Raw genomic sequence first — 113,848 nt, 5'->3', positions numbered from 1 at the left:
AGGAGGTCCGGTGAAGCATCCGGAGTACCAGCCGATCCTGATCACCGACGCCGCGCGCAGCCAGGACGACCAGCTCACCAGCCGCCAGAAACGCTACGTGCTGATGATGGGCATCCGGGTCGCCTGCCTGGTGGCCGGCGCCATCCTGGTCGGCGTGCAGGCGCCCCTGCTCTGGCTCTGGCTCCCGCTGTGCGGCCTCGGAATGGTGCTCATCCCGTGGCTGGCGGTGCTGCTGGCCAACGACCGGCCGCCGAAGGAACAGCACCGCCTCGCCAACAAGCTGCACCCGCGGCACCGCGACGACACCCCGCCCATGGCGCTCGCCGCCGAGGAGCGCCCGCACAAGGTCATCGACGCCGAGCCCTGACCGGTCCGGGCCGGAGCCGGCCCGGACCGCGCCGGGTCAGGGCGCCGGCCGGGCCCCCACCGACGAGACCGCCAGCGCGCCGAGATCCCCGGCCCGGGACAACGCTGCGCGCGGCTCCGCCCCGGCCAGCCACGCGGTGATCAGGCCGGCGGCGAAGGCGTCGCCGGCACCGGTGACGTCCACCACCGGCACCCCGCGCGCCGGAGCCGCCTCGACCAACCCCGTCCGGTCCACCCAGACCGCGCCGGCCGCACCCCGCTTCACCACCACCCGCCCGGCCACCGCCGCGAGCGCCCGGCCCTGCGCGGCCGGGTCCAGCCCACCGGCCAGCACCGTCGCCTCGTCGGCGTTGACCAGCAGCAGGTCGACATCGCGTACCCAGGCCAGGAACGCCGCCGCGCCGGCCCGCCGCAGCGGCGCCGCGGAGGCCGCGTCGACGCTGGTGGTCAGCCCGCGCTCGCGGGCGACGGCCAGCGCGCGCAGGCCCGCGCCGCGCGACCCGGCGTCCAGCAGGGTGTACGCGGACAGGTGCAGGTGCCCGGCGTCGGGCGCCCCGGCCAGGGCCGCCTCGACGTGGTCGGCGCTCAGCCGCAGGTTCGCCCCGCGCTGGCTGACCATGGTCCGTTCCCCGTCGTGGACGAGCACGACCACCGTGCCGGTCGGGTAGCCCTCCTGCCGCTGCACCGCGCACACCACGCCGACCCGGTCCAGCTCGGCGACCCGCTCGCGGCCCGTCTCGTCCGCACCGACCGCGGCGACCAGGGTGACCGGCGCCCCCTGCGCGGCGAGCCAGGCCGCCGTGTTCGCCGCCTGACCGCCACCGCTGAACCGGATCGTGGCCGCGGTGTCCGAGCCGGTCGCCAGCGGGCCGGCGAGCACCGCCACCACGTCGGTGATCACGTCGCCGACCACGACGATCCGGGCGCTCATGCCGCCACCTCGCCGCGCCGGGCGGGCGGCGGCACCGCGCAGCGCCGCCACCCCGGCCGCTGCCGCCGGCTCATGCGTCCGTGCCCCGGGCGGCCGCGGCGACCGCGATCCGCGCCGCCAGGTCGGCGTTGCGCAGGATGATCCGCACGTTCACCGCCAGGCTGGCACCCTCGGTGGCCGAGTGGAAGTGGGCCAGCAGGAACGGGGTCACCGCCTTGCCGGTCACCCCCTCGCGGGCCAGCATGGCCAGCCCCTCGGCCAGAGTCCGGTCGTGCAGCGCCGGGTCGAGCTGCTCGTCGACCGGCAGCGGGTTGGCCACCACCAGCCCCCCGTGGTGCACGCCGTGCCCGTCCCGGGCCTGCAGCACGTCGGCGACCTGCTCCGGCGACTCCACCGACCAGTCCAGGTCGAAACCGGCGTCGGTGAGATAGAAGCCGGGGAAGCGGCGGGTGCGGTAGCCGATCACGCCCACCCCGAGGGTCTCCAGCCGCTCCAGGGTGGCGCCCACGTCGAGGATCGACTTCACCCCGGCGCAGACCACCGCGATCGGCGTCCGGGCCAGCGTGATCAGGTCGGCCGACTCGTCGAAGGTCTGCGCCGCCTCCCGGTGCACCCCGCCCAGCCCGCCGGTGGCGAAGACACCGATGCCGGCCGCCGCGGCCACCGCGCTGGTCGCCGCCACCGTGGTGGCGCCGTCCGCGCCGGTCGCCGCCGCCACCGCGAGGTCGCGTACGGAGAGTTTGCTCACTCCGTCGACGGTGGCCAGCCGGGTCAGCTGGGCGTCGTCCAGCCCCACGATCAGCTCGCCGGCGACCATGCCGATGGTGGCCGGCACCGCGCCGGCGTCCCGGACGGCCTGTTCGATCTGCCGCGCGACCCGCAGATTGTCCGGCCGGGGCAGGCCGTGCGAGACAATAGTGCTCTCCAGGGCGACGATCGGGCGCCCGTCGCGCAGGGCGTCGGCCACCTCGGTGCCGAAACTGATGTGAAAGTTGGTCACTTCCGCTACGGTACGGGCCGCCGTCGGGCCGGCCTGCGGTGGACCGGCCCCGGCGGACCTGCAAAACTGGAGATTTGGAGGTGGGAAGTGAGTACAGAGGTTCTCGACCGGCCGGAGCTGAAGGACGCCGACACCGGGCCGGAGATGTTCCACTACGTACGCAAGGACAAGATCGCCGAGAGCGCGGTCATGGGCACCTTCGTCATCGCGCTCTGCGGGGAGACCTTCCCGGTGACCAAGGCGGCCAAGCCGGGTTCGCCGGTCTGCCCGAAGTGCAAGGAGATCTACGACTCCTGGCGCGAGTGATCGCGGGCGGCTCCGCCGCCCGCCCACGTACCCTCCGCCGGTGACCACCTCCACCGCCCTGCTGTTCGCCGACCTCACCGGGGTCGCGGTCTTCGCCGCCTCCGGCGCCTCCGCGGCGGTGGCCAAGCGGCTGGACCTGTTCGGAGTGATCTTCGTGGGCGTCGTCGCGGCCCTCGGCGGCGGCATCTTCCGCGACCTGGTGATCGACGAGGTCCCCCCGCTGGCCTTCGCCGACTGGCGGTACGCGGCCACCGCGGCGATCACCGCCGCCGCCGTCTTCCGGCTGCACCCGCAACTCGTTCGGCTGCGCACCACCGTGCTGGTGCTGGACGCGGCCGGCCTCGCCCTGTTCACCGTCACCGGCACGCTCAAGGCCCTCGACGCGCACGTGCCGACCGTCGGCGCCTGCATGATCGGCATGCTCACCGCGATCGGCGGCGGGCTCGGCCGGGACCTGCTCACCGGGGAGATCCCGGTGGTGCTGCGCCGGGAGATCTACGCCCTGGCCGCGCTCGCCGGCTCGATCGTGGTGGCCCTGCTGGTCCAGTACGGGCGAGCCACCTCGGTGCCGCTGAGCGCCGCCGCCGCCTTCGTCTTCCTGCTGCGCCTGGTGTCGCTGCGCCGCCGCTGGTCGGCCCCGGTGGCCACGCTGCGCCCGCCGCGTACCGGCACCCGGGGCCCACAGGGCTGACCGGGACTCCCCGCCCTCGGTCGGGGCCCCTGGCGGCGGGCCACCGGGCGTCCCGGCCACGTCGTGCCGCCCGTCGCGGGACGCCCCGCCGCCCGGATGTGACCCGCGTGGTGTCGAGTGGGGAGAAGTGCCGCCGCTGGTTATGCTGAGTCGGCCTTCGCGGCACCCGATGCGCGAGGGCCTTTTCATGGGCGGCGGTACCCGTGGCCCTCGGCCCGGTGCGACCGCCGCTCGCCAGCGGAGAGGAGCTACCCGTGGCACCGCGGTTGCCGGCGCTCGAGACGTTCCCGCCCCTGCGTGCCTGGCAACGCAAGGCGATGGTGGAGTACCTGCGCCGCCGCACCGAGGACTTCACCGCGGTCGCCACGCCCGGCGCCGGTAAGACCACCTTCGCCCTGCGGATCGCCGCCGAGCTGCTGCACGACGGCACCGTCGAGGCGGTCACCGTGGTCGCCCCGACCGAGCACCTGAAGACCCAGTGGGCGCAGGCCGCGGCCCGGGTCGGCATCCAGCTCGACGCCGCCTTCCGCAACGCCGACCTGCACTCCGCCGCCGACTTCCACGGCGCCGTGATCACCTACGCGCAGGTGGGCATGGCGCCCCAGGTGCACCGGCGGCGCACCATGACCCGGCGCACCCTGGTCGTCCTCGACGAGATCCACCACGCCGGCGACTCGCGTACCTGGGGCGACGGCGTCAAAGCCGCGTTCGAACCCGCGGTACGCCGGCTGATGCTCACCGGCACGCCGTTCCGCTCCGACGACAACCCCATCCCGTTCGTCGGCTACGAGCGGGGCGGCGACGGGCTGCTCCGCTCCCGCGCCGACTCCGTCTACGGCTACGCCGACGCGCTGCGCGAGGGCGTGGTCCGGCCGGTGCTCTTCCTGGCGTACTCGGGGGAGACCCGGTGGCGCACCAACGCCGGCGAGGAACTGGCGGCGCGGCTCGGCGAGCCGATGACCCAGGACCTCGTCGCGCAGGCCTGGCGGACCGCGCTGGACCCGGCCGGTGACTGGATGCCGCAGGTGCTGCGCGCCGCCGATGCCCGGCTCACCGTGCTGCGCGCCAACGGCATGCCCGACGCCGGTGGCCTGGTGATCGCCAGCGACCAGCAGGTCGCCCGCTCGTACGCCAAGCTGCTCGAGCAGGTGACCGGCGAGAAGGCGGCCGTGGTGCTCTCCGACGACCAGGGCGCGTCCGCGCGGATCGCGACGTTCGCGGCGTCCGAGCAGCGCTGGCTGGTCGCGGTCCGGATGGTCTCCGAGGGGGTCGACATCCCCCGGCTGGCCGTCGGCGTGTACGCGACCAGCGCCAGCACCCCGCTCTACTTCGCCCAGGCGATCGGCCGGTTCGTCCGGGCCCGGCGGCCCGGCGAGACCGCCTCGGTCTTCCTGCCCAGCGTGCCGCACCTGCTCGGCCTGGCCAGCGAGATGGAGGCCGAACGGGACCACGTGCTGGGCAAGCCGAAGGACGCCGACGGCCTCGACGACGACCTGCTGGAGCGTGCCCAGCGGGACGACCAGGCCAGCGGCGAGCTGGAGAAGAGGTTCGCGGCGCTGTCCGCCACCGCGGAGCTGGACCAGGTGATCTTCGACGGGGCCTCGTTCGGCACCGCCGCCCAGGCGGGCACCCCCGAGGAGGAGGAATACCTCGGCCTGCCCGGGCTGCTCACCGCCGACCAGGTCGCCCTGCTGCTCACCAAGCGGCAGGCCGAGCAGCTCGCCGCCCAGCGGCGCCGGGCGGCCCAGCGGACCGCTGAGCCGGCCGCTGACGCCCCGGCGGCGCCGCCGGCACCGATGAGTGCCGCCCAGCGCCGGGTGGCCCTGCGCCGCCAGCTGAACGCCCTGGTGGCCGCCCGGCACCACCGCACCGGCGTACCGCACGGCAAGATCCACGCCGAGCTGCGCCGGCTCTGCGGCGGGCCGCCCAGCGCCCAGGCCACCATCGAGCAGCTCGAAGAGCGCATCGCCACCGTGCAGACCCTCTGACGGCGGCCCGCTCTCCCCGTACGCCCGAGACCGCCCGACATGCCGCAATTCGGTGCCGTTCTGGCGGCGTGACGCCCCGACATGCCGCAATCGGTGCCGTTCTGGCGGGGTGAGGCCCCGACATGCCGCAATCGGTGGGCGTCCTGGGGTGGGAGGCGCCGACATGCCGCAATCGGTGGGCGTTCCGACGGGTGAGGCGCCGACATGCCGCAATCGGTGCAGACGTGGTGGGGTGAGGTCCCGACGTGCCGCGTTCGGTGCGTCACGGTGCGGGGCATGCCCCGACGTGCCGCAGTCGGCCGGGCCGGGCTGGACATCGTGGGGAAGTCGATCGCCGGTGGGCCTGACGGGTATGGAAAAACCGACCGGAGGCTGCCCCTTCGGGTGCCTCCGGTCGGTTATGTCGACTTGCGGATTACTGACTCAGTTCGCCATCAGATCGGCGCCACGCCAGCTGAACTCCGGGTCCGTCGCGTACCGCACGGTGATCTTCACGAGATCCTCCGCGTACTTGTTCGCGTGGTGCCCACAGAACACCAACTCGCTCCCACCCGCCAGAGTGATCCGGAGCTTGCCGGCAGCATTGCAGCGGTCGCACCGTTCATCGGCGGCCGGGGGGGCCACCGTCTCGGGCGGCGGCGTGAGGGTCGGGGTCATCGCCTTCCTCCTCTGGTCGTCACCGATGAACACTCTCTTCGGTTGCTCACCTATCGTGCAACACCCTTCTCAGGCCCTGCCTTCCCTGTGTGCCCGGCCGGGACCGAGGTCACACCTGGCGTGGAGGACAGTGTGCCGTGCACCAAGGGTGCCACGTCAACGATCACAAACGCGCAACCGACAGGTCACCGAAGAGTGTTCTACGGCTGGTGATCAAACCGACACGGTTGGTTGACGCGTGCGGTCAGTCCAGGTAGTCGCGGAGCACCTGGGAACGCGAGGGGTGCCGCAACTTGGACATGGTCTTGGATTCGATCTGCCGGATGCGCTCCCGGGTCACGCCGTACACCTGGCCGATCTCGTCCAGGGTGCGCGGCTGGCCGTCGGTGAGGCCGAAGCGCAGCCGCACCACGCCCGCCTCACGCTCGGACAGCGTCTGCAGCACCTGCTGGAGCTGGTCCTGCAGCAACGAGAACGACACCGCGTCGACGGCGACCACGGCCTCGGAGTCCTCGATGAAGTCGCCGAGCTGGCTGTCGCCCTCGTCACCGATGGTCTGGTCGAGCGAGATGGGCTCCCGGGCGTACTGCTGGATCTCCAGCACCTTCTCCGGGGTGATGTCCATCTCCTTGGCCAGCTCCTCCGGGGTGGGCTCGCGGCCCAGGTCCTGGAGCAGCTCGCGCTGGATCCGGCCGAGCTTGTTGATCACCTCGACCATGTGCACCGGGATGCGGATGGTGCGGGCCTGGTCGGCCATGGCGCGGGTGATGGCCTGGCGGATCCACCAGGTGGCGTAGGTGGAGAACTTGTAGCCCTTGGTGTAGTCGAACTTCTCGACCGCGCGGATGAGGCCGAGGTTGCCCTCCTGGATCAGGTCGAGGAAGGCCATGCCGCGGCCGGTGTAGCGCTTGGCCAGCGAGACCACCAGCCGCAGGTTGGCCTCGAGCAGGTGGTTCTTGGCCCGCTCGCCGTCCCGGGAGATCCACAGCAGGTCGCGCTGCATGTCCCGGGTGAGCTTCTCCTCGCCGTCGTCGGCGGCGCGCAGCCGCTCGGCGGCGTACAGGCCGGCCTCGATCCGCTTGGCGAGCTCGACCTCCTGCTCGGCGTTGAGCAGCGGCACCTTGCCGATCTGCTTCAGGTACGCCCGCACCGAGTCGGCGGAAGCGGTCAGCTCGGCGTCGCGACGCGCCTGCTTGAGCGCCTCGGACTCCTCGTCGTCCCACTCGAAGTCGTTCTCGGTGGCGGAGCTGGCCGCGTCGGCCTCGGCGGCCCGGGTCAGCTCGGCCGGCTCCTCGACGACCACGTCCTCGATCTCGGCGGCCAGTGCCTCCGGGTCGATGTCGCCCTCGGGGCCCTCACCCTTCGGGGCAGTCTTCGCCGCGGCCGTCTTGGCGGCCACCGTCGCCTTGGTGGCCCGGGTCGCCTTGGTCGCCTTCGCCGGAGCGGCGGCCTTGGCGGCCACCTCGGCGGTGGTGCCGGCGGCCTTGCGGGCGGTCGCCTTCCGCGGGGCCGGAGCCGGGGCCTCCTCGGCGGCCGGCGCCTGCTTCGGAGCCGGCGCGGCGGCCTTCTTGGTGGTCTTGGCGGTGGTGGCCCGGGAGGCGGGTGTGGCCGAGCGGGCGGCGGCCACCCGGCGGCGGGTGGTGGCGGAGCCGTCCACGACCACCGTCACGCCGGCCTCGGAGAGCGCGCGGAGGATCTTCTTGGCCTGGGCCGGGGTCACCTCAGCGGACTCGACGGTGCGCGCGAGCTGGGCCGACGTGAGCTGGCCACCGGCGCTCTGCGCGTGGGCGATCAGGGTGTCGGTGAGCGAGCGAACGTCGGCGCCGGTCTGGCGGGGTTCTGTCACGAATGACCTTCCGGAGGCGAAGAGCGAGCACGGCCGGGTCGTCCGGCGCAGCACGGAACGCCGTGCCGGGCGAGTCGTTGAGGGACCCCCGTGTCCCGGGCCGACCGGTCGCTGGCGGTCCGTGGCGCGTGGGCAGGGTGAATTGTAACGCCGTCTGCGGCGATCATCCCGCGCCGCACGGCGACCGACGGTCTGGACCGCCGATTCGGCGCAGATGTGGACTTTGTAAGGATGATACCCACGCGCGGTCCGGGCGGCCCCGGTCGTGCGGGAAGGGGATGAAACATGATCCGCTCGGCGCCGATGCCGCGGGACCTGCTGGAGATCGCCGTCACGGTGGCCCGGGACGCCGCGGCCACCGCGCACCGGATGCGCGCCGAGGGGGTGTCGGTCGCCGCGACCAAGAGCACCGTCACCGACGTGGTCACCGCCGCCGACCGGGCGGTGGAGCGGCAGGTGGTCGACGCGTTGCGGGCGCTGCGCCCCGACGACGCCGTGCTCGGCGAGGAGTACGGCACCGGGTCGACCGGCCCCGCCGTCGAGGGCGGGGTGCGCTGGGTGGTCGACCCGATCGACGGCACCGTCAACTACCTCTACGGGCTGCCCTACTGCGCGGTCTCGCTGGCCGCCGAGGTCGACGGGGAGGTGGTGGCCGGGGTGGTGCGCAACGTGGCCACCGGCGAGGAGTGGACCGCCACCGCCGGTGGCGGCGCCTGGCGGGAGGGCACGCGGGTGCGCTGCTCCACCGAGACCGACCTCGGGCAGGCGCTGGTCGCCACCGGGTTCGGCTACGACGCCGGCCGGCGCGCGCACCAGGCCCGGGTGGTCGCCGAACTGATCCCGCACGTGCGGGACATCCGCCGGATGGGTGCCGCGGCCCTGGACCTCTGCCTGGCCGCCGAGGGCCGGGTCGACGCCTACTACGAGAAGGGCCTGGCCGCCTGGGACCTGGCCGCGGGCGGGCTGGTCGCCCGGGAGGCGGGGCTCCGGGTGACCGGGCTGTCCGGCCGGCCGGCCGGACCGGACCTGGTGATCGCGGCGCCGCCGGCGCTCTTCGACCCGCTGCACACCCGGCTGGCCGCCCTGGACGCCTCGGGCGGCCCCTGACCGGCCAGGCTGGCGAGAAGGGCGGCGGGTCCGACGGGACCGGTCGCGCCCGGACCCGCCGGGCCGGCTGGGCGCGGGTGGGTGACGGGTCCGGCGGGTCGGCTGGGCGCGGGTGGGTGACGGGTCCGGCGGGTCGGCCGGGCGGGTGGCGGGGCCCGGCGGACCGGTCGGGTTACTTCTTGACCGGCGCCGGGCAGGTGCCGGTCGGGGCCTCGGGGGAGCCGAGGTCGCCGAGGGACTGGTTGACCTCGGTGGTGGTGGCGAGTTGCTGGAAATTGTTGCCCAGCACCACGTCGACCGTGTCGTCCTTGCGGTTCACGTCGAAGACCGGCTTGGCCTCGTTGAGAAAATAGGCCTTCAGCAGATGCGCCGAGCCGACCCCCTTCGGGCCGAACCGCAGCAGCGCGACGTCGTCCACCTTCTTCTTGTCGCTGGCGACCTTCTTGACCTGGAACTTGCGATTGCGGAAGTCGTCCGCCACGCTGCCGGCCAGGCCCGCCTCGTCGGTGCCGTTCAATACGTTGATCTTGACGTCCTTGGGCTCGCGCAGGGCCACGTCGGCCAGCGGCCAATCCTTGGGGCAACCCTCGGCGGTGCCGGCCTTGCTCTGCGTGTCCCGGACCAGCGCCACCACGACGAAGACCAGGGCGACGACCGCCAGCAGACCGACGACAACGAGTGCCCGCACTCGCGCAAAACTCATCAGGGCGCTCCCCGGACCGTGATTGGGTGGCGGCCGCCGCCGGCCGTCGAGTACGCCGCTGAGGTTAACGGTTGTCCGGCGGTCGCGTGGAAACAGCCCGACATGCCGGCGCGCCACCCGGGGAACGGGTAGTACTACCCCTATCTTCGTGTCGCCTGAGTCACATTGGGAACAACTTCGGGCGTAGGGGCGTACATCTCTGCCACGAGGGCGGTATACATGCCTCGCCCAAAGGGGGGGTAAGGTTCCGCGCTCGCTGGGGAAGTTCCTCTCCGGCGAACTCGGCCCACGGATCGTGGGTCGGGTGACCGACACATGTGGTGGCCGGGCAGTGGAACCGAAACAGCGTCCTCCGGCGTTACAACCGGAAGCGACCACATCGATATGGGAGAGTGAAACCGATGGCCACCGACTACGACGCCCCGCGTCGCGACGAGGTCGACCTCGGCGAGGACAGCCTGGAAGAGCTCAAGGCCCGACGCGTCGACTCACAGTCGGGCGCCGTGGACGTCGACGAGGCCGAGGTGGCCGAGAGCTTCGAGCTGCCCGGCGCCGACCTGGCCGACGAGGAGCTCACGGTCAAGGTGCTACCGATGCAGCAGGACGAGTTCCGGTGCGGCCGCTGCTTCCTGGTCCACCACCGCAGCCAGCTGGCGGTCGAGCGCAACGGCGAGCTGATCTGCCGCGAGTGCGTCTGATCCCGACGCGGCTCACCGGCGGCGGCCTCCTCGACGGGGCCGCCGCTGTTCGAGCCGCCGTGCGCCGCTGGCCGGAAGCTGCTTGACTCGTAACGGCGGCTGCCACGCCGCGCGGAGCAGGGAGGGCGGACGGGTGAGCGAGCGCAGCGAGCGAACCATTCGGCTCGGCGACGGGGTGCCGCGCGGCGCCGGGGAGTGGATCGGGGCAGCGGCATGAGCGGCCGCGGCGACGGGCCGGACACCGGGCGGGCCGACGGCAGCGGCGGGGCCGAAGGGCTGGACGCCGGCGGGGCCGAAGGGCCGGACGCCGGCGGGGCCGAAGGGCCGGACGCCGGCGGGGCCGAAGGGCGGGCCGACGGCAGCGGCGGGGCCGGGAAGCCCGCGCCGGGCGTACCGGTCGAGGAGAGCGACGAGCTCGGCGCGACCGTGGCCGCGCTGACCGCCGACGACATCGCGCCGGCCCGACGCCGGCAACTGCTGACCCGACTGGTCGGCCAGGCACGCGCCCGTGGCGTCACCGACCTGTTCAAGCCGAAGGCGGCCGTCCGCTGGATGGCGGATACCGTCGCCGACGTCGCCCCGCACGTGCCGATCCGTGACCTGGCCACGCTCCGGCGGCACTTTCCCGACCTCGACGACGACGCGCTGGCCGAGCGGCTGATCCGCAACGCCGCCCGGGCCACCGCCGGGGTCGGCGCGGCCGGTGGCGGGGTCGCCGCGGTCGAGTGGGCGATCACCCCGACGTTGCTCTCCGCGCCGGTGCTGCTGGCCGCCGAGACGGTCGCCGTGGTGGCGATCGAGTTGAAGCTGATCGGCGAGCTGCACGAGGTCCACCACGTGCCGCTGCCCACCGGTGGCACCCAGCGGGCGGTCGCCCTGATCCAGTCCTGGGTCACCCAGCGCGGGGTCAACCCGATGATGCCCGGGGTCGGGGTGAGCGCGGTGCTCGGCACCGCGGCCCGCCGGGAACTGCGGGACAGCCTGCTGCGCCGGTTCGGCCGGAACCTGACCACCCTCGGCCCGTTCCTCACCGGCGCGGCGGTCGCCGGCTACCTCAACCGCCGGGCCACCCGCAGCCTCGCCGACCAGCTTCGCCGGGACCTGCGGCAGCAGGGCCGCGAGCTGCGCGGCGGCCGCCCCGCACTGCCCTGACCGGGCCCACGTCGGCGCGCCGTGGTGGGTCCGTGCCGCGATCAGTTCAGCGCCGTGGTGGGTCCGTGCCGCGATCAGTCCAGCGCCGCGGTGAGTCCGCGCGGCGATCAGTCCGTGGCGCGATCAGTCGGCGCCGCGATCAGTCCAGCGCCGTGAAGAGTCCGTGCCGCGCTCAGGCCGTGCCGGGGCGGGCCCGCGCCACCGGTCAGCCGGCGTCGCGGGCGGCGAGGATCGCCGTGGCCAGCGCCACCGGGCGCCGGGTGCTCACCACCCAGAACGGGGTCGGGTCGGCCGGGTCGGCCAGCACCACCTGCACCGCGCCGCCGACCCAGGGCCGCTGGACCACGAAGGCCAGCGGGTCGGCCCCGACGCCGAGCACCTCGCGCCGTCCGGCCGTGTCCAGCGGGATCACGTCGGCCACGTACCGCAGCGGGAGGTGGGCGTCGTCCACCCACAGCTCGCCGTCGCGCACCGCGACCCGGATCCGGCCCAGCCAGGCCAGCCCGGCCACCGCCGCGGGAATCAGCAGCACGAAGGGCAGCCAGGCCCGGACGCCGCTCGCGCCCAGCCACAGCTCCGCGGCGAGCAGCCCGGCCACGGCCAGCCCGGCCGGCCACGCCCACCAGGGCAGGACGAGCCGCTCCGCGTACCGCGGGGCGGCCACCGGGGACGCCGGGGCGGGCGAGGAGGTCGACTGGCGCACAGTCCGAGGGTACGGCGCACGACGCCGCGGGCAACCGGCAGGATGGCAGGGTCACCCCCGCTCGGACCGGACGGAAGAGGAAGACCGTGACAGACGTCGTACCCGTGCCCGTTCGACAGCTCGACCCGGAGCTGCCGCTGCCGGCGTACGCCCATCCCGGCGACGCCGGCGCGGACCTGGTGGCCGCCGCGGACGTGGAGCTGCCCCCGGGCGGCCGGGCCCTGGTCCCGACCGGCGTGGCCATCGCGCTCCCGGAGGGGTACGTCGGGCTGGTCCACCCTCGATCGGGGCTGGCGGCCAGGCTCGGCGTGACCGTGCTCAACGCGCCCGGTACGGTCGACGCCGGCTACCGGGGTGAGATCCTGGTCAACCTGATCAATCATGATCGGGACGTCCCGGCGAAGATCAGCCGGGGCGACCGGATCGCGCAACTCGTCGTCCAGCGGGTCGCGCGGGCCGATTTCCAGCCGGTGGCGGAGCTGCCCACGTCCCGGCGCGGCACCGGCGGGTACGGGTCCACCGGCGGGCACGCCGGGCTGGTCCCGGCACCGGCGGGCGGGCAGCCGGAAGAGGTGGCAGGGTGAGTGCGAACAGCGGAGGGTGGGCGCAGTGATCTTCTCCCGAAAGCGGGCCGAGGGCGCGCGGCACGCGCGTGACGAGCGGAGCGACGAGCTCCTCGACTCCACCGGGGCCGAGGAGAGCCCGCAGACGTCGTCCCGGGGCCCGTACGACGTCTCCGAGGCGCCCGACGCGCCCCGGCTGGACCTGGGCAGCCTCCAGATCCCGGCGGTGCCGGACGTCGAGGTGCGGGTGCAGGCCGATCCGCAGGGCGTGATCCAGCAGGTGGTGCTGGTGCACGGGCCGAACGCGCTCCAGCTCGGCGTCTTCGCGGCGCCCCGCTCCGAGGGCATCTGGGACGAGGTGCGCGAGGAGATCCGGCAGTCGCTGTTCAACGACGGCGCCGCCGCCCAGGAGGTCGAGGGGGAGTACGGCACCGAGTTGCGCGCCCGGGTGCGTACCCCGGAGGGCGTGACCGACCTGCGGTTCGTCGGCATCGACGGGCCGCGGTGGATGGTCCGCGGCGTCTTCCAGGGCGACGCGGCCACCGATCCGGCCGCGGCCGGCCCGCTCGCGGCCTGCCTCGACGGGCTGGTGGTGGACCGGGGCCAGGAGGCCAAGCCGGTCCGCGAGCCGCTGCCGCTGCGGCTGCCCCGCGAGGTCGCCGAGCAGCAGCCCGGGGCGCAGGAGCGGCACGAAGCATGATCGTCGGGCCCGGTCCCGCCGGCCCCCGGCCGGCGGGCGCCGGGCCTGTCGCGTGCCGCCCCCGGGTCGGTACGCCCGGCCGACGCCGCTCCCGCCGGCGGGCCGGATCGGCGTACGCTGGCGGGGCGGTTCCGGCATCGGAGCCGGCCAGTGCCGGCGCCGACCGGCCGGGGTGGAGAGGGTGACGCGGAGGTCATGACGACCGACGAGAGTCGGGTGTCGCTGCGGCGGCTCCTGCATCGGCTCACCGCGAGCGAGTCCGAGATCGAGGCGCAGGAGCTGCGCCGGGAGAGCGCCGAGAGCGGCGGCATGCCCACCCACCAGTGCAGCCGGGGCCAGGTCGTCTCGGTCGCCGGGCGGCTGCGCACCGTGGTCTACACGCCCCGGACCAACCTGCCCACCCTGGAGGCGGACCTGTACGACGGCAACGACGTGGTCACCCTGGTCTGGCTGGGCCGCCGGCACATCGCCGGCATCGAGCCGGGCCGGCACCTCACGGCCCGGGGCCGGGTGGCCGTCCGGGACGACCGCAAGGTGATCTACAACCCGTACTACGAGCTGGAGTCGCCGAAGTGACGACCGGACAGCAGGGCACCACCGACCCGGCCCTCGGGCCCGAGGACGCGCCGCTGCCCAGCCTCGCCGAGCAGATGGCCGACCAGCTCGGCGGCTGGCGCGGCCTGGTCGAGTCGAGCATCCCGGTGGTGGTCTTCGTGCTCGCCAACGTGATCGGCGAGCTGCGCCCCGCGGTGATCGCGTCGGTCGCCGTGGCGCTGCTCATTGCCGGGCTGCGGCTGGCCCAGCGCCGGCCGGTCCGGCACGCGGTCAACGGCCTGGTCGGCATCGCGATCGGCGCGGCCATCGCCTGGCGCACCGGTGACGAGCGGGACTTCTACCTCCCCGGCATCCTCTACGGCATCGGCTACGGGCTGGCCCTGCTGGTCTCGGCGGCGGTCCGGCAGCCGCTGGTCGGCTGGATCTGGTCGGTGCTGGTGGCCAAGGGGCGCTCCGAGTGGCGGGACGACCCGCGACTGGTCCGCACCTTCACCCAGCTCACCGTGCTCTGGGGCGTGGTCTGGCTGGCCAAGGTGGGCGTGCAGGCCGGGCTCTACCTGGCCCACCAGGACACCGCCCTGGGCGTGGCCCGGCTCGCGCTCGGCTACCCGCCGTACGCGCTGCTGCTGCTGATCACCGTCTGGGCGGTGCGCCGGGTGACCCGGGAGACCGCGCCGACGCCGCTGCCCGGCGCCTGAGCGCCGCCGGCCGCGGGCGGACCCCCGGGCCGGCGGGCGCGGCGGCCGGTCAGGTGCGGTCGCGGTTGCGTTCGGTGCTGCCCGGCCCGAGGATGACCGCCCGGACCTCGTCCTCCACCGCGGCGGTGCACACGAAGATCAGCTCGTCGCCCGCCTCGATCGGGTCGTCCGGGCTGGGCACCAGCACCCGCTTGCCGCGCAGGATCGCCACCAGGGCGGCGTCCCGGGGGATCGGCACGGCGTGGATGGGCTGCCCGACGTAGGGCGCGCTGGGCGGCAGGGTGATCTCGACGAGGTTCGCCTCGCCCTGCCGGAAGGTCATCAGCCGGACCAGGTCGCCGACCGTGACCGCCTCCTCGACCAGGGCGGCCATCACCCGCGGCTTGCTCACCGCGACGTCGACCCCCCACTGCTCGGTGAAGAGCCACTCGTTCTCCGCCCGGTTGACCCGGGCCACCACCCGCGGCACCGCGAACTCGGTCTTGGCCAGCAGCGACACCACCAGGTTGACCTTGTCGTCGCCGGTGGCGGCCACGACCACGTCGCAGCCGGCCACGTTGGCCTCCTCCAGGCTGGTCAGCTCGCACGCGTCGGCGAGCACCCAGTCGGCGGCCGGCACCCGGTCGGGGCGGAGCATCTTGGGCTGCCGCTCGATCAGCATCACCTGGTGCCCGTTGTCGATCAGCTCCTGGGCGATCGACCGGCCCACGTTGCCGGCGCCCGCGATGGCGATGCGCATCGCTCAGTGCCCTCCTTCCGGCGGCGCCGCCGCCCCCGAGGTGACCGAGTTGACGATGTCGTCGGTCACCAGCATGAAGACCTGGTCGCCCTCCTGCACCACGGTGGAGGCGGTGGGCAGCGTGCCGATCCCGAACCGGATGAGGTACGCCACCCGGGCGCCCGCCGACTCCTCGAGCTGCCGCAGCGGCCGCCCGACCCAGTCCTTGTGCACCGGCACCTCGATGATCGAGACGGTGCTGGTCGGGTCCCGGAAGATCTCGACGTTGCCCTCGGGAACCAGGTGGCGCAGCATCCGGTCGGCGGTCCACCGGACGGTGGCCACGGTGGGGATGCCGAGGCGCTCGTAGACCTGGGCGCGGCGCTGGTCGTAGATCCGCGCGGCGACCCGGGAGACGCCGAAGGTCTCCCGGGCCAGCCGGGCCGAGATGATGTTGGAGTTGTCGCCGCTGGAGACCGCCGCGAAGGCATCGGCCCGCTCGATGCCGGCCTGGCGCAGCACCTCGCCGTCGAAGCCGGCCCCGGTGACCGTGATGCCGGCGAAGTCGGGCCCGAGACGGCGGAACGCGTCCGCGTCCTGGTCGATCACCGCCACCGAGTGCCCCCGGGACTCCAGGCTGTGCGCCAGGGTCGACCCGACCCGGCCGCAGCCCATGATCACGACATGCACGGTCCGCTCCTCCCACGGTGCCGCCCGCTGGCCCGTCGTCTGCGAGCCTGCCACGTCCCCGCCGCCGGCGGGTGACCGACGGTACCGCGCCCGCGCGGACGGGGGTGATCAGGCACCCCACCGCCCGACCGCGGGTGGCCGTACCCTTGGCGGTTGTGGCCCGACCCACCTCGCTGCTGAAGCGACTCCTCCTCGGTCGACCGTTCCGGTCCGACCGCCTCCAGCACACCCTCCTGCCCAAGCGGATCGCGCTGCCCGTGTTCGCCTCCGACGCGCTGTCCAGCGTCGCGTACGCGCCGGACGAGATCCTCTTGACGCTCTCCATCGCCGGGGCGTCGGCGTTCTTCTTCTCCCCCTGGATCGCGCTCGCGGTCGTCGTGGTCATGCTGACCGTGGTGGCGAGCTACCGGCAGAACGTGCACGCCTACCCGTCGGGCGGCGGCGACTACGAGGTGGCCACGGTCAACCTGGGGCCGCGTGCCGGTCTCGCGGTGGCCAGCGCCCTGCTCGTCGACTACGTGCTGACCGTGGCCGTGTCGGTCTCCTCCGGCGTGGCGAACCTCGGCTCGGTGGTGCCGTTCGTGGCCACCCACAAGGTGCTGATCGCGGTCAGCGCGGTGGTGCTGCTCACCGCCATGAACCTGCGCGGCCTGCGGGAGTCCGGCACCGCGTTCGCCGTACCGACCTACGGCTTCGTGATCGTCATCGGCGGCATGCTGCTCACCGGGCTCTTCCGGATCTTCATCCTCGGTGACGAGCTGCGCGCGCCCAGCGCCGGCCTGGAGATCCACGCCGAGCACAGCGTGACCGGCTTCGCCCTGGTCTTCCTGCTGCTGCGTACCTTCTCCTCCGGCTGCGCCGCGCTCACCGGCGTGGAGGCGATCTCCAACGGGGTGCCCGCGTTCAAGGCCCCGAAGTCGAAGAACGCGGCGACCACCCTGCTGCTGCTCGGCGCCATCGCGGTGAGCATGCTGGTCGGCATCATCTGGCTGTCCCGGCTGACCCGGCTCCAGTTCGTGGAGAACACCTCGCAGATCGTGTCCGGCCCCGACGGGTACGTGCAGAAGACCGTCACCACCCAGCTCGGCCAGACCGTCTTCGGCGACGGTTCGGTGCTGCTCTACGTCGTCGCCGGGATGACCGCGCTGATCCTGTTCCTGGCCGCCAACACCGCCTTCAACGGCTTCCCGGTGCTCGGCTCGATCCTGGCCCAGGACCGCTACCTGCCCCGCCAGCTGCACACCCGGGGCGACCGGTTGGCCTTCTCCAACGGCATCGTCTTCCTCGCCGTCTCCGCGGTGGTGCTGATCATCGGCTTCCAGGCCGAGGTGACCCGGCTGATCCAGCTCTACATCGTCGGGGTGTTCGTCTCGTTCACCCTCTCCCAGGCCGGCATGATCCGGCACTGGAACCGGCACCTGCGCACCGAGCGGGACCCGGAGGCGCGGCGGCGGATGGTCCGCTCCCGGGCGATCAACACCTTCGGCATGGCCCTGACCGGCGTCGTGCTGATCATCGTGCTGGTCACCAAGTTCCTGCTCGGCGCGTGGATCGCGATCGTCGCCATGGCGCTGATGTACGTGGTCATGCTGGCCATCCGCCGGCACTACGACCGGGTCGCCGCCGAGTTGGAGCCGACCGAGCAGCGAGCCGTACTGCCCGCCCGAAACCACGCCATCGTGCTGGTCAGCAAGCTGCACCAGCCGACCCTGCGGGCCGTCGCGTACGCCCGGGCGACCCGGCCGGACACGCTGACCGCGGTGACCGTGAACGTGGACGAGAAGGACACCCGCGATCTTCAGGCCGACTGGGAGCGACGGGAGCTGCCGGTGCCGCTGACCGTGATCGACTCCCCGTACCGGGAGATCACCCGCCCGATCCTCAACTTCGTCGCCTCGGTGCGCCGGGAGTCGCCGCGCGACGTGGTCACCGTCTTCATCCCCGAGTACGTGGTGGGCCGCTGGTGGGAGAACCTGCTGCACAACCAGAGCGCGCTGCGGCTCAAGGGGCGGCTGCTCTTCGAGCCGGGCGTGATGGTGACCAGCGTGCCGTGGCAGCTCGCCTCGACCGCCACCAAGAACCTGGACCGGCTCGACGCCACGCTGAGCCGGGGGCCGGCGCGCGGGCCCCGGGTGGCCCCGCGCAGCACCCTTCCGCCGACCGTCCCGCCGGCGGTCTCCGCGCCGCCCGGCGAGAACGCCCCGGGGGCGGGGGAGCGCCGGTGAGCGCGCCCGCCCGGTCCGGGCTGGAGGAGGCCGAACGGGTCGAGCTGACCGTCGACGCGGTCGCCCCGGGCGGGCACTGCGTGGCCCGGGTCGACGGGCAGGTGGTCTTCGTCCGGCACGCGCTGCCCGGCGAGCGGGTGATCGCCGAGATCACCGAGCTGCACCGCGGCTTCGCCCGGGCCGACGCGGTGCAGATCCTGGCCGCCGCCCCGGACCGCGTCGTGCCGCCCTGCCCGTACGCCCGGCCGGGCGCGTGCGGCGGCTGCGACCTGCAGCACGTCGCCCCGGCCGCCCAGCTCGACTGGAAGGCCACGGTGGTGCGCGAGCAGCTCACCCGGCTGGGCGGGCTCACCGACGGCGACATCGACGCGCTCGGCGTACGGGTCGAGGCGCTGCCCGGGGGCGTGCTGGGCTGGCGGTCCCGGGTCCGCTACGCGGTGGACGGGGCCGGCCGGGCCGGGCTGCTCAAGCACCGCTCGCACGAGGTGGTGCCGATCGACCGGTGCCGGATCGCCCACCCGGCGATCCAGGAGCTGCCGGTGCTCGCCCCGAGCGGCGCCCGCTGGCCGGACGCCGACGCGGTCGAGACGGTCGCCTCGACCGGCGGGGACGTCAGCGTCGTGGCGTACGCCGACGGGGCGCCCAGCCCGGTCAGCGGGCCGCAGCGGGTCCGCGAGGTGGCCGCCGGCCGGGACTGGACGCTGCCCGCGTCCGGCTTCTGGCAGGTGCACCCGGCCGCGGCGGACACCCTGGTCGGCGCGGTCCTCGACCTGCTCGACCCGGCCCCCGGCGAGACCGCCTGGGACCTGTACGGCGGCGCCGGCCTGTTCGCCGCGGCGCTCGCCGGCCGGGTCGGCGACGCCCGGGTCACCCTGGTCGAGTCGAGCCCCGACGGGGTGGCGGCGGCCCGGACCAACCTGGCCGACCTGCCCCGGGTCGAGGTGGTCGCCGCCCGGGTGGAGACCGCGCTGGCCCGCCGCCGGATCACCGGCCCGGTCGACCTGGTGGTGCTCGACCCGCCCCGCTCCGGCGCGGGCGCCCCGGTGGTGCGGGACATCGTCGCCGCCGGCCCGCGCGCGGTCGCCTACGTGGCCTGCGACCCGGCCGCCTTCGCCCGGGACGTGCACACCTTCACCGGGGCCGGCTGGCGGCTGGCCGCGCTGCGCGGGTTCGACCTGTTCCCGATGACCCAGCACGTCGAGCTGATCGGGCTGTTCCTGCCACCCGGCAGCTGACTAGCCTGGCCGGATGAAGATCGTCGGGCTGATGTCGGGCACCTCGTACGACGGGGTGGACGTGGTGGCGGCCGAGTTCACCGGGGACGGGGAGACGCTGGCCCTGCGCCCGCTCGGGCATCGGAGCCTGGACTACCCCGACGACCTGCGGGCCGAGATCGGCGCGCTGCTGCCCCCGGCGGCCACCACGATCGAGGCGGTCTGCCGGCTGGACAACCGCCTCGGCGAGGTCTTCGCCGGGGCGGCGGCGGTCGGCGTCGAACTGGCCGGCGGCCGGGTGGACGCGGTCGTCTCGCCCGGGCAGACCGTCTTCCACTGGGTCGAGGCGGGCCGGGTCCGGGGCACCCTCCAGCTCGGCGCGCCGGCCCGGGTGGCCGCGCGGGTGGGCGTACCGGTGCTGCACGACCTGCGCTCGGCGGACGTGGCGGCCGGCGGCCAGGGCGCTCCGCTGGTGCCGGCCTTCGACGCGCTGCTGCTCGACCCGGGCCCCACCGCGCCGGGCCCGGACGGCGCCGCCGGGCCGGGCTCGGCGGGCCGGGTCGGCCCGCGCGCGGCGCTCAACCTGGGCGGGATCGCCAACCTCACCGTCGTCGCGCCCGGCGCGCCCGTCCTCGGCTACGACGTGGGCCCGGCCAACGCCCTGCTGGACGCCGCGGCCCGGCGCTTCCTGGACCGACCCTGCGACACCGACGGGGCGCGCGCCGCGGCCGGCCGGGTGCACGACGGGCTGCTGGCCCTGCTGCTGGCCGAGCCGTACTACGCCGCGCCGCCACCCAAGTCGACCGGCAAGGAGCTGTTCCACGCCGGCTACCTGGACGCCGCGCTGGCCGCGCTGGACGAGCCGGTGGCCGTCGACGACGTGCTCGCCACGCTGACCGAGCTGACCGCCCGGACCGTCGCCGACGCCTGCGACCGGCACCGGGTCACCGAGGTCGTCGCCGCGGGCGGGGGAGTGCGCAACCCCACCCTCCGGGCCCGGCTGGCCGCGCTCGGCCAGGGGCGGTGGCGGCTGCGGACCACCGACGAGCTGGGGGTGCCGGCCCAGGCGAAGGAGGCGTACGCGTTCGCGCTGCTCGGCTGGCTCTCCTGGCACGGGCTGCCCGGGGCGATCCCGTCGGTCACCGGGGCGACCCGGGCCGCCGTGCTGGGCTCCTGGACCCCGGCCGGCCCGCCCGCCACGGCGGCCCCGGCGGTGCCGCCCCGCCGGCTGGTCGTCACCCCGTGAACCGGGCCCCCAGCTGGAAAGATCTACGGCCGAGCTGCGGGCTGTCGGGTGGCCGATAGACTCTTCGGTCATGAGTGTTGAAGAGGGCACGGCCAACCACGGCCGGCTGCTGGGCAGCGTCCGGGGTCCGCAGGACGTGAAGCGGATGACGGCCGAGCAGCTGGACATCCTCGCCGCCGAGATCCGTGACTTCCTGATCGCCAAGGTCTCCCGCACCGGTGGGCACGTCGGCCCGAACCTGGGTGTGGTCGAGCTGACCCTGGCCATGCACCGGGTCTTCGACTCGCCGCGCGACCGGCTCCTGTTCGACACCGGCCACCAGGCCTACGTACACAAGATCATCACCGGTCGGCAGGACGGCTTCGACAAGCTCCGCCAGCGCGGTGGCCTCTCCGGCTACCCGAACCAGGCCGAGAGCGAGCACGACCTGGTGGAGAACTCGCACGCCTCCACCGCGCTCTCCTACGCCGACGGGCTGGCCAAGGCGTACGCGCTGCGCGGCGAGAAGCGGGCGGTGGTCGCCGTGGTCGGTGACGGCGCGCTCACCGGCGGCATGTGCTGGGAGGCGCTGAACAACATCGCCACCGCCGGCAACCCCCTGGTGATCGTGGTCAACGACAACGGCCGGTCCTACTCGCCGACCATCGGCGGCCTCGCCGACCACCTGTCGTCGCTGCGGCTCAACCCCGGCTACGAGAAGGTGCTCGACACCGTCAAGGACGCGCTGGGCAACACCCCGTTCGTCGGCAAGCCGATGTACGAGGTGCTGCACGCGGTCAAGAAGGGCATCAAGGACGCGGTCGCCCCGCAGGCGATGTTCGAGGACCTCGGCATCAAGTACGTCGGCCCGGTCGACGGCCACGACGTCCCCGCCGTCGAGACGGCGCTGCGCGCCGCGAAGAACTTCGGCGGCCCGGTGATCGTGCACGCCGTCACCCGCAAGGGCTACGGCTACCGTCCCGCCGAGGAAGACGAGGCGGACTGCCTGCACGGTCCGGGCGCGTTCGACGCCGAGACCGGCAAGCTGCTCGCCGTGCCGTCGGTGAAGTGGACCAACGTCTTCGCCGACGAGCTGGTCGCCATCGCCGACGAGCGGCCCGACGTGGTCGGCATCACCGCCGCCATGGCCGAGCCCACCGGCATCGCCACCCTGGCCCGCAAGTACCCCGAGCGGGTCTACGACGTGGGCATCGCCGAGCAGCACGCGGCCACCTCGGCGGCCGGCCTGGCCATGGGCGGGCTGCACCCGGTGGTCGCCGTCTACGCCACCTTCCTCAACCGCGCCTTCGACCAGGTCCTGCTGGACGTGGCGATGCACCGGCTGCCGGTGACGTTCGTGCTGGACCGGGCCGGCATCACCGGCCCGGACGGGCCCAGCCACTACGGCATCTGGGACATGTCGGTCTTCGGCGTGGTGCCCGGGCTGCGGATCGCCGCGCCCCGCGACTCCGCCACCCTGCGCGAGGAGCTGCGCGAGGCGGTCGCCGTCGACGACGGGCCGACCATCCTGCGCTTCCCGACCGGCACCGTCGCCGCCGACCTGCCGGCCCTGCGCCGGGTCGGCCCGGTCGACGTGCTCGCCGAGTCGGCGCGTACCGACGTGCTGCTGGTCGCGGTCGGTTCCTTCGCCGGCCTCGGCATGGAGGTCGCCACCCGGGTCGCCGAGCAGGGCTACGGGGTCACCGTGGTCGACCCGCGCTGGGTCCGCCCGGTCCCGGCCGAGCTGGTCGAGTTGGCCGCCGGGCACCGCCTGGTGGTCACCGTCGAGGACGGGGTCCGGGTCGGCGGCGTGGGTTCCGCGCTGGCCCAGGCGATGCGGGACGCGGACGTCCGGGTGCCGGTGAAGGACCTGGGCGTACCGGCCGGCTGGCACCCGCACGGGACCCGGGCGCAGATCCTCGCCGACCTCGGCCTGACCGCCCAGGACGTGGCCCGCGACGTGACCGGCTGGATCTCCGGCCTGGACGCGCAGCCGGTCGAGCCGCACCAGGCCGACCAGGCCGCCGCCAAGAACTGACCCCGACCACGCCGAACGGGCGGCCCCGGCCTCGCGCCAGGGCCGCCCGTTCCGTTTTGGCCGCCGGATGTGGTGGGATCTGACCATGATCGAGTCCATTCGTCGCGTGGCCTACCAGCTGTACGACCGCCGCCTGCGCGCCCAACTGGCCGACGTTCCACGGCCGCGGCACGTCGCCATGGCGATGGACGGAAACCGCCGGTGGGCCCGCCAGATGGGCTTCGACGACCCCAGCCTGGGCCACCGGTACGGGGCGGAGCACATCGACGAGGTGCTGAGCTGGTGCGCCGAACTCGGTATCCCGCACGTGACGCTCTACGTCGCCTCCGTCGACAACGTGCGCAAGCGGGCGTCCGACGAGGTGGAACACCTGATGCACATGATCGAACAGGTCGTCGCGGAGCCGCTCCTGCACCCGGGCAACCCGTGGCGGCTGCACCTGGCCGGCCGGCTGGACGTCCTGCCCGACTCCACCCGCCACGCCCTGAAGCTGGCGGCGGACGCCACCGGTGAGCGCGGTGGCGACTTCCACCTCACCGTGGCGGTCGGCTACGACGGCCGCGAGGAGATCGTCAACGCCGTTCGTGCACTGCTGGAGGAGGCGGCGCGAGCCGGTGCGACCCCCGAGGACGTGGCGCGCGAGCTGACCGTCGAGGACATCGCGGCGCACCTGTACACCGGCGGCCGACCCGACCCGGATCTGATCATCCGTACCAGTGGAGAACGGCGGATGTCGGGCTTCCTGCTGTGGCAGGCCGCCTACTCGGAGTTGTACTTCTGCGACGTGTACTGGCCCGGCTTCCGGAAGATCGACTTCCTGCGCGCCCTGCGTTCCTACGCGGCGCGTAGCCGGCGCTTCGGGGCATGACGGCCGTACCCGGGGCCCACCGCACCGCCCCAACCCTGGTGATCATGAGGTTGGCCGCGCCTGCCGCGACGCGGAAGCCCTCCAGCGCGACCACTGGAGGGCTTCCGTCACGGGTACGTCAGCCGAGGGGGCCGATCCGCTTGGCCAGGTCCAGGAAGGACCGCCACGATGCGGGGCTGAGGCGCAGGGTGCCGCCGTCGCGGTCCTTGGTGTCGCGGACCAGCACGACACCCGGCAGGTTGTCGGCGACCTCCACGCAGGAGCCGCCGTTGCCGCCGGACCGGGTCGACTTCCGCCACTGAGGGGTGGTCACGTCCATGACTTCGCCACTTCCTTGATCCGTTCGATTGACTGGCGGCGGGGAAGTGCCTCGTTCCGCACGACCTCCCACGTCTTCGCCAGCCTAGCAACGTCGGCCGGCGCATCGACGATCTGCGCGGTGAGCTGGTTGTCCGCATGGGCCACGCGGGTGCCGTCGGACAGTTCCGCGATGATGAACTGACCGGCCAGCCCCAGGTACATGCCGGCGTCGACGGGCACCACGTGCAGCTGGACGTGTTCGAGCGCGGTCAGCTCCACCAGGTGGTCGAACTGTTCGGCCATCAGGCCCGGCGCGTCGAGCACCGGCCGGCGGAGCACCGACTCGTCCACGACCGCGATGAGCTGCGGCGGGCGCTGCCGGCTCAGGATGGCCTGCCGCTCCAGTCGGCTCGCCACGATGCGGTCGCACTCCTCAGCGGTGAACCGGCCGCCGGCCAGTGTCGCCCGGGCGTATCGCTCGGTCTGGAGCAGCCCCGGGAGGTAGGCCAGCTCGAACCAGCGCAGCGTGGTCGCCTCCCGCTCGAACTCGATCCACTCGCGCAGCCAGATCGGATGGGTGTCCAGCGGCGCCAGCTCGCGGAGCATCCGCTCGAACCGGCCCCCGGTGGCGAACTGGTCGTCGATTGCCTTCGTGTATTCCCTGGTCGGGGCGCGTCCGCCGGTCTCGACCGAGCTGACATGTGACCCGGAATAGCCGATCTTCCGGCCGAACTCCTCCTGACTCAACTTGACCGACACCCGGAACAGGCGCAGCTCGCCGAGCACGTAGTTCGTTGCGGTCCCCATCGCTTCCCCAACCTCTGCCCAGTCTTGACGGCGGATTGCCCACGGCTGCCCAACTACCCATCTGACCTGCACGGATGGGGCGAGCATCTGTCGACAGTAGTCGGGTCCTCAGCAGACTGTCACCGGTGCGGATCCCGTCCGCGCAGTCCCCTTCGAGGAGGTTCCGGTGCGTATCCGATGGTTCCGGCGGCAGAGCCCCGCGCGCGTGGCACGGGCGTCCTGCCGACCCGCATGGGTCTGGCAGCCCACCGCGTCGCTGCCCCGCATCGAGTCCGGGCGCGCCGGCAACCTGACCCCGGCGCAGCAGTGGCGCGCGAACGGGGGCCGCCCGTGATCACGACGAGGCTGCCGACGCCCGGACCGGGGCCAGTGCCCGATCACCCCCGCAGCTACGGGCCCGGCACGCCGCACACGCCGCTGCGCCCCTCGTGGGCCTGCCGGGCCGACGGTGAACCCTGGCCCTGCGCGCGCGCCCGGCTCGCCCTCAAGGCCGAGTACGACCGCAACCTTCCGGCCCTGACCATCTACCTCGCCGGCCTGATGTACGAATCGATGCGCGACCTGTACCACCTGAACCCGCACGACGGTCCCGGTCCGCAGCAGATGTACCGGCGTTTCCTCGGGTGGAGCCCGTTCCGGCGGCCGATCGTCGAGCTGCCGGAATGAGTCGAGTTGCCGGAATGAGCAGCGAATGGCGGGTTCTGGCGGTGCATCTGGCGGGCGTGGACGGCATGTGCACCGGCTGCCGGGCCTGGTGGTCCCGGCTCACCCCGTACCCGTGCTGGCAGGTGGACTGGGCGACCAGCCGGCAGGCGCGCCACTTGACCGCACAGGTGCTCGGCCACCGGATCGGGGACGTAGCGGGGTCCTGGTGAGGTGGACACCGCCACTTCGCCGAGTTGGCCACCAAGCGGGTCAGCGGCCGCCCACCGACCGGTACCAGGTCTTGTCGGTGCCGGCCAGGCTGAACGTCTGCTTGCGCTCCGGCTGCGGCACCACCACCAGCCCGGGGCGCTCCACCAGGCGCTGCGTCCCCGGCGGGGCGGCGAACGAGGCGTCCCGGTTGGTGCGCCAGCTCAGCACCGCCAGCGGCTGCCCCGGCACCGGCAGGTGGTAGGCCTGCAGGGTGGTGGACCGGTCGGCCGGGGAGAACACCGGCGGGCCGCCGTCGGCCGGCCGGTAGACCACCGAGGTCATCGTGTCGGAGGCGCTCTCCCAGGTCAGCTGCTCCAGGTCACCCGGCGCGCCGCCACCCAGCGCCACCTCGCCCAGCGACCGCACCGCGATCTTCGCCATCGGCCAGGAGTCCGGCGCCGAGCGGGGCGCGCTCCGGTCACCGATCCGGCGCGGGATGCTGCCGAACGGGCCCTTCTCGCCGGCCAGCGCGCAGGTGTCCAGCCCGGCCAGGGCGCGCCTGCCGGAGCCCGTCTCGTCGCGGACCAGCGGGTAGCGCGGGTCCTCGATGCCCGTACCCAGGTCGAGGACGCGGTCGGCGGCCCGGCCGCGCGGCAGGGACCGGGTGGCCCGCAGCGTCGCGGTCAGCTGCACCGCCCGGCAGGCCGGCACGGCGACCGGCTCGGTGAGGCCGTCGGTGCGGGGCAGTTCCCGGCCGTCCGGGCCGAGCAGCCGCTGCACCCGGGCCGAGAGCAGGTAGCGTCGGCCGTCGCCGGCCCGGACCGGCAGCACGTCGGAGTAGACCAGGTAGCCGGGGTCGGTGTACTCGGTGGCGTGGTCGACCCGCCAGCGGTCCCCGTCACGGCCCAGTTGCAGCAGCCAGGAGGCGCTCTCGCCGGGCACGTCGGCGGCGACCAGGGCCAGCGGCGCGCCGCCGGCCAGACCCGACCAGAGGATGCCGGACGAGGGCAGGTGCGCCCGGTCGTCGACCGGGGAGCGCCAGTCCCGCACCGCCCGGCTGATCCCGGCGGTGGCGGCGCCGTCCCTGGCCAGGCCGCCCCGGGGGGGCCAGACGGCGACCGGCCCGTCGAGGCTGTCGTAGCCGACCCGCAGGTGCGCCGGCTGCCGTTCGGCGACCGGCCCGCAGCCGGCCGCGGCTAGCAGCAGGGTCAGCAGTGCGGTGGCCGTCGTGCCGCGTCGGCGGACTGAAGCCACCTGTGCGCCCCCCGATCGCGTCGCCGGTCGTGTTCGAAAGCCACATGGTACGAGACGGCCAGCCGTCCGGCCGCGACCGGCTCACCTCTTCGGCGGGTCCCACAAGGGACGGCCGTGGCGATTCGTGGTCAATTGCCGACTCCGGTAGACTCCGCCGACTGTGACGCCTCCCGAGCCCCGTGGCGAGTCGCCGCCGGACGCCGACGCCCCGACGCGCTCCGCCTCCGTCACCCTCGCCGACCCGCCGGAGACCCTCGCGGACCCGGCGAAGGCCCTCGCCGACCCGCCGGAGGCCCTCGCGGACCCGGCGGAGCCCCGTGCCGACCCGGCGGAGGCCCTCGCGGCGCCCGCCGCCGACCCGCCGACCACCCGGCGGCTCCGGCTCCGGCTGCGGGCCGCGCAGCCGCAGCGGTGGCGGTGGACGCCCCGCCGGCAGGACCTCGCGGTGTACGCCGTCTTCCTGCTCGCCGCGCTCTGGGTGACCAGCCGGATCTGGGCCGACCCCGCCGGCCGGGTGGCCGCCCTCTACAGCAGCGACCCGGCGCAGGTGCAGTTCTTCCTGGCCCACTCGGTACGCGTGGTGCTGCACGGGGAGTTCCCGTTCTACACCGACCAGTTCAACTATCCGGACGGGGTCAACCTGATGGCGAACACCGCCATCCTGGCCCTGGGCATCCCGATGGTGCCGGTCACCCTCCTCTTCGGACCGGCCGTCTCCTTCGTGGCGTTGGTCACCCTCGGCCTCGCCGGCACCGCCGCGGCCTGGTACCGGGTGCTCTCCCGGCACGTCGTGCGGACCCGGTTGGCCGCCGCCGTCGGCGCCTGGTTCTGCGGGTTCTCGCCGGCGATGCTCTCGCACGCCAACTGGCACCCCAACATCATTTCGCAGTTCCTGCTGCCGTTCATCGTCTGGCGGGTGCTGGTGCTGACCCGCTCCACCCGCCCGGTCCGCGACGGCGCGCTGCTCGCCCTGCTGGTCACCGCGCAGGCGTTCATCAACGAGGAGATCCTGCTCTTCACCGCGCTGGCCTGCGGCGTCTTCCTGCTCGCGGTGGTCGTCCAGCGGCCCGAGCAGTGGGCCGCCGCCTGGCGCCCGCTCGGCGCCGGCCTGGCGGTCTGCGCGCTGCTCGCCGGGGCGCTGCTGGCGTACCCGCTCTACGTGCAGTTCGCCGGGCCGATGGCGTACCACGGGCTGAGCGACACGGTGCGTGACTACGGCAACGACATCGCCTCGTTCTTCACCCCGGGCTCGCCGACCCTCGGCGGCAACGAGCGGGCCAACGTCGACCTGGCCCCGAACTACTCCGAGGAGAACGCCTTCTTCGGCTGGAGCCTCGCCCTGCTGACCGTCGGCATCGTGCTCTGGCTGCGGCGGGAGGTGCTGGTCCGGGCGCTCGCGGTGACCGGGGCGCTGTTCGCCGTGCTCTCCCTCGGCGAGCGGGTGTCCTGGTGGGACCGGGACCTGTTCACCGGGCCGTGGGAGCTGCTGGTCCGGCTGCCGCTGCTCGACGCGGTGGTGCCGACCCGGTTCGGCCTGATCACCACCGTGGTGGTCGGGGTGCTGCTGGCGTTCGCCGTGGAACGGGCCGCCGCGCTGCGGATCCCGGACCGGCGGACGGTCCGGACGTTGACCGTCGCCGGCCTGGTGCTGGCGCTGCTGCCCATCGCGCCGATGCCGTTGCAGGTCACCAGCCGCCCGCCGGTGCCGAAGTTCATCACCGCCGACCGCTGGCGGCAGTACGTCGGCCCGGACCAGACCCTGGTCTCGGTGCCCGTGCCGAGCATGGGCAACACCGACCCGATGCGCTGGGCGGCCAGCACCGACCTGGCCTTCAAGATCCCCGGCGGTTACTTCCTCGCCCCGCGCAACGGGGTCACCGGCGACCCGGGGCGGTTCGGCGGCCGGCCCAGCGGCATCGGTGACCTGCTCAAGGAGGTCGCCGCCACCGGGCGTACGCCGAAGCTGGACGACCGGCAGCGGCGGCGCTTCCTCGACGAACTGCGGCACTGGCGGGCCGCCATCGTGGTGCTGCCGCTGGACGAGCCGAACGCCGAGCCGCTGCGGCGGACCGTCGAGCAGCTCGTCGGACCGGCCCGGCAGGAGCTGGACGTGTGGTTGTGGGACGTCCGGACACTGACCAACCCGTCGCTCTGAGCGCGCGCGCCGACGCGCGGGACCGGGCGGCCGGCGCCGCCCCGACGCCGCGCGCCCGCCGCCGGCGGCCCCGGCCGGTCGACGCGTTCGTGGTGACCGGCTACCTGCTGCTGGCCGTGCTGCTCACCAGCGACCAGTGGCGCCGCCCGGAGCGGCTGTTCCACCAGGCCGGCGACCAGATCCTGTTCGAGTGGATGCTGGCCCGCGCCGCCCGGGCGGTGGCCGGCGGCGAGAACCCGCTGCACAGCACCGCGCTGAACGCCCCGGACGGGGTGAACCTGATGGCCAACACCTCGGTGCTCGGGCTGGGTGTGCCGCTCACCCCGGTCACCCTGCTCCTCGGCTCCCAGGCCGCCTTCCTGGTCGCCGTCGTGGCCTGCCTGGCCGGCACCGCCACCGCCTGGTACGCGCTGCTGGCCCGCCGTCTGGTCCGGTCCCGGGCCGCCGCCGCGGTCGGCGGGCTCTGCTGCGGCTTCGCCCCCGGCATGGTGGCGCAGGCCGGGGCGCACCTGCACATGGCCGCCCAGTTCCTGGTCCCGGTGATCCTCGCCCTGGTGTTCAACCCGGACGTCCGGCGGGTCCGGCGGGACGGGGTGCTGCTCGGCCTGGCCGTCGCGTACCAGGTCTTCCTCGGCGAGGAGCTGCTGGCCTTCCTCGCCCTGGCCGCCGGGGTGTTCGCCGGGGCGTACGCGCTGGCCGACCCGGCGGCGGCCCGGCGGCTGGCGCCCGCGGTGGCCCGCCGGCTGGGCGTCGGCGCCCTGGTCGCCGGGGCGCTGCTGGCGTACCCGCTGTGGTTCCAGTTCGCCGGCCCGGGCCACTACCGCGGGATGCCGTTCTTCGCCCGCGGATTCCGGCTCGACCTGGCCTCGTTCACCGCCATGGCCCGGCAGAGCGTCGCCGGCAACGAGCACCGCGCCGGGCTGCTGTCGCCGAACCCGACCGAGCAGAACTCCTTCTTCGGGCCGTTCCTGCCGCTGCTCGCCGTGCTCGTGGTGGTCCGGCTGTGGCGGCGGCCCCTGGTCCGCGCCCTGGCGGCCTGCGCGGCGCTGTTCGCCCTGCTCTCGCTCGGCGCGACGATCGTGGTGAACCGGCACGACACCGGGCTGCCCGGCCCGTACCGGCTGCTGGCCGGGGTGCCGCTGCTGGAGCTGGCGGTGCCGGCCCGGTTCGCGCTGGTCTGCGTACCGGTGCTCGGGGTGCTGCTGGCACTGGCGCTGGACCGGGTCCGGCACCGGCCGGCCCGGACCTGGGCGCCGTGGGCGGGCGCGGTCGCCGCCGCGCTGCTGCCGCTGGTCCCGACGCCGATCCGGACCGTGCCGGCGCCGCCGGTGCCGGCGTTCGTCGCCGCCGGCGACTGGCGCGGGTACGTGCCCGCCGGCCGGACCGTGGTGCCGGTGCCGCCGGTGACCGGGGCGGCGGTGAGCCCGGGAATGCTCTGGTCGGCGCGCACCGGGCTGGTCTTCGACGCGCCCGGCGGCTACTTCATCGGACCGGCCGCCCCGGACGACCCGACCGCCCGCTGGGGCGCGCCGGACCGGCCCACCTCGCGGCTGCTGCGCCGGGCCGCCGAGCTCGGCCAGGTGCCGCCGGTCGGCGACACGGAACGCCGGCAGGCGGTCGAGGACCTGCGGCACTGGCGGGCCGCGGTGCTGGTGCAGACGCCGTCGGCCCCCGGCGACCCGGTCCGCGCCACGATCGACGCGCTGGTCGGGCCGGGCCGGGACGCGGCCGGCGCGCACATCTGGGACGTCCGCCCTCTGGTCGGCTGAGCCCCATCCCCGGCCGGCGAGGGCGCCCGGCCCGGCCGGCGAGCGGCCGTCGCGCCGCAGCGGAGGGGTTGAGCGGGGGTCCCTCCACTACCGGAGGCGTTACGCGGGGACCCGGTCGCGGACGTCCCAGAGCCAGACGTCGTCGACGCGCTGCGGCGGGCCCAGTAGCTGGGTCATCAGCTCGCGCAGCACCGCCTCGCGCGGGTGGGCGCCGAGCACCACCACCGACGCCTTCCAGAAGCGCAGGTCCTCGACGGCCTGCCGGCGGTTCTCGTCGGTGACCGCCGGCACCCGGTCGGCGTCCATGGTGGCGTAGATGAGCGTGCTGGTCGGCCGGTTCGGCGCGCCGAAGACCCCCTCGCCCTTCTCGTTCGGGCCGATGAAGTAGCCGCCCGGGACCGGGAACTCCTGCCGGCTCAGCGCGCTCCAGCGCAGCGTGGGCAGGCCGTGCACGTTGCTCGGGATGGGCACCGGCACCAGGGTGCGGCCGTCCGGCACGTACGGCCGCCAGGTGCCCGCGGTGATGAAGTGCGGGGGCGGGTCGATCTGCTGGGCCGGCAGCGGCCGGGGCAGCAGCGGCAGCAGCGCGGCCACGATCGCCGCGTACCCGAGGCCGCGCAGCCAGCCGCGGCGACGCCCGGCGGCCCGCGCCGGCTCGTCGACCGGGCGGCGCGGGGCGGGCACCGGCGGGCGGCCGCCCCCGGCCAGGGCGTTCCAGGCCAGCGCGAGCAGCACGCCGACCGCGCCCGCCACCACCAGGCTCAGCCGGGTCGGCATCATCATCTCGACCAGCGGCAGGTCGTCCGGGACGTACGCCCAGGGACCGTTCACCGTGGTCTCCACGCCGTCGAAGCGCACCTTCGGGCCGATCGCGGCGATGGTGAAGACCACCACCAGCACCGCGACGATCCGGGCCGGCAGGGAGCGGCGCACCAGCAGCACCAGGGCGATCAGCGCGACCAGCACCAGCGGCCAACCGAACCAGGTGTTCTGCTCGGTCAGCCCGATGGTCTGCTCGACCGCCTCGTCACCGGCGACGGTGTCCCGGGCGAAGGTGACGAAGGCCATCAGGTCCTCGCCCCAGCTGTGGAAGACGCCGCCCTGCAACCCCCGGTAGGACTGCGGACCGTTGAACTGGAACCAGATCGGGTACGCGGTCAGCAGCAGCGTCACCGCGCAGCCCACCCCGACCGCGGCCAGGAAGGTGCCGGCCCGCTCCCAGGCGGCCCGGGGCCGCTGCGCCACGTACGCGGCCACGACGACCAGGCAGGCCAGCGCGGTGAGCAGCAGCATCTCCTCGTTGATGAAGATCTGGTACGCCACCAGCAGGCCGAGCACCACGCCGTTGCGCCGCCAGCGCCCGGGCTCGCCCAGCCGCAGCACCCGCACCACGATGAGCGGGAGCAGGAAGTTGGAGACGAAGTTGGGCTGCCCGTTGGCGTGGTGCACGATGCCCGGGGCGAAGCCCAGGAACGCGCCGCCGACGAAGGCCGCCGCGCGGGAGCGCACCAGGTGCCGGGAGAGCATCCAGTACGAGGTGGCCGCCGTCGCCGACAGCGCCGCGCCCAGGTAGAGCGCGTACATCACCTGCGGACCGAGCAGCATGGTCAGCGGCGCCAGCGGCAGCGTCACGCCCAGCAGCGACGTGTTCGCCATCATGTTCACCCCGTCCGGGGCGTTCTGGCGGCTGGTGAACAGCGGGTTCTCCAGGTGCCGGACCGAGTAGGCGCCGTGCTCGAAGAGCCACTCGAACCAGCTGTGGTCGGTCGGCAGGTGCGAGGAGACCCGGTGCTGGACGTCCCCCCAGTAGTTGAGGCAGACGAGAACGCCGAGGAGCGCATAGGCTGCGATCGCCAACACGTCGGCGCGGCTCGGTCCGCGTCGGGGCCGGCGCGGTGTTTCGGCCGCGACGGGCTCGACCGCGACGGACGACGAGTTGAGCGAGGGGTCTACCACCGGCACAGCCACGACGGGCCATCGTACAGGCGGCGCGACGTCCGCCCGGCCGGCCGGTGGACCCGGTGCGGTCCACCGGGGCGGCGGGGTGGGGAGGGATGCGGGTGACCGTCATCGATCTGGGTGACCTCCGGGAAGCGCCCACGCCAGACCGTCCGGCCCGCCGGCCACGTGCCGGTGGCCGCGTCCAATGGGCGCTGCTGGTGCTGGTGGTGTCGTTGCTCACGCTGGCCGGCGCCGTCCCCGTGGCCGGGCGTGTCGCGGTCACGCTGCCCGGCGGTCCGGCCGCGGCCGCCTTCCTCGCCGGCGGCCGGGTGTACCTGGTGCAGCCGCCCGACCCGGCGCGGGGCGTGGGCCGCGAGCTGGTCGCGTACCGGCTGGACCGCGCCCGCCGGGCGCGGGTGCTGTGGCGGACCCCGCTCCCGGTGGGCGGACTCGCCGACGCCGTCTGGCGACGTGACGGTGTCGTGCTGCTGGTCGAGCGGACCCGCAACGACACCAGCTGGGACACGGTGGCCTTCGACGTCGGCACCGGGCGGCTCGCCTGGCGGCAGTCCGGGGTGGCCTATCCGATCGGCGACGGCGTGCTGCTCTACGGGACGGGACCGGCCGGGAACGGTGCGACCCGCCGGGTGGACCCGGCCACCGGCCGGACCCTGTGGACCGTCCCGAGCGCCGGCCTGCTCCAGCTCGGGTTCGGGCCGGCCGGCATCGACCGGCTGGTCCGCACCGTCGCCCCCGACCGGATGGAGGTCTACGACCCGGTAAGTGGGGCCCGGTTGGTGGCTCGTGCGCTGGGCTTCGGTGCGACGCCCTCCGGGCGGCTCACCGCGTTGGCCGCCGGACTGCTGCTGGTGGCCGACGTGGACGGCGGCACCCTCACCGGCTACGACCTGGACACCCTCGAGCCCCGTTGGACCGTCCCGTTCCCGCCGATGGGCCGCGCGGAGACCTGCGGTCGCCTGCTCTGTGTGCTGGGAGAGACCGGCGGGATGCGGGCGCTCGACCCGGCCACCGGCGCGACCCGGTGGACCGACGACCGGTGGAGCGGCGCGCTGACCGCCGCCGGCGGGCGGCTGCTGGTCACCGAGGAGACCGCCGCCGGCACCGAGCTGGCCGTCGTCGAGGAGGCCACCGGCCAGCTGGTCGCCGGCCTCGGCACCTGGACCCTGGTCTCGCAGGACGAGAGCGACGGCCGGATCACGGGCATGCGGCCGGCGGTCGACGGTCGGCTGCTCGTCGCCGAACTGGACCCGGCGGCGGGTGCCGCCCGGATCCGCGAGGCGTTGCCGCACACGAGCATGGACTGCAAGGTCGGCGGGGAGCTGCTGCTCTGCCGCCGGGTCCAGGGCGGCTTCGGGGTGTGGCGGACCGGGTGAGCCGGGTGATCGAGCTGGGGGAGCTGCCGCACGGCGGGGAGGCCCGGCCGGTCGCCGAGCCGCCCCGCCCACCGGCCCGCGCCGTCCGGATGACGCTGCTCGGTTGCCTGGCGCTGTTCACCCTGGCCGGCGCGGCCCCACTGGCCCACCGGCCGGCCGGCGTCCTGGTGCCCGCCCCGCAGAGCGCCAGCTTCGTCGTGGTCGCCGGCCGGCTGGTGGTGGCCGACGGGCCGGGCACCGTGGGCCGGGGCGGCCGGGCGGTCACCGGGCACCGGTTGCCCGGCGGCGAGACCAGCTGGCAGTTCCTCCTCCCCGCCGGGGACCACGTCCTCGGGCTGAGCAGGGTGGCCGGCCTGCTGCTGGTCACCAGCAGCCCGACCGGGGCGGGCGACACCCGCTCCACCGCCCTCGACCCGGCCTCCGGGGCGGTGCGCTGGCAGCACACCGGCTACCCGGTGCCGACCCAGGAGGACGGGGTGCTCTTCGAGACGCCGCGCGCCGACGGCAGCGGCACCATCCGCGCGGTCGACCCGGCGTCCGGCGCGGCCCGCTGGTCGCTGCCGCTGCCCGGCAACGGGGTCGCGTACCGCAGCGGGGACCGGGGGGTACGCGAGATCGTGCTGGTCACCGCCGACGGCCGGGTCGAAGTGCACGACGCCGACTCCGGCGCGCTGCGGCACACCGGCCGGGTGCCGCCGGCCGCCGACGGGGTGTCGTACCGGTTCACCCAGGTGGTGGCCGACCTGCTGCTGGTCGACGCCGAGCCGGGCCGGGTCACCGCGTACGACCTGGCGGGGCTGCGGCGCCGCTGGAGCGTGCCGGTGCCGGCGCGCGGCGCCGGCTGGTTCGCCGACTGCGCGGGGGTGATCTGCCTGCACCGGCAGGCCGCCGGGGTACGCGTCTTCGACCCGGCCACCGGGCGTCACCTGTGGACCGACGAGCGCTGGCTGCGGGTGACCCAGATCGGCGCCCGGCTGCTCGCCGCCGCCCCGGCGCTCGGGCCGGAGGAGGACCTGGTCACCCTCGACCCGACCACCGGCCGGGTGCTGGCCCGGTTCGGCCACTGGCGGCTCAGCGGCATCGACCGGCTGGCGGCCCGGCAGCTCGGGTTCCGCCGGCTCCCCGACGACCGTACGCTGGTCGCCGAGCTGGACGTGCCGGCCGGCCGGGTCCGGTTCCGCGCGGTGCTCGCCGGCACCTGGGACGACTGCGCCGACGCCGGCCGGGCGCTGGTCTGCCTGCGGCCCTCCGGCGGGCTGGTGATCTGGCCGGTGGACCCCTGAGTCACCAGTTGGCCTGCCGGGGCGGGGGAGGCAGCGGCACCGACTCGGGCCGGATCACGTACGCGATGCCGCCGCTGCCGCCCTGCCAGGCCGTCTCGAACGGCGCCCGGGGCACCGTGCGGCGCACCCCGTCGTCGTCCGGGGCGTACGGGTCGTTGAGCACCGGGTCGCCCTCGGCGGTGAACCCGACCAGCACCATCAGGTGCCCCCGGGTGTCGTAGTCCAGCCCCGGCACCTGCCCCCGGGTGAAGGCCGCCGACACGATCAGCGGGATGCCGGCGGCGACGAACCGTTCCGCCTCGGCCAGGCCGCGCAGCCGGGTGACGAAGGCGTCCACCCCGTGCCGCCCCGCGTACGCCGTGTTGAACGCCCAGTTGCCGGCCCCCGCGTACGCGTGGTCGTAGCAGTGCCGGGCGGCGTGCACCACGACCGGCCGGTGGCCCGGCGGGTCCACCCAGGCGTACCGGTCGGGGGTCGGGCCGGCGCCCCAGAAGTCCAGCACCATCGAGACGCTGGTGGGGCTGCACCAGGAGTCCCCGCCGCCGCCCCACCGGGTCTCCCCGCCGGCGTGCAGCCGCTGGGCGTACCGGGGCACGTCGAGCACCCGCCCCCGGGCCGCCGGGGCCGCCGGGGCCGGCCCGGCACCTGCCGCCGGGGCCGCCGGGGCCGGCCCGGCACCTGCCGCCGGGGCCGCCGGGGCCGGCCCGGCACCTGCCGCCGGGGCCGCCGGGGTGGGCCCGGCACCGGTCGTCGGCGGCGTCGCGGCGGCGGCGACCGCGCCGAGCGTGCGCAGCACCGGCCCGTCCGCCGCGCCCGCGCGCCGGAACAGGGTCACCCGCAGCTGCCAGCCGGTGACCGCCGTGCCCGCCACGACCAGCGTGTCGACCGCGACCCGGGCGTCCGGGTCGGCCTGCCCCGGCACCGAGCTGCGGTGCAGGCTCGACTCGTCGGCGGCCCAGTGGCCCAGGTCGTACCAGGCGGTGCCGGGCTGCTTGCCGACCCAGCCGCGCAGCTCCACCCGGAGCCAGCCGCCCGCCGGGGTGTCCCCGGTCCAGGACGGGACGATCTCCTCGACCGGAAAGCCCACCGGCACCGCCGGGGAGGTCCAGCTGGCCGTCTCGTACCCGCTGGTGACGCCGCTGTGCGGGTCGGTGTGGTCCCGCCGGCCGGTGGTGGCGCCGATGGTCAGCCCGTCGGCCCCGGCGACCACCCCGTCGGCGGTGCCGAGGCCCAGGTCCGCGGGGAACCGGAATCGCCGGTACGCGATGTCCCGGGCGGGGTCGGCAGCGGGCATGACGGCTCCCGTCGGCTCGGGCCCGGGACGGTGGCCGGGCGGTTGTCGCTGGCTGCCGGCGAGCATCGCGTACCCGAAGATTTTTTGCAACGACGGCGCCGGAGGCCGGGTTGGCGACCGGCACTAGGTTGTCGGGAGGTCACGACGCGGGAGGCCGGGATGCGGGTACTGGTGGTGGAGGACGAGCGGAACCTCGCCGACGCGATCGCGCGAGGGCTGCGCAAGCGCGGCATGGCCGTGGACGTCGCCTACGACGGGAACGCCGGGCACGAGGCGGCCTTCGTCACCCGGTACGACGTGGTGATCCTCGACCGGGACCTGCCCGGGGTGCCCGGCGACCGGATCTGCGCCGACCTGGCCGCCTCCGGCGCCCTGACCCGGGTGCTGATGCTCACCGCCAGCGGCACGGTCGCCGACCGGGTGGAGGGACTGCGCCTCGGCGCCGACGACTACCTGCCCAAACCGTTCGCCTTCGACGAGCTGGTGGCTCGGGTGCAGGCGCTCGGCCGGCGGGCCACCCCGGCCGCCCCGCCGGTCTTCGAGGTCGCCGACCTGGTGCTCGACCCGGCCCGCCGGGTGGTCACCCGGGGCGGCGCGCCGGTCGACCTGACCAACAAGGAGTTCGGCGTGCTGGCCGAGCTGCTCAAGGCGCGCGGCGCAGTGGTCTCCAGCGAGGAACTGCTGGAGCGGGTCTGGGACGCCAACACCGACCCGTTCACCACCATCGTCCGGGTCACCGTGATGACGCTGCGCAAGAAGCTCGGCGATCCGCCGCTGATCGAGACCGTGGTCGGCGCCGGCTACCGGATGACCGAGGTCGCCGCGTGAGCCGGTTCCGGCCGCGGCCCACCCTGCGGCTGCGGCTCACCCTGCTCAACGGGGTGCTGCTGGTGGGTGCCGGGGCGATCCTGGTGCTGCTGGCCTGGCTGCTGGTCCGGGACGCGCTGCGCCCCACCGACGAGCTGCTGCCCGGCACCACCGTGGTGCTCGCCGACGGCCGGTCCCTGGACGCCGGGCAGTGGCAGCGGCAACTGGTCGACGCCGCCTCGCGGGAGCTGCTGCTCAAGGGCCTGGTGGCGTTGCTGGCGATCAGCGTGGTCGGGGTCGCCGGCGCGTACGTGGTGGCCGGCCGGGCGCTGCGCCCGCTGCACCAGGTCACCGCCACCGCCCGCCGGCTCGGCGAGGCCACCCTCGACCAGCGGATCCGCTGGTCCGGGGTGGACGACGAGGTGGCCGAGCTGGCCGAGACCTTCGACGCCATGCTGGACCGGATCGCCGCCGCGTTCGAGGCGCAGAAGCGCTTCGTCGCCAACGCCTCGCACGAGCTGCGCACGCCGCTCGCCGTGATGCGGACCGAGATCGACGTGACGCTCAGCGACGACGAGGCGGACCTGGCCGAGTACCGCCGGATGGCCGACGTGGTACGCGACGCCTCGGAACGGGCCAACGCGCTGGTGGACGCCCTGCTGGTGCTGGCCCGCAGCGAGGCGCAGGCCGGCCGGCGGCTGGCCCGGCGGGCCGAGTGCGACCTCGCCGTCGGCACCGCGAACGCGCTGGCGGCGATGTCCCGCGAGGTGGAGCGGATCGGTCTGAAGGTGCAGACCGAGCTGCGGCCGGCGCCCGTGGTCGGCGATCCGGGCCTGCTCGACCGGCTCGCCGGCAACCTGGTCGAGAACGCGGTCCGCTACAACCACCTGCACGGCCGGCTCTGGGTGCGCAGCGGCACCGACGGGCGGCGGTCCTGGCTGGTGGTCGGCAACACCGGCTTCGAGGTGGCCCAGGCCGACGTGCCGGGGCTGTTCGAGCCGTTCCGGCGCGGCGGCCAGGAACGCACCGGGGCCCGCGGCTCCGGCCTGGGGCTCTCCATCGTCCGGGCGGTCTGCGACGCGCACGGCGGCACGGTCGCCGTGGTGGCCCGCCCCGGCGGCGGCCTGGAGGTGACGGTCACGTTGCCCTCGGCGGACGCCCCGGCCGCCACCTGAGCCGCCCACTTGCCCGGCCGCCCGACCGGCTGAGAAGATCGTCCGGTCAGCCCGTGCCGCGGAAAGGGGGTGTGGTCGATGTCCACCGTGAATGATCCCGCGCCCCGCCCCGGTCACCGCTGACGCCATCCACTGCCGCGGGGCGCACTCCGAACCATGAGGAGAAGCACCGTGAGTGCACAGATCCACTGCGTCACCGTCGAGACCGACGACCCGTACACCCTGGCGAGCTGGTGGGCGGCGGTCCTCGACCGGAAGCTGGCCGACGACGACCACCCGGGCGACCCGGAGGCGGTCCTCGCGGCCCCCGACGGCCAGGGCCCCGACCTGCTCTTCGTGAGCGTGGGGGAGCGGCACGGCAAGGGCGCGTTCCACCTCGACGTGCACGCCGCCGAGGGGACCCGCGATGCCGAGGTCGAGCGGCTGCTCGGGCTCGGCGCGAGCCTGGTCGCCGACCGGCGCCGGCCGGACGGCACCGGCTGGGTGGTGCTGGCCGACCCGGAGGGCAACGAGTTCTGCGTCTGCCGCAGCGCGGCCGAGAAGGCCGCGTCGGCCTGACGACGAGCGGAACGGGCCCGCGCCGTCCGGCGCGGGCCCGTTCCTCGGTCGCGGACGGTCAGTTCTTCTGCTCGATCTGGCCGCGCATGGCGGCGAACTCCTTCTGCAGGTCCGCGCCGGACTTGAAGTAGAGGACGAGCACGCCGACGCTGCCGCGGTCGGCCCAGACGCAGACGCCGACCGAAACGGTCTGCGCCTTGCCGTCACCGCACTCGGCGTCACCGCCCAGCGGCCCGGCGTCGATCGACTTGAAGTTGCTCACCGCGAGCTCCGAGCCGAGGCCCTTGGTGGCGTCGGCCAGCTCCTTCTTCGGGTCGGCGATCAGGCCGGACACGCCGCCGATCATGACCAGGTCCTGCTTCTGCGGGTCACCGTAGAAGGCGCCGACCGTGCTGGTCGCGTCCGGCACGTCCTTCTTCATCTCGGCGACCATGTCGGTGGCGGCCTTCTGCAGCTGCGGGTCGGTCACCTTCGGCCGGCCGGCGAGGGTCTCCGGGGTGGTCATCCGGGTCTTGGTGGCGTCCACCACCTCGTCCACCTTGTCCTTGGTGGCGAAGTAGAGCGCCGTGCCACCGCCGACGCAGAGCACCACCACGACGGCCAGGACGATGAGCAGGATCTTGCCGACGCTGGACTTCTTCGGCGGCGGGCCGACGGGCGCGCCGTAGCCGGGCTGGCCGGCCTCGGCGCCGTAGGGCGGGCCGGGCTGGGCCGGCGGCGGGTAACCGCCGGGCTGCTGCGGGGACGGATAGCCACCGGACTGCTGCTGCGGCGGGTAACCGCCGGGCTGCTGGTGCGGAGGCGGGTAGGAACCGGGCTGGGGCTGGGACATGTGTGGGCAGCTCCTGTGAGAAATCTGGACGCGTGATCGTAGCCAGCCCGACCGACAACGCGTCGCCCGGCCGGCCCCGACGTCCCGAAACCGGAACCGGGTCGTGACCCGGGGGGACCGGAGCGCGGCCCTGAGCGCGGCCCTGCGCGCGGCCCTGCGCGCGGCCCTGAGCGCGGCCCTGGTCGACCGGAGCGCGGGCCGAAAACGACGATCGCGGTGGCCGGCCCATCCACTCGGGACGGCCGGCCACCGCGATCGCGGGGGAGCGGCGGCGGATCAGCGCAGGCTGGCCACCCCACGCGGCAGGAACCGCTGGCCGGTGACCCGCTCGGCGGTGCCGGTCCGGTCCAGGTACGGCGTGACGCCGCCCAGGTGGAACGGCCAGCCGGCGCCCAGGATCATGCACAGGTCGATGTCCTGCGCCTCGGCGACGACGCCCTCGTCGAGCATCAGCCGGATCTCCTCGGCCAGCGCGTCGAGCGCGTTCTGCCGGACCTGCTCGGCGGTGAGCGGCTGGTCGCCGACCACGAGCAGCTTCGCCACCTCGTCGTTGATCTGGTCGTCGACCACGATCGGCTGGTCCGAGTCGGCGATCCGCTTGAGGTTCTCGCTGACCTTGAACCGGTCCGGGAACGCCTCGTGCAGCGTGCCGCCCACGTGGTACGCCACGGCCGGCCCGACCAGCTGGAGCAGCGCCAGCGGGCGCATCGGCAGGCCCAGCGGGTCCAGCGCGCTGTTCGCCACGTCCAGCGGGGTGCCGGCGTCGACGGCGGCGAACACGGTGCCCAGGAAGCGGGTGAGCAGCCGGTTGACCACGAACGCCGGGGCGTCCTTGACCAGCACCGACGACTTCTTCAGCTGCTTGCCGACCGCGAACGCGGTGGCCAGGGTCGCGTCGTCGGTCCGCTCGCCGCGGACGATCTCCAGCAGCGGCAGCACGGCGACCGGGTTGAAGAAGTGGAAGCCGACGACCCGCTCGGGGTGCTCCAGGTCGGCGGCCATCTCGGTGATCGACAGCGAGCTGGTGTTGGTGGCGAGCACCGCCTCCGGCTTGACGATCTTCTCCAGCTCGGCCCAGACCTGCTTCTTGACGCCCAGGTCCTCGAAGACCGCCTCGATGACGAAGTCGGCGTCCGCGAACCCGCTCTTGTCGACGGTGCCGCTGACCAGGCCGTACAGCTTGGCCGCGGTGCCCTTGTCCATCCGGCCCTTGGTGACCGCCTTCTCGATCTGGGTGTGCACGTACCCGACGCCCTTGTCCACCCGGGACTGGTCCAGGTCGGTCATCACCACCGGCACCTGGAGGCGGCGGGCGAACAGCAGCGCGAGCTGGCTGGCCATCAGGCCGGCGCCCACGATGCCGACCTTGGTGACCGGGCGGGCCAGGCCCTTGTCCGGCGCGCCGGCCGGCCGCTTGGCCCGCCGCTGCACCAGGTCGAAGGCGTACAGGCCGCTGCGCAGCTCCTCGGAGAAGATCAGGTCGGCGAGGGCTTCGTCCTCGGCGGCGGTGCCGGCGCCGAAGTCGGCGTCCTTCGCCGTCTCCAGCAGGTCCAGCGCCTTGTACGCGGCCGGGACCGCGCCGTGCAGCCGCTGGTCCAGGGTCTGCCGGGCGAAGTAGAGCACGCCCGCCCACATGTCCTTGTCGACCTCGGGACGGGTCACGGTGACCTCGCCCCGGACCACGCCGGCCGCCCACTCCAGCGACCGCTCCAGGAAGTCGGCCGGCTCCAGCAGCACGTCCGCGATGCCCATCTCGGCGGCCTGCTTCGGCCTGAGCATCTTGTTCTGCATGAGCGGGTTCTGCAGGATCACCTGGGTGGCGGCCGGGATGCCGATCAGGTTCGGCAGCAGCTGGGTGCCGCCCCAGCCGGGGACGAGGCCGAGCGAGACCTCGGGCAGCGCGAGGGCCGCCACGCCCGCCGACAGCGTCCGGTAGTGGCAGTGCAGGGCCAGCTCCAGGCCGCCGCCCATCGCCGCGCCGTTGACGAAGGCGAAGGTGGGGACGGTGCTCTCCTTGAGCCGGGCGAAGACCCGGTGGCCGAGCCGGCCGATCTCCAGCGCCTGCTCCCGGTTCTCCAGCGCGGGCAGGCTGGTGATGTCCGCGCCCACGCAGAAGATGTACGGCTTGCCGGTGACCGCGATGAACGCCGGGTCGGCGGCGAGCGCGGCGGTGATCGCCTCGTCCAGGCTGGTCAGGCCGCCCGGGCCGAAGCTGTTCGGCTTGGTGTGGTCGAAGCCGTTGTCCAGCGTGATCAGGGCGGCGGGCCGGTCCAGCCCCGGTACGTTCACCTGGCGCAGCAGCGCCCTGGTGACGACCTCGTTCGGTGCGGCGAGCGCGCTCACCGTGGCTCCGTCGTTCGCGCTCACTTGTTGCCCTCCCAGTGCGGGTTCTCCCAGATCACGGTGCCGCCCATGCCGATGCCGATGCACATGGCGGTGAGGCCGTAGCGGACCTCGGGGTGCTCGGCGAACTGCCGGGCGAGCTGGGTCATCAGGCGTACGCCCGAGGAGGCCAGCGGGTGACCGACGGCGATCGCGCCGCCCCACGCGTTGACCCGCGGGTCGTCGTCGGCGATGCCGAAGTGGTCGAGGAAGGCGAGCACCTGCACGGCGAACGCCTCGTTCAGCTCGAACAGGCCGATGTCGTCGATGCTCAGGCCGGCGATGCGCAGCGCCTTCTCCGTCGAGGGGATCGGGCCGACGCCCATCACCTCGGGCTCCACGCCGACGAAACCGAACGACACCAGTCGCATGCCGACGGGCAGGCCCAGCTCGCGGGCGGTCTCCTCGGCCACCAGCAGGGCCGCGGTGGCGCCGTCGTTCAGGCCGGCCGCGTTGCCCGCGGTGACCTTGCCGTGCGGGCGGAACGGCGTCTTGAGGGTGCCGAGCTTCTCCATCGAGGTCTCCCGGGGAGCCTCGTCGGTGGTGGCCAGGCCCCAGCCGGCCTCCGGGTCCCGGATCGCCACCGGCACCAGGTCGCCCTGGAGCTTGCCGTTGGCGTACGCCTTGGCGGTCTTCTGCTGGGAGGCGAGCGCGAACGCGTCGGTGCGCTCCTTGGTGATCTGCGGGACCCGGTCGTGCAGGTTCTCCGCGGTGGCGCCCATCACCAGGGCGGACGGGTCGACCAGCTTCTCCGCGATGATCCGCGGGTTGGGGTCGACGCCCTCGCCCATCGGGTGCCGGCCCATGTGCTCGACGCCGCCGGCGATGGCCACGTCGTACGCGCCCATCGCGATGCCGCTGGCGACGGTGGTGACGGCGGTCATCGCGCCGGCGCACATCCGGTCGATGGCGAAGCCCGGCACCGTCTTGGGCAGGCCGGCCAGCAGGGCGGCGGTGCGGCCGATGGTCAGGCCCTGGTCGCCGATCTGGGTGGTGGCCGCGATGGCGACCTCCTCGACCCGCTCCGGCGGCAGCTGCGGGTTGCGCCGCATCAGCTCTCGGATGCAACGGATCACCAGGTCGTCGGCGCGGGTGTTGGCGTACATGCCACCCGCCTTGCCGAACGGGGTACGGACGCCGTCGACGAAGACGACATCACGAACTTCACGGGGCACTTGGAGCCTCCTCTTCGACCCTGCTTCGGCCGCCGTGGCCGCACGGGGCGCCACGGACCGGATGAAGGTCGGCCGGCACTGGCATTTCCCCCGGATGCTACTCGCCAGTAACCAACGCCGTCACCACCCCCCGTGTGGCCCGCCCCACACTCCCGCCGCCGCTGGCGGCGCCTGTCGATCATGACGGTGCGGTCACCGCCCGCCGGGGAGGTGGCCACACCGTCACGATCAACCGCGGTGCGCGGGCTCAGGCCTCCGGCGGCCACAGAGCCCGGGTCAGCGCGGGAAGCAGGAGGCCGATCTGCCACTCCCGGGCCCCGTAGCCGCGCAGCACCTCCGCGACCGTGTCGTCGGTGATCTCCTCGGGCGGCTGCCAGGCCAGCCGGCGGACATGGTCCGGCGCGATCAGGTTCTCCGGCGGGAGGGTGTGCGCGCCGGCCGTACCGACCACCACCTCCCGGCAGCGGGCCAGCCGGCCGGCCGCCACCGGGTCGCGCTCCGCCCACCGGTGCGGCGGGGGCGGCCCCTCCACCACCGGGGTCGCCGGCAGCGCGTCGTCCGGCAGCTGGCGGGCGTCATCCAGGGCCGCCAGCCAGGTACGCGCCAGCCGACGCACCGAACGACCACCGAAACCGGGGAGGGTGAGCAGGGTCTTCTCGTCCTTCGGGTCCAGCTCGGCGGCGGCCACGATGGCCGAGTCGGGCAGCACCCGCCCGGGAGCGGCGTCCCGCCGGGCGGCGATCTGGTCCCGGGCGTACCAGAGCGAACGGACCCGGGCCTGGGCCCGCGCCCCGCGCACCCGGTGGATGCCCGAGGTGCGCCGCCACGGCTCGGCACGCACCCGGGCCGGTCGGGCGCCGGTGCGGACCAGCGCGGCGAACTCCTCCGCCGCCCACTGCGACTTGCCCTGCCGGTCCAGCTCCTCGTCGAGGGCGTCGCGCAGGTCGACCAGCATCTCCACGTCCAGCGCCGCGTATGTCAGCCAGGACTCCGGCAGCGGCCGGCTGGACCAGTCCGCCGCCGAGTGGTGCTTCTCCAGGGTGTAGCCGAGGAGCTGCTCGGTCAGCGCGGCCAGGCCGACCCGCTCGAAGCCGGCCAGCCGGGCGGCCAGCTCGGTGTCGAACAGCCGGCGCGGCCGTAACCCCACCTCGGCGAGGCAGGCCAGGTCCTGGCTGGCGGCGTGCAGCACCCACTCGGCGTCGGCGATCACCGCGTCGAGGGCGGAGAGGTCCGGCAGCGGCAGCGGGTCGATCAGCGCGGTGCCCGCGCCGGCCCGGCGCAGCTGCACCAGGTACGCCCGCTGGCTGTACCGGTAGCCGGACGCGCGCTCGGCGTCCAGGGCCACCGGGCCGCTGCCCTTCTCGAAACGGGCCACGACCTCGTCGAGCGCGCTCGGTGTGGCCACGGGCGCGGGGGTGCCCTCGCGCGGGGCGGTCAACGGGACGGGCCCGCCGGTGGTCGGTTCGGTCCCCGCGTCCACCGGCTCCGGTACGGCCGGCGACGGGTCTGGTGAGGCCCCTCCCGTACGGCTTTCGGCGGCCCGACGGCGCAGGGGTGGTTCGTCGGTCACCTGACAACCCTAGTGCGCCGGAGGATCCGGTGTGCGCAGCCGGTCGGGCGCGTGTCGGCCCGAGGGCCGGCAGATGTCGCGCCGGTGTCGTCTTGCGTCCGTGTGGCAGGGTCGGACAACGGGGAAGACAAACCCCGTTCGCGCAGGTACGGTCCTTCGGGCCGCGCCGGGTCCCGTGGGGGCCCGCAGGCGTCGCGGCGGGGCGGGCACAGGAGGAACGAGCGATCATGACGGCGGGGTACGGGACCGGCGGCGGCACGCCGGGGCAGTACGGCGACGACGCGGCCGGCCAGCGGCACGACGAGCCCCCGGCGACCGACCGGCCCGGGCCGCTGCCGCCCCGCCTCGCTCCACCGGCCGGCCACGCCCCGATCCCCGGCCAGCCCGGCCCCGGCACCGCCCCGGGCACCGGCTACCCCGGCTCCGCCACGCCGCCCGGCGCCGGCTCTCCCGGCTCCGCGGCCGCGCCCGGCGCCGGCTTCCCGGTGCCGCCCGCGCCTCGGGCCGGCTGGTCCGCGACCCCCCAGGGCGGCCAGTGGGGCGCCCCGGTGTCCGCCCCCACCGCCCAGACCGCCTGGCCGCCGGCCACACCCGACGCCACCACCCAGCCGGCCTCCGGGTCGGCCTATCCGGCTACGCCGGCCTCCGGGTCGGCGTACCCGACTGCGCCGACCTCCGGGTCGACGTACCCGACTGCGCCGGCCTCCGGGTCGACGTATCCGGCCGCGCCGGCCTCCGGGTCGGCGTACCCGACTGCGCCGACCTCCGGGTCGACGTACCCGACTGCGCCGGCCTCCGGGTCGACGTATCCGGCCGCGCCGACCTCCGGGTCGGCGTACCCGGCTTCCTCGACGTCCGGTCCGGCCTACCCGGGCCAGCCCGCGTCGGGTTCCGGCTACCCGGGCCAGCCGTCCGGTCCGGCGTACCCGGGCCAGCCGGTCGCCGCGCCGGGTGGCCTCGCTCCGGCCGGCGCCCCGCCCGGGGCGGATCCGGCGTACCCCGGCCCGCGCCCGGGCCGGCGTTGGGTGCCGGCGGTGGCGCTGGTCATCGCCGGGGTGCTGGCCGTGGTCGCCGGCGTGCAGGCGTACCAGATCCACCGGCTCGGCGACCGGCTCACCGTGACCGACCGGCGGCTGGCCGAGGCGCAGGGCGCGGACGGTCAGCGGTTCGACGGCCTGGAGGGCCGGGCGGACGCCCTGGAGAAGCAGGCCGGTGCCACCTTCAACCCGGAGGCCGTGGCGAGCGCCGTGCTGCCCAGCGTGTTCCGGGTCCGCGCCGGGCAGTTCACCGGCACCGCCTTCGCCATCGGCAAGGCGCCGGCCGGGGGCGGCACCACCCTGCTCACCAACTTCCACGTCGTGGAGGCGGTCTACAACAGCGGTGGCCGCAAGGTCTTCCTGGAGCGCACCGACCAGCGGTTCGACGCCACCATCGTGAAGGTCGACAAGGACAAGGACATCGCCCAGCTGCGGAGCACCGCCCGGTTCAAGGCGCTGGTCGCGGGGGCGACGCCGGTCAAGTCCGGCCAGCAGATCGTGGTGGTCGGCGCCCCGCTGGGCCTGCAGGACAGCGTGACCACCGGCGTGGTGAGCGCGTTCCGCAAGGACGAGGGCGGCTCCGGGCCGGTCATCCAGTTCGACGCGCCGATCAACCCCGGCAACTCCGGCGGTCCGGTGATCAACGGCGCCAAGGAGGTCGTCGGGATCGCCACCGCCAAGGCCCGGGACGCCGAGGGCATCGGCCTCGCGGTCCCGATCAAGACCGCCTGTGACACGTTCAACCTGTGCTGACCGGCACCGTCGCCGGTCGTCCCTGACCGCAGCGCACACCGTCGAGGCGTGGCCCCCGACCACGCCGATCCGCTGAGCCGGCCGTCCCGGCCGCCCCACGGGGGACCAGCAGACCTGGAGGAAAGAAGGATGTCCCAGCCACCGACCGGCGCGGAGGGCTACCCGCCCCAGCCACCGGGCGGCACCATGTACGGCAACCCGTACGGTGCTCAGCCCGCGCCGGGCCAGTACCGGCCGGCCCAGCCGGAGCCCACCCTGCCCCAGCCGCCCGCCAACCCGTACGCGCCGGGCGCCGCGCCCGTCCCGCCGCCGGGGTACCCGCAGCCGCTGTCGGCCCCGCCGGGCACCACCGCGCCGATGTCCGCCCCGCCGGTCTCCGGGCCCGGGTTCGGGCCGCAGCCGATGTCGGGCCCGCCGGTCTCCGGACCGGGATTCGCGCCCCAGCCGATGTCCGCGCCGCCGGGCGCGGTCCCGCCGTACGGGGCGCCGGCGGCGGGCGCCGGCAAGGGGCGGGCCACCACGCTGGTCCTCGCCCTGGTCGCCGGGCTGCTCTTCGTCCTCGGTGGGGTGATGACCGGCCTCTACGTCAACACCAACGGCAAGCTGCACAAGTCCGAGCAGACGGTCAGCCAGCGGAACGGGACGATCACGGCCAACCAGCAGGAGATCGACAAGCTGAAGGCGGACCTGCAGTCGGTTCGGGACAAGCTCTCCGACACCGAGCAGGACCTCACCGGCACCAAGAACGACCGGGACGAGCAGGCCCGCCAGAAGCGGGTCATCGCGAGCTGCCTGGACAAGCTCACCACCGCCATCGCGGCGGCGTCCCGCGGCGACAAGGCGGGCTTCGACCGGGCCAACAAGGGCCTGGACAAGATCTGCGACGAGGCCGAGAACTACCTCTGACCGGGTCGGGCGGGCCGCTCCGGGCAACCGGGGCGGCCCGTGCCGTGCCGGTGGGCTGGGCGGCGCCAGCGGCCCGTGCCATGCGGGCGGGCTAGCGGGCGCCGGTGGGCTGGGCGGCGCCGGCGGGCGTGCCGCGCCGGCGGGCTAGGCGGCGCCGGCGGGGCGGCGGGTTGGCAGGGCGGTCACGCCGGGTGGCGGCAGCCCCGCGGTCGAGGCCAGCAGGGTGCACCAGCCGAGCAGGTGCGGGGCCAGGTCGACGCCGAGCGGCGTCCAGGAGGCGCGGATCTCGATGTCCCCGGCGGCGGGCGGGCCGGCCAGCTCGCCGAACCGGGTGGAGAGGGTCTGGGTGACCGTGCCGCCGATCGCCCGGTGCCGGGCGTCCTGCGCGTCCAGCGCATCGGTCAGCCAGGTCCAGCCCACCCCGGGCAGCAGCGGGTCGCTGGCCAGGTCCACCTCCAGCTCGGCGGTCACGTAGGTGACCAGCCGCAGGGTGCCCTGCCACGCCTCGTGGCCGGCCGGGTCGTGCAGCAGGATCAGCCGGCCGGTGGCCACCTCGTCGCCGTCCCGCAGCACCGCGGCGGAGAGCGCGAACGCGTAGGGGGCCAGGCGCTGCGGGGCGCCGACCTCCTCCAGCATGATCTCCGGGCGGCAGGTCACCGATCGCAGCCCCGCGACCGCGCGGACGAAGGTTTCCGGATGCGCGATCGGGGGGGCCATGCCGGCAGCCTATGCCGCCGTCCACCCGCTCGGCGGGACGGCACGCCGGGCGCTCGTCTCGATCATCCGGGAACGGGGGAGGGCGGTCGGGGCCCCGGTTCCCGAGACGCCCCTGCGTTCACGTCACAAAAGGTGATGGTGGCGGCGGACGCCGGTCCGGCGCGTGGCACGATTGGCCGCGATGACCACCGAGACCACGGGCACTGCCGCCCGAGACGGAGAAACCCGCCGCGGCGGGCCGGCCGACTCGCCCTTCGTCCGCGCCTGCCGGCGCGAGCCGGTCCCGCACACCCCGGTCTGGTTCATGCGCCAGGCCGGCCGGTCGCTGCCGGAGTACCGGGAGATCCGGGCGAACGTGCCGATGTTGGAGTCGTGCCGCCGCCCCGAGCTGATCACCGAGATCACCCTCCAGCCGGTCCGTCGGCACGGGGTGGACGCGGCCATCCTGTTCAGCGACATCGTGGTGCCGGTGGCCGCCGCCGGCATCGACCTGGACATCGTGGCCGGCACCGGGCCGGTGGTGGCCGAGCCGGTGCGTACCGCGGCCGACGTGGAGCGGATCCGCCCGATCAGCCGGGACGACGTGTCCTACGTGGACGAGGCGGTCCGGCTGCTCGTCGCCGAGCTGGGCGACACCCCGCTGATCGGCTTCGCGGGCGCCCCGTTCACCCTGGCCAGCTACCTGATCGAGGGCGGGCCGTCGCGGACCCACGCGAAGACCAAGGCGCTCATGTACGGCGACCCGGAGCTGTGGCACGCGCTCTGCGCCCGGCTGGCCGAGGTGACGTTGGCGTTCCTGCGGGTGCAGGTCGACGCCGGGGTCTCCGCGGTGCAGCTCTTCGACTCGTGGGCCGGCGCGCTCTCCGAGGCCGACTACCGCCGCTACGTCCTGCCGCACTCGGCGCACGTGCTCGCCGGCCTCGCCGACGCCGGTGCCGACGGCGCGGGGACGCGACCGGGCGACGGACCCGCCGAGCCGGCCGTGCCGCGGATCCACTTCGGGGTGGGCACCGGCGAGCTGCTCGGCGCGATGGGCGAGGTCGGCGCCGACGTGGTCGGCGTGGACTGGCGTACGCCGCTGGACGTCGCCACCGGCCGGATCGGTCCGGAGAAGGCCGTGCAGGGCAACCTCGACCCGTGCGTGCTGCTCGCCCCCTGGCCGGTGGTGGAGGCCGAGGTGCGCCGGATCCTGGAGCAGGGTCGGGCCGCCCCCGGGCACGTGTTCAACCTGGGTCACGGCGTGCTGCCGGAGACCGACCCCGAGGTGTTGACCCGGGTGGTCGCGCTGGTGCACGAGCTCAGCGCGCGGCCCCAGGAGGCAAGGAGCTGATCATGGCGCGACCGTGGCGGGTGGCGATCATCGGTGGGGGCATCACCGGGCTGGCCGCCGCCGTCCGGTTGCGCGACCGGGCCCCCGCCGGCACCGAGATCACCGTGTACGAGCAGTCCGGCCGCCTCGGCGGCAAGCTGCGCACCGGCGAGCTGGCCGGCGGCCCGGTCGAGTTCGGCGCCGAGTCGTTCCTGCTGCGGGACCCGGCCGGCGCGGCGTCCGGGGCGGTGGACCTGGTCCGCCGGCTGGGCCTGGCCGAGCGGATCGTGCACCCCACCGTCGGGCAGGCCGCCCTGGTGATCTCCGGCGGGCTGCGCCCGGTCCCCGGCGGCACCCTGGTGGGCGTACCCGGGGATCTGGCGAAGGTGGCCGCGGTGGCGCGGCCGGCCGCGGCGGCCGACCGGGACGAGGGGCGGCCGCTGCTCGGCCCGGACGACGACATCGCGGTCGGCGCGCTGGTCCGCGCCCGCCTCGGCGACCAGGTGGTGGATCGGCTGGTCGACCCGATGCTCGGCGGGGTCTACGCCGGCCGGGCCGACGACCTGTCCCTGGTCGCCACGATGCCGGCCCTGGCCCGGACGGCCCGGGCGGAGCACACCCTGGTCGGGGCGGTCCGCGCCGCGCAGGCCGCCGCGCCGCGCGCGCCCGGCGCCCCGGTCTTCGGCACCCTGGTCGGCGGGTTGAGCACCCTGATCGACGCGGCGGCGACGCAGAGCGGGGCGACGATCCGCCGGAACGCCGCCGTCCGCGAGCTGCACCGCACCCCGACCGGGTGGCGGCTCACCGTCGGACCCACCCGGTTGCCCGACGGTGCCGCGCCGCCGCGCGCCGGGGCGGAGCCGTCGACCGTCGAGGCCGACGCGGTGGTGCTCGCGGTGCCCGCCCGCCCGGCGGCCCGGCTGCTCGCCGACGCCGTGCCCGCGGCGGCCGCCGCCGTCGGCGGGCTCGACTACGCCAGCGTCGCGCTGGTCACCATGGCCCTGCCGGAGCCGGAGCTGCCGGGGCTCTCCGGCCTGTTGGTGCCGGCCACCGAGGGCCTGCTGATCAAGGCAGCCACCTTCTTCACCACCAAGTGGGGGCACCTGCGCCGCCCGGACGGGCTGGCCCTGGTCCGCGCCTCGGTCGGCCGGTACGGCGACGAGGCCGCGCTCCAGCTCACCGACGACGACCTGGTCGGCACCGTGCACCGGGAGTTGTCGAAGGCGCTCGGCACCCCGCTGCCCGCCCCGGTCGACCGGCACGTGCAGCGCTGGGGCGGGGCGCTGCCGCAGTACCCGCCCGGCCACCTCGGCCGGGTCGCGACGGCCCGGGCGGAGCTGCGCGCCGCCCACCCGACGCTGGCGCTGGCCGGCGCCGGCTACGACGGGGTCGGCATCCCGGTCTGCGTCCGCTCCGGCGAGACCGCGGCCGAAGAGATCATCACAGCACTGGGAGGATCGGCAGCATGACCGAGCAGACCAACGCGGCCCGGTTGCGGGAGCTCAACGACAGCATCCGCTACACCATGTGGTCGGTGTACCGGGCCACCAGCCCGCTGCCGTCCCTGCGGGAGAACGTCGTCGACGAGGTCGAGTCCCTCTTCGAGGAGCTGGCCGGCAAGGACGTCACCATCCGGGGCACGTACGACGTGGCCGGGCTGCGCGCCGACGCGGACCTGATGATCTGGTGGCACTCCTCCTCCAGCGACGCCCTGCAGGACGCGTACCTGCGGTTCCGCCGGACGACCCTGGGCCGGGCGCTCACCCCGGTCTGGTCGCAGATGGCGCTGCACCGGCCGGCCGAGTTCAACAAGAGCCACATCCCGGCGTTCCTGGCCGGCGAGGAGGCCCGGGCGTACCTCTGCGTCTACCCGTTCGTCCGCTCCTACGAGTGGTACCTGCTGCCGGACGCGGAGCGGCGGGAGATGCTCGCCGAGCACGGCCGGATGGCGCGCGGCTACCCGGACGTGCGGGCCAACACGGTGGCCTCGTTCGCCCTCGGCGACTACGAGTGGATGCTCGCCTTCGAGGCCGACGAGCTGCACCGGATCGTCGACCTGATGCGCGAGCTGCGGGCCGCCCGGGCCCGCCGGCACGTCCGGGAGGAGATCCCCTTCTACACCGGCCGTCGCCGGTCCGTCGCCGACATCGTCACCTGCCTGGTCTGAGCGGGCGCGGGCACGCGCTGCCGGCCGGCGACAGCCGGACCCGGCCGGGGTCGCGCCCCTGGAGGGGTGGCGACCCCGGCCGGCCGGCGGTCAGGCGCTCGTCGTGCAGGAGAGGTTGCCGGGCACCGGGTTGCTGCCGCTCCACGAGCCGGTGAAGCCGAACGTGGTGCTGGCGCCTGCGCCGAGGCTGCCGTTGTAGGCGACGTTGCGGGCGGTCACCTGTGTCCCGCTGGCGCTGACCGTGGCGTTCCACGCCGAGGTGACCTGCTGGCCGTTGGCGTAGGTCCAGCTCACCGACCAGCCGCGGATCGGCGAGCCGCCGTTGGTCACCTGCACGTCGGCCTGGAAGCCGCCGCCCCACTGCCCGGTGATCTTGTAGGTCGCCGTGCAGGCCCCGGCCGGGTTCGGCGTGGTCGGCGGCGGCGTGGTGGGCGGGGTGGTGGTCGGCGGGGTCGTGGTGGGCGGGGTGGTGGTCGGCGGCGTCGTGGTCGGCGGGGTGGTGGAGCCGCCGCCGAAGTCGACGTCGCTGCACAGGTAGTACGACTGGTCCAGGTGGCTGGCCTGCCAGATGGTGTAGACCATGTGCCGCCCGGTGCGGCCCGGCGCGTTCGCCGGCACCTGGATCGACACGCCCGACGTCTCCTGCGTCCACTGGCTGGCCGGGGTGTTGCCGATCTGGCCGACCAGTTCCAGATCGCTCCAGCGCAGCGGCGAGGTCAACGCGTTGAAGCCCTGCTTGGTCACGTAGACCCGGATGTAGTCGGCGCCGTGGCTGGCCTGGTCGAACAGCTTGATCCGGAAGTTGTTGGAGATCGACGTGGTCTTCCAGGCGCCGACCGTGTCGAGCGCGTTGTAGCGGCCGGACTGGGTGTGCCCGGCGCTGCACAGCTGCCCGTCGGGGATGGCCGCCTGGTGGTTGCCGGCGACGCCCTCGCGGAACAGGCCGTTCCAGTTCCACATGGCGTTCGGGTCGGCCTGCCAGGCCTGCCAGCACATCGGGTCCTGGGTGGCCATCGCCGGGTTCTGGAAGTCGCTGCCCCAGCGTTGCCAGCAGCTGTAGTTGCGCGACGCCGGGTCGACCACCGACCCGTGCGCGGAGGCCGGGCCGGCCAGGGTGAGGTTCAGCAGCGCCGCGACGACCGCGCCGACACTGAGGAGGGCCGCCGCGACGAGGGCGCGGCGGCGGTACGGAGTGGACATCGGAGCCTCCGGGTGGAGATGTCGGTCAAACGACGCCCGGACGGTGCGGGAGTTGCCCCTCCCGTGCCGTGTGTGCTGGCTCCCGTAGCGGTTCCGCCCTGGCACCGTGCCACAGGAAAGCGGTATCCGTCAATCTCTGCGGCGGCCGGCGGTCACCCGTCGCGGCGCATCGGGGTGTGCGGGATGCCATCCTCGACGTAGCCCGGGCCGCTGGCCGTGAAGCCGTGGCCGGCGTAGAAGCCGACCAGGTGGGACTGCGCCTCCAGCACGCACGGCCGGTCGCCGACCAGTGCGAGGGCCTCGGTCATCAGCCGGCCGGCCAGGCCGCCGCCGCGGGCGGCCGGCGCGACCACCACCCGGCCGATCCGGGCCACCCCGGCCGGGTCGGCCAGGATCCGCAGGTACGCCACCACCGCCCCGTCCCGGGTCAGCCACAGGTGCCGGGTGCCGGGCTCGACGTCCCGGCCGTCCAGCTCGGGGTACGGGCACGCCTGCTCGACGACGAAGACGTCGATGCGCAGCCGGAGCAGGTCGTGGAAGGTGCGGGCGTCCAGCTCGGCGAAGCTGGCCAGGTGTGACGCGACGGGCATCCCGCGATGTTAGGTCGAGTCCGTCCCGGCACCCCGGTCGGCCCGGGCGACGGCGGTGTGCGCGGGGACGGTGGCGGTCGGTGCGGTGGCGCGGCGCCGGCGGAGCAGCGTGACCACGGCGGGGACCGCGACCAGCACGGCGACCGTGGCCGCGACCGGCCACGGACCCCACTGCGCCAACCGGTCGCTCAGCGCGCCCTGCACCCGGCCGGCCGCGGCGACCACCGGGTCGTCGGCGTCCCGGCCGGCGAAGAGCCGGACCTCGTACCAGCCGTACCAGGCCACGTAGCCGCCGGTGAACATCAGCAGCAGGCCGGCCAGCCGGCCGAGCATCGGCGCCGCCCGTCTGGTGCGCCGGATCAGGGACTCCCGGGCCAGCGCCACCACGAGGGCCGCGGCGCCCACCGCCAGCCCCATGCCGAGCGCGTACGCGACGAACAGGCCGGCGCCGCCGGCCGGGCTGCCGGCGCGGAAGCCGGCCACCACCACGGCCAGGAACGGCCCGATCGTGCAGCCGAGCGAGGCCACCGCGTACGCCACGCCGAAGAGCACCATCGAGCCGAACCGCGCCTCGACCGCCGGGCCGGTCGCCGGACGCGGCGTGATCGTCGGCAGCTGCCGTCCGGCGAGCAGCCAGCCGCCGGCCACCACCAGTGCCACGCCGATCAGCACCGACACCCACGGCAACCGGCGCGCCACCGCGTCCGCCGCCGGCCCGGCGAGCAGCCCGAACCCGCCGAAGACCGCGACGAAGCCGAGGGTCATCGCGCCGGTCAGGGCCAGCGCCCGGCGCACCGGCGCGAGCGGCCCGCGGCCGGCCGCCCGGTCCTCGCCCAGCACCAGCACCGACAGGTACGCGGGCAGCAGCGCGAACCCGCAGGGGTTCACCGCGGCGAGCAGGCCGGCGGCGAGTGCCAGCCCGTACGGGGTGTCCGACATGTCAGACCAGCTCGGCGACCCGGCGGCGCAGCTCCGCCTGGGACAGTGCCCCGGAGTGCACCACCTTGCCGGTGGAGTCGAGCAGCACGTACCACTCCTGGCTGGTGACGCCGAACCGCCGCCACAGCGTGCCCTCGTCGTCGGCCAGGTTGGGGAACGCGGTGATGCCGGTGTCCCGGACGAAGCGCCGCATGGCGTCCGCGCCGCTGCCCAGCCCGGCCACGCCGACCAGGTTGACCCGGTCGGCGTGGTCCCGGCGCACGGCGGCGACGTCGTCGGCGACCCCCCGGCACCGGCTGCACCAGGCCGCCCAGAACCAGAGCACGGCCGGCCGGCCGGCCAGGCTGCGCCCGGCGAACGACCCGCCGTCGACGGTGCGGGCGGTGAAGTCGAGCGTGCCGGGAACCGGCGTGGCGTTGCCGGTGCTCCCGGCCGGGCCGGTCGCGGTGGGACCGGTCGCGCCCGTGGCGCCGTTCGTGCCGATGGTGCCGGCGGGGCCGGTCGGCGCGGTGGCGGCCGGCCCGCTCGACGTGGCGGCGTCGTCGGTCCCGCCGCCGCCCGCGCAGCCGGCGAGGGCGAGGGTGACGGCCAGGGTGAGCGGCAGCAGTGCCGATCTGACTGCGGGCATGCTCGGATGCTAGTCTTGATTTTTAACCTTTGAGTTTTTGCTGGTCGGCTTGGGTGCGGGCGCGGTGGATGGTTTTGCCGACGTCGTGGCGGGGTGCGCGGTATCGGTTGGGGCTGCCGGGTGGACGTCCGGGGCCGGGCCGGGTGGGTTTTGGTGCCTTCGCGGGATGACTGGTCTTCGGCTGGAGGTTCCGAAACCCGCGGCGGACCCGGGCGGGGCTCAGGCGTTCGGGTCGGGTGGGGCCGGTGGGTCGTTCCCAGGGGCGGCGCAGATCGTGGGTGAGGCCGCGGGCCAGCCGTAGTTGGGTGTGCGCGGTGAGGATCAGCCAGGTCCAGGTGTCGGCCGCGTTCGGGTCGCGGAGGCGGGGTCGGGTCCAGCCGAGGGTCTGTTTGAGCAGCCGGAAGGTGTGCTCGAGGTCAAAGCGGCGCAGGTATGCCTGCCAGAGCAGATCAACCTGGGCGGCGGTCAGGTCGGGCGTGGAGCACCACAGCCAGATCGGTTTGGGGTTGTGACCGGAGGGGACGCGGTCGACGGTCAGCCGCAGCAGGGTGCCTTCCAGGATCGGCAGCGGCCCGGTGTGATTGATCCAGGCGGCGCGGCGGGTCAGCCGGGGATGTACCCGGTTGAAGGCGAGGGCTTGTGCGGTGCCGTAGCGGGAGGTGGCGGTGTGGGTGTGGTGGGTTGGCTGGGGCCAGGTGGTCTCGTCAGACAGCCGTAGTTCCGGGCCGTGGTGGCGAGGCCGGCCGACCGTGGTTGGGGTGCGGGTCGGTGCCGGTAGGCGCATCACCCGGCTGGAGCGCAGCCGCCCGAGGATCTCGACCGGCAGGTCACGCAGGTCGTGGGCGAGGCGGGCGGTGTCGTAGCCTGAGTCGGTCACGATCAGGATCGGCGGGTCACCCTCACGCCGGTGTCCCGCGGTGATCAGCCGGTCAACGACCTGGCGCACCTGCGCGCAGGTCACAGCGGTTTCGTCGTCGGCCGGCCCGAGCCGGACCGCGTCGAGCAGCGCGGTCCAGGAGGTGGCGCCGGTCTCCAGGGCAGCCACGATCGAATACGGCCAGCCAGGGATCCGCTGGTCCTGGGCGCGGGTCTGCCCGGTAACGTGACAGTAGAGCCGGTCCGGGCTGGTGTGAGCTTCCCGGCGCAGCCACGCCGACACGTCCACCGCCAGCACGATCCGCCCGTCGGCGGCCAGCGGGACCGGCAACGCGGCCACCGCCCGGCGCAGCCGGGCCGGCTCCAGACGCCCGTGGTTGACCGCATCGTAGAGCGCACCGTGACCCCGGCGATGTTCGGCGGCCAGGCTCAACCCCACCAAGCTGTCCACCGGGCCATCCACGCACAACACCGCGTCGGTCAGCTCGAACAGGGCGTCCGCCCGACGAGTCAGACAGGCGTAAAACTCCTCCCGGAACCCGGCGAGTCGCCGCAGCGACTCGACGCGGTCAGCGGGGTCGGGCACACTGCTCATCACGGCCTTCGGTTGTAAGTCATGTTCTTCTTTGGCGAGACGACATGATCACCGAAGGCCGTCTTCGTGTCCACTCACGACATCGCACAATGCCTGGCCAGAACACCGAAGGTTAAAAGACAAGCTAGTGCCGTGACCACAAACGTTCGCCGGGTTGGTTGCCGGGGAGTTTGTCGTACTGGTGGTGTTGGGTGGGGTTGTGCCTCGTCGTCGGGATCCTGCCGCGTCTCGGGTGGTGCATCGCACCGTGCGTGTGGCGTTGCGGGTGACGTCCGGGCAGCGGCGGCGGTGTTTCGGGCTGCTGCGGTCGGCTGGTGATGTGTGGGCGTGTGTGTTGGAGGTCAATGGGTGGCGACGTCGCCGCCGGGATGCGCCGTTGACCAGCTATCAGGAGTTGTGTCGGGAGCTGTCCGTGTCGGGGCCGGGCACCTTTGGCGAGTTGGATTCGACGGGTGCCCGGTCGGTGTTGCGGCGGTTCTCCGACGCGTGGTTCGCGGCGGCGAAACGCCGCAAGGGCGGTGACGTGTCGGCGCGTTTTCCGCGCCGGCGGCGGGGGTTGATGCCGGTGCGTTGGTATCACGGCACGTTCGCCCTCGACGGGCGTCGGGTTCGGGTCCCCTGCGCCAAGGGTGCTGCGCCGTTGTGGGTGCGGTTGGCGCGCGAGTTGCCGTATCCGGTTGAGCAGGTCCGGGCGGTCACGCTGTTGTGTGAGAGGGGCCGGCTGTTCCTGGACGTCACTGCTGAAGTGCCGGTCGCGACGTACCCGGCCGGTGAGGGACCGGACCCGGCCAGGGTGGCGGGGGTGGACCTGGGGATCATCCACCCGTACGCGGTGGCCGGCCCCGACGGTGCGGGGCTGTTGGTGTCGGGGCGGGCGATCCGCGCCGAACACCGCATGCACCTGGCCGACACGAAGGCCCGCCGCCGTGCGGCCGCCCGGCGGGCCCCGAAACCGGGGCAGCGAGGGTCACGGCGGTGGCGTCAGTACCGGCGCCGGGCGCGGCAGGTGGAGAGCCGGCATCGGCGTCGGGTGCGTCAGGCCCAACACGAGGCCGCCCGCCAGGTCGTGTCCTGGGCGGTACGCCAGCGGGTCGGTGTGCTGCACGTCGGTGACCCGCGCGGCGTGCTCGACCTGGACGCGGGACGGCGGCACAACCTGCGGCTGCGGCAGTGGCAGATCGGCCGGCTCCTGCAGGTCCTCACCGACAAAGCTGTCCTCGCCGGCATCACCGTCCACCTCGTCGACGAACGCGGCACCTCCTCGACCTGCCCGGCCTGCCGGCGGCGGGTGCCGAAACCCCGCGGCCGGACCCTGTCCTGCCCACACTGCACGTTTACCGGGCACCGCGACCTCGTCGCGGCCGCCACCATCGCCACCCGCACACCGGGCGGCGGAACCACCACCCCCACACCACCGGCCGTGGTGCCCTGGGTGGTCACGCACCGTCGAGCCGGACGACACTTCCCCGGTGCCGGCCAGTCCCGACGTGACCCCCGCCGCCCACAGCAGGCGGCGCGAGGATCAGTTGGCCCGCGGAGGCCCGCCCCACCACCGCGTGGGGAGTCGCTCGCCCAAAAGGCGAGGATCCACAACAACCACCGGACACCCGGTGAACGCTAGTGGACACCGCACTAGCCAGACCTGCGCCCCGACTCTTACCACCCGCTTACGACCGGCTCGTCCCGCCGCCAGGGCCGTGCCGGCCCGCTCGCCGGCGGCCTCGCCGGTGCGGCCCGGAACCGGCCCGGTGGGCCGCGCGACAGCGGGCCGTGCCGGCCGGGCCGGGGTGCCGGCCTGACGACGGGGGCGAGGACGAGGTCAGGCGGGGCGGGCGCCGACCGCGTCGCGGATCTCGGCGCCCTGCTCGCCCTCGACCGCGCGGGCGCAGTGGGCCGAGCAGAAGAACCGGCCGGAGACCTCGACACCGTGGCCGACGATCTTGATCTGGCAGTGCTCGCAGATGGGTGCCATCCGGTGGATGGCGCACTCGAAGGAGTCGAAGGTGTGCGTGGCGCCGTTCACCGTACGCACCTCGAACGCCATCCAGTAGTCGTTGCCGCAGACCTCGCACGTTGCCATCTGAAACCCCCCGAAAACGGACCCGTCACCACAGCGTCCGGCACCGGACACCGGCCGGCAACCGAAACCGGCGAACCTGGTCCGGCTCGACGGCGCGTCACCCCCGGCGTGTCGCGCGTTAGGCCAGGTGACCGCCGTGAAACGCCCCCGGAGGACCCCCGTGATCAAGCGCAACAAGCTCTTCGGCACCCAGACCCGGGTCACCTTCTGCCTGCCCCGGGACACCCCGCCCGGCACCGTCAGCGTGGTCGGCTGCTTCAACGGCTGGGAGCCCGGCCGGCACGAGCTGGTCGGCCGCCGGGACGGCACCCGGACGGTGACCGTCCGGCTCGGCCCGGGGGAGTACCGGTTCCGCTACCTGGCCACCGGTGGGGTCTGGCTGGACGACGAGTCCGCCGACCACGTCGACGAGCAGGGCGGCACGCTGCGGCTGTGAGCCGCGACGGGCCCGGCCGCCCGGCCGGGCCCGACCACGGCGAGTGGCTGAGGGGCGGCTCAGACGCCCTTCGGCTCCAGCCGGACGGAGATCGAGTTCACGCAGTGCCGGGTGTCCTTCGGGGTGAAGCCCTCACCCTCGAAGACGTGCCCCAGGTGACTGTCGCAGCGGGCGCAGCGGATCTCCGTGCGCCGCATGCCCAGGGTGTTGTCGGGGATCTCCTTGACGGTCCCCGGGATGGCGTCGTCGAAGCTCGGCCAGCCGCAGTGCGAGTCGAACTTGTCCTCGCTGCGGAAAAGCTCCGCTCCGCACGCCCGGCAGTGGTACACCCCGGGGGTCTTGGTGTCGACGTACTCGCCGGTCCATGGGGCCTCGGTGCCGGCCTCGCGGAGCACCCGGAACTCCTCAGGGCTCAGCCGGACCCGCCAGTCGTCCTCGGTACGGGGCAGTTCATTGTCGGAAAGACTCACCGCTCAACCGTACGTCGCGCGTCGGTGCCATCGCATATGGTCGCGCAATGGTCGCCAGCAAGGCAGTCGAGGAGATCGAAGTCGCCGGGCACACCGTGCGGCTGAGCAGCGCGGACCGGGTGATCTTCCCGGAGCGCGGGTTCACCAAGGCGGACGTCTTCCACTACTACCTGTCGGTCGGCGAGGGGATCATGCGCGCCCTCCGTGACCGGCCCACCACGCTGCAACGCTTCCCCGAGGGCATCGAGGGGGAGATGTTCTTCCAGAAGCGGGTGCCCGCCCGGGGCGTACCGCCGTGGGTGGCGACCGCGGAGATCAGCTTCCCCAGCGGCCGGAAGGCCGCCGAGCTCTGCCCGGCCGACCTGGCGCACGTGGCCTGGGCGGCGCAGATGGGCACCGTGGTCTTCCACCCGTGGCCGGTGCGCGCCGCCGACGTCGACCGCCCGGACGAGCTGCGCATCGACCTGGATCCGCAGCCCGGCACCGACTTCACCGACGCGGCCACCGCCGCCGGTGAGCTGCGGGCCCTGCTCGACGAGCTGGGCGCGACCGGCTGGCCGAAGACCTCCGGCGGCCGGGGCGTCCACGTCTACCTGCGGATCCACCCGCGCTGGACCTTCGTCGAGGTACGCCGGGCCACCATCGCGCTGGCCCGGGAGCTGGAACGCCGCCGCCCCGAGCTGGTCACCACCGCCTGGTGGAAGGAGGAGCGGGGCAGCCGGGTCTTCGTCGACTTCAACCAGATGGCCCGGGACCGCACCATCGCCTGCGCGTACTCGCTGCGGGCCAACGCCCGGGCCACCGTCTCCACCCCGGTCGACTGGGACGAGCTGCCCGACGTGGACCCGGACGACTTCCACCTGGGCAGCGTGCCGGCCCGGTTCGCCGAGCGGGGCGACCCGCACGCCGGCATCGACGACGCGCCGTGGGACATCAGCCCGCTGCTGGAGTGGGCCGAACGGGACGCCGCCGCCGGGCAGGGCGACCTGCCGTACCCCCCGGAGTATCCGAAGATGCCCGGCGAACCGAAGCGGGTGCAGCCCTCCAAGGACCGGGACCGGCCCCGCGACTGACCGTCCCGCCCGATCACGCGGCCGATAACGATCACGTAACGCGCGCGAACCTTTCCCGGCCCCCGACCGCTCTTGGAGGGCATCGGCCCGACGGGGCCAGGGGAGGGCCGGATGAGATTGGTGTTGAGGCGGGCCAACGAGGCGCGCGGACTGCTGCTGGCCGCGGTGGCCGCGGCGCTGGTCGCGGTCGCGTTGGTCACGGGGCTCACCGACTACAACCGTCGGGCGGTGGAGGCCGGCCAGCGGGCGTTGCTGAGCAAGGCCGCGCTGGAGGAGCGGAGCATCCTGATGAGCGGCGCCGGCGGCAAGAACGCCGCCGAACTGGCCGCCCGGGACCAGGCGCTGCGCGCCGGATTCGCCACCGGTCTCGGTGGCACCCCGGTCACCGTCACCGGTGCCCGGTACGGCGGTGGCCGGGAACTGACCGGCGACCTCGGCCCGCGGGTCCGCACCGACGACGACCCCGTCTTCGCCAACCTGGGGACCCTGGACGACCTGCCCGCGCACGCCGACCTGGTCGACGGCGCCTGGCCCGCACCGGGGGCGAAGCCGCTGCAGGTGACGCTCCCGGAGAAGGTCGCCGGCGCGCTGGGGATGACCGTCGGTGAGCGCGTGCCGATGCTCGACCGCAGCACCGAACGGGCCAGCACGATGGTGCTCGTGGGGACCTGGCGACCGCGGGACCCCGCCGAGCCGTACTGGCGGTTGGCGCCGGGGGTGGGCGCGGACAGCACGGCCGCCTCCGACACCTCCTACGGGCCGTTCGTGCTGGACCCGGCGGACTTCGCCGCCACCTTCCCGGGCTCGGTCTCCGGCTGGTGGGTGGTCGAGCCGGACCTCGCCGCGGCGGCCCGGGACGGCCGGCTGCTCGACGTCCGGCAGGCGCTGGCCCACGCCGTCACCGAGGTGCCCGAGAAGGCCGGCCTCGGCTCCTCCGCACAGGTCGTCACGGCGATGGAGGGGTTGCTCAACCGGATCGCCCGGGCCGACCTCGTGGGTCGCTCCTCGTTGACCACGCCGGTGCTGCTGATCGTGGTCCTCGGCGGGTACGCGCTGGTGCTGGTCGCCGCGCTCCTGCACGAGGACCGGCGGAGCCAGACCGCCCTGCTGCGGGCCCGCGGGGCCGCGCGACGGCAACTGGCGGGCCTCGCCGCCCGCGAGGCGACCCTGGTCGTCCTGCCGGCCGCCGTGCTGGGGCCGCTGCTCGCCGCCGAGACACTGAGCCGGATGAGCGGCCGTTCGAGCGCGCTGGCGCTCACCGCCGGCAGCCCCACCCTGCTCTGGGTGGCCGCGGCGGCCGCCGCCGCCGGCTGTCTGCTCGCGATGGTCGCCCCGACTCTGCGCGGGGCGGGCACCTACGTGGCCGACCTGGCGGCCCGGTCCCGACCGAACCGCAGCGCCACCGTCCAGCGGGCCAGCCTCGACCTGGTGCTGGTCGCGTTCGCGGTACTGGCCTGGACGCAGCTGCGCCAGTACTCCTCGCCGGTGACCGGCGCGGCCGGGCGGCTCGGGGTCGACCCGCTGCTGGTCGCCGCGCCGACCCTGGGCGTGCTGGCCGGTGCGGTGGTGGCGCTCCGGCTGCTCCCGCCCGCGACCCGGTTCGCCGAGCGCTTCGTCGACCGGAAGTTGTGGACCGCCACCATCCTCGGCATGTGGCAGGCGGGCCGCCGGCCGCACGCCGGACCGGTGCTGCTGCTCGCGCTCGCCGTCGGCGGCAGCACCCTCGCCTGGTCGCTGATCGCCACCGGCGAGCGGTCCCTGGTCGACCAGGCCGACCACACCGTCGGCGCCGACCTGCGGATCACCGAGCGCAACGGGATCGCCCCGATCGGACGGGCCGGGCAGCTCGAGGCGCTGAACGGGGTGGACCGCGTGTCGCCGGCCTGGCGGGACGAGATCCGGGTCGGCCGCGTCGACCTGCCCGCCACGGTGGTGAGCCTCGACGCGGCGACCGCGGCGCAGCTGGTGCGGCTCGACGACCGGCTGGCCGACGAGCCGGTGCGGACGCTGTTCGACCGGCAGGTCCGGGCGCGCAACGCGCCGGCCGGGGTCGAGCTGCCGGCCGGCACCAAGGCGATCACCGGCACGGTCCGCACCCCGGTACGCGACAACCTGTCGTCCCGCCCGATCGCCGTGTCGATGCTGGTGACCCGGGCGGACGGGCTGGCCTTCCGGCTGCCGGTCGCGAGCACGGACGGCGACGGCCGGCGAACCCGCTTCACCGTGAACCTGCCCGCGTCCGAGAGGCCCCTGCGGCTGGCCGGATTCGAGCTCGACGGCGGCGACGTGGCCGGCACGGCGTACGGGTTGCAGCTGACCGGCCTGCGGCTGATCGGCGCCGACGGGACGGCCACGCCGGCGCAGCTCGGCGACGCCTGGGTGGCGACCAACGGCGAACCCACCGGCCGACTGACCGTCTCGGCGACGGCCACCGGGCTCTCGGCCGAGAGCCAGGTCACCTTCCTGCCGGGCGGGCGGTTCGCGTACCAGGACTCCTCCCGCTTCGTGGTGGTGCCGGCCGGCGACAACAAGCCGGTGCCGGCGCTGATGACCCCCCGGGTCCGCGAGGCGCTGAGCCTGCACACCGGCGACACCGTCACCCTGTCGCTCTCCGGGGTGTCGTTGCCGGTCACCGTGGTCGGCGAGGTGGCCGCGGTGCCCTCCACCGCCGGCGACGGGGTGCTGCTGGACCTGCCGGCCGCGGTGGACTGGCTGATCCGGGACCGCGGCGCCGTCCGGGCGGTGCAGGAGTGGTGGCTGGGCACCGCCGACGCCGCTCCGGGCACGGTGGCCCGCGCGGCCGCCGACCTGCCCGGGGTCACCGTGCTGGACCGGCAGCAGGTGGCCGAGAGCGCCGACGAGGACCCGTACTGGCAGGGCGCCCGGACCGGTCTCCTCGCCGCCGCGATCGGTTCGGTGCTGCTGGCTCTCGTCGGGTTGATCGTCGACGTCTGGGCGACCGCCCGGCACCGGCTCGGCGAGTTCGCCGTGCTGCACACGCTCGGCGCCGCCCCCCGGCTGCTGGCCCGGGCGCTGCTGGCCGAGCAGACCTTCCTGGCCGGGCTGGGGGTCGGGGTCGGGTTGCTGCTGGGCTCGGCGGTGGGCGTGACGATGGCCCCGCTGGTCATCCTCACCCCGTCGGCCAGCCGGCCGGTGCCCGAAGCGGCCTTCGTGCTGCCGTGGACGCCGGTCGGGGTGACCGCGATCGGCCTGCTGCTGGCGGCGCTGGCCTTCAGTGCGTTCATCGCCCTCGGCATCCGGCAGCGGGTGGCGGCGGCGCAGCTGCGAATCGGGGGAGACCGGTGACCGGGTGGAGCGGAGCGACAACCACGAGCGTGGAGGCGGCGAGATGAGCATCGGCGCGATCGCCCGACGGATCCGGGCGTACGGCGGACAGTTCCTGCTGCTCGCGGCGCTGACGATGGTCGTCATGCTGCTGATCAGCGCGGGACCCCGGCTGGTCAACTCGCGGACCGACGAGGGCCTGCGGACGCTCATGGCCAGCCAGCCGGACGAGCGGCGGGACGTGACCTACACGACCCCGGAACCGATCTTCAACGCCGGCAACGGCACCTCGCTGATGGACGCGTTCGAGGCCGACCTGGCCCGCAAGCAGAACGAGATGCCGCCGGAGGTGCGGCGGCTGGTCGGCCAGCGGTGGTTCACCGCGGAGACCGGCGCCGACCGGGTCCGGGGCCCGGACCTGGCGGCGAAGAACCTGCTGGTCGACCTCGGGCTACGGCACCTGCCCGGGACCGCCGACGCCGGCACCCTGATCGACGGGCACTGGCCCGAGCCGGGGGTGCGGGTCGATCAGCCGATCCAGGTGGCGCTCTCCGCCGAGGTCGCCCGCAAGCTGAACCTGCAGGCCGGCAGCAAGCTGACCCTCACCAGGACGTCACCGGATGACACCGACGAAACGGCGAAGAAGGCCGAGCCGGTACCGATCACCGTGGTCGGCGTCTTCGAACCCCGGGACCGCGCGGACGGCATCTGGCAGGGCCTGCCGTCGATCCTGCACGTGGTCGAGCCTCCGGGGGACGCGCAGCCGTTCATCGCGTACGGGGTCGCCGACCGGGCGTCGCTGGACCGCCTCTCCCGCGACGGTTGGGGTCTGCGGTTCGGCTGGCGCTACCGGTTGGTCGCCGACGGCTTCGACGCGCGGGACGTGCCCGGGCTCATCGACAGCTTGCAGCGGATGGGTCAGCGGGCGCAGGGCGTCACCCTCGTCCAGGGCCTCGACATCCCGTTGCGGCAGTTCCTGGCGGAGGTGGCCGCCGCCCGTACGGTCCTCGCGGTGATCGCGGCCGGCGTGCTGGCGACCCTGACCGGGCTGGTCCTGCTGGCCGCCGGCCTGACCGTCCGCCGGCGCCGGGCCGAACTCACCCTGTTGCGTGCCCGGGGCGGCACGGGCGTCACCGTGGCCCGCCGCAGCCTCGCCGAGTGCCTGCTGGTGATGCTGCCCGCCGCCGCGATCGGTTGGCTCCTCGGAAACCTGGCGCCCGGAGCGCCGGGGAACACCGCGGCGCTCGCCGTGGTCGCGGCCGTCCTGGTGACGCTGGTGTTGCCGGTGGCCGCGCTCGCCGCGCCGACCGGTGGCGGCGGGCGGCGCGACCTGATCAAGCTGCGCCCCTCGGCGCGCCGGATCACCGCGGAGGCGGCCCTGGTGCTGCTCGCCGTGCTCGCGGTCGTCCTGCTGCGCCGTCGCGGCCTCGTCCCCGGTGAGATCGACCCGCTCCTGGTCTCGGTCCCCGTGCTGCTCGCCGTCGGCGCAGCGGTGCTGGCCGTCCGGCTCTACCCGTGGCCGCTGCGGCTGCTCAGCCGGCTCGCGGCCCGGACCCGGGGCAGCGTCGCCTTCCTGGGCACCGCCCGCGCCGGCCGGGCCGTGGTCACCACCCCGCTGGTGGTCGTGGTGCTGGCCATCGCCACCGCGGCCTTCTGCGCGGTCGTCGCCAGCGGGCTGCAGACCAGCCGGGACGCTGCGGCCAGCCGGCAGGTGCCCGCCGACGCGCTCATCCAGGCCGCGCGGCTGGCCCCGGAGACCGGCGCCGACCTGGAACGGCTGCCCGGGGTGCGGGCGACCGGCCCGCTGGCGCAGGAGGCGGGTCAGCGCCTGGCCAAGGACGCCAGGGGCGGGGACGCCCGACTCGGCGATGTCACCGTGCTGCTGGTCGACGGGCCGGCCATGGCCCGGGTGGTCCGGGAGTCCGGCGTACCCGTGGACGTGCCCGCCGCGCTGCTCGCCGCCCCCGGCGCGCAGTCCGGCCCGCTGCCCGCGGTGGTCTCCCCGGCGGTCGCCGCCGACCTGGCCGACGCCGGTCTGGACGGCAGCGCCTTCGTCGGCGTGCAGGGCCAGCGCTACGAGTTCAGGGTGGCGGAGCGGGCGGACACGTTCCCGATGCTCCGGACGGACAGCCACCGGTTCGTCATCCTGCCCTGGCAGTCGGTGCCCCGGACCGACCACGTCGTCGTGCCGACCGGCTTCCTGGTCGCCGGCGACGACCTCGACGTCGCAAAGCTGCGCGCCGTGGGCAACGAGGGCCAGCGCCGCTTCCAGCAGGGCGGGGCGGTCACCGGCGCCGAACCGCCGCGCGAGGCGGAGGTCCGCACCTGGGCGGAGGTCCGCCACCAGGTCGGCGAGGGCAGCGCGAACGCCGTGCTGGTGTTCGGCTTCGCCGCCGGCGCCGCCGGCGGAACGCTGCTGGGTGTGCTGGCGATCGCGTTCGTGGTGCTGGCCGGCGCGCGGGCCCGCGGCCAGGTGCTGTCCCGGCTGCGCACCCTCGGCCTGTCCCGCCGGCAGTGGCGCGCGCTGCTCCTGGTGGAGCTGGGGCCGCTGGTCGGCGTGTCGGTGGTCACCGGCGCGCTGGTCGGCGCGCTCCTGCCGGTGCTGCTCACCCCGGTGCTCGGCCTGTCCGCCTTCACCGGCGGCGCCCCCGTCCGGGTGGCGTTCGACCCCCGCCTCATCGCCGGGATCGTCGTGTTGGGGGCGGTCGCCCTCGGCTTCGCGGTCGCCGTCGAGGCTTTGAACAACCGCCGGATGCGCCTCGGTGAGGTGCTCCGGCTCGGAGAGGAGAGCTGATGACCGCCACCGCACAGAGCCCCGCCGTGCCGGACCTGGCCGCCCTGCAGCGCCGCGCCGCCGAGCGCGCCGCCGAGCGGGCCGGCGGCCAGGACCGGCTGCGCGGGCACATCGTCTGCGACAGCCTGGTCCGTATCTTCAAGACCGAGGGCGTGGAGGTGCTCGCCCTGCAGGGGCTGGACCTGGTCATCGACCGGGGTGAGCTGGTGGCCATCGTGGGCGCCTCCGGGTCCGGCAAGTCCACCCTGCTCAACATCCTCTCCGGGCTCGACACCCCGACCGCGGGCATCGCCCGGGTGGCGGACTACGACCTGCTCAACCTCTCCGCCCGGCGGCGGTTGAGCTACCGGCGGGACGTGGTCGGCTTCGTCTGGCAGCAGACCGGCCGGAACCTGCTGCCCTACCTGACCGCGATGGAGAACGTCGAGTTGCCGATGCAGCTGGCGGGTCGCGGCGGCGGCCGCCGGGCCCGGCGGGAGCGGGCCCGGCAACTGCTCGACCTGGTCGGCGTCGGCTACTGCGCGGATCGCCGCCCGGGCCAGATGAGCGGCGGCGAGCAGCAGCGCTGCGCGGTGGCCGTGGCGGTGGCGAACGACCCGGAGGTGCTCTTCGCCGACGAGCCGACCGGCGAGCTGGATGAGGCGACCGGCGCCGAGGTGTTCGCCGCGCTGCGCACCATCAACGCCGAGCTGGGCGTCACCATCGTGGTGGTCACCCACGACCACGCCGTGGCGAGCCAGGTCCGCCGGACCGTCGCCATCCGCGACGGCCGGACCTCCTCGGAGGTACGCCGGACCGCCCGGCTGGCCGCCGACGGCAGCACCGAGCTGGTCAGCGAGGAGTACGCGGTGCTCGACCGGACGGGCCGGATGCAGCTCCCGGCGTCCTTCGTGGACGCCCTGTCCCTGCGCGACCGGGTCCGGCTCAACCTGGAACCGGACCATGTCGAGGTGCGTCCCGGCGACCGGGCGCACAGCGAGGAGAGTGAGTGATGAGCGAGCAGCTTTTCGCGGCCCCGGCCGTGCCGGTGCCCACCACCGAGGAGGTGCTCCGGGTCGAGGGGGTGAGCCGTACCTTCGGTCGGGGCGAGCACGCGGTGCACGCGGTCCGGGACGTCTCCTTCGTCGCCGGGCGGGGCGAGCTGGTCGCGGTCCGGGGCCGGTCCGGCGCCGGCAAGACCACCCTGCTGAACCTGGTCGGCGGGCTGGACCGGCCGGACCACGGCACGATCCGGGTGGCCGGGCACGAGGTGACCGCGGCCGGCGAGCGGGAGCTGCTCGCGCTGCGCCGGGGCACCGTCGGCTTCGTCTTCCAGACCTTCGGCCTGGTACCGATCCTGTCGGCGGCGGAGAACGTCGGGGTGCCGCTGCGGCTGGCGAAGGTGCCGGCCGCCGAGCGGGAACAGCGGGTGGCCGTGCTGCTGGAGCTGGTCGGCCTGGGCGGGCACGCCGCGCAGCGCCCGTACGAGCTCTCCGGCGGGCAGCAGCAGCGGGTGGCGGTGGCCCGGGCCCTGGCGAACGAGCCGGACCTGCTGATCGCCGACGAGCCGACCGGCCAGCTCGACTCGGAGACCGGGCGGTCGATCATGGACCTGCTCCGGGCGGTGGTGCACGCCCGCGGGATGACCGCGCTGGTGGCCACCCACGACCCGGCGCTGCTCGAGATGGCCGACCGTACCCTCACCATGCGCGACGGCCGCCTGGCCGACGACTGACCCGGGGCCGGGCCGGGGGAGGCCTCAGAGGGCCAGCTTCATGCCCTCGTGGCTGGCCACGAAGCCCAGGTTGCGGTAGAAGCGGTGCGCGTCGGCGCGGGACTTGTCGGTGGTGAGCTGCACCAGCGCGCAGCCCCGCGCCCGGGCCCGGTCGATCGCCCAGGTCATCATCTCCCGGCCCAGCCCCTGGCCGCGCAGGTCCGAGCGGACCCGGACCGACTCGATCAGGGACCGCTCGGCGCCGTGCCGGCCCAGCCCCGGGATGTCGGTGATCTGCATGCAGCCGACCAGCTCACCGTCGCGGTCGACCACCACGAGGTGGTTGCGCGGGTCGGCGGTGATCTCGGCGAACGCCTTCTCGTACGCCTCGTCCACCTGGGTGAAGTCGCGGGCCTTGCCCAGCACGTCGTCCGCGAGCAGGGCGATGACGGCGGGCAGGTCCGCGCGGACCGCCTCCCGGAAGATCACGTCGATCATGCCGGAAGCCTGGCACAGCGGCGGGCGCCGATGCGCCGGTACCGGCGTTCAGGGCTGGTCCAGCCACGTGCGCAGCGCCCACCACCAGTGCAGGGTCTCGCGCACCGGCCAGCGCGGTCCGTCCTCGACCGGCGGCCCGCCGGTGAGGTCCCGCAGCCGGCGCAGCCGGTACCGCACGGTGTTCGGGTGCACGTGCAGGGCGGCGGCCGTCTGGTCCAGCCGCTGCCCGTGGTCCAGCCAGGCGAGCGCGGTCGAGGCCAACTCCCGGTGGAACTCCTCGGCCGGGTCGAGGCCGGCCAGCAGGACACCCCGCAGCAGCTCGGCCAGGGCCGGCTGGGCGTCCAGCGCGGTCTCCCCGGCCAGGTCGGTGACCAGGTGCACGCCGCGCAGCCGGCGCCGGGCCGCGCTCCGCAGCGCGGCGACGCAGAGCGCGTACATCGCCGGCGCCCGGTCCAGCGGGCGGGCCGGCGCGGCCACCACCAGCGCGTCCGGCGGGGCGGCGGCGCTCTCCGGCAGTCGGGGGACGAGGCCGGCGAACCGGCCCTCGACCGGGCCGAGCACCCCGCCGCACCGGGCGAACCGGCGGGCCAGGGCGTGCGCCCGCACCGGGTCGAGGCGTTCCGCGACCAGGCAGTGGTAGCGCCCGTCCGGGCGTAGCCCGAACCGGGTCAGCTCCGCGGCCGGCTCGCGCGGGGCCGGCTCGCCGGCGGCGGGGCCGAGCAGCAGCCGGCGGAGCAGTCGGGCGCGGGCCGCCCCGCCGGCGGCGGTCAGTTGCCGCTCGGCGGACCGGTGACCGTCGACCACCGCCCGTTCCACCGCCCCGGCATAGCGGCTTATCGTGAGCAGCCCCTCGACCAGCACGTCGTCCGGGATGCCGGCGGCCCGCCCGTGCCGCACCACCAGCTCCACCGCCCGGTTCCGGCCGGCCTGCACGCCGCGCAGCAGCCCCGCGACCGACACCCCCTGCGCCGCCCGGTCGGCGCCCAGCCGGCGCGCCTCGGCGAAGTCCCGCTCGGCCGGATCGTCCCGGCGTTCCAGCGCGCCGAGCCCGCTGGTGAGCAGGGTGACGACCTGCCGGCGGACCTCCGCCGGGGGGAGCCGGGCCACCTCGGGGGAGTGCTCGCGGGCGGCGCGGACCACCTCCTCGACGGCCAGCGCGTCGCCGGTCAGGTCGCGCAGCAGCGTCGCGAAGGGGGTCGGGCTTCCGGTCCGGGCCATCGCCTCCCGCGCCTCCCGTTGTCGTCGCGGCACAACCGGCCCGGCCGGCTGTTGGCGTCCAGCCCCTATCGGGTGCTCGCGGCCGGCTGTTTCCCTGTTTGTTACCGCAAGGTAACACCGCCCACTGGCAAAGAGGAACGTCAATCCCGAAACCGGCTCCCAGGAGGTGCCATGTCCCCCGCACCGCCGCACCCGTCCCGCCCGCGCGCCCGCCGGGCCGCGCTCGCCGCCCTCGCGGCCCTCGCCCTCGCCGCCCCGGCGACCCCGGTGGCCGCGGCGCCCCGCGCCGCGCACGTGCCGCAGGCCGCGCTGCCGGCCGCGGCGGCCCTCCAGGAGGTGATGTTCGTGGGCAACAACTGGGACGGCACCGCGGACGTCATCCGCGCCCGCGGCGACTACGCCCGGCTGGGCCGGATCAACGTCGTCCCGGACCGGGCCCAGCGGCTGCGCGAGATCTACCTCAACCCGATCCGGCTCGCCTTCTTCCTCGGCATCCGGCAGGGCCCTGGCGAGGGCCACGACCAACTGGTCGACGACATGTACACCACCCCGGACGGGTCCGCCCTGGTGGTGTCCCGGCCCAGTTTTGCCGACGTCGTCTCCATCGACCTGGCCACCGGGGCCCTGCGCTGGCGCTTCCCGGTCTCCGGCTACCGGTCCGACCACATGGCCGTCTCCCCGGACGGCACCCGGGTCGCCGTCTCCGCCTCCACCGGCAACACCGTGCACGTGCTCGACATCCGCACCGGCCAGCAGCTCGGCTCCTTCTCCACCGGGGACAAGCCGCACGAGAACATCTTCACCGACGGCGGCCGGTACCTGTGGAACATGTCCATCGGCGAGGTGAACACCGACCTGGACGCGCCCTGGCTGGACTGGACCAAGGGGGACCGGCGGATCACCGTCGCCGACACCACCACGTTCCAGGTGGTGAAGGTCATCGACATGCGGTCCCGGCTGGACGCCGCCGGCCGGCAGGACCTCTCCGACGCCGTCCGCCCGGCCGTCTTCACCCCGGACGGCAGCAAGCTCTACTTCCAGGTCTCCTTCTTCAACGGCCTCGTCGAGTACGACGTCGCCAGCGACCGGATCACCCGCGTCGCCACCCTGCCGAAGAACCCGGCCACCAGTGAGGACCGCACCACCTGGGTGAACGACTCCCGCCACCACGGGCTGTCGGTCAGCCCGGACGGCAGCCGGCTCTGCGTGGCCGGCACCATGGACGACTACGCCACCGTCGTCGACCGGGCCACCCTGCGGCAGGGCACCCTGGTGCCGGCCAGCAAGCCCTACTGGGCCACGGTCAGCGGGGACGGCCAGGACTGCGTGATCTCCGAATCCGGCGCCGACCAGGTCACCGCGATCAACTTCGCCACCGGGCAGAAGGTCACCAGCGTGCCGGTCGGCGACCACCCGCAGCGGGTCCGCATCGGCCACCTGCCGCTGGGCTGGACGCCGCCGGCCGGCTGAGCGGCCGGCACACCGTCACCGGGCGGGGCAGCGCAGCCCCGCCCGGGGCACGGTGAGTGAGATCAGGTACGCGTCCACCGCCTCGGTCACACAGGCGGTCTGCGGGTACGCGGTGTGCCCCTCGCCCTCCCAGGTGAGCACCCGCCCGACGCCCAGCATCGAGGCCAGCGCGGCGGTCTGCTCGTAGGGCGTGGCCGGGTCGCCGGTGGTGCCCACCACCACGATCGGCGGCGCGCCGACCGCCCGGCCGGTCGGGTACGGGTCCCGCCCGCCGGGCCACTCGACACAGCCCAGCATCCCCACCGCCAGCGCCGGACCGAACAACGGGTACGTCGTCCGCCACCGCGACTGGAGCTGCCGGATCTGGTCGCGGGTCGGCTTCTCCGTCTCGTCGGCGCAGTTCACCGCCATGTTCGCGTCGAACAGGTTGGAGTAGTGCCCGTCCTCCTCGCGCCCCGCGTACGCGTCGGCCAGGGTGAACACCCCGGTCGGGTCGCCGCCCTGCAACGCGTCGATCGCCCGGGCCAGCTCCTGCCAACCGGTCTCGGTGTAGAGCGAGGAGATCACCGCGTAGAACACCCAACCGGAGGTCGCCTCCCGGCCGTCCCGGCCCCGGGCCGGGGAGACCCGGGCCTTGTCGATGGCGGAGGTGACCGCACCCCGGGCGTCCGGCGCGATCGGGCAACGGCCGGCGTTCGCCGCGCACCAGCGGGAGAAGTTGTCGAACGCCCGCTCGAAGCCCTTCGCCTGGCTCTCCGACCCGGCGATCAGCTGCTGCTGCGGGTCCACCGCCCCGTCGAGCACCAGCGCGCGTACCCGCTGCGGATAGAGCTGGGCGTAGGTGGCCCCGAGCAGGGTGCCGTACGAGTAGCCGAGGTAGGTCAACTTGTCGTCGCCGACGGCCGCGCGCACCGCGTCCATGTCCCGCGCCGCCTGCTCGGTGCCGTAGAGCGGGAGCTGGTCGCCGTACTTGGCCCCGCAGCGCTGCCCGACCCGCCGGTTGAGGTCGACGAAGCCGTCGAACGACGCCTGGCTCTTCGGGTCGGGGTCGTAGCCGAAGCTGGTGTCCAGGTCGCCGTCGGAGATGCACTTCACGGGACTGGACCGGGCCACCCCGCGCGGGTCGAAGCCGACGATGTCGAACCGGTCGGTCACCGCGGCCGGCAGCCCGCCGAAGCCCGACCCGAACGACAGGTAGACGGCGGTGTCCACACCGGAGGCGCCGGGACCGCCCGGGTTCACCACCAACGACCCGATCCGGTCGTGCTGCCGGTTGGAGCGGATCCGGATGAGGGCGATCTCGAAGGTCTCCCCGGCGCCCGGACCGGCCGTCGCCCCGGTGGTCGCCCCGGCGCCCCAGTTGCGGGGTACGGCGATCCGGGTGCACTCGTACCGCATGCCCGCCGCGCCCCGGCCGACCAGCTCGTCGGGGACCTCCGGGCAGGCCCGCCAGGTCGGCGCGGCGCCCGGCGCGGCCGCCGCGCCCTGGCCCTCGGTGCGCGGGGCGATCACCGGCAGGGTGCAGCCGGCGCTGAGCAGCACCACGGCGACCAGCCCGGCCAGCGCGGCCCAGGCCCGGCGCGGCCGGTCGGAGAAGCGGATCACGTGCCAGCCTTCCATGATCGTGTCGAGGGCCAGGCTACGCCCGCCCGCCCTCACCGCCGACGGTCGCCGCCGGGTCGCCGCGCAGCACCTCGTCCACGTCGTAGCGGATCGGGCGCTCGAGCTGCTCGTAGGTGCAGGAACGGGGGTCCCGGTCCGGCCGCCAGCGGACGAACTGGGCGGTGTGCCGCAACCGGTCGCCCTCCATGGCGTCATAACCGACCTCGGCCACCAGCGCCGGGCGCAGCGGCTCCCACTCCAGGTTCTTCGTGCCGGTCCACCGGCTCACCCCGCCTGGGATGCGCTGGCCGCGTTCGTGGTCGCCGTGCACCCACGGATGGTCCCCGCCCGCGTCGCGGTACGGCTCCAACTCGTCGAGCAGCTCCTTGCGCCGGGCCGCGGTGAACGACGAGCTGACCCCGATGTGGTGCAGCACGCCGGCGTCGTCGTAGAGGCCGAGCAGCAGCGAGCCGACCACCGGGCCGGACTTGTGCCAGCGGAAGCCGGCCACCACCGCGTCGGCGGTGCGGGCGTGCTTGACCTTGAACATCAGCCGCTTGCCCGGCTCGTACGGCAGGTCGGCCGGCTTGACGATCAAACCGTCCAGCCCGGCGCCCTCGAACACGTCGAACCAGCGCCGGGCGGTCTCCGGATCGGTGGTGACCTGCGTGACGTGCACCGGCGGGCGGACCTTGGCCAGCGCCTTCTCCAGCGCCGCCCGGCGCTCCGGATAGGGCCGGTCGGTCAGCAGCTCGTCGTCGAGGGCCAGCAGGTCGAAGGCGACGAAGTCGGCCGGCGTGGTCTCGGCGAGCAGCTTCACCCGGGAGGCGGCCGGGTGGATCCGCTGGGCGAGCAGCTCGAAGTCGAGTCGCGGCTGGCCGCCCGGCCCGTCGCGGCGGATCACGATCAGCTCGCCGTCGACCGCGCACCGCGGCGGGAGCTGACGGCGCGCCTGCTCGACCACCTCCGGGAAGTAGCGCGTCATCGTCTTGCCGCCCCGACTGGCCAGCTCGACCTCGTCGCCGTCCCGGAAGACGATGCAGCGGAAGCCGTCCCACTTCGGCTCGTACGTCATGCCGGGGCCGGTGGGCAGCTGGGGCACGCTCTTCGCCAGCATCGGCTCGACCGGCGGATTGATCGGCAGGTCCACCGCGACAGTCAATCAGACCCCACCGACGGTCGTGAGGCAGATCACCGCCCGCTCGCGGCGGCGTGTCCCGCTCGCGGCTCCTTCGTCACCCCCGCCCGGATGATGAAACCGCAGGTCAGAGCTACCGTTCGCCGCGTGCCGGAGTGGAGCTGCGGGTGCTGCGGGCGCTGGCGGGTCAGCGTGCAACTGATCCGCGGGCGGTACCGCTACCGGCTGGTGCACCGCTACCGCGCCGAGTTCGGTGGCGGCGCCAACGTCATCGGCGAGGTCGCCTCGGTCACCGAGCTGGAGGAGCTGCTGCGCCGGCACGCCCCGGTCGGCCTGGCCGACCTCCGCGAAGCCGCCTGACCCCGGGACCACCCCACCTCACCCCGCCCCGCCACCCCGCCCCGCCCCGCCTCGTGTCGCCCCGCCGCCCGCCCCGCCTCACCCCGCCCGCCCCGCCGCCCGCCTCGCCCGCCCTGCACGGCGCCTGGCCCCGCCCCGACGCAGGGACCGTCGATCTTGGAGTTGTGGCACCTCGCAAGTGGTGCCAAAGGGGGTATCCCGGGCGCCACAACTCCAAGATCGGCGAGCGGCCGGGGTGGGGGAGCGGGCGGCAGTGTGGACGGGGACGGGGGACGAGGGTGGGGAGCGGATGGGGGCGGGGGTAGCCTGGGTCGACGCGGTGACGGGGAGGAAACGCCATGCGGTTCGTCGAGTCCGTCGAGATCGCCGCCGATGTCGACCAGGTCTGGGCGGTGCAGACCGACGTGGAGCGCTGGCCCGAGTGGACCCCCTCGGTCACCGCCGCCCTCCGGCTGGAGCCCGGGCCGCTGGCCCTCGGCTCGACCGCCCGGCTGACGCAGCCCCGGCTGCGTCCCGCGGTCTGGCGGGTCACCGAGATCGACGCGCCCCACGTCTTCGTCTGGGAGTCCGCGAGCCCCGGCGTGCGCAGCCGGGGCGAGCACCGGCTGGTGCCGTTGGGTGGCGGACGGACCCGGGCCGAGTTGGTGCTGACGCAGACCGGCCCGCTGGCCGGGCTGGTCAGGCTGTTCGGCGGCTCGACCATGCGCCGCTACCTGCGGCAGGAGGCGGACGGGCTCAGGCGTCGGTGCGAGCGGGGCTGATTTTCTCCAGCACCGCCAGCCGGTTGCCGTTCTCGTCCGGCCGGTGCGCCACCACCCGGTAGCCACGCCGGGCGTACAGGCCGAGGTTGTCGGCGCTCTCCGCACCGGTGAACAGCGCGAACCGCGTCACCCGGCCGGCGCAGGCCCGCTCCACCGCGGTCAGCAGCCGCCCGCCGATGCCGCGGCCCTGCTGGTCCGGGGCGACCGCGAGACGGCCCACGTGGGCGGTGTCGCCGTCGAGGCGGGCCCGCACCGAGCCGACCAGGCGGGCGCCGTGCCGGGCGGCCAGCACCACGTCCGGGCCGGCCAGCGCCGCCCGGACCTCGTCCAGGGTCTCGGTCAGCGGGGGCAGGAACAGGTCCCGGTAGCGCTGCGCCTCCACCAGGTACGCGGCGCGTTGCACGGTGAGGATCTCACCGGCGTCCGCGACGACGGCGGGGGCGATGGTCACGTCCTCGGTCACCGGGTCAGCACACCACATCCGCCCGGCGCGGCCGTACCCTGGGCGGTGTCCCCGCCCGAGGAGGTGGCCGACGTGGCCGATCTGACGTACCCCGAGGTGGGCGCGACCCGCGACGGCGGCCTGCCGGCCGGCTACCACCATCTGCGCCACCGGGTCCGGTTGCCGGACGGCGGCTTCCCGACCGCGGCGGACTCGGTGCTCGGCTGGCGGCTGCACCGCGCCGCCGGCGTGGTGATGCGCGCCGACGCGCCGCGCGCCGCACCGGGGGTACGGGTCACCCCGGGGCTCGGGGTGGGCCCGCTGCGGATCTGGGGCCCGACCGAGGTGGTCTGGGCCGTGGACGAGCCGGACCGCGCCGGTTTCGGCTACGGCACGCTGCCCGGGCATCCGGAGATCGGTGAGGAGGCGTTCCTGGTCACCCGCGGTCCGGACGGGACCTGGTTCGAGGTGAGCGCGTTCAGCCGGCCGGCGCACTGGTACATGCGGGCCGCCGGGCCGGTCCCCCGGGGCTTCCAGCGGGCGTACGCCTGGTGGCTTGGGCGGACGCTGCGCCGGCTCTGCGCCGGCCGGTGACCGGTCAGTAGCGGGCGAAGGAGCGGATCGGGGCGCGCGGGCCGTACTTCGGCGCCTGGATGCCGGCGGCCTCCAGCAGCAGGCAGACCCGGCCGCGGTGGCCCCGGAACGGCTCCAGCAGCGCCAGCATCCGGGTGTCGTCGCCGCGCGGTTCGCCGGCGAGCGCCCAGGCCACCGTGTTCGGCACGTGGTAGTCCCCGACGCTGACCGCGTCCGGGTCCCCGTACGCGATCCGGACCACCTCGGCGGCGGTCCACGCCCCGATGCCGGGGATGGCGGTGAGCCGGCGGCTGGCCTCGGTGCTGTCCGCGCAGCGTTCCAGCCGGTCCGCGACGGCAGCCGCGCGGCGCAGCGTGTCGGCGCGGCGCTGCTCCACCCCGAACGGGTGGAAGACCCAGTACGGGGTGGCCGCCACGGCCGCGGCGGTCGGGGGCAGCAGCAGCGGTTGCAGCGGCCCGGGCGCCGGCTCCCCGAAGTGCCGGACCGTGGCCGCGTACGCCCGGTAGGCCTCCTTGCCGGTGACCTTCTGCTCGAACACGGCCCGCAGCACCCGGGGGAAGACCAGCCCGGTGGCCGGCATCCGCAGCCCGTGGTGCTCCCGGGCCAGCCGGTGCACCAGCGGGTGGGTCGCCGCCAGCTCGGCGAACCCGGTCACGTCGTCGCGCAGCCCGGCGACCGCGTCGGCCCGGTCGACCACCCACTCGGCGCCCGGCCCGTACCCCTCGGCGACCAGGTCGCCGGCGGCGGGCCGCAGCGCCAGGGTGGCCGGCCCGGCCGGGGTGCGGGTGGCCCACCAGAACGTGCCGGCGGCGATCCGGGCGCACGGGTCGTACGGGCTGAAGGTGAGCCCGCGCACCGACGCGGCCAGCCGGTAGCCGGCCGGGGGGCGCAGCGTCCGGCGGGCGGCGGGGTCGGTCACCCCGTCACTCTGCCACGCCGGCGGTTGCCGGCCGCGCCCTCCCCGGCTGCGACCGGCCACCGTGTCCGGGTGCGGAGCTCAGTACGAGTAGCCCGAGCCGCCGTCCGACGAGGCGCCCGACGCGGGCGGAGCGACCGCCTTCGGGGTGCCCTTGGGCAGGCAGGTCAGGTTCTTCTTGCCGTTGGGGTCGACCACGAACCAGGTGCCGCCGACGCCCTGGCCCTTCCACTGGCCGGGCTTCTTGTCGCCGATGTAGCGGTAGACCGGCCAGCCCCCGATGGTGATCTGCCGGGTGCCGTCCTGGCGGGTGACCGTGCCGACCTTGTCGTCCGAGACGCCCTGCAGCTGCGGGTTGCCGTCGGTCAGCGCGGGCGGCCACACCTGGGCGCACTTGTCCACGCAGTTGGACTGGGGCGGGTCGGCGGAGTCCTTGTCGAAGCGGTAGAGCACCCAGCCGCCCTGGTCGGTCACCACCTTGCCCATCCGGGGCAGCTTCTTGCCGACCAGCTGGTCGGTGAGCTGCACGTCGGCCTTGGGTGCGGCGGCCTGGTCGGCCTCCGGCTCGGCGCTCGCGGTGGGCTCGGCCGCCGCGACGGCGACCGGCTCGGCCGCGCCCGAGTTCGCCCCGTTGTAGCCCGCCGGGGCGCAGGCCGTTAGTGCGATCATCGCGCCCGCCACGATGACGGTCGTCCGCTTCACGTGTGCCACGTGCCCTCCTCATGCTTGGCAGTTCACCGGGTAGTACGGGCGGCGCGCTGTCAAGGTTGAAGAGCGAAGGGTGCTCCATTTCACAGTGGATCCGTTGAACCGTTCCGGCCGGCGGCGCGTGCTGGAGCGCATCGGGCCCACGCCGCCCGGGCACGCCGAACCGGCGCCGGGCGGTGTCGCTGCCCGGCGCCGGCATCCGGCGGTCAGAGATCGGCGATCGTCACCAGCGGGGTCGCCACGCCGTTGACGTCGACCGACTGCACCTGGATCTTCGCGATGTCGTCCCGGCCGGCCGAGGTGGACGCGCTCAGTTGCAGGGCCGGCTGGTTGGTGCTCGTGCCGTAGCCGCCCCCCGGCACCGACCAGGTGGAGAGGGCCTCGCTGGTGTTGTTCTTCCGGACCACCACCAGCCGGCAGGTGCGCGGCCCGGGCAGCCGGGTGAGCTGGAAGTCGATCCGCGTGCCGAAGTCCCGCTCGGTCAGCCACATGGTGGTGGTCACGCCGGTGCTCGGATCGACCGCGTTGTGCTTCTCGCCGTCCTGCTCGTTGCCGCCCACGTTCGGATCGTTCGGATCGGCCGGCACGCTGCTCGGCGGGGTCACCGCGACCGTCGCCGTCGGCTCCGCCAGCGGCGCCCCGGAACCGTTGTCGCCGAGGATGCCCGCGAAGCCGATCCCGGTCAGGCCGCCGACCACCACCACGGCCGCCGCCGCCACCAGGAGCTGCCGCATCCGGTTACGTCGGCGGTCCAGCCGCACGGCGTGCAGCGTGCGGTCCAGCAGCGCCGGATCGGTGTGCGTCTGCTCCAGCGCGGCCATGCTCTCGCCGTCGATGCCGGCGAGCAGCCCCACCACCGGGACCATCGTCTCCAACTCCGCCGCGCACGCCCAGCAGCCGGCGAGGTGCTCCTCGAACCGCTCCGCGTCCTGCGGGTCCAGCACGCCGAGCGCGTACGCCGCGACGTCCATGTGGTCAGCCCGGCTCATTCCGTCACCCCCCTCTCCTGCAGAGCCGTGCGCAGCGCGCGCAGCGCGTAGTAGACCCGCGACTTCGCGGTGCCGAGCGGCAGGCCCAGCTCCTCCGCGGCCTCGGGCACGGTGCGCCCCCGGAAGTACGTGGCCACCAGGATCTCCCGGTGCGACTGGCTCAGCGTACGCAGCGCGTCCGCCACGGTCATCGTGCGCAACACCCGGTCGGTGCTGTCCGCCTCGGCGAACGCGGTCAGGTCCCGGTCGTACGTCTCGGCCGGCCGGGCCTGCTCGCTGCGATGCTCGTCGATGGCGATCCGGCGGGCCACCGTGACCAGCCACGGGCGCAGCGAACCCTGACCCTGGATGCCCAGCCGGTGGGCGTTGCGCCAGGCGCGCAGCAGGGTCTCCTGCACGATGTCCTCGGCGCGCTGCCGGTCCCCGCCGGTCAGCCGCATCACGAACATCAGCAGCGGCCCGGCGTGCTCGGCGTACAACAGCCGGATCAGCTGGTCGGAATGACTGGCCTCAGTGGAGGTCGCCTGGTGGCGCCCGGGCGCCGGTCGCGGCGTCACCGGGTCATTCTGGCCATCCGTGGGCCGCGCGTCGACCCCCCGGCCGGACCTCGACGCGCGCGACTGGGGCTGCGCCCGGGCGAACATCCACTGGGGCGTCGCCACGTCGCCGTGCCATCCGGCCGCCACCGCATGCATGCAGACCTCCGGTGTCCACTGACATCAGCCGGCCCCCCACGGGCATGGCCGCCCGGTGGTACGCACCGCCGCGCCGAGCGGATCAACGACGCACGGAAAAAATTCCGGGCGGCGGCGGGGTGGAGTCCGTGGCGTCCGCGTCCCGGACCACCGGCGCGCCCCCGGCGAACCGGTCCAGCTCCGCGCCGGCCAGCACCCGGCCGGGAAACCAGTCGCCGGCCGCCCGCCGGGTCAGCTCCGGCACGGGGGGCGCGACCCGCGACGCCACCAGCACCAGGTTGCCGTACCGCCGGCCGCGCAGCACCGCCGCGTCGCCGACCAGGCAGGCCTCGGGGAGCACGGTACGCACCGTGGCGACCTGGGCGCGGGCGTGCCGCAGCGGCGGGCCGTCGGCGATGTTGGCCAGGTAGCTGCCGCCGGGCCGGAGCACCCGGGCCACCTCGGCGGCGTACTCGGCCGAGGTCAGGTGCGCCGGGGTGCGGGCGCCGGCGAAGACGTCGGCGACCACCAGGTCGTAGCTGGCCTCCCGGGTGGCGGTGAGGGTGGCCCGGGCGTCGGTCACCCGTACCCGCAGCCGGGGGTCGGCCGGCCAGGGCAGCACCCGGCGGACCAGTTCCACCAGCGCGCCGTCCACCTCGGACACCCGTTGCGTCGAGCCGGGACGGGTGGCCTGGACGTATCGGGGCAGGGTGAGCGCGCCGCCGCCCAGGTGCAGCACGCGCAGCGCCGCACCGGCCGGGGCGAGCAGGTCGATCGCGGCGGCCAGCCGCCGGACGTACTCGAACTCCAGGTGGGTCGGGTCGGTGAGGTCCACGTGCGACTGCGGCGCGCCGTCGAGCAGCAGCGTCCACGAGCCCGGCCGGTCCGGATCCGGCACCAGTTCGGCCTGGCCGGTGTCCACCGGCTCGACCACCCGGTCGGTGCCACGGCGGCGGCCCATCAGCGCCGAACCCCCCGGGCCGCCGCGGTGAGCACCCGGTGCAGCAGGCGGGCGTCGCCGAGCATCGAGCGCAGCCGGCGCTCCAGGCCGGCGATGGGGATCAGGTTCTGCGGGGCCCGCGGGTCCTTGTACGGGGTGGAGGCGAACCGGGGCAGGGTGACCAGCGACAGGTCGGCCAGCTCGATCGCCTCCGCCTCGGTCAGCTCGGTGGAGCACTCGACCCGGACGATCCCCGCCCAGGGCGCCCCACCCGAACCGGGCAGCCGCAGATACCAGGAGTAGCCGCCCCACGCGGTGCCCAACCGGAACACCGGACAGCGCTGACCCGGGGCCAGGCCGGTGACCACGGCGTTGAGCCGGGCGTCCAGGTACTGGCTGTGCTGGGTCTTCACGTAGCCCAGCGTGCGCGGCAACTGCCGGCGGCTGCGCAGCGGACCGTCCACCACGAGCAGGTCACCGTCGGCCCGGGCGGCGTCCGAGACCGCCACCTCCAGCGCGGTCAGCGGCGCCTGCACGGCGGCCGGCAGCTTGCTCAGCTCGCCGGTGCCGCCGACCCGGTGCACCGGGTAGTGGATCCGCCCGGCCACCACGTCCTGCGCGGACGGGCTGGCGGTGAAGAGACCCCGGCCCACCCGCGCCCCGGCCAGGTCGGCCGCGCCGCGCTCCAGGTCGCAGCGGACCACGCCGGCCGCGTACGAGGCGGCGATGCCCGGGAAGGAGCCGCCGTCCTCCTCGGCCGTCCAGACGCTGGCGTCGATCCGGCGCACCCCGTCGACCAGCAGCACCACGTCCGGGGCGGCCACGTCCCGCCGGGCGTCGATCGCCCGCCAGTCGGCGGCCGGCACCTCGACGTCGGCGTCGACCTGGGCGCTGCTGGGCGCCGCCGGCCCACCCGCGCCGGCCGCCTCGAACGAGGTCCCGTACGCCGGGTCCCACGCGTCGACGAAGAACCGGGCCCCCGGCCCGGCCGGTCGCGTCACCCGGCGCTCCTCATGGTGCCCGCCTTCCGTCCGGTACCGCGGCCGCGCCGCCCGCTCACCGGCCGGTCCGTTCGACCCGGGCGGTACGGGCGTCCTTGCGGACCTCGAAGCGGACCGGGATCCGTTCGGCGAGGGCCGGCACGTGGGTGACCACGCCGACCATCCGGTCGCCCCGGGCCGCCAGATTCTCCAGCGTGGCCGCCACGGTGTCCAGGGTGGCCGCGTCGAGCGTGCCGAAGCCCTCGTCGAGGACGATCGACTCCAGGCTCGCCGCCGTGGTGGACATCCCGGCGAGCTGCTCGGACAGCGCCAGGGCCAGCGCCAGCGAGGCCTGGAACGTCTCCCCGCCGGAGAGGGTGCGGACGCCCCGGCGCAGCCCGGCGTCGTGGTGGTCGACGACGAAGAACTCGCCCTTGTCGTGCACCAGGTCGTACTGGCCGACGGAGAGTTCCCGCAGGATCCCCGATGCCCCGTCGACCAGCAGGTCCAGCGCCTCGGCCAGCAACCAGCGCTCGAAGTTGTTGGCCCGCAGGTGCCCCGCGAGGGCCCGGGCCACCCGGGCCTCCCGCTCGTGCCCGGCCCGCTGCTCCCGCAGCTCGGCGGCCTGCTCCCGGCGTTCCGCCAGCCGGCGCAGCTCCGCCTCGGCCCGCTCCACCGCCACCGCGGCGTCGCGCCGCGGGTCGTCCGTCGCGTCCAGGCCGGCGGCGGTGAACAACCCGGCGATCCGGGTCTCGACCTCGCCCGCCGCCGCCCGCGCGGCGGCAACCGCCCCGACCAGCCCTTCCCGCTCGCCCCGCCGCCGGTCGGCCTGCTCGCCGGCCCAGCCGGCGAGGGCGGTCCAGGCGGCGGCGACGTCGTCCCGGTCGGTGGCCGGGGGGCCGAGCCGGGCCAGTCCGTCCCGGGTGGCGTCGAAGTCCCGCCAGGCGCGGCGCAGCCGCTCCTCCGCCCCGTCCAGCGCGCCCCGGGCCCGGCGTGCGGCATCCCGGCCGGCCCGCACCGCGCCGGCCGCCTCCTCCAGGGCGCGGCGCAACCGGGCGTGCTCGGCCAGCGCCGCCCGCAGCGTCTCCGCGGTGGCCGCCCCGGCGAGCTGCCCGTCCAGCTCGGTCAGCCGGGCCTGGAGCTGGTCGTGCTCGGTGCGGGCGCGCAGCAGCACCCGGTCCAGCTCGCGGGCGGCGGTGTCGCGCTCCTGCACCACCCGCTTCGCCGCGTCGCTGGCCGCCCGGGCCGCCTTGCCGGCCGCGATCGCCCGGGTCACCGCCGAGCCCCGCGGCACCGCCGGCACCCGGGGGACCACCTGCTCGCAGACCGGGCAGGCGGCGCCGTCGACCAGGTGTGCCCGCAGCGCCACCGCCTGGTCGGTGGCCTTGGCCTCCTCGTGCGCCCGGAACGCCGCCTCCAGCTCGACCTCGGCCCGCTCCGCGGCCGCCCGCGCCTCGGCCAGCGCCGCGGCCGCCCGGTCGTGCTCGACCTGCGCGGCGTCGACCGCCGCGCGGACGGTGCTCAGCTCACCGGTCAGCTTCTCCCGGTCGGTGTGCGCCTTGAGCAGCAGCCGCAGCGCGCTCTCGTCGCCGGCCCCGGCCAGCTCGCCGCGCAGCTTCTCCTCCCGCTCCTCGGCGAGACCGACCGCCGTCGCGGCCTCGTCGGCCGCGGCGCGCGCGGCGGCCACCGCCCGGGCCAGCTCGGCGATCCCGTCCGGCGGCCGGACCCCGGCCAGCACGGTCAGCTCGGCGTCGAGCGCCGCGAGCGCCGCCGCCCGCTCGCCCGCCGTGGCCCGGGCCTGCTCCAGCTCCGGTACGGCCGCCGCGACCGCCCCGGCCAGCTCCCGCATCCGGGTGACCCGCTGCCCGGCGTCGGCCAGGGCCGCGTCGTCGACGTCGGCGAGCCCGCCGAGCATCTTGTCGACCGCCGCCAGCTTCGCCTCGGCCTGCCCGGCGCGTTCGGTGGCCCGCTTCTGCACGTCCTCGTAGATGCCCAGCCCGAGCAGGTTGACCAGGATCTGCTGCCGGGTGGCCGGCTTGGCGTGCAGGAAGTCGGCGAACTGGCCCTGCGGCAGCACCACGCAGCTGGTGAACTGCTCGTACGGCAGCCCGACCGCCTCCAGCACGGCCCGCTCCATCTCGGCCGGCGTGCCGGCCACCACCTCGCCGAGGTCCTCCGGGCTGAGCCCGGTGTCGAGCTTGGTGACGTCGAACCCGGGCGGCATGAGCTGGAGCCCCGCGTTGGCGGTCTTCACCGCGCCCCGGCCGTCGCGCCGGACCACCCGGGTGGCCACGTACCGGTCGTTGGCGGACTCGAAGACCAGCCGCACCCGGGCCTCGGTGGCCGACGGCGCGAGGGCGTTGGCCAGACCCCGGGCGCCGCCCCAGCGGGGCACGGTGCCGTACAGGGCGAAGCAGATCGCGTCGAGCACCGTGGACTTGCCCGAGCCGGTGGGCCCGACCAGGGCGAAGAAGTCCGCGTCGGTGAAGTCGACGGTGGTCTCCTCGCGGAAGACGGTGAAGCCCGCCATGTCCAGCCGGATCGGCCGCATCAGTGCTCCACCTCCTCGAGCAGCGCGTCGAAGAGCTCCTGGACGCCGTCGTCGGCGTGCCCCCGGCTGCCGAGGTAGTCGGCGAAGAGCTGGCTCGGGGAACGCCCGGCCCGCTGGGCGGTGCGGGTGCCGCTGCCGGGGGCGGGCGCCAGCTCCGGGTCGATCCGGATCTCCAGCGCCCGGGGGAGCAGCTCCTGCACCTCCTCGCGCAGCCCGGCCCGGGGCTGCTCCCGGACGTAGACCCGCAGCCAGCCGTCCGGGACGTCGACCTCGGCGAGCTGGGCGAGGGTGCCGCGGACCGTACGCAGCGGGACCGCGCCGGGCACCGGCACCTCACGGATCTGCGCGGCGGTCGTGGCGGTCACCTCGACGACGGTGACCGAGCCGACGTTCTCCTGCTCGCCGAAGTCGATCGCCAGCGGGCTGCCGCTGTAGCGGATCGGGCAGGGGCCGATCACCCGCTGCGAGCGGTGCAGGTGGCCCAGCGCCACGTAGTGGGCGGTGCCCGGGAAGACGGTCGCCGGCACCGCGTAGCCGAGGACGGTGTGCGCGTCCCGCTCGCCGCCGCCGGTGCTCGCGCCGACCACGGTCAGGTGGGCGGTGACCAGGTGCACCCGGTCCGGCTCGTCGAAGCCCTCGGCGAGCCGGTCGAGGACCCGGCCCAGGTGGTCGGCGTACGTCTGGTTGGCCTCGGCGGCGGTCAGCTCGTACATTTCGACGGCCCGCACCGCGTACCGCTGGGAGAGGAAGGGCAGCGCGGCCAGCCGCCAGCGCTCCCCGTCCCGGGTGACGCCGTCGATGACGTGCTCGGCGGGGCTGTCGCGGACGCTGCCGCGCAGGGTGATGCCGGCCGCCTCGGCCCAGGGGCGCAGCGCGTCCAGCGCCGGGCCGTTGTCGTGGTTGCCGCCGATCGCCACCACGTCGGCCCCGGTCCGCCGCAGCGCGGTCAGCGCCCGGGTGACCAGGCGGGTCGCCTCCGGGGAGGGCGCGGCGGTGTCGTACAGGTCGCCGGCGACGATGACCAGGTCGGGCCGCTCGGCGTGGGCGATCTCGATGACCTGGGCGAGCACCTGCTTGTGCTCGTCGGCCCGGGACTGCCCCTTGAGCACCTTGCCGACGTGCCAGTCGGAGGTGTGCAGGATCTTCATGCTCGGCTCACCTCAGAACGGGATGTCGTCGTCGGCGGTGCCGGAGCCCACCACCGCGAACGGGTCGGCCGCCTGGGTGATCGAACGCAGCGTCTCCGACGGCGCCCGGCCGGCCTCGGACACCCGGGTGGCCCAGGCCGGGAAGGGGAACTCCAGGCAGAGCGGCACCGGGATGTCCGGCTGGTTGACGAACATGGTGCCCGGCTTGGCCAGCAGGGCGCGCTGGCGCTGGGCGGGCGGGAGGAAACCGTATTCCGGGCGGGACGCCTCGGCGGGGTCGAGCCGGCCGACCACCCGGATCGCCGAGTTGGTCACGATCCGCCGCTCCACCTCGCTGGCGGTCTGCTGCGCGCCGACCAGGATCACCCCGAGCGAGCGGCCCCGCTCGGCGATGTCGAGCAGCACCTCCTTGATCGGGGAGGAGCCCTCGCGTGGGGCGTACTTGTTCAGCTCGTCGAGGACGACGAAGAGCAGCGGCTTGGCGGTGCCGGCCTTCTCCTTGCGCTCGAACTCGCTCTTGAGCGTCACGCCGACCACGAACCGCTGCGCCCGGTCCGGGAGGTTGTGCAGGTCGACCACGGTGACCTGGGCGCTCTCCGCGGTGTTGATGCTGTGTGGGCGGCGGGTGGCCAGATCACCCCGGATCAGCCGGCCCAGGTCCTTCTTGCTGCCGATCAGCCGGCGGGCGAACGCGTTGACCGTGCCGAGGCCGACCGCGCTGCCGGCCCAGTCGCCGCGGGTCTCGTCGTCGTTGAGCTGCTCGACGATGTGGTCGACCAGATCGGCGTAGGAGCCGAGCCGGACCCCGTCGATGCTCACCCCGCCGTCGGCGGGCTGGGCGTACCGGGCCAGGTGGGCGGCGACCGAGTGGACCACCATCGTGTACTGCTGCCGCTCGTCGTCGGCGTCGGCGAAGACGTACGGCAGCAGCCGGTCGGCGCAGAACTCGCTCAGCGTCCAGTAGAAGCTGTCCACGCCGGTGAGCCGGCTGCTCACGTCCGGCGTGCCGGAGGAGTCGCCGACCCGGGGCGGGGCGTACACCCGCACGTCGGGGAACGCGCCGGCGTCCAGGCCCAGCTTCGCGTACGCCGCCCGGGTCGGGTCGTCGAGCCGGGTGTTCGGGTGGTCGAGGAAGAGCAGGTCCTCGCCCTTGACGTTGAAGATCAGCGCCTTGGCGTTGACCGCGTCGCCGCCGAGCACGCCGGAGCGGAACACCGAGTAGAGCAGGAAGGTGGCGAAGCTGGTCTTGGTGGCCACCCCGGAGATGCCGGAGATGGAGATGTGCGCGCCCCGGGTGCCGTCGAGGAAGTCGGCGTTGAGGTAGACCGGCACGCCGTCACGCCCCATCCCCATCGGGATGCGCCGTTCCATCCGGTCGAAGTGCAGGGCCCGGGCCCGGGCCTCGCCCTCGGCCCGGTGCACCACCGCCCCGGGGGTGGGCGGCACGTAGAACTCGGGGTCGACCCGGGTGGTGGTGATCTCGGCGGCCTCCTGGACCTGCGCCGGCAGGGTGCCGTCGGCGATGGCGAAGACGTCGGAGTCGAACTGGGCGCCCTCGTGCCGGGCCCGCACCTGGGTGACCACCCCGGCGATCGTCACCGGCTCCCGGTCGGGCAGCTCGCGGCGGGTGACCACCACGTCGTCGAGTTGCAGGTAGCTGCCGGGGGCGACGGCCGTCCAGAAGGTGAGCGGGGTGGCGTCGGCGGTGCCGAGCACCCGGCCGACCCCGTCGCCGGGGCCGTCGAGCAGGTCGTCGGTCATCGGCGGACTCCGGTCGGCTGGTCGTCTCGGTGGCGGGGCACGTGGTGCATCCTGCCCGAGGGATGCGACAGGTTGCCACGCGACGCGGCGGAGGCCACGCCGCGACTCCGCGACGCCTGCGCTGCGCCGCCCCGCGCTGACTCTGCGTACCGGCCGGCTCCGCCGTTCCGGCACCGCCGGACGCCGGTCCGCGAGATCCTGCAAGTGGCCGGAGGAGCGACGGCGCGAGGAGCGGCGGTGGAGGTGACCCGTAGCCGGTTGGGCATGCTGCTGCTCCTCGCCGCCGTGCCGCCGCTGCTCCAGGAGGCGGCGCTGGTGACCATCGGGTTCAACGGCGCGCGCGGCCTCGCGCCCCAGGTCACCGCGGTCTGGCCGTACGACTCGTTCCACGACCTGCGCTGGTTGCTGGTCTACCACAACTCGTGGTCGGCGTTCCTGCTCGGGCTGCTCGCGCTGGTCGTCCTCCGGGGCCTGATGTCGGCCGCGCTGACCGCGCTGGCCTGGCCGGCGCACGTGCCCCGCCCCACGTTCGGCTGGCTGCTGCGGCGGAACATCGAGGTCGCCGCGCTCGCCCTGGTGATCATCTCGCCGTGGGCCGCGATCTCGGTCGCCTTCGCGGCCGTGGCGCTCTCGCTCTACCTGTTCGCCTCGCTGGCGCCGATGCTGGTGCTCGCCCCGTTCCTGCAACGCGCCGGGGTGGTCGGCGCCTGGTGGCGCGGCCTGCCCACGATCGAACTGGCCGGCTGGACGATGCTCAACTTCGCGGTGCTCACCGTCGCCGGTGCGGTGATCACCAGCGTGCCGGGCTGGTGGGGGGTCGTGGTGGCCGGGCTCGCCGGGCTGGTCAACGGCCTGCTCTGGCGGCGCACCGTGGCGGCGGCCGTGGTGCCCGCCCGGGTCCGCTGGGCCCGGGCGCCGGTCGCCCCGGTGGCGATCGTGCTCACCATGGCCGCCGCGGTGGGCGCCCAGTCGGTGGTCGCCACGGCGACCGGTCCGCCGGAGGAGTGGGCGCCCCCGGTGGTCACCGAGCGGCTGCCCGACCGGGTGCCGCACGCCGTCATCGCGATCGCCGGGCACGACTCGCACTGGACCGGCCGGGAGCCGGTCGACCCGCGGGTGGAGCGCTTCTCGTACGCCGGCCTCGACGCGCGGGGCCGGCCCCGGCCGTACCAGCCGCAGGACACCCACCGGTCGCTGGACACCAGCGCGGTCCTGCTCGCCGCGCAGGTCGACGCGCTGCACCGGCGCACCGGCCGGCCGGTGGGCCTGCTCGGCTTCAGCGAGGGCGCCATGGTGGCCCGGACCTACCTGGACAAGTGGCCGAAGCCGTCCCCGGTGGAGGCGGCGATCCTGATCAGCCCGCTCGTACAGCCCGGCCGCGCCTACTATCCGCCGCCGGGCTACAGCGGTTGGGGCGTGGCGGCCGGCTGGGAGCTGCGCGGGATCTTCTGGCTGGCCAATCTCGGGCGGGAGGTGAAGGACGATCCGGACGAGCCGTTCGTCCGTTCGATCCTGGTGAACGCCCCCTTCTACCGCAACCGGACGCTCTGCCCGGTGGCCGGGGTGCGGACGGTCGCCTTCCTGCCCACGGTCAGCGCGGCCGAGGCGCCGCCCGGGGAGTACAGCCAGGTCCCGGTCTTCCAGCTGCCCACGTTCCACAGCGGGATCATCGGCCGGCAGGTCGCCGAGGACCGGGTGGTCGACTTCCTCGCCGGCGACCAGATCGACGCGCCCCGGCGGGAGTACCGCCTGCTCCAACGGCTCGGCGCCGCCTGGCAGGCGCCGCCGCTGCCGCTGATGCTCAACCCGGTGTGGGCGGCCGGCCGGGAGGGCGACCCGGCGTTCAGCGGCCGGATCTGCCAGCCGCGCTGAGCGTCGTCGGGCCGGACCAACGCGACCAGCGCGCCATCGCCAGGTCCAGCCAGGCTCAGGCGGCGGCGTCGAACTGGTGGACGCCGCTACGGGTCAGCACCAGGAACGGCCCGGCGGTGGTGTCGGCGTAGGCCGCCAGCATGTCGACCAGTCCCGAGCCGACCAGCGGGCCGGCGGCGAGCAGCGGCCGACCGTCCCCGGCCGGGCCGGCACCCGGATGACGCATTCCCCGAGGTTACGGCCCTGAGGGCTGGCCGGGTGGCGGTTCGGCGAGCCGCCGCCGGCAGCGCGGCCCGGTCGCGTCGTGGTCGACCGGCCGGAAAATCCGCGCACAAATCTGGCCGGAGGTCGTGACAGACAAGGGCGGGATGCGGCAAGAATGTGCTTCAACGCATCGAGGATCTTTCCTCCATCGATCCGTGGTGCGCCGTCGTGCCTGGTCAACCCTGCCAGGCCCGGCTGATCCGCCGTGCCCGGAGGCGGGCGGATCAAGGCCGTCGGTACCCCCCCCCGATCGGCAGTCCGAACGAAGGTAGGAGCTTCATGCGTCGTACCACCCTCATCGGCGGGCTGGCCACCGCCGCGCTGCTGGCCGCCGCCGGCGGCCTCCCCGCCACGGCCTCCGCCGCCCCCGTGTCCACCGACGCGTTCACCCGCGCGGTGGCACAACTCAAGGCCCACTCCGGCAGCGCGCTCGTCGCCAGCGGCCAGACGTTCACCCTCCGGAACGTCACCACCGACGCCGACGGCACGGAGCACGTCCGGCTCAACCGCTACGCCGACGGCCTGCCGGTCCTGGGCGGCGACACCGTGGTGCACCTGGGCCGGGGCAACACCTGGCGGGGTGCCGACCAGAACCTCGCCGCCGTCCCCCGGCGGGGGGCCAAGGCCCGGGTCAGCGCGGCCGCCGCCGGCCGCTCCGCGCTCGCCGTCTCCACCGCCGCGACCCGCCGGGTCGACGGCAGCCAACTCGTGTACGACGCCGACACCACCGGCACCGCCCTCGCCTACGAGGTCGTGGTGGGTGGCGCGTACGCCGACGGCACGCCGAGCGAGCTGCACGTGCTGGTCGACGCCGGCACCGGCGCGGTCCGCGACTCGTGGGAGGGCGTGCAGCGCGAGGGCACCGGTAACACCTTCCACTCCGGCACGGTCACCGTGGGCAGCACCCTCTCCGGCAGCACCTACCAGCTCACCGACGCGAGCCGGGGCGGGCACCGGACGTACGACCTGAACGGCGGCACCAGCGGCACCGGCACGCTGGTGGCCAGCGCCTCGAACGTGTTCGGTGACGGCACCCTGGCCAACCGGCAGACCGCCGCCGCGGACGCCGCCTACGGCGCCCAGGTGACCTGGGACTACTACAAGAACGTGCACGGCCGCACCGGCATCCGCAACGACGGCGTCGCCGCGTACAGCCGGGTGCACTACAGCAGCAACTACGCCAACGCGTTCTGGCAGGACTCCTGCTTCTGCATGACCTACGGTGACGGCGGCTCGGGCTGGTACCCGCTGACGTCGCTGGACGTGGCCGGTCACGAGATGAGCCACGGCGTCACCAGCAACACCGCCGGCCTGCGCTACAGCGGCGAGTCGGGCGGTCTCAACGAGGCCACCAGCGACATCTTCGGCACCCTGGTCGAGTTCTCCGCCAACAACGTCAAGGACCCGGGCGACTACCTGATCGGCGAGAAGCTGCGCAGCAGCGGCGTGCCGCTGCGGTACATGGACAAGCCCTCCAAGGACGGCGCCTCCGCCGACTGCTGGAGCAGCTCCGTGGGCCGGCGGGACGTGCACTACTCCTCCGGCGTGGCGAACCACTTCTTCTACCTGCTCGCCGTGGGCAGCGGCTCCTCCTCGTACGGCAACAGCCCGACGTGCGACGGCAGCACCGTGACCGGTATCGGCAACGCCAAGGCCGGCGCCATCTGGTACCGCGCGCTCACCCGCTACATGACCTCGCGGACCAACTACGCCGGCGCCCGCACCGCCACCCTGTCGGCCGCCGCCGACCTGTACGGCAGCACCAGCACCGAGTACCGGACCGTGGCCGCCGCCTGGTCGGCCGTCTCGGTCAACTGATCCGCCCGGCCCGGCGTCGGCGGACTCCTCCCCGTCGGCGCCGGGCCGGCGCGACCTGCCACGGCGGGCGCGGGCACGCCACCCCGGCGTCCCGCGCCCGCCGTCGCCGTCGCCGTCGCCGTGTCGGCAGGGTCAGCCGGCGAGCACCTGGCGCAGCCGGGCGGCGAAGGCCGGGGGGTCCTGGACGAAGCCGATGTGCCCGCCCGGGAACATCGTCGGCGATGTGCCCAGCGCCGCCGCGAGCGCCCGGGAGGCGCGGTCGCAGACCTCGCCGGTGGAGCGCTCGCCGAGACCGACGACGACCCGGGTCGGGCCGGCGCGCAGGGCGTCGACGTCGGGCCGGAAGCGGGTGGTCCCGGCGATCATGTGCAGGTACTGGAAGTGCTCGTCGGCCGCCGCCTGCGGGTCCGGCTCACCGCCGAACATGCCCAGCACCACCTCCTCGGGCAGCTGGATGTTCGCGTTGGCGAGGAACTTCCGCCCGGCGCCGAGCCGGTCGCCGGCGCGGTAGGTGGCGATCATGTCGTCCTCGCCGGCCAGCAGGTCCGCCCGGTCGGGCAGCAGGCCGAGCAGCGGCGGTTCGTGCGCGACGACCGTGTGCACCAGCGCGGAACCCGCCTGGGCCAGCGCCAGGACGGTCACCGCGCCGCCGCTGGACCCGAGCACGGCGGCCGGACCCGCGTCGACGTGGGCGAGGAGCCGGGCGACGTCGTCGGCGCGCAGTTCGGGGGTGGAGTCCTGGTGCGGGTCGTGCAGGACGCTGCGGCGGATTCCGCGCGGGTCGGTGGTCAGCACGGTGTGCTCCGTGGCCAGCAGGTCGGCCAGCGGCGCGAAGGCGTCGGCGTCCATGGGGGCGGCGACCAGGGCCACGAGCGGGCCCCGGCCGCGCACCTCGTAGTACAACCGCCCGTCGGGCACCGCCAGGGTGCCGGTGGTGACGGGCGCGGTGGACATGCTGCTCATCGGGTCCTCCAGGGTCGTGACGGGCGAGCCGTTCACCTTCCTGACTCCGGCGCTGCGGCAGAATCGTCGGTCGTGAGCGTCCGTACCCCGGCCACCGCCGGCTCGCCCGACCGGGCCCCGGTCGACGAGGCCGACTTCACGGCGCTGGTCGCGCCGCTGCGCCGGGAGCTGCACGCCCACTGCTACCGGATGCTCGGCTCGGTCCACGACGCCGACGACGCGCTCCAGGACGCCCTGCTGCGGGCGTGGCGCGGGCTGCCGAGCTTCGCCGGACACGGCTCGCTGCGCTCGTGGCTCTACACCGTGGCGACCCGGGTGTGCCTCGACGCCATCGCCGGCCGGGCCCGCCGGGCGCTGCCGGTCGACCTCGGCCCGGCCAGCGACAGCGCCGTGCCGGGGAGCCGCCCGGTGCACGACGTCGCCTGGCTCGGTCCGTACCCGGACAGCCGCCTCGCGTCCGGCCCCGTCGCCCCGGGCGCACGGTACGAGCAGCGTGAGGCGGTCGAGCTGGCCTTCGTGGCCGCGGTGCAGCACCTGCCGGGCAACCAGCGGGCGGCGCTGCTGCTCTTCGACGTCCTGGGCTACTCCGCGGCGGAGATCGGCGCCATGCTGGGCGCCTCGACCACGTCGGTGAACTCGGCGCTCGCCCGGGCGCGCCGGGTGCTGGCCGAGCGGGTGCCGGCCGCGACCCAGCAGCGCACCCTCCGGATGCTGGACGACGTCCGGCTGCGCGAGGTCGTCACCGGCTATGCCACCGCGCTGGAGAACGGTGACGCGGAGGCTCTCGTCGCCCTGCTCACCGAGGACGTCACCTGGTCGATGCCGCCGATGCCGCACTGGTACCGGGGCGTCGCGGCCGTGCTGGACTTCGCCCGGTCGGCGCCGCTGGGCCCCTGCGGCAGCTGGCGGCACCTGCCGACCGGCGCGAACGGCCAGCTCGCGGTCGCCGGCTACCTGCGCCGGGGCGGGGCCGGCCGGTACCTGCCGTGGTCGGTCGACGTGCTGACGCTGCGGGGTGATCGGATCGCCGGGATCACCTCGTTCGTGGGCACCGTGCCGTTCGGGGCGTTCGGGCTGCCGGACTCCCTGCCGCCGGCCCGCTGACCCCCCCGGCGCGACGCGCGGTGCGGGCCGGGCCCGGTCAGGCGGCCGGGGCGGCCCCGGCCGGCGGCGCCTCGCCGGGGTCGCGGGCGTAGCGCAGCATCAGCACCCCGTCCCCGGCGGAGAGCACGTGGCGCAGCGGCAGGTGCCGCGGCGCGCTGCCGGCCCCGGCGGTGATCCGGCCGGGGCCGGCGCCGGCGAGCAGCGGCGCGACGGTCAGGCATAGCTCGTCCACCAGGTCGGCGGCGGTGAGCGCGCCGAACAGGTGCGGCCCGCCCTCGCAGAGCAGCTGGCCGAGCCCGCGCCGGCGCAGTTCGGTCAGGCCGGCGGCCAGGTCGACCCGCTCCGCGCCACAGCGGACGAGGTCGGCCACGTCGGTCAGCCCGGGCGGCGGCTCGGCGGCGGCGTGGGTGAGCACCAGCGGCCGGACCGGTGCGTCGGCGAAGCACGCCTGGGCCGGGTCCAGGTCCAGCGACCCGGAGACCACGACCAGGGTCGGGTACCCGGCGAGTCCCCGCTCGGCACGCCAGGCCCGGCGCGGCTCGCTCAACCGGAGCGCCCGGTAGCCCTCGTGGCGCAGCGTGCCGGCGGCCACCACCAGGCCGTCGCAGAGCATCCGCAGCAGGCCGAAGACCCGCTTGTCCGGCTCGCCGGAGAGCCCGGCGGAGTAGCCGTCCACGGTGACCGCGCCGTCGGCGCTGGCGACGAAGTTGACCCGCAGGTGGGGGCGGGTGGCGCGGCCGTAGAGGGCGGCCAGTTCCGGGTCGGTCAGCGGCCCGGTCGCGGGCGCCGGCCAGACCCGCGCGACGGGGGCCGTCCCGGCGGTCATTCGCCGGCCGGACCGGTGACCGGCGGGGTGGGTTCGGGGGTACGGTGCTGGCAGTCGCACCACTTCCGGCCTGGACAGTCGTCGTGCCGCCGCTCCCGGCACGCTCGGCAGATCATGCTGGCAGCCTATGCCGAGGAGGATGGGACAGACATGCCGCGTCAGATCTTCCAGCTCCAGGTGTCCCTGGTCGGGGTCCGGCCGCCGGTGTGGCGGCGGGTGCTGGTCCCCGGCGGGTACACGCTGGACCGGCTGCACCGGGTGGTGCAGCACGCGATGGGCTGGCGGGACTGCCGCCTGCACTCGTTCGAGATCGACGGCCGGCAGTACGGCGAGCCCGACCCGGACGGCGAGCTTCCGGTCCGCGACGAGCTGGACGTCCGGCTGGACGCGGTGGTCGGCAAGGGCAGCCGGTTCCGTTACCTCTACGACTTCGGTGACTGGTGGGAGCACGACCTGGTGGTCGAGGACGTCTGCACCGCCGACCCGGACGAGCGCTACCCGTCCTGCCTGGCGGGGGAGCGGGCCTGCCCGCCGGAGGGGGTCGGCGGCCCGGCCGGGTACGCGGTCCTGCTGGCCGCCCTCGCCGACGCCGAGCATCCGCAGCGGTGGTTGATGCGGGACTGGGCCGGCGCGGATTTCGACCCGACCGCCTTCGACGCGGCCCGCGCCACCACCCTGCTGCGCCGCTTCTGCTGACCGTCGCCGCCCAGGCCACCAGGTCGGCGCGGTAACGATCTGGGAACGCTCCCATCGGTCTATTGACACCCCCGATACCTGCCGGCAATCTCATGGGAGCGCTCCCGGGAGTGGCGTGGATCTCACTCCTGCCCGCTCCCCGGGTCGCCGCGGACAGCCCGCCGGGCCGCCAGCGGCGAAAGCACGCGAAAGCACCCCCCACCACACAGATATCGCCTCACCATCGAAAGAGGGGTCTGAAGATGAGCGTCCCAATCCGCCGCCGTCGGCTCGCGGCCATCGCGGTCGCGTCCGCCGCGGTGCTCGTCGCCGCCACCGCCTGTGGCGACGATTCGTCGGGCAGCGACAGCAAGAGCGACGGCCCGGTCACCCTGGTCGTCGACGTCTTCGGCGACCAGGGCTTCGGCTACGAAGAGCTCTACAAGCAGTACGAAGCCGACCACCCGAACGTCAAGATCCAGGAGCGCGGCAAGGGTCTGGGCCTCGGCGACTACAACACCCGCCTGACCCAGCAGATCACCGCCGGCTCCGGCGCGGGCGACGTGGTGGCCCTGGAGGAGGGCACCATCGTCCAGTTCTACGCCCAGGCCGACAAGTTCGTGAACCTCGCGGACCAGGGTGCGAACGAGCTCAAGGGCAACTTCCTGCCGTGGAAGTGGGAGCAGGGCAGCACCCCCGACGGCAAGGTGCTGGGCCTCGGCACCGACGTCGGCTCGATGGCGCTGTGCTACCGCAGCGACCTGTTCAAGGCCGCCGGGCTGCCTACCGACCGCGAGCAGGTCGGGGCGCTCTGGCCGACCTGGGACCAGTTCATCGCCACCGGCCAGCGCTTCGCCGCGGCCGACAAGAAGCACAAGTTCGTCGACTCGGCGACCAACTTCTACAACGTCGTGCTCATGCAGATCGCGGGCGCGAACACCGGCTACACCTACTACGACAAGAGCAACAAGCTGGTCATCGGCGAGAACCCGGACATCAAGGCCGCGTACGACATGACCACCAAGATGATCGCGGCGGGTCTGTCGAACAACCTCCAGTCGTTCTCCAACGAGTGGAACGCCGGCTTCAAGAACGGCACCTTCGCCACCATCGCCTGCCCGGCGTGGATGACCGGTGTCATCAAGGGCCAGGCCGGTGACGGCGCGGCCGGCAAGTGGGACATCGCCAAGGCTCCCGGCAACGGCGGCAACTGGGGTGGCTCGTTCCTGGCGGTGCCGAAGTCGAGCAAGCACCAGAAGGAGGCCGTCGAGCTGGCCAAGTTCCTGACCAGCGCGAAGGGGCAGATCGAGGCGTTCAAGAAGGTCGGCAACCTGCCGTCCTCGCCGCAGGCGCTCGCGGACCCGGCCGTGGCCGACTCGACCAACGACTACTTCAGCAAGGCCCCGGTCGGCAAGATCTTCGCCACCGGCGCCAGCGAGCTGAAGCCGGTCTACCTCGGCCCGAAGAACAACGCGGTCCGCACCGCGGTGGAGAACAGCCTCCGTGCGGTGGAGCAGGGCAAGACTGCCGAGGAGCAGTGGCAGGCGGCACAGAAGAACGGTGCGGCCGCCGGTAAGTGACCCGGTCCGGCCATCCGTGGGTGGCGTCGACCCCGCAAGGAGGTCGGCGCCACCTGCGGTGCCCACTTCCGGTGTCGCCCGTTTGTGGGCCGGTGACCCCGGCCGAGGAGAAGGACCTCCCATGAGCCTCGATCTGCACCGCTCGGCGCCGCCCGACCGCAACCGCGCCGCCCGCCACGCACAGCCCCGCCGCGTCTCGTTCACCCGGCTGGACCTGCGGTACTCGCCGTACCTGTACGTCCTGCCGTTCTTCGTGATCTTCGCGGTGTTCAGCGCCTACCCCATCGTGTACACGGTGTGGATCGCGCTGACCGACCGCTCGCCGCTGAACCCGACGATCTCCTTCGTCGGTATGGACAACTTCGTCGAACTGCTCACCGACGACCCGCAGTTCTGGAACGCGGTGGTCAACACGTTCGGCATGTTCCTGCTCTCCACGGTGCCCCAGCTGATGCTGGCGCTGCTGCTGGCGAACGCGCTCAACCGGCGGCTGCGGGCGCAGACGTTCTTCCGGATGGCCATCGCCATGCCGATCATCACCTCGACCGCCGTGGTGGCGCTGATCTTCTCGATGATCTACGCCAAGGAATTCGGCCTGGTCAACTGGCTCCTCGACGGCATCGGGCTCGACCCGATCGACTGGCGGGCGAACCGCTACGCCTCCTGGTTCGCCATCTCGACCATGGTCGACTGGCGCTGGGTCGGCTACAACGCCCTGATCTACCTGGCCGCCATGCAGTCCATCAGCAAGGACATGTACGAGGCGGCGGCGCTGGACGGCGCCACCCGCCGCCGGCAGTTCTGGTCGATCACCGTCCCGCAGCTGCGTCCGACGATCATCTTCACCCTGATCATCTCCACCATCGGCGGGTTGCAGCTCTTCACCGAGCCGCTGCTGTTCACCAGCGGCTCGGGTGGCCTCTCCGGCGGCTCGGAGGGCCAGTTCCAGACCATCACGATGTACCTGCTCGACGTGATGAACCAGCGTTTCCGGTGGGGTTACGCCGGCGCGGTCGCGCTCGTGCTCTTCGTGCTGATCGCGCTGATGTCGCTGGTGAACTACCTGCTCGCCCGCCGCATCAGCTCCGACAAGTGAGGTGACGAGATGACGACCACCACGCTCCGCCCGCCCGCCCGTCCGGCGGCGCCGGCCCCCGCCAGCCGCCAGGCCGAGCGGCTCTGGAAGGCCAGCCCGCTCACCTGGTTCGGCCTGGTCCTCGGCGTGCTCCTGTCGCTGTTCCCGTTCTACTGGATGATCGTGATCGCCTCGCGCACCAACGACGCGGCGAACTCCTGGCCGCCGCCGTTCCTGCCCGGCGGCAAGCTCGGCGAGAACATCCAGCGGGTGCTCGACAACGGTGACGCCAACATCGTCAAGGGCCTGACGAACTCGTTCCTGGTCTCCGGGACCATCACGGTGGCCACGGTGTTCTTCGGCTCGCTGGCCGGCTTCGCCTTCGCCAAGCTGCGCTTCCGGGGCAAGAACGCGCTGCTGCTGATCATCCTGGCCTCGATGATGGTGCCGATCCAGCTCGGCGTGCTCCCGCTCTACATCCTGATGGCGAAGCTCGAGTGGCTGAACACCATGCCCTCGGTGACCGTGCCGTTCCTCATCGGCGGCTTCGGGATCTTCATGATGCGCCAGTACGCCGAACAGGCGGTACCGAACGAGTTGATCGAAGCCGCCCGGGTGGACGGCTGCTCGACCTGGAAGGTGTACTGGCACGTGGTGGTGCCCGCGCTGCGCCCCGCCGCCGCCGTGCTCGGCCTGCTCACCTTCATGGAACAGTGGAACCAGTTCTTCTGGCCGTTCGTGGTGCTGGCCGACCCGGCCAACCCGACCGTCCAGATCTCCCTGCGCAGCCTGAACACCGCCTACTTCGCCGACAACTCGCAGATCTTCGCCGGTACGTTGATCGCGACCCTGCCCCTGTTCGTCGTGTTCGTTATCTTCGGCCGTCAGATCATCGGCGGCATCATGGAAGGCGCCGTCAAGTCGTGAGCAACCCAGCCAGCCCGCCCACCCTCGGCGTCCTCGACGGGGGGTCGGAGCTCACCTTCCCGCCCGGCTTCCTCTGGGGCGCGGCCACCGCCGCGTACCAGATCGAGGGCGCGGCGGCCGAGGGTGGCCGTACCCCGTCGATCTGGGACACCTTCAGCCACACCGAGGGCCGGACGGTGGCCGGGCACACCGGCGACGTGGCGTGCGACCACTACCACCGGATGCCCTCGGACGTGCGGCTGATGGCCGAGCTGGGGCTGAAGTCGTACCGCTTCTCGGTCTCCTGGCCGCGGGTGCAGCCCGGCGGCACCGGGCCGGCCAACCAGGAGGGGATGGACTTCTACCGGCGGCTGGTCGACGAGCTGCTGGCCCACGGCATCGAGCCGTGGCTGACGCTCTACCACTGGGACCTGCCCCAGCCGCTCGAGGACGCCGGCGGCTGGCCGGCCCGGGACACCGCCGCCCGGTTCGCCGACTACGCGGGGCTGATCGCGGACGCCCTCGGCGACCGGGTGCGGTACTTCACCACCCTGAACGAGCCGTGGTGCTCGGCGTTCCTCGGCTACGGCTCCGGCGTGCACGCGCCCGGCCGCTCCGACGGAGCGGACGCCGTCCGGGCCGGGCACCACCTGATGCTCGGCCACGGGCTGGCCGTGCAGGCGCTGCGGGCCGCCCGGCCGCAGTCCCAGCTCGGCATCACGGTCAACCTCTACCCGGTCACCCCGGCCACCGACTCGCCGGCGGACGTCGACGCGGCCCGCCGCATCGACGGCCTGGCCAACCGGTTCTTCCTGGACCCGGTGCTGCGCGGCGCCTACCCGGCGGACCTGCAGGCCGACCTGCGCCAGATCACCGACTTCGGGCACGTCCGCGAGGGCGACCTGGCGATCATCTCGACCCCGCTGGACATGGTCGGGGTCAACTACTACAGCCGGTACGTGGTCGCCGGGCCGGCCGAGAGCGCCGAGCCCGAGGCGTACTGGCGGGCGCCGTCGTGCTGGCCGGGCAGCCAGGACGTCCGGTTCGTCACCCGGGGTGTCAAAGTGACCGACATGGACTGGGAGATCGACGCCCCGGGCCTGGTGGAGACCCTGGAGCGGGTGCACCGGGATTACACCGACCTGCCGCTCTACGTCACCGAGAACGGCTCGGCGTTCGTCGACGCGGTGATCGACGGCCGGGTCGACGACCCGGACCGGCTGGCGTACTTCGACGCGCACCTGCGGGCCGCCCACGCCGCGATCAGCGCCGGGGTGCCGCTGCACGGCTACTTCGCCTGGTCGCTGATGGACAACTTCGAGTGGGCCTGGGGGTACACGAAGCGCTTCGGCATGGTCTACGTCGACTACGACAGCCAGGCGCGAATCCCCAAGTCCAGCGCCCGGTGGTACGCCGAGGTGATCCGACGCAACGGCGTGGCCGCCGCACAATAGGCTGGGCCAGCCAGTAACGGGCGGCCCGGCACCGACGCCTCAACAGGTGCCGGGTCCGCCCGAGGTCGGAGGAGCACACGATGACAACGCAACGCACGCGGTCACTCGGGCGCCCGACCCTCGACGCGGTCGCCGCTCGCGCGGGCGTGGGTCGGGGGACGGTCTCCCGCGTGGTCAACGGCTCGCCCCAGGTCAGCCCGGAGGCCCGGGCCGCCGTCCAGCAGGCCATCGCCGAGCTGGGGTACGTGCCCAACCGCGCCGCCCGGGCGCTGGTGACGCAACGGACCGACTCGGTGGCCCTGGTGGTCTCCGAGTCCGGGGAGCGGGTCTTCACCGAGCCGTTCTTCGCCGGCATCGTCCGGGGCGTCAGCTCCGCGCTGCTGGAGACCCCGATGCAGCTCTGGTTGGCCATGGCGCAGTCCCAGATCGAGCGGGAACGGGTCGAGCACCACCTGACCAACCAGCACGTGGACGGCGTCCTGCTGCTCTCGCTGCACGACGCCGACCCGCTGCCCACCCTGCTGGAGGAGCGCGGCCTGCCGACCGTGCTCGGCGGCCGGCCGGCCCGGATGCTGCACCCGAACGCCCAGCCGGCCTGGTTCGTGGACGTGGACAACGTCGGTGGCGCCCGGCAGGCGGTGGAGCACCTCTTCGCCCGCGGCCGGCGCCGGGTCGCCACCATCGCCGGCACCCAGGACATGGGCGCCGGCCTGGCCCGGCTCTCCGGCTACAAGGAGGCCGTCCGGGCCGCGGGCGGCAGCGTCAACCCGGACATGATCGCGTACGGCGACTTCAGCGAGGGCAGCGGCACCGCGTGCATGCGCCGGCTGCTGGAGGTCTGCCCGGAGCTGGACGCCGTCTTCGTCGCCTCCGACCTGATGGCCGTCGGCGCGCTGCGCGCGCTGCGCGAGACCGGTCGCCGGGTGCCCGAGGACGTCGCGGTGGTCGGCTTCGAGGACGCTCCGATCGCCCGGCAGGCCGAGCCGCCGCTGACCACGGTCTTCCAGCCGGTGGAGGAGATGGGCCGGCAGATGGCCCGCCTGCTGGTCTCCCGGATCCGGGGCGACGAGCTGCCCAGCCCGCACGTCCTGCTGGACACCAAACTCATCCACCGCGCCTCCGCCTGAGGGCGGGGGCGCGGTCAGGCCCAGCGGCGCAGCTCGCGCTTGGCCAGGGAAGCCTTGTGCACCTCGTCGGGGCCGTCGGCGAGCCGCAGGGTGCGGGTCTGGGCCCAGAGGGCGGCCAGCGGGGTGTCCTGGCTGACGCCGGCGCCGCCGTGCGCCTGGATCGCCTTGTCGATCACCCACTCGGCCATCGCCGGGGTGGCGATCTTGATGGCCTGGATCTCGGTGTGCGCGCCCTTGTTGCCCACCGTGTCCATCAGCCAGGCGGTCTTGAGCACCAGCAGCCGGGCCTGCTCGATCCGGACCCGGGCCTCGGCGATCCACTCCCGCACCACGCCCTGCTCGGCCAGGGGCCGGCCGAACGCCACCCGGGCCAGGGCTCGCTGGCAGAGCAGCTCCAGGGCCCGCTCGGCCATGCCGATCAGCCGCATGCAGTGGTGGATCCGGCCCGGGCCGAGCCGCGCCTGGGCGATGGCGAAACCGGTGCCCTCGGCGCCGACCAGGTGCTCCGCCGGCACCCGGACATCGGTGAAGTCGATCTCGGCGTGCCCGCCGTGCGCGGCGTCGCTGTAGCCGAACACCGTCATGCCGCGGCGTACCGTCACGCCCGGAGTGTCCCGGGGGACCAGGATCATGCTCTGCTGGCGGTGCCGGTCGGCCGCCGGGTCGGTCTTGCCCATCACGATGAAGATCTCGCAGCGCGGGTCCATCGCGCCGGACGACCACCACTTACGGCCGTTGACCACGTACGAGTCGCCGTCCCGGGTGATCCGGGTGGCGATGTTGGTGGCGTCGGAGGAGGCCACCTCCGGCTCGGTCATGCAGAACGCGGAGCGGATCTCGCCGTCCAGCAGCGGCTTGAGCCAGCGGTCCCGCTGCGCCTCGGAGCCGAACTCGGCCAGCAGTTCCATGTTGCCGGTGTCCGGGGCGGCGCAGTTGATCGCCTCCGGAGCCAGGTGCGGGCTGCGGCCGGTCAGCTCGGCGAGCGGGGCGTACTGGAGGTTGGTCAGGCCGGCGCCGTAGCGCGCGTCGGGCAGGAACAGGTTCCACAGGCCCCGGGCGCGGGCCTCGGCCTTCAGCTCGTCCATCACGGCCGGGCGGGCCCACGGGTCGCCGGTCGCGGCCACCTGCTCGGCGTGCACCGGCTCCGCCGGGTAGACGCACTCGGTGAGGAACGCCGTGAGCCGCTCGCGCAGCTCGACCGTCCGGGCGTCGTACGCGAAGTCCATCATCTCTCCCTGACCGCGTGCAGACCGTGCTCGACCAGCGGGGCGACCATGTCGCCGATCCGGTCGAAGCCCCCGCCGAGCGTCTGCCCGAGGGTGTGCCGGTAGTGGATGCCCTCGCAGATCACCGCGAGCTTGAAACAGCCGAGCGCCACGTGCCAGTGCAGCGGGCCGACGTCGACGTCGCTGCGGCCGGCGTACCGGTCGATCAGCTCTTCGCCGCTGGGGAAGCCGGCGCGGGGCCCGACGCCGTCGGCCACCGGGTTGCCCTCGGTCAGCTCGCTGTCGCCGAGCACGCTCCAGTAGGTGAGCAGCAGTCCCAGGTCGGCCAGGGGATCGCCGAGGGTGGCCATCTCCCAGTCGAGCACCGCCCGCACCGAGACCGGGTCGACCGAGGCGAGCAGGTTGTCCAGCCGGTAGTCGCCGTGCACGATCCGCCCGGCGTTGGCCCCTTCCGGCACGCTGCCGGCCAGCGCGTCGCGCAGCTCGTCGATGCCGGGCAGCGGCCGGCTGCGGGACCGGTCGAGCTGCCCGGCCCAGCGGCGGACCTGCCGGGCCAGGTAGCCCTCCGGACGGCCGAAGTCGGCCAGCCCGACGGCGGCCGGCTCGACCAGGTGCAGCGCGGCGAGGGTGTCCATCATCGTCATGGCCAGCTCGCGCCGCTGCGCCGCGGTCAGCGGGTCGGTCTGCGACCGGCTCCGGTAGACCTCGCCGTCGACCTTCTCCATCAGGTAGAACGGCGCGCCGATCACCTCGGCGTCGGCGCAGAGCAGCAGCGCCTCGGGGACCGGCACGTCGGTCGGGGCGAGCGCGGAGATGACCCGGTGCTCCCGGGCCATGTCGTGCGCGGTGGCCAGCACGTGCCCGAGCGGCGGCCGCCGCAGCACCACCGCCCGGTCGCCGCAGCGCAGCAGGTACGTCAGGTTGGACTTGCCGCCGGCGATCAGCCGCGCCGACAGGGGCGCGGCGGCCAGCTCGGGCCGGTGTGTCGCCAGGTACGCGCGCAGCCGGTCGAGGTCGAGCCCGCGCGGGGCCGGACCGGTCGGGTCCGGAGGTGCGTCGACGGCCGGATCGGTCATCCGGATAGTTGATGGCAGCTCAGCTTTCTTGTCAAGGTCGGATTTTCCGGGCAGACATGCCGCTGCAACAGGGGCGAAACGGCCAACGGGCAGGCTGGGGCCAGCCTGCCGGCACGACGGCCGGCCCGCCGAGCGGAGGGACCAGACATGCTGCTGAGAGTTCGGGTGACCCTGCCGGACCGACCCGGCACGCTCGGCCAGGTGGCCCGTACACTCGGCGTCTCCGGTGCCGACATCGTGCAGGTGGTGGTGCTGGAGCGGCTCGGTGGCCGGGCGGTGGACGACTTCACCGTCGTCTGGCCGGGCGCGGCGCGGGTGGAGCGGCTCCTCGCCGGCCTGGCCGCGATCCCCGGCGTCCGGGTGGACGGGGTGTGGCGGGCGATCGGCGCGCCGACCACCACCGGGCAGGACGCCGAACTGCTCGCCCAGGTGGCGGCGAACCCGACCGACGGGGTGGCCACCCTGGTCGACGCGGTGCCCGGGCTGCTCGCCGCCGACTGGGCGGTGGCCGCGGTGGTGCCGCTGGACTGGGCGTCGCGCAGCGGCGGAGCCGGCGAGGCCACGATCGGGCACGCCAGCTGGCGGGCGCCCGTCCCGCCCCGGCTGCCGGAGATCACCCCGCTGCGGGCCCGGGCGATGACCAGCCCGGACGGGCACCACTACGCGGTCGCGCCGTTCGGTCGCGCCGGCCTGGTGCTGGTGGTGGCGCGCGACCACAGTGACCCGCTGGCCGCCGCCGCGTTCCACTCCACCGAGGTGGACCGGCTGGCCCAGCTGGTCCGGGCCGGCGCGGTGATCCTGGGCGACCGGCTGGACCTGGTCGGCGCCCCGCCGGTGACCACGATCACCTGACCCGTCCCGCGGCGTCACCGGCGGGCAACGGGGCCGCAACAGCCGCCCGGCAGGGTCGTGAGGCGAGGAAGGGAGCGAACCATGGCGCTGTGGCGGATCCGAGCCACCGTGGACGACCGGCCGGGCTACCTGTCGGTCCTCACCGCGAGCCTCGCGCTGGGCGGGGTCAACATCCTCACCGTGCAGGTGCACACCACCGAGGTGGGGGCGGTCGACGACTTCCTGGTCGACGCCCCCGACCAGCTCACCGAGGCCGACCTGCGGGCGGCCGTGGAGCGCGGGCGGGGACGGGACTGCTGGATCGCGCGCAGCGAGGCGCGCGGGCTGGCCGACCAGCCCACCCGGGTGCTCGGCCTGGCCAGCCGGCTGGTGCGGGACCCGGACGCGACCGGGGAGGTGCTGCGCACCCTGCTCGGCGCCGACACGGTCACCTGGCGGGCCGCGCCGGCCGGCCCGTCGGGCGGGGTGGGCGCCACCCGGATGCTGCTCCCCGACCCCTCCGGCGGGTCGTACGAGCTGAGTCGCCGGGAGCCCAGCTTCACCCCGGCCGAGTACGCCCGGGCCCAGGCCCTGGTCGAGCTGGCCGCGGCGGTGGCCCGCCGGGACGACGACCGGGTCACCCTGGTGCTGCCCGACGGGGCCGAGGTGCGGCTCCGGCCGGCCGGCCCGGACGACCTGACCGGCGTGGTCGAGCTGCACGAGTCATGCTCGGCGCGCAGCCGCCAGCGGCGCTACCTCAGCGGCGCCGGCTGCCCGTCGCCGGCCCGGCTGCGCCGGCTGCTGGCACCGGCGGGCGGGCTGACCCTGGTCGCCACGGTCGGTGGCGGCCCGGCGGCGGAGCCGGTCGTGGCGATGGCCAATCTGCTCGGCGAGGGGGACGAGGCAGAGGTGGCGCTGCTGGTCCGGGACGACTGGCAGCGACGCGGTCTCGGCTCGGCGTTGCTGCGGCGGTTGGTCGGGCACGCCGAGCGGATCGGCTACGCCGCCGTGCAGTTGCACGTGCACACCGAGAACACCCCGATGTTGCGCGCGGTGCGCCGGCTGGACCGGCCGACCTCGGTGCGGCGGGACGGCAGCGTGCTGACCGTGACGGCGCCGCTGGCGGCCCGCCGGGCCGACCTGCCGCGGCAGGCCGGTGCGACCGCCCGGTCGCACCGGGCGCCCTGACTCGTCCGGCCGCCCCGGCCGGTCGGCCTGCCGCAACGGCGCGGCGGGCCGGCGAGGGCGGGTACCCGGCCGGGACCGGCGCCGGACGGATCCGGCGCCATCGTGGCCGACCTCCGGTGCGGGGGACGGTGATCGGCAGGGCCCCCGGTTCGGGGGCCCTGCCCACGTCCAAGGCCGGCCCGGTCGGCCCGGCGTGTGGGCTGACGCCGGTCGGGGCCCGCCGTCACCGCCAGATGGACGCGTGTTGGCCGTCCGGCACGTCCGTCCAGCCGGCCAGCAGCCCTCGGTCGTTCAGGGCGATCACGGCGGCCGCCGGACCGCCGGTGACCAGGCGGCTCTTGCGCAGCAGGAAGACCCGCCGGGGCTCCCCGGCGCTGGTGCCGGCGATCCAGCCCTGCTCGTTGAGGTCGCCGACGTACCCGTCGATCTCGGCGCGTACGCCGCCCTGCCAGCGGAAGGACCTGATCGCGGTCGGTGAACTCGTCCAGCCGATGACCTGTGCGCGATCGTTGATCGCCACCGCACCGCTGTCGCCGGACGGCGGTCCCAGGTCGGTCATCCGGCCGTCCTGCCAGAGGAACGCGTGCTGGCTGCCATCGGCCGTGGTGCTCATGCCCACGATCTGCCCGTGCTCGTTGATGTCGGCCGGCACCGACTCGGCGCCGCCGAGGGTGCCCAGGTCGGTCAGGACGCCCCGCTGCCAGCGGAAGCCGCGCCGGCCCGCGTCGGTGTAGTGCACGCCGATCACCTGGCCGTGGTTGTTGATGCCGCTGGCGCTGCGGTCGCCGGTGCCGCCCAGGTCGGTCAGGACGCCCCGGCGCCAGAGGAAGGCGCGGGTCTCGCCGCCCCGGATGAACGTCTGGTTCTCGCCGACGATCTCACCCCGGTCGTTGACCGCCAGCGCGGCGCCGGTGCCGCGTTCGTCGAGGGTGCCGAGGTCGCGGGGCCGGCCCTGCCACCAGAGGCACGGCCGCGACGGGTACGCGACGGACTGGCAGAACCCGACCACCAGGCCGTGCTCGTTGATGTCGCGCGGCAGGGTGCCGGTGCCGCCGGGCAACGGGCGCAGCGCGGTGTGCCGCCCGGCCCGCCAGACGAAACCGAGCGGCGGCTGGATCTCGGAGTCGACCCGGTTCGTCGCGGTGATGATCACCTCGCCGCGGCCGTTCACATCGGACGCGGCGCTCGACATCCAGCCGGCCGGATGGATGTCGAGCGCGGTCAGCCTCCGTGCGCTGGCCTGCGCCGGCGCCGCCAGCAGCGGGATGGTGATGAGCAGAGCGCAGGCGAGCCGACCCATCCGTCGCATCATCCGGTAAGCCTGGTCCGTCGACGGCCGTGGCGGCGCGGGGAGTCCTCGATCCGACAGCCGCCACCGGCTGCCGGAGCGCGACCGGCCGGCCGGCACCGCCGGGGTGACCGCCCGGGCGGCGTGGTGCCGAGCGACGTCCGCCGCCCGGCACCACGCGAACCTCGCCGCCGCCCGCACCGCGCCGCTCGCACCGCGCCGCTCGGCACCACGGGAGCCTCAGGTCGCCGGGTAGCTGCTGTAGTCCGGGAAGTTGCCGTAGAGCCGGCCGTCGCCGCCCACGGTGACCGCCTGCACGAGCAGGTCGCCACCGACGAACGCGCCCTTCCAGGAGGCGCCCCGGCCGCCGAACGGCTCGTCCCGGTCGCCCCGGGAGCGGGGCTTGTTGATGCCCACCTTGAACGCCTGCAGGTCGACCGCCAGCTTGCCGGCCAGCTCCTCGTCGTCGCAGGCCAGCGAGGCGACCAGGGCGCCGTTCGAGGCGTTCATCTGGGCCAGCAGCTCGTCGGTGGTGTCCACCACGACGATGGTGTCCACCGGGCCGAACGGCTCGGCGTGCATCAGCCGGGACCGGCCGGGCGGGGCGAGCAGCACGGCCGGCGCCACGTACGCGGAGGTGTCCTGGCCGGCGAGGAAGGGCGCCCCGTCGAGCTTGCCCCGGTGCAGCGGCACCGCGCCACCGCGGACCGCCTCCTCGACCTTGCGGCGCAGCTCGTCGGCCTTGGCCGCGCTGATCAGCGGACCGAAGTCCAGTTCGGGCAGCGGGTCACCGGCGGACCAGTCGTCACCGACGGCGAGCGGGTGTCCGAACCGGACGGAGCGGACGACCGGCAGGTACACGTCGAGGAACTCGTCGACCAGGTCCCGCTGGACCACGAAGCGCGGGTACGCGGTGCAGCGCTGCTTGCCGTACTCGAAGCCCTTCTTCAGGTGCGCGGCGAGCAGGTCCCACTGGGAGAAGTTCCAGATGCCCCAGGCGTTGAGGCCCTCCTGCTCGATGAAGTGTCGCTTGTCGGAGTCGAGCAGCGCGGCGGCCACCTTGCCGCCGTTGGAGCGCCCGCCGACGAACGCCACCGCGCCGATCTCCGGGGCGCGGACCAGCACCTCGGACAGCTCCTCGCCGCCGCCGGAGAGCAGCGTGGCGGGCAGCCCGGCGCGGCGCATCAGCGCGTGCGCGACGGTGAGGCAGACCGCGCCGCCCTGGGACGGGGTCTTCGCGATGACCGCGTTGCCGGCGAGCAACTGGACCAGTTCGGCGTGGACCAGCACGCTCATCGGGTAGTTCCAGGAGGCGATGTTGCTGACCGGCCCGGACAGCGGCTCGCGGCCGTCGGCGAGCATCCGGTCGATCTCCTGCACGTACCACCGCACGCCGTCCAGGGCCCGGTCGACGTCGGCGCAGGCCAGTCGCCACGGCTTGCCGATCTCCCAGACCAGCAGCATGGCCAGCAGGTCGCGGTGGGCGGTGAGCGCGTCGAGGGCGTCGGTGACCCGCGCCTTGCGCTCGGCGAGCGGGGTCTGCGCCCACTGCCGGTGGTCGGCCGCGGCGTGCGCGACGGCGCTGCGGGCCGCGTCGGCGTCGACGCGGGCGAGGTGCGCCAGGACGGTGTTGTCGACCGGGGTACGCACCGGGGTGGGCGTGCCGACCGCCTGCCACCGGCCCTGGGTGAGGTTGTGCAGGGTGGCCGCGCCGTCCGGCGCCGTGCCGAAGGCCTCCGGCGCGGCGGCGACCGCGCGGGCGAGGGTGTCCGACCAGGAGGTGCCGTCGGCAAGTCTGAGAGCCATCGCGATCTCCTCAGGGTTGTCCGGGGGAGCGGCGGCGTCGATGGCACCGCTGGTGGGGCGTACTGTCCCGCGCGGCCGAGCGGCCGGGCAACCGTACGCTCGTATGCCAGGACGCCCGGGCCGCCGTCGCGACGCGTCACGGCCCGACGGACACCGGCCTGACCTGGGGGTACGGGGGCGACAAATAGACAGCGATCGATGATGTGATTCAGCTCCGGGCGGCGTCGACCGGGTTACCGGTCAGTACGTAGCGATGCGCCGCGCGGTTCAACCGCGCCGCGCGGTGATCGCCGCCCCGGACACGCGAACCCGGCCGCCGGACACGCGGACCCGGCCGCCGGACTCGTGAACCGGCGGCCGGAGACGTGAACCGGCGGCCGGAGACGTGAACCGGCCGCCGGAACGGGGGTCCGGCGGCCGGTCGCATGGTGGGCGGGAGGTCAGCTGGTGAAGGTGATCCGGTCGCGGCGTCGCCGCAGGGTCATGAGCGCGATCCCGCCGCCGATCAGCGCGACGCCGGTGACCGCGATGCTGGTCGCGGCCACGCCGGTGATCGGGAGGCTGCCGCCGCCACCGGCGCCGCCGCCCACGGAGCCGCTGGGGCCGGGCGTCTCGGTGCCGCCCGGCTGGCCCGGCGTCGGGGTGCCCGAGTCGCCGGGCGTCGGCGACTGGCTGTCCGTGGTGGACGGCGTCGGCGACGGCGACTGCGTCTGGGTGGTGCCGGAGCAGGTGTGGGTCAGGTTGAACAGGTTCTGCGGCACCTGCCCGTGGATGGTCGACTCGCCGCTCTCCAGCCGCCAGCCGGTCGGGGTCGCGAACCAGACCTTCTTGGCGCCGTTGTCGGTCGTGAAGTGACCGTCGGCGAGGGTCTTGAAGGTGTCGGCGGTCTTGTCGTTGTCGGTGTCCCAGCCGATCTTCACCGCGTCGACGCTCTCGACGTCGTTGCCGGGCCAGATGAAGACCCAGATGTCCTGGCCGGCCTGCTGGTCGGCGCCGGCGCAGTTGCCGAAGCCCTTGTTGTTGGCGTCCTTGTCGGACGCCAGCAGGTGCTTGCCGGCCTGGCGCAGGGTGGGGTTGGTGACGCCGGCCGACGCCCAAGCCGGGGTGGCGAGAGCGAGGCAGGCCGCCGCCGCGGACGCGGTGACAGCCGCGCGCGCCACGTACCGACGCTGTGGCATGAGATTCCTCCGAGATCGGGAGAGGGGACGGCACATGTTCCCATAACGTGAGGCCTCTTACGACATCGGTCGATCGGCCTGAGCTGCGCAGACGTGGCGCTCAACATCGAAATTCCCGCCAAGATCATGCCAATTCCGGGGCGTGTCGCTGTAACGCGCCGGCGGCCTTCGGCGCTGGCGCGGTTCGTCGCCCGGCCCGGCGGCCGACCGTCTTCCCAACCGGCCGCCGGCCGATTAGATTGTCGTTTGTCCATGGGAGCGCTTCCACGCTCCCGCGGCGGCCCCCACCACCACGCCCGCGCGGCGGTTCACCTCCGACGGCCGTCCCCCGTCCGGTCGGCCGCCGTGCGGCACCCATCCCAGGAGTACGCCATGCTGCACCGCACCCGACCACCCGCGCGCGGCCGCTCCGGGGTGCGCCGCGCCCTCGCCGCCGGCGCGGCCCTCGCCACCGGGCTCAGCCTCGCCCTGACCGCCGTCGCCGCACCCCGGCCGGCACAGGCCGCGGCCAGCTTCAACTACGCCGAGGCGTTGCAGAAGTCGATCCTGTTCTACGAGGCGCAGCAGTCCGGCAAGAAGCCGGCCTGGAACCGGGTCTCCTGGCGGGGCGACTCGGCGCTCACCGACGGCGCCGACGTCGGACTCGACCTCACCGGCGGCTGGTACGACGCGGGCGACCACGTGAAGTTCGGCTTCCCGATGGCGTTCAGCACCACGATGCTGGCCTGGGGCGCGGTCGAGTACCGGGACGGCTACGTCGCCTCCGGCCAGCTCACCAACCTGCTCAACAACCTGCGCTGGGTCAACGACTACTTCGTCAAGGCACACCCCGCGCCGAACGTCCTCTACGGGCAGATCGGCAAGGGCGACGACGACCACAAGTGGTGGGGGCCGGCCGAGGTGCTGCCGATGGCACGGCCCGCGTACAAGATCGATGCGAGCTGTGGCGGCGCGGACCTGGCGGGGGAGACGGCGGCCGCGATGGCCGCCTCGTCGATGGTGTTCCGTTCCACCGACGCCGCCTACGCCGACAAGCTGCTCGGGCACGCGAAGCAGCTCTACACGTTCGCCGATACGGTGCGCAAGAGCTACCACGAGTGCATCACCGACGCGACGAGCTTCTACAAGTCGTGGAGCGGCTACCAGGACGAGCTGGTCTGGGGCGCGATCTGGCTCTACCGGGCCACCGGGGACGCGAGCTACCTGGCCAAGGCGGAGAGCGAGTACGACAAGCTCGGCACCGAGCCGCAGTCCACCACCCGCTCCTACAAGTGGACCATCGCCTGGGACAACAAGCAGTTCGGCGCGTACGTGCTGCTGGCCAACCTGACCAACAAGCAGAAGTACGTCGACGACGCCAACCGGTGGCTGGATTGGTGGACCGTCGGCGTGAACGGCTCGAAGGTGAACTACTCGCCGGGCGGGGAGGCGGTGCTCGACTCCTGGGGGTCGCTGCGCTACGCCGCCAACACCGCCTTCGCCGCCCTGGTCTACAGCGACAAGACCGCCGACGCCACCCGCAAGGCGCGCTACCACGACTTCGCCGTCCGGCAGATCAACTACGCGCTCGGCGACAACCCGCGCAACTCCAGTTACCTGATCGGCTTCGGCGCCAACTCGCCGAAGAACCCGCACCACCGCACCGCGCACGGCTCCTGGTGGGACAGCCAGACCGTGCCCACCGAGACCCGGCACGTGCTCTACGGCGCGCTGGTCGGCGGCCCCTCCTCGGCCAACGACGCCTACACCGACAGCCGGTCGGACTACGTGATGAACGAGGTCGCCACCGACTACAACGCCGGCTTCACCTCCGCCCTGGCCCGGCTCAGCAAGGAGTACGGCGGCACCCCGCTCGCCGGCTTCCCGACCGCCGAGACGCCGGACCTGGACGAGTTGACCGTGGAGACCACGGTGATGCAGGCGGAGACCCGGTCCACCGGGCTCAAGGCGATCATCTACAACAAGTCGGGCTTCCCGGCCCGGGCGCTGAAGACGGCGAAGTTCCGTTACTACTTCCGCCCCGACGGCACCGGCTCGGTGACCGTCACCCCCGGCTACACCCAGGGCTGCCCGTCGCCGTCGACCGCCAAGCAGTACAGCGGCGACATCTGGTACGTGGAGGTCGACTGCACCGGTTACACCATCGCCCCGGCCGGGCAGTCGCAGCACCGGATGGAGGTGCAGTTCAAGATCGGCGTGCCGGAGGGCGGCACCTGGGACCCGACCAACGACCCGTCGTACCAGGCCACCGCCGGGCCGAACCGCAAGGTGCCGCTCTACGAGGCCGGCGTGCGGGTCTGGGGTGAGGAGCCCGGCCCGGCCACCCCGGACACCACCGCGCCGACCGCGCCCGGCACCCCGGTCGCCTCGGGCGTCACCTCGACCGGGCTCACCCTGACCTGGCCCGCCTCCACCGACACCGGCGGCAGCGGCCTGGCCGGCTACGACATCACCCAGGCCCAGGTCGGCAGCGACGCCCTGGTGCTGCTGAAGTCCACCACGAACACCCTCGCCGTCACCGGGCTGCTGCCCGAGCGGACGTACCAGTTCTCCGTGGTCGCTCGCGACGGCGCCGGCAACCGGTCGACGGCCTCGCCGACGGTCAGCGTCACCACCCCGGCGGCGCCGGCCCAGGACACCACGGCGCCCACCGCCCCCGGCACGCCCACCGCGTCCGCGGTCGGCCCGACCGGGCTCACCCTCGCGTGGGGGCCGGCGACCGACAACGTCGGCGTCACCGGCTACCGGGTCTACCGGTCCGGGAACGTCCTGGTCGGCTCGACCACCGGCACCACCCTCGCGGTCACCGGGCTGACCGCCGCCACCGCCTACACCTTCACCGTGGTCGCGGTGGACGCGGCCGGCAACGTCTCCGCGGCCTCCGCGCCGGTCACCGTGACCACCGCGGATCCACCGACCGCCGGCGGCTGCGCCGTCGGGTACGTCACCAGCACCTGGGACACCGGGTTCACCGCGAACATCACCGTCACCAACACCGGCACGACGACCCTCAACGGCTGGACCCTCGCCTTCACCTTCCCGAGCACCGGCCAGAAGGTGGGTCAGGGCTGGTCGGCGAACGTCACCCAGACCGGCACCGCGGTGACCGCGTCGAACGTCTCCTACAACGGAACGCTCGCGCCCGGGGCGTCGACCAGCTTCGGCTTCAACGGCACCCACACCGGCACCAACCCGAAGCCGACCGGCTTCACCCTGAACGGGGTCGCCTGCACTGTCTCCTGACCGCCGATCGGGCGGGCGTGGCCGGTCACCGTACCGGGGCGACCGGCCACGCCACGCCGCCAAGTCCATCGATGCACACAACTGTTGACGGTCCTCCGGCGATCGTCGGGTTCGCCCTGCTCAGACGCGGAATTCGGGGCGCGGCGCCGGTCGTGATCCGGGGCGCCCGGCCGGCAAAAAACACTCCCGAAACTTTTCCGAAACTTATTGTCCTGGACGGATGGCCGATGGAAGCATTGGCGCCGTTAAATCTTCCGAACATGACGTCCAGTCGTCCCCGCCCAGACGGCTTGGGTGTTGGCCAGTAAGGAGGCCAAGGTGGCAATGAGCCCATCCGTTCATCGTGGCGGGAACAGGCGGCGGCGCTCGCCCGCCGTCAGAGCGTTGCTCGCCGGCGCGGTCAGCGTCGTGACAGTGGCCGCGGTCGCGGTGATGATGCCGTCGGCGAACGCCGCGGCGAGCACGTTGGGTGCGGCGGCCGCGCAGTCGGGCCGGTACTTCGGCACGGCGATCGCGGCGGGCCGGCTCGGTGACTCGACGTACAGCACGATCGCGGCGCGTGAGTTCAACATGATCACGGCTGAGAACGAGATGAAGCCGGACGCGACGGAGCCCCAGCGGGGCCAGTTCAACTTCAACTCCGGTGACCAGATCTACAACTGGGCGACCCAGCGTGGCCTGAAGGTCCGCGGTCACACCCTGGCCTGGCACGCCCAGCAGCCGGGCTGGATGCAGAGCCTGTCCGGCAGCAGCCTGCGCCAAGCGATGATCGACCACATCAACGGGGTGATGGCCCACTACCGGGGCAAGCTCGCCGCCTGGGACGTGGTCAACGAGGCGTTCAACGAGGACGGCAG

101 protein-coding genes are annotated in these 113,848 nt (G+C 74.4%); 54 read left to right on the top strand and 47 right to left on the bottom strand.

The window, feature by feature from the left end:
• Window positions 1-10: 10 nt before the first annotated feature.
• Window positions 11-367, top strand: a complete 357-nt coding sequence (locus AB0I11_RS07285; RefSeq protein ID WP_357314746.1) for a DUF3099 domain-containing protein — start codon at window positions 11-13, stop codon at window positions 365-367.
• A 36-nt stretch (window positions 368-403) separates the two neighbouring features.
• On the opposite strand, the gene AB0I11_RS07280 is transcribed toward AB0I11_RS07285, so the two are convergent.
• Window positions 404-1,297 (bottom strand): PfkB family carbohydrate kinase, encoded by an 894-nt coding sequence (locus AB0I11_RS07280; RefSeq protein ID WP_357314743.1) that lies wholly within the window; start codon window positions 1,295-1,297, stop codon window positions 404-406.
• A gap of 70 nt (window positions 1,298-1,367) precedes the next feature.
• Complete coding sequence (locus tag AB0I11_RS07275) at window positions 1,368-2,297, bottom strand: pseudouridine-5'-phosphate glycosidase (RefSeq protein ID WP_357314740.1); 930 nt, start codon at window positions 2,295-2,297, stop codon at window positions 1,368-1,370.
• A gap of 87 nt (window positions 2,298-2,384) precedes the next feature.
• Between AB0I11_RS07275 and AB0I11_RS07270 the strand changes: the two genes are divergently transcribed.
• The 3 genes from AB0I11_RS07270 (at window position 2,385) to AB0I11_RS07260 (ending at window position 5,282) form a co-directional block, all read left to right on the top strand.
• Window positions 2,385-2,603, top strand: coding sequence for a DUF3039 domain-containing protein (locus AB0I11_RS07270; RefSeq protein ID WP_357314736.1), 219 nt, complete (start codon window positions 2,385-2,387; stop codon window positions 2,601-2,603).
• A 40-nt stretch (window positions 2,604-2,643) separates the two neighbouring features.
• A complete protein-coding gene (locus AB0I11_RS07265; protein ID WP_357314734.1) occupies window positions 2,644-3,294 on the top strand; it encodes a TRIC cation channel family protein in 651 nt (216 codons plus the stop codon).
• A gap of 254 nt (window positions 3,295-3,548) precedes the next feature.
• On the top strand, window positions 3,549-5,282 hold the full coding sequence (locus AB0I11_RS07260) for a DEAD/DEAH box helicase (RefSeq protein WP_357314731.1): 1,734 nt from the start codon (window positions 3,549-3,551) through the stop codon (window positions 5,280-5,282).
• A 423-nt stretch (window positions 5,283-5,705) separates the two neighbouring features.
• Here the strand turns inward: AB0I11_RS07260 and AB0I11_RS07255 are convergent, their stop codons facing one another.
• Both AB0I11_RS07255 and AB0I11_RS07250 read right to left on the bottom strand, forming a co-directional pair.
• Complete coding sequence (locus AB0I11_RS07255; protein WP_036374862.1) at window positions 5,706-5,939, bottom strand: hypothetical protein; 234 nt, start codon at window positions 5,937-5,939, stop codon at window positions 5,706-5,708.
• Window positions 5,940-6,183: 244 nt separating this feature from the next.
• Window positions 6,184-7,785, bottom strand: a complete 1,602-nt coding sequence (locus AB0I11_RS07250; protein ID WP_357314726.1) for an RNA polymerase sigma factor — start codon at window positions 7,783-7,785, stop codon at window positions 6,184-6,186.
• A gap of 285 nt (window positions 7,786-8,070) precedes the next feature.
• Between AB0I11_RS07250 and AB0I11_RS07245 the strand changes: the two genes are divergently transcribed.
• Window positions 8,071-8,892: an inositol monophosphatase family protein gene (locus AB0I11_RS07245; protein WP_357314721.1), complete on the top strand. Its 822-nt coding sequence runs from the start codon at window positions 8,071-8,073 to the stop codon at window positions 8,890-8,892.
• Between the two features lie 172 nt (window positions 8,893-9,064).
• On the opposite strand, the gene AB0I11_RS07240 is transcribed toward AB0I11_RS07245, so the two are convergent.
• Window positions 9,065-9,580, bottom strand: a complete 516-nt coding sequence (locus tag AB0I11_RS07240; RefSeq protein ID WP_357315090.1) for a LytR C-terminal domain-containing protein — start codon at window positions 9,578-9,580, stop codon at window positions 9,065-9,067.
• 416 nt (window positions 9,581-9,996) lie between these two features.
• On the opposite strand from AB0I11_RS07240, the gene AB0I11_RS07235 reads away from it, so the two are divergent.
• Together AB0I11_RS07235 and AB0I11_RS07230 are read left to right on the top strand one after the other, a co-directional pair.
• On the top strand, window positions 9,997-10,293 hold the full coding sequence (locus AB0I11_RS07235) for a DUF4193 domain-containing protein (RefSeq protein WP_046565779.1): 297 nt from the start codon (window positions 9,997-9,999) through the stop codon (window positions 10,291-10,293).
• Window positions 10,294-10,506: 213 nt separating this feature from the next.
• On the top strand, window positions 10,507-11,445 hold the full coding sequence (locus AB0I11_RS07230) for a hypothetical protein (RefSeq protein WP_357314717.1): 939 nt from the start codon (window positions 10,507-10,509) through the stop codon (window positions 11,443-11,445).
• Between the two features lie 205 nt (window positions 11,446-11,650).
• On the opposite strand, the gene AB0I11_RS07225 is transcribed toward AB0I11_RS07230, so the two are convergent.
• Complete coding sequence (locus AB0I11_RS07225; protein ID WP_357314713.1) at window positions 11,651-12,148, bottom strand: DUF3093 domain-containing protein; 498 nt, start codon at window positions 12,146-12,148, stop codon at window positions 11,651-11,653.
• A gap of 86 nt (window positions 12,149-12,234) precedes the next feature.
• Between AB0I11_RS07225 and dut the strand changes: the two genes are divergently transcribed.
• The 4 genes from dut (at window position 12,235) to AB0I11_RS07205 (ending at window position 14,664) form a co-directional block, all read left to right on the top strand.
• Window positions 12,235-12,732, top strand: a complete 498-nt coding sequence (gene dut, locus AB0I11_RS07220; RefSeq protein ID WP_357314710.1) for a dUTP diphosphatase — start codon at window positions 12,235-12,237, stop codon at window positions 12,730-12,732.
• Between the two features lie 25 nt (window positions 12,733-12,757).
• Complete coding sequence (locus AB0I11_RS07215; protein ID WP_357314708.1) at window positions 12,758-13,411, top strand: DUF3710 domain-containing protein; 654 nt, start codon at window positions 12,758-12,760, stop codon at window positions 13,409-13,411.
• Between the two features lie 195 nt (window positions 13,412-13,606).
• The gene (locus AB0I11_RS07210) at window positions 13,607-13,987 is read left to right on the top strand and encodes an OB-fold nucleic acid binding domain-containing protein (protein ID WP_357314705.1); all 381 of its coding nucleotides are present in this window, start codon (window positions 13,607-13,609) and stop codon (window positions 13,985-13,987) included.
• A complete protein-coding gene (locus tag AB0I11_RS07205; protein ID WP_357314703.1) occupies window positions 13,984-14,664 on the top strand; it encodes a DUF3159 domain-containing protein in 681 nt (226 codons plus the stop codon). Before AB0I11_RS07210 ends, AB0I11_RS07205 begins: the two co-directional genes overlap by 4 nt.
• 49 nt (window positions 14,665-14,713) lie before the next feature.
• Here AB0I11_RS07205 and AB0I11_RS07200 read toward each other — a convergent pair whose 3' ends face one another.
• Together AB0I11_RS07200 and AB0I11_RS07195 are read right to left on the bottom strand one after the other, a co-directional pair.
• Window positions 14,714-15,403, bottom strand: coding sequence for a TrkA family potassium uptake protein (locus AB0I11_RS07200; RefSeq protein ID WP_357314701.1), 690 nt, complete (start codon window positions 15,401-15,403; stop codon window positions 14,714-14,716).
• A 3-nt stretch (window positions 15,404-15,406) separates the two neighbouring features.
• Window positions 15,407-16,072 carry a TrkA family potassium uptake protein gene (locus AB0I11_RS07195; protein WP_357314697.1) on the bottom strand — a complete coding sequence of 222 codons (666 nt, stop codon included), beginning with the start codon at window positions 16,070-16,072 and terminating at the stop codon, window positions 15,407-15,409.
• A gap of 155 nt (window positions 16,073-16,227) precedes the next feature.
• Between AB0I11_RS07195 and AB0I11_RS07190 the strand changes: the two genes are divergently transcribed.
• The 5 genes from AB0I11_RS07190 to uppS all read left to right on the top strand — a co-directional run bounded on the left by AB0I11_RS07190 (window position 16,228) and on the right by uppS (window position 23,642).
• Complete coding sequence (locus AB0I11_RS07190; protein ID WP_357314695.1) at window positions 16,228-18,297, top strand: APC family permease; 2,070 nt, start codon at window positions 16,228-16,230, stop codon at window positions 18,295-18,297.
• A complete protein-coding gene (locus AB0I11_RS07185; RefSeq protein WP_357314692.1) occupies window positions 18,294-19,532 on the top strand; it encodes a TRAM domain-containing protein in 1,239 nt (412 codons plus the stop codon). Before AB0I11_RS07190 ends, AB0I11_RS07185 begins: the two co-directional genes overlap by 4 nt.
• Before the next feature lie 13 nt (window positions 19,533-19,545).
• Entirely contained in the window at window positions 19,546-20,757 is a 1,212-nt protein-coding gene (locus tag AB0I11_RS07180; protein ID WP_357314690.1) for an anhydro-N-acetylmuramic acid kinase, read from the top strand.
• Window positions 20,758-20,827: 70 nt separating this feature from the next.
• Entirely contained in the window at window positions 20,828-22,774 is a 1,947-nt protein-coding gene (gene dxs / locus AB0I11_RS07175) for a 1-deoxy-D-xylulose-5-phosphate synthase (protein WP_357314685.1), read from the top strand.
• 85 nt (window positions 22,775-22,859) lie between these two features.
• Complete coding sequence (uppS, locus tag AB0I11_RS07170; protein WP_357314683.1) at window positions 22,860-23,642, top strand: polyprenyl diphosphate synthase; 783 nt, start codon at window positions 22,860-22,862, stop codon at window positions 23,640-23,642.
• A gap of 118 nt (window positions 23,643-23,760) precedes the next feature.
• Here the strand turns inward: uppS and AB0I11_RS07165 are convergent, their stop codons facing one another.
• Complete coding sequence (locus AB0I11_RS07165; RefSeq protein WP_357315085.1) at window positions 23,761-23,955, bottom strand: DUF397 domain-containing protein; 195 nt, start codon at window positions 23,953-23,955, stop codon at window positions 23,761-23,763.
• Complete coding sequence (locus tag AB0I11_RS07160) at window positions 23,952-24,749, bottom strand: helix-turn-helix transcriptional regulator (RefSeq protein ID WP_357314681.1); 798 nt, start codon at window positions 24,747-24,749, stop codon at window positions 23,952-23,954. The genes AB0I11_RS07165 and AB0I11_RS07160 overlap by 4 nt, the downstream gene beginning before the upstream one ends.
• A 369-nt stretch (window positions 24,750-25,118) precedes the next feature.
• Here AB0I11_RS07160 and AB0I11_RS07155 point away from each other — a divergent pair, with 369 nt between their 5' ends.
• Window positions 25,119-25,415 (top strand): hypothetical protein, encoded by a 297-nt coding sequence (locus tag AB0I11_RS07155; RefSeq protein ID WP_357314679.1) that lies wholly within the window; start codon window positions 25,119-25,121, stop codon window positions 25,413-25,415.
• A 14-nt stretch (window positions 25,416-25,429) separates the two neighbouring features.
• Window positions 25,430-25,624, top strand: coding sequence for a hypothetical protein (locus tag AB0I11_RS07150; RefSeq protein WP_357315130.1), 195 nt, complete (start codon window positions 25,430-25,432; stop codon window positions 25,622-25,624).
• Between the two features lie 40 nt (window positions 25,625-25,664).
• On the opposite strand, the gene AB0I11_RS07145 is transcribed toward AB0I11_RS07150, so the two are convergent.
• Window positions 25,665-26,858 (bottom strand): hypothetical protein, encoded by a 1,194-nt coding sequence (locus tag AB0I11_RS07145; protein ID WP_357314676.1) that lies wholly within the window; start codon window positions 26,856-26,858, stop codon window positions 25,665-25,667.
• Window positions 26,859-27,018: 160 nt separating this feature from the next.
• Between AB0I11_RS07145 and AB0I11_RS07140 the strand changes: the two genes are divergently transcribed.
• Window positions 27,019-29,013 carry a hypothetical protein gene (locus tag AB0I11_RS07140; protein WP_357314674.1) on the top strand — a complete coding sequence of 665 codons (1,995 nt, stop codon included), beginning with the start codon at window positions 27,019-27,021 and terminating at the stop codon, window positions 29,011-29,013.
• Window positions 28,971-30,782 (top strand): hypothetical protein, encoded by a 1,812-nt coding sequence (locus AB0I11_RS07135; protein WP_357314672.1) that lies wholly within the window; start codon window positions 28,971-28,973, stop codon window positions 30,780-30,782. The genes AB0I11_RS07140 and AB0I11_RS07135 overlap by 43 nt, the downstream gene beginning before the upstream one ends.
• 99 nt (window positions 30,783-30,881) lie before the next feature.
• Here AB0I11_RS07135 and AB0I11_RS07130 read toward each other — a convergent pair whose 3' ends face one another.
• Window positions 30,882-32,750 (bottom strand): hypothetical protein, encoded by a 1,869-nt coding sequence (locus AB0I11_RS07130; RefSeq protein ID WP_357314670.1) that lies wholly within the window; start codon window positions 32,748-32,750, stop codon window positions 30,882-30,884.
• A gap of 92 nt (window positions 32,751-32,842) precedes the next feature.
• Here AB0I11_RS07130 and AB0I11_RS07125 point away from each other — a divergent pair, with 92 nt between their 5' ends.
• Both AB0I11_RS07125 and AB0I11_RS07120 read left to right on the top strand, forming a co-directional pair.
• A complete protein-coding gene (locus tag AB0I11_RS07125) occupies window positions 32,843-34,117 on the top strand; it encodes a PQQ-binding-like beta-propeller repeat protein (RefSeq protein ID WP_357314668.1) in 1,275 nt (424 codons plus the stop codon).
• The gene (locus tag AB0I11_RS07120) at window positions 34,114-35,400 is read left to right on the top strand and encodes a PQQ-binding-like beta-propeller repeat protein (RefSeq protein WP_357314666.1); all 1,287 of its coding nucleotides are present in this window, start codon (window positions 34,114-34,116) and stop codon (window positions 35,398-35,400) included. Before AB0I11_RS07125 ends, AB0I11_RS07120 begins: the two co-directional genes overlap by 4 nt.
• A gap of 1 nt (window position 35,401) precedes the next feature.
• Here AB0I11_RS07120 and AB0I11_RS07115 read toward each other — a convergent pair whose 3' ends face one another.
• Window positions 35,402-36,694, bottom strand: coding sequence for a peptidase C39 family protein (locus tag AB0I11_RS07115; RefSeq protein ID WP_357314665.1), 1,293 nt, complete (start codon window positions 36,692-36,694; stop codon window positions 35,402-35,404).
• Between the two features lie 159 nt (window positions 36,695-36,853).
• Here AB0I11_RS07115 and AB0I11_RS07110 point away from each other — a divergent pair, with 159 nt between their 5' ends.
• The 3 genes from AB0I11_RS07110 (at window position 36,854) to AB0I11_RS07100 (ending at window position 39,234) form a co-directional block, all read left to right on the top strand.
• Window positions 36,854-37,522 (top strand): response regulator transcription factor, encoded by a 669-nt coding sequence (locus tag AB0I11_RS07110; protein WP_357314663.1) that lies wholly within the window; start codon window positions 36,854-36,856, stop codon window positions 37,520-37,522.
• Window positions 37,519-38,676 (top strand): HAMP domain-containing sensor histidine kinase, encoded by a 1,158-nt coding sequence (locus AB0I11_RS07105; RefSeq protein WP_357314660.1) that lies wholly within the window; start codon window positions 37,519-37,521, stop codon window positions 38,674-38,676. Before AB0I11_RS07110 ends, AB0I11_RS07105 begins: the two co-directional genes overlap by 4 nt.
• 171 nt (window positions 38,677-38,847) lie before the next feature.
• Window positions 38,848-39,234: a VOC family protein gene (locus AB0I11_RS07100; RefSeq protein WP_357314658.1), complete on the top strand. Its 387-nt coding sequence runs from the start codon at window positions 38,848-38,850 to the stop codon at window positions 39,232-39,234.
• A gap of 58 nt (window positions 39,235-39,292) precedes the next feature.
• Here AB0I11_RS07100 and AB0I11_RS07095 read toward each other — a convergent pair whose 3' ends face one another.
• From AB0I11_RS07095 to AB0I11_RS07080, 4 genes are all read right to left on the bottom strand, one after another.
• On the bottom strand, window positions 39,293-40,066 hold the full coding sequence (locus AB0I11_RS07095) for a hypothetical protein (protein WP_357314656.1): 774 nt from the start codon (window positions 40,064-40,066) through the stop codon (window positions 39,293-39,295).
• A gap of 276 nt (window positions 40,067-40,342) precedes the next feature.
• Entirely contained in the window at window positions 40,343-42,409 is a 2,067-nt protein-coding gene (locus AB0I11_RS07090; protein ID WP_357315080.1) for a 3-hydroxyacyl-CoA dehydrogenase NAD-binding domain-containing protein, read from the bottom strand.
• A gap of 20 nt (window positions 42,410-42,429) precedes the next feature.
• Window positions 42,430-43,623 carry a thiolase family protein gene (locus tag AB0I11_RS07085; protein ID WP_357314654.1) on the bottom strand — a complete coding sequence of 398 codons (1,194 nt, stop codon included), beginning with the start codon at window positions 43,621-43,623 and terminating at the stop codon, window positions 42,430-42,432.
• A 247-nt stretch (window positions 43,624-43,870) separates the two neighbouring features.
• Complete coding sequence (locus AB0I11_RS07080) at window positions 43,871-45,193, bottom strand: ribonuclease D (protein WP_357314651.1); 1,323 nt, start codon at window positions 45,191-45,193, stop codon at window positions 43,871-43,873.
• Window positions 45,194-45,420: 227 nt separating this feature from the next.
• Here AB0I11_RS07080 and AB0I11_RS07075 point away from each other — a divergent pair, with 227 nt between their 5' ends.
• Window positions 45,421-46,983 carry a trypsin-like peptidase domain-containing protein gene (locus AB0I11_RS07075; protein ID WP_357314649.1) on the top strand — a complete coding sequence of 521 codons (1,563 nt, stop codon included), beginning with the start codon at window positions 45,421-45,423 and terminating at the stop codon, window positions 46,981-46,983.
• A 129-nt stretch (window positions 46,984-47,112) separates the two neighbouring features.
• The gene (locus AB0I11_RS07070; RefSeq protein ID WP_357314648.1) at window positions 47,113-47,889 is read left to right on the top strand and encodes a hypothetical protein; all 777 of its coding nucleotides are present in this window, start codon (window positions 47,113-47,115) and stop codon (window positions 47,887-47,889) included.
• 144 nt (window positions 47,890-48,033) lie between these two features.
• On the opposite strand, the gene AB0I11_RS07065 is transcribed toward AB0I11_RS07070, so the two are convergent.
• Complete coding sequence (locus tag AB0I11_RS07065) at window positions 48,034-48,606, bottom strand: DUF3000 domain-containing protein (protein WP_357314646.1); 573 nt, start codon at window positions 48,604-48,606, stop codon at window positions 48,034-48,036.
• Window positions 48,607-48,787: 181 nt separating this feature from the next.
• Here AB0I11_RS07065 and hemE point away from each other — a divergent pair, with 181 nt between their 5' ends.
• Genes hemE through hemQ form a run of 3 tightly spaced genes read left to right on the top strand, consistent with a single transcriptional unit; the run spans window position 48,788 to window position 52,082 of the window.
• Entirely contained in the window at window positions 48,788-49,936 is a 1,149-nt protein-coding gene (gene hemE / locus AB0I11_RS07060) for a uroporphyrinogen decarboxylase (RefSeq protein ID WP_357314643.1), read from the top strand.
• 2 nt (window positions 49,937-49,938) lie between these two features.
• Entirely contained in the window at window positions 49,939-51,384 is a 1,446-nt protein-coding gene (gene hemG, locus AB0I11_RS07055; RefSeq protein ID WP_357314641.1) for a protoporphyrinogen oxidase, read from the top strand.
• Window positions 51,381-52,082 (top strand): hydrogen peroxide-dependent heme synthase, encoded by a 702-nt coding sequence (gene hemQ / locus AB0I11_RS07050; RefSeq protein ID WP_357314639.1) that lies wholly within the window; start codon window positions 51,381-51,383, stop codon window positions 52,080-52,082. Before hemG ends, hemQ begins: the two co-directional genes overlap by 4 nt.
• 90 nt (window positions 52,083-52,172) lie before the next feature.
• Here the strand turns inward: hemQ and AB0I11_RS07045 are convergent, their stop codons facing one another.
• From AB0I11_RS07045 to AB0I11_RS07025, 5 genes are all read right to left on the bottom strand, one after another.
• On the bottom strand, window positions 52,173-53,282 hold the full coding sequence (locus tag AB0I11_RS07045) for a lytic polysaccharide monooxygenase (protein WP_357314637.1): 1,110 nt from the start codon (window positions 53,280-53,282) through the stop codon (window positions 52,173-52,175).
• A 152-nt stretch (window positions 53,283-53,434) separates the two neighbouring features.
• Window positions 53,435-53,872: a GNAT family N-acetyltransferase gene (locus AB0I11_RS07040; RefSeq protein WP_357314635.1), complete on the bottom strand. Its 438-nt coding sequence runs from the start codon at window positions 53,870-53,872 to the stop codon at window positions 53,435-53,437.
• Window positions 53,873-53,881: 9 nt separating this feature from the next.
• Window positions 53,882-54,811 carry a cytochrome c biogenesis protein CcdA gene (locus AB0I11_RS07035; protein WP_357314632.1) on the bottom strand — a complete coding sequence of 310 codons (930 nt, stop codon included), beginning with the start codon at window positions 54,809-54,811 and terminating at the stop codon, window positions 53,882-53,884.
• Between the two features lies 1 nt (window position 54,812).
• Window positions 54,813-55,439, bottom strand: coding sequence for a redoxin domain-containing protein (locus AB0I11_RS07030; RefSeq protein WP_357314630.1), 627 nt, complete (start codon window positions 55,437-55,439; stop codon window positions 54,813-54,815).
• A 22-nt stretch (window positions 55,440-55,461) separates the two neighbouring features.
• Window positions 55,462-56,910 carry an NF041680 family putative transposase gene (locus AB0I11_RS07025; protein WP_357314628.1) on the bottom strand — a complete coding sequence of 483 codons (1,449 nt, stop codon included), beginning with the start codon at window positions 56,908-56,910 and terminating at the stop codon, window positions 55,462-55,464.
• A gap of 181 nt (window positions 56,911-57,091) precedes the next feature.
• Between AB0I11_RS07025 and AB0I11_RS07020 the strand changes: the two genes are divergently transcribed.
• Entirely contained in the window at window positions 57,092-58,531 is a 1,440-nt protein-coding gene (locus AB0I11_RS07020) for a transposase (RefSeq protein WP_357315076.1), read from the top strand.
• Window positions 58,532-58,729: 198 nt separating this feature from the next.
• On the opposite strand, the gene AB0I11_RS07015 is transcribed toward AB0I11_RS07020, so the two are convergent.
• On the bottom strand, window positions 58,730-58,990 hold the full coding sequence (locus AB0I11_RS07015) for a hypothetical protein (protein ID WP_046565734.1): 261 nt from the start codon (window positions 58,988-58,990) through the stop codon (window positions 58,730-58,732).
• A 160-nt stretch (window positions 58,991-59,150) separates the two neighbouring features.
• Between AB0I11_RS07015 and AB0I11_RS07010 the strand changes: the two genes are divergently transcribed.
• Window positions 59,151-59,426, top strand: coding sequence for an isoamylase early set domain-containing protein (locus AB0I11_RS07010; protein WP_357314625.1), 276 nt, complete (start codon window positions 59,151-59,153; stop codon window positions 59,424-59,426).
• A 59-nt stretch (window positions 59,427-59,485) separates the two neighbouring features.
• Here the strand turns inward: AB0I11_RS07010 and msrB are convergent, their stop codons facing one another.
• On the bottom strand, window positions 59,486-59,896 hold the full coding sequence (msrB, locus tag AB0I11_RS07005) for a peptide-methionine (R)-S-oxide reductase MsrB (RefSeq protein WP_357314623.1): 411 nt from the start codon (window positions 59,894-59,896) through the stop codon (window positions 59,486-59,488).
• Window positions 59,897-59,943: 47 nt separating this feature from the next.
• Here msrB and ligD point away from each other — a divergent pair, with 47 nt between their 5' ends.
• From ligD to AB0I11_RS06980, 5 genes are all read left to right on the top strand, one after another.
• The gene (gene ligD, locus AB0I11_RS07000; protein WP_357314620.1) at window positions 59,944-60,969 is read left to right on the top strand and encodes a non-homologous end-joining DNA ligase; all 1,026 of its coding nucleotides are present in this window, start codon (window positions 59,944-59,946) and stop codon (window positions 60,967-60,969) included.
• 111 nt (window positions 60,970-61,080) lie between these two features.
• The gene (locus AB0I11_RS06995) at window positions 61,081-64,275 is read left to right on the top strand and encodes an FtsX-like permease family protein (protein ID WP_357314618.1); all 3,195 of its coding nucleotides are present in this window, start codon (window positions 61,081-61,083) and stop codon (window positions 64,273-64,275) included.
• A gap of 43 nt (window positions 64,276-64,318) precedes the next feature.
• Window positions 64,319-67,048 carry an ABC transporter permease gene (locus AB0I11_RS06990; protein WP_357314616.1) on the top strand — a complete coding sequence of 910 codons (2,730 nt, stop codon included), beginning with the start codon at window positions 64,319-64,321 and terminating at the stop codon, window positions 67,046-67,048.
• On the top strand, window positions 67,048-68,040 hold the full coding sequence (locus AB0I11_RS06985) for an ABC transporter ATP-binding protein (protein WP_357314614.1): 993 nt from the start codon (window positions 67,048-67,050) through the stop codon (window positions 68,038-68,040). Before AB0I11_RS06990 ends, AB0I11_RS06985 begins: the two co-directional genes overlap by 1 nt.
• Entirely contained in the window at window positions 68,040-68,762 is a 723-nt protein-coding gene (locus AB0I11_RS06980) for an ABC transporter ATP-binding protein (RefSeq protein WP_357314611.1), read from the top strand. Before AB0I11_RS06985 ends, AB0I11_RS06980 begins: the two co-directional genes overlap by 1 nt.
• Before the next feature lie 24 nt (window positions 68,763-68,786).
• Here AB0I11_RS06980 and AB0I11_RS06975 read toward each other — a convergent pair whose 3' ends face one another.
• Both AB0I11_RS06975 and AB0I11_RS06970 read right to left on the bottom strand, forming a co-directional pair.
• Window positions 68,787-69,239 carry a GNAT family N-acetyltransferase gene (locus AB0I11_RS06975; protein ID WP_357314608.1) on the bottom strand — a complete coding sequence of 151 codons (453 nt, stop codon included), beginning with the start codon at window positions 69,237-69,239 and terminating at the stop codon, window positions 68,787-68,789.
• Between the two features lie 48 nt (window positions 69,240-69,287).
• Complete coding sequence (locus AB0I11_RS06970) at window positions 69,288-70,457, bottom strand: helix-turn-helix domain-containing protein (RefSeq protein ID WP_357314606.1); 1,170 nt, start codon at window positions 70,455-70,457, stop codon at window positions 69,288-69,290.
• Window positions 70,458-70,628: 171 nt separating this feature from the next.
• On the opposite strand from AB0I11_RS06970, the gene AB0I11_RS06965 reads away from it, so the two are divergent.
• The gene (locus tag AB0I11_RS06965; RefSeq protein ID WP_357314604.1) at window positions 70,629-71,927 is read left to right on the top strand and encodes a YncE family protein; all 1,299 of its coding nucleotides are present in this window, start codon (window positions 70,629-70,631) and stop codon (window positions 71,925-71,927) included.
• A 15-nt stretch (window positions 71,928-71,942) separates the two neighbouring features.
• On the opposite strand, the gene AB0I11_RS06960 is transcribed toward AB0I11_RS06965, so the two are convergent.
• Both AB0I11_RS06960 and AB0I11_RS06955 read right to left on the bottom strand, forming a co-directional pair.
• Window positions 71,943-73,547: an alpha/beta hydrolase gene (locus AB0I11_RS06960; RefSeq protein WP_357314602.1), complete on the bottom strand. Its 1,605-nt coding sequence runs from the start codon at window positions 73,545-73,547 to the stop codon at window positions 71,943-71,945.
• A gap of 19 nt (window positions 73,548-73,566) precedes the next feature.
• Window positions 73,567-74,679, bottom strand: coding sequence for an ATP-dependent DNA ligase (locus AB0I11_RS06955; RefSeq protein ID WP_357314600.1), 1,113 nt, complete (start codon window positions 74,677-74,679; stop codon window positions 73,567-73,569).
• 135 nt (window positions 74,680-74,814) lie between these two features.
• Here AB0I11_RS06955 and AB0I11_RS06950 point away from each other — a divergent pair, with 135 nt between their 5' ends.
• Both AB0I11_RS06950 and AB0I11_RS06945 read left to right on the top strand, forming a co-directional pair.
• Window positions 74,815-75,027 (top strand): hypothetical protein, encoded by a 213-nt coding sequence (locus AB0I11_RS06950; RefSeq protein ID WP_357314596.1) that lies wholly within the window; start codon window positions 74,815-74,817, stop codon window positions 75,025-75,027.
• Between the two features lie 338 nt (window positions 75,028-75,365).
• Window positions 75,366-75,788 (top strand): SRPBCC family protein, encoded by a 423-nt coding sequence (locus AB0I11_RS06945; protein ID WP_357314594.1) that lies wholly within the window; start codon window positions 75,366-75,368, stop codon window positions 75,786-75,788.
• Here the strand turns inward: AB0I11_RS06945 and AB0I11_RS06940 are convergent.
• The gene (locus AB0I11_RS06940; RefSeq protein ID WP_357314593.1) at window positions 75,763-76,269 is read right to left on the bottom strand and encodes a GNAT family N-acetyltransferase; all 507 of its coding nucleotides are present in this window, start codon (window positions 76,267-76,269) and stop codon (window positions 75,763-75,765) included. The two genes, AB0I11_RS06945 and AB0I11_RS06940, sit on opposite strands and share 26 nt — an antisense overlap.
• A 54-nt stretch (window positions 76,270-76,323) precedes the next feature.
• Here AB0I11_RS06940 and AB0I11_RS06935 point away from each other — a divergent pair, with 54 nt between their 5' ends.
• Window positions 76,324-76,824, top strand: a complete 501-nt coding sequence (locus AB0I11_RS06935; RefSeq protein ID WP_357314590.1) for a DUF1990 domain-containing protein — start codon at window positions 76,324-76,326, stop codon at window positions 76,822-76,824.
• Window positions 76,825-76,828: 4 nt separating this feature from the next.
• On the opposite strand, the gene AB0I11_RS06930 is transcribed toward AB0I11_RS06935, so the two are convergent.
• The 9 genes from AB0I11_RS06930 to AB0I11_RS06890 all read right to left on the bottom strand — a co-directional run bounded on the left by AB0I11_RS06930 (window position 76,829) and on the right by AB0I11_RS06890 (window position 87,491).
• The gene (locus AB0I11_RS06930) at window positions 76,829-77,743 is read right to left on the bottom strand and encodes a DNA-3-methyladenine glycosylase 2 family protein (protein WP_357314587.1); all 915 of its coding nucleotides are present in this window, start codon (window positions 77,741-77,743) and stop codon (window positions 76,829-76,831) included.
• Between the two features lie 78 nt (window positions 77,744-77,821).
• Window positions 77,822-78,451 carry a hypothetical protein gene (locus AB0I11_RS06925; RefSeq protein WP_357314585.1) on the bottom strand — a complete coding sequence of 210 codons (630 nt, stop codon included), beginning with the start codon at window positions 78,449-78,451 and terminating at the stop codon, window positions 77,822-77,824.
• Window positions 78,452-78,654: 203 nt separating this feature from the next.
• A complete protein-coding gene (locus tag AB0I11_RS06920) occupies window positions 78,655-79,437 on the bottom strand; it encodes a zf-HC2 domain-containing protein (protein WP_357314584.1) in 783 nt (260 codons plus the stop codon).
• Window positions 79,434-80,132 carry a sigma-70 family RNA polymerase sigma factor gene (locus AB0I11_RS06915; protein WP_357314582.1) on the bottom strand — a complete coding sequence of 233 codons (699 nt, stop codon included), beginning with the start codon at window positions 80,130-80,132 and terminating at the stop codon, window positions 79,434-79,436. Before AB0I11_RS06915 ends, AB0I11_RS06920 begins: the two co-directional genes overlap by 4 nt.
• An 82-nt stretch (window positions 80,133-80,214) precedes the next feature.
• Window positions 80,215-81,072: a fused MFS/spermidine synthase gene (locus tag AB0I11_RS06910; RefSeq protein WP_357314579.1), complete on the bottom strand. Its 858-nt coding sequence runs from the start codon at window positions 81,070-81,072 to the stop codon at window positions 80,215-80,217.
• Window positions 81,072-82,052, bottom strand: coding sequence for a hypothetical protein (locus AB0I11_RS06905; RefSeq protein WP_357314577.1), 981 nt, complete (start codon window positions 82,050-82,052; stop codon window positions 81,072-81,074). Before AB0I11_RS06905 ends, AB0I11_RS06910 begins: the two co-directional genes overlap by 1 nt.
• A gap of 55 nt (window positions 82,053-82,107) precedes the next feature.
• Entirely contained in the window at window positions 82,108-84,582 is a 2,475-nt protein-coding gene (locus AB0I11_RS06900; protein WP_357314575.1) for an SMC family ATPase, read from the bottom strand.
• Window positions 84,582-85,730: an exonuclease SbcCD subunit D gene (locus AB0I11_RS06895; protein ID WP_357314573.1), complete on the bottom strand. Its 1,149-nt coding sequence runs from the start codon at window positions 85,728-85,730 to the stop codon at window positions 84,582-84,584. The genes AB0I11_RS06900 and AB0I11_RS06895 overlap by 1 nt, the downstream gene beginning before the upstream one ends.
• A 12-nt stretch (window positions 85,731-85,742) precedes the next feature.
• A complete protein-coding gene (locus tag AB0I11_RS06890) occupies window positions 85,743-87,491 on the bottom strand; it encodes an ATP-binding protein (RefSeq protein WP_357314570.1) in 1,749 nt (582 codons plus the stop codon).
• Window positions 87,492-87,728: 237 nt separating this feature from the next.
• Between AB0I11_RS06890 and AB0I11_RS06885 the strand changes: the two genes are divergently transcribed.
• The gene (locus AB0I11_RS06885; protein ID WP_357314568.1) at window positions 87,729-89,363 is read left to right on the top strand and encodes a hypothetical protein; all 1,635 of its coding nucleotides are present in this window, start codon (window positions 87,729-87,731) and stop codon (window positions 89,361-89,363) included.
• A gap of 55 nt (window positions 89,364-89,418) precedes the next feature.
• On the opposite strand, the gene AB0I11_RS06880 is transcribed toward AB0I11_RS06885, so the two are convergent.
• Entirely contained in the window at window positions 89,419-89,589 is a 171-nt protein-coding gene (locus tag AB0I11_RS06880; protein ID WP_357314566.1) for a hypothetical protein, read from the bottom strand.
• Window positions 89,590-89,906: 317 nt separating this feature from the next.
• Here AB0I11_RS06880 and AB0I11_RS06875 point away from each other — a divergent pair, with 317 nt between their 5' ends.
• The gene (locus AB0I11_RS06875; protein ID WP_357314564.1) at window positions 89,907-91,445 is read left to right on the top strand and encodes a M4 family metallopeptidase; all 1,539 of its coding nucleotides are present in this window, start codon (window positions 89,907-89,909) and stop codon (window positions 91,443-91,445) included.
• 132 nt (window positions 91,446-91,577) lie between these two features.
• Here AB0I11_RS06875 and AB0I11_RS06870 read toward each other — a convergent pair whose 3' ends face one another.
• Window positions 91,578-92,408 (bottom strand): alpha/beta hydrolase, encoded by an 831-nt coding sequence (locus AB0I11_RS06870; protein WP_357314562.1) that lies wholly within the window; start codon window positions 92,406-92,408, stop codon window positions 91,578-91,580.
• A 72-nt stretch (window positions 92,409-92,480) separates the two neighbouring features.
• Between AB0I11_RS06870 and AB0I11_RS06865 the strand changes: the two genes are divergently transcribed.
• The gene (locus AB0I11_RS06865) at window positions 92,481-93,512 is read left to right on the top strand and encodes a sigma-70 family RNA polymerase sigma factor (RefSeq protein WP_357314560.1); all 1,032 of its coding nucleotides are present in this window, start codon (window positions 92,481-92,483) and stop codon (window positions 93,510-93,512) included.
• A 37-nt stretch (window positions 93,513-93,549) separates the two neighbouring features.
• On the opposite strand, the gene AB0I11_RS06860 is transcribed toward AB0I11_RS06865, so the two are convergent.
• Window positions 93,550-94,338, bottom strand: coding sequence for a pyrimidine reductase family protein (locus AB0I11_RS06860; RefSeq protein ID WP_357314558.1), 789 nt, complete (start codon window positions 94,336-94,338; stop codon window positions 93,550-93,552).
• Window positions 94,339-94,488: 150 nt separating this feature from the next.
• Between AB0I11_RS06860 and AB0I11_RS06855 the strand changes: the two genes are divergently transcribed.
• The 6 genes from AB0I11_RS06855 (at window position 94,489) to AB0I11_RS06830 (ending at window position 101,155) form a co-directional block, all read left to right on the top strand.
• Window positions 94,489-95,034, top strand: a complete 546-nt coding sequence (locus AB0I11_RS06855; RefSeq protein WP_357314557.1) for a plasmid pRiA4b ORF-3 family protein — start codon at window positions 94,489-94,491, stop codon at window positions 95,032-95,034.
• Window positions 95,035-95,276: 242 nt separating this feature from the next.
• On the top strand, window positions 95,277-96,593 hold the full coding sequence (locus tag AB0I11_RS06850; protein WP_357314555.1) for an extracellular solute-binding protein: 1,317 nt from the start codon (window positions 95,277-95,279) through the stop codon (window positions 96,591-96,593).
• 121 nt (window positions 96,594-96,714) lie between these two features.
• On the top strand, window positions 96,715-97,689 hold the full coding sequence (locus tag AB0I11_RS06845) for a sugar ABC transporter permease (protein ID WP_357314553.1): 975 nt from the start codon (window positions 96,715-96,717) through the stop codon (window positions 97,687-97,689).
• 9 nt (window positions 97,690-97,698) lie between these two features.
• Complete coding sequence (locus AB0I11_RS06840) at window positions 97,699-98,595, top strand: carbohydrate ABC transporter permease (RefSeq protein WP_357314551.1); 897 nt, start codon at window positions 97,699-97,701, stop codon at window positions 98,593-98,595.
• The gene (locus AB0I11_RS06835; protein ID WP_357314550.1) at window positions 98,592-100,028 is read left to right on the top strand and encodes a GH1 family beta-glucosidase; all 1,437 of its coding nucleotides are present in this window, start codon (window positions 98,592-98,594) and stop codon (window positions 100,026-100,028) included. Before AB0I11_RS06840 ends, AB0I11_RS06835 begins: the two co-directional genes overlap by 4 nt.
• Before the next feature lie 80 nt (window positions 100,029-100,108).
• The gene (locus AB0I11_RS06830) at window positions 100,109-101,155 is read left to right on the top strand and encodes a LacI family DNA-binding transcriptional regulator (protein WP_357314548.1); all 1,047 of its coding nucleotides are present in this window, start codon (window positions 100,109-100,111) and stop codon (window positions 101,153-101,155) included.
• A 14-nt stretch (window positions 101,156-101,169) separates the two neighbouring features.
• On the opposite strand, the gene AB0I11_RS06825 is transcribed toward AB0I11_RS06830, so the two are convergent.
• Entirely contained in the window at window positions 101,170-102,381 is a 1,212-nt protein-coding gene (locus AB0I11_RS06825) for an acyl-CoA dehydrogenase family protein (RefSeq protein WP_357314545.1), read from the bottom strand.
• Window positions 102,381-103,457: a phosphotransferase family protein gene (locus AB0I11_RS06820; protein WP_357314543.1), complete on the bottom strand. Its 1,077-nt coding sequence runs from the start codon at window positions 103,455-103,457 to the stop codon at window positions 102,381-102,383. The genes AB0I11_RS06825 and AB0I11_RS06820 overlap by 1 nt, the downstream gene beginning before the upstream one ends.
• 147 nt (window positions 103,458-103,604) lie before the next feature.
• Here AB0I11_RS06820 and AB0I11_RS06815 point away from each other — a divergent pair, with 147 nt between their 5' ends.
• Together AB0I11_RS06815 and AB0I11_RS06810 are read left to right on the top strand one after the other, a co-directional pair.
• Window positions 103,605-104,309: an amino acid-binding protein gene (locus AB0I11_RS06815; RefSeq protein WP_357314541.1), complete on the top strand. Its 705-nt coding sequence runs from the start codon at window positions 103,605-103,607 to the stop codon at window positions 104,307-104,309.
• An 81-nt stretch (window positions 104,310-104,390) separates the two neighbouring features.
• A complete protein-coding gene (locus AB0I11_RS06810; protein WP_357314539.1) occupies window positions 104,391-105,476 on the top strand; it encodes a GNAT family N-acetyltransferase in 1,086 nt (361 codons plus the stop codon).
• A 223-nt stretch (window positions 105,477-105,699) separates the two neighbouring features.
• Here AB0I11_RS06810 and AB0I11_RS06805 read toward each other — a convergent pair whose 3' ends face one another.
• From AB0I11_RS06805 to AB0I11_RS06795, 3 genes are all read right to left on the bottom strand, one after another.
• Window positions 105,700-106,788, bottom strand: coding sequence for a hypothetical protein (locus AB0I11_RS06805; RefSeq protein WP_357314537.1), 1,089 nt, complete (start codon window positions 106,786-106,788; stop codon window positions 105,700-105,702).
• Window positions 106,789-107,004: 216 nt separating this feature from the next.
• Complete coding sequence (locus AB0I11_RS06800) at window positions 107,005-108,570, bottom strand: aldehyde dehydrogenase family protein (RefSeq protein ID WP_357314535.1); 1,566 nt, start codon at window positions 108,568-108,570, stop codon at window positions 107,005-107,007.
• A gap of 440 nt (window positions 108,571-109,010) precedes the next feature.
• Window positions 109,011-109,730 carry an LPXTG cell wall anchor domain-containing protein gene (locus AB0I11_RS06795; protein ID WP_357314532.1) on the bottom strand — a complete coding sequence of 240 codons (720 nt, stop codon included), beginning with the start codon at window positions 109,728-109,730 and terminating at the stop codon, window positions 109,011-109,013.
• 390 nt (window positions 109,731-110,120) lie between these two features.
• Between AB0I11_RS06795 and AB0I11_RS06790 the strand changes: the two genes are divergently transcribed.
• A complete protein-coding gene (locus tag AB0I11_RS06790; RefSeq protein WP_357314529.1) occupies window positions 110,121-112,991 on the top strand; it encodes a glycoside hydrolase family 9 protein in 2,871 nt (956 codons plus the stop codon).
• Between the two features lie 324 nt (window positions 112,992-113,315).
• The coding region (locus AB0I11_RS06785) for an endo-1,4-beta-xylanase (protein ID WP_357315073.1) at window positions 113,316-113,848 on the top strand (533 nt) is incomplete at its 3' end.

This window comes from Micromonospora sp. NPDC050495, from assembly GCF_040655175.1.
GTDB lineage: Bacteria > Actinomycetota > Actinomycetes > Mycobacteriales > Micromonosporaceae > Micromonospora.
Note: the sequence above shows the minus strand (reverse complement) of the source record. Positions and strands in the feature narration are given on the sequence as shown.

Bases quoted from the DNA above. Each gene is read 5' to 3' on its own strand.
- AB0I11_RS06815 (WP_357314541.1), top strand. From the start codon at position 103,605: ATGCTGCTGAGAGTTCGGGTGACCCTGCCGGACCGACCCGGCACGCTC.
- AB0I11_RS07065 (WP_357314646.1), bottom strand. From the start codon at position 48,606: ATGGCCCCCCCGATCGCGCATCCGGAAACCTTCGTCCGCGCGGTCGCG.
- AB0I11_RS07115 (WP_357314665.1), bottom strand. From the start codon at position 36,694: ATGCCCGCTGCCGACCCCGCCCGGGACATCGCGTACCGGCGATTCCGG.
- AB0I11_RS07070 (WP_357314648.1), top strand. From the start codon at position 47,113: ATGTCCCAGCCACCGACCGGCGCGGAGGGCTACCCGCCCCAGCCACCG.
- AB0I11_RS07025 (WP_357314628.1), bottom strand. From the start codon at position 56,910: ATGAGCAGTGTGCCCGACCCCGCTGACCGCGTCGAGTCGCTGCGGCGA.
- AB0I11_RS06980 (WP_357314611.1), top strand. From the start codon at position 68,040: ATGAGCGAGCAGCTTTTCGCGGCCCCGGCCGTGCCGGTGCCCACCACC.
- AB0I11_RS06855 (WP_357314557.1), top strand. From the start codon at position 94,489: ATGCCGCGTCAGATCTTCCAGCTCCAGGTGTCCCTGGTCGGGGTCCGG.
- AB0I11_RS07035 (WP_357314632.1), bottom strand. From the start codon at position 54,811: ATGTCGGACACCCCGTACGGGCTGGCACTCGCCGCCGGCCTGCTCGCC.
- AB0I11_RS06810 (WP_357314539.1), top strand. From the start codon at position 104,391: ATGGCGCTGTGGCGGATCCGAGCCACCGTGGACGACCGGCCGGGCTAC.
- AB0I11_RS07015 (WP_046565734.1), bottom strand. From the start codon at position 58,990: ATGGCAACGTGCGAGGTCTGCGGCAACGACTACTGGATGGCGTTCGAG.
- AB0I11_RS06995 (WP_357314618.1), top strand. From the start codon at position 61,081: ATGAGATTGGTGTTGAGGCGGGCCAACGAGGCGCGCGGACTGCTGCTG.
- AB0I11_RS07040 (WP_357314635.1), bottom strand. From the start codon at position 53,872: ATGCCCGTCGCGTCACACCTGGCCAGCTTCGCCGAGCTGGACGCCCGC.
- AB0I11_RS06880 (WP_357314566.1), bottom strand. From the start codon at position 89,589: ATGCGTCATCCGGGTGCCGGCCCGGCCGGGGACGGTCGGCCGCTGCTC.
- AB0I11_RS06800 (WP_357314535.1), bottom strand. From the start codon at position 108,570: ATGGCTCTCAGACTTGCCGACGGCACCTCCTGGTCGGACACCCTCGCC.
- AB0I11_RS06990 (WP_357314616.1), top strand. From the start codon at position 64,319: ATGAGCATCGGCGCGATCGCCCGACGGATCCGGGCGTACGGCGGACAG.
- AB0I11_RS07255 (WP_036374862.1), bottom strand. From the start codon at position 5,939: ATGACCCCGACCCTCACGCCGCCGCCCGAGACGGTGGCCCCCCCGGCC.
- AB0I11_RS06875 (WP_357314564.1), top strand. From the start codon at position 89,907: ATGCGTCGTACCACCCTCATCGGCGGGCTGGCCACCGCCGCGCTGCTG.
- AB0I11_RS07150 (WP_357315130.1), top strand. From the start codon at position 25,430: ATGAGCAGCGAATGGCGGGTTCTGGCGGTGCATCTGGCGGGCGTGGAC.
- ligD (WP_357314620.1), top strand. From the start codon at position 59,944: ATGGTCGCCAGCAAGGCAGTCGAGGAGATCGAAGTCGCCGGGCACACC.
- AB0I11_RS06910 (WP_357314579.1), bottom strand. From the start codon at position 81,072: ATGGGCCGCCGCCGTGGCACCGACCGGGTGGTCGAGCCGGTGGACACC.
- AB0I11_RS06840 (WP_357314551.1), top strand. From the start codon at position 97,699: ATGACGACCACCACGCTCCGCCCGCCCGCCCGTCCGGCGGCGCCGGCC.
- AB0I11_RS06790 (WP_357314529.1), top strand. From the start codon at position 110,121: ATGCTGCACCGCACCCGACCACCCGCGCGCGGCCGCTCCGGGGTGCGC.
- AB0I11_RS06945 (WP_357314594.1), top strand. From the start codon at position 75,366: ATGCGGTTCGTCGAGTCCGTCGAGATCGCCGCCGATGTCGACCAGGTC.
- AB0I11_RS07180 (WP_357314690.1), top strand. From the start codon at position 19,546: ATGAAGATCGTCGGGCTGATGTCGGGCACCTCGTACGACGGGGTGGAC.
- dxs (WP_357314685.1), top strand. From the start codon at position 20,828: ATGAGTGTTGAAGAGGGCACGGCCAACCACGGCCGGCTGCTGGGCAGC.
- AB0I11_RS07075 (WP_357314649.1), top strand. From the start codon at position 45,421: ATGACGGCGGGGTACGGGACCGGCGGCGGCACGCCGGGGCAGTACGGC.
- AB0I11_RS06890 (WP_357314570.1), bottom strand. From the start codon at position 87,491: ATGACCGACGACCTGCTCGACGGCCCCGGCGACGGGGTCGGCCGGGTG.
- AB0I11_RS06940 (WP_357314593.1), bottom strand. From the start codon at position 76,269: ATGTGGTGTGCTGACCCGGTGACCGAGGACGTGACCATCGCCCCCGCC.
- AB0I11_RS06965 (WP_357314604.1), top strand. From the start codon at position 70,629: ATGTCCCCCGCACCGCCGCACCCGTCCCGCCCGCGCGCCCGCCGGGCC.
- AB0I11_RS07280 (WP_357314743.1), bottom strand. From the start codon at position 1,297: ATGAGCGCCCGGATCGTCGTGGTCGGCGACGTGATCACCGACGTGGTG.
- hemQ (WP_357314639.1), top strand. From the start codon at position 51,381: ATGACCGAGCAGACCAACGCGGCCCGGTTGCGGGAGCTCAACGACAGC.
- AB0I11_RS06920 (WP_357314584.1), bottom strand. From the start codon at position 79,437: ATGAGCCGGGCTGACCACATGGACGTCGCGGCGTACGCGCTCGGCGTG.
- AB0I11_RS07245 (WP_357314721.1), top strand. From the start codon at position 8,071: ATGATCCGCTCGGCGCCGATGCCGCGGGACCTGCTGGAGATCGCCGTC.
- AB0I11_RS06975 (WP_357314608.1), bottom strand. From the start codon at position 69,239: ATGATCGACGTGATCTTCCGGGAGGCGGTCCGCGCGGACCTGCCCGCC.
- AB0I11_RS07200 (WP_357314701.1), bottom strand. From the start codon at position 15,403: ATGCGCATCGCCATCGCGGGCGCCGGCAACGTGGGCCGGTCGATCGCC.
- AB0I11_RS07110 (WP_357314663.1), top strand. From the start codon at position 36,854: ATGCGGGTACTGGTGGTGGAGGACGAGCGGAACCTCGCCGACGCGATC.
- AB0I11_RS06870 (WP_357314562.1), bottom strand. From the start codon at position 92,408: ATGAGCAGCATGTCCACCGCGCCCGTCACCACCGGCACCCTGGCGGTG.
- AB0I11_RS07045 (WP_357314637.1), bottom strand. From the start codon at position 53,282: ATGTCCACTCCGTACCGCCGCCGCGCCCTCGTCGCGGCGGCCCTCCTC.
- AB0I11_RS07160 (WP_357314681.1), bottom strand. From the start codon at position 24,749: ATGGGGACCGCAACGAACTACGTGCTCGGCGAGCTGCGCCTGTTCCGG.
- AB0I11_RS07210 (WP_357314705.1), top strand. From the start codon at position 13,607: ATGACGACCGACGAGAGTCGGGTGTCGCTGCGGCGGCTCCTGCATCGG.
- AB0I11_RS06895 (WP_357314573.1), bottom strand. From the start codon at position 85,730: ATGAAGATCCTGCACACCTCCGACTGGCACGTCGGCAAGGTGCTCAAG.
- AB0I11_RS07095 (WP_357314656.1), bottom strand. From the start codon at position 40,066: ATGTCCCAGCCCCAGCCCGGTTCCTACCCGCCTCCGCACCAGCAGCCC.
- AB0I11_RS06970 (WP_357314606.1), bottom strand. From the start codon at position 70,457: ATGGCCCGGACCGGAAGCCCGACCCCCTTCGCGACGCTGCTGCGCGAC.
- AB0I11_RS06805 (WP_357314537.1), bottom strand. From the start codon at position 106,788: ATGATGCGACGGATGGGTCGGCTCGCCTGCGCTCTGCTCATCACCATC.
- AB0I11_RS06820 (WP_357314543.1), bottom strand. From the start codon at position 103,457: ATGACCGATCCGGCCGTCGACGCACCTCCGGACCCGACCGGTCCGGCC.
- uppS (WP_357314683.1), top strand. From the start codon at position 22,860: ATGATCGAGTCCATTCGTCGCGTGGCCTACCAGCTGTACGACCGCCGC.
- AB0I11_RS06960 (WP_357314602.1), bottom strand. From the start codon at position 73,547: ATGGAAGGCTGGCACGTGATCCGCTTCTCCGACCGGCCGCGCCGGGCC.
- AB0I11_RS06825 (WP_357314545.1), bottom strand. From the start codon at position 102,381: ATGGACTTCGCGTACGACGCCCGGACGGTCGAGCTGCGCGAGCGGCTC.
- AB0I11_RS07230 (WP_357314717.1), top strand. From the start codon at position 10,507: ATGAGCGGCCGCGGCGACGGGCCGGACACCGGGCGGGCCGACGGCAGC.
- AB0I11_RS07030 (WP_357314630.1), bottom strand. From the start codon at position 55,439: ATGCCCGCAGTCAGATCGGCACTGCTGCCGCTCACCCTGGCCGTCACC.
- AB0I11_RS06900 (WP_357314575.1), bottom strand. From the start codon at position 84,582: ATGCGGCCGATCCGGCTGGACATGGCGGGCTTCACCGTCTTCCGCGAG.
- AB0I11_RS06850 (WP_357314555.1), top strand. From the start codon at position 95,277: ATGAGCGTCCCAATCCGCCGCCGTCGGCTCGCGGCCATCGCGGTCGCG.
- AB0I11_RS06915 (WP_357314582.1), bottom strand. From the start codon at position 80,132: ATGCATGCGGTGGCGGCCGGATGGCACGGCGACGTGGCGACGCCCCAG.
- hemG (WP_357314641.1), top strand. From the start codon at position 49,939: ATGGCGCGACCGTGGCGGGTGGCGATCATCGGTGGGGGCATCACCGGG.
- AB0I11_RS06845 (WP_357314553.1), top strand. From the start codon at position 96,715: ATGAGCCTCGATCTGCACCGCTCGGCGCCGCCCGACCGCAACCGCGCC.
- AB0I11_RS07235 (WP_046565779.1), top strand. From the start codon at position 9,997: ATGGCCACCGACTACGACGCCCCGCGTCGCGACGAGGTCGACCTCGGC.
- AB0I11_RS06830 (WP_357314548.1), top strand. From the start codon at position 100,109: ATGACAACGCAACGCACGCGGTCACTCGGGCGCCCGACCCTCGACGCG.
- AB0I11_RS06860 (WP_357314558.1), bottom strand. From the start codon at position 94,338: ATGACCGCCGGGACGGCCCCCGTCGCGCGGGTCTGGCCGGCGCCCGCG.
- hemE (WP_357314643.1), top strand. From the start codon at position 48,788: ATGACCACCGAGACCACGGGCACTGCCGCCCGAGACGGAGAAACCCGC.
- AB0I11_RS06985 (WP_357314614.1), top strand. From the start codon at position 67,048: ATGACCGCCACCGCACAGAGCCCCGCCGTGCCGGACCTGGCCGCCCTG.